Here is a 115,343-nt window from a genome sequence, read left to right on the forward strand (position 1 = left end):
ATTTTAATTTAAAATGCTTCGATATACTTTCAGATAGTTTACAATTAAATCTATCCCCAAAACACACATCGGTTTTTGAAAAAGATACCACAGACAAAACAGATTTTAGAACTTTAGTAAGGCGAAATTTTAAAGTGGAATCATTTCAGCCTTACACCCAAGTTTTTACTGAAAAGCATGGATTTATACCCAATCTTAGTATTTTAGACTTATTATTTAATGAAGGTCCAAATACAGAGTTATACTTAAAGAAACAAACACTATAAACCCGAAAAATAATGCTTCAGTCATTTGTTCATTACGGCATACACTTCGGTTTACCTTTAGCTATTGCTATTCTGTTTTATAAGAAATATTGGATAAAAGCCTACTGTATTATGATATTAGGTATGCTGATTGATTTAGATCATCTATTGGCAAACCCTATTTTTGATCCTAACCGCTGTAGCATCAATTTTCACCCACTTCACTCCTACTATGCTATTGCCGTTTACCTATTATTATTAATTCCTAAAAAGACTCGATTGCTTGGCTTAGGGCTCGTAATTCACATTATAGCAGACACAGCAGATTGCGGACTAATGTGATAACTTTAAAGTTGTTTTTATAGGGTAATGATCTGAAAGTTTTACATCAAACGTCTTAAATCCATTAACCGTAAAATCATTATCTGCCAAAATAAAATCAATTCGCATTGGAAAGAATTTAAAATCATAAGTTCTACCAAAACCATTACCTGCTTCTTCAAACGTATCTTTTAAATTATCACCTTTTATTTTTCTGTATATATAAGAATAGGGTGTATTATTAAAGTCGCCCGTAACAATTGTTTTATAATTAGATTTTGCCTTATGTGCTAAAAATAAATCTACCTGATCTTGTTGTATCTTAAAGGTCGCACCAACTTGTTTAAATAAGTGCCCTGAAGTTTCATTTTTTAACTTTTCAACATCAGTATCAATCCCAGAAGATTGTAAGTGAAAGGTATAAACACGTATCGTATCTTTTTGTTTTACAATATCCACAAAAATGGCATTATTATAAGTATTCGGAAATTCTAATGAACCTGAATTTACTATAGGAAACTTAGAAAAAATTGATTGTCCGCCCTTAACTCCATCAGTATAGGTGGCATTAAAATTATAGTAACCTTCTAGTTCAATGGCATCAGATCTTCGGTATTCTTGAAAACAAATAATATCTGCATTCTCCTCTTTTACTAATTTAATAATATCTTCTTTTACCGTTTTACTTGGCAACCAACCAAACTTATTTAAAAGTCTTACATTAAAAGACATTACTGAAAAATTAGCGTCGTCTTTAATGTCTGATGATGACGAAAACTTATACATAGAACTGATATAACTCCAGCCTAAAAGCAAAACCATCAATGACAATATCATTTGTTTTTTAACACGCAGTAACCAGTAAACAAAGAATATAACATTAAGAATAATGAGCAATGGCACACCTAAACTTAGAACAGATAAGGTAGCAAAGCTCTTAGGAGGAATGTAAGGTAAGATATAAGAAGTAAGCAGTAAAAATGCGACCAACGAATTGATTACAAATATAATTTTACTACCAAATTTTAAACCTTTCACCTGTTTTAGTCTTTACCCACTTTAAATAAAAATGCTTTTTCATCGGCTGTTAAACTTTCATAACCACTCTTACTAATCTTATCTAAAATGGAATCTATCTTCTTCTGTTTATTTAACGCATCAGATTCAGTTTTAGTCTTACTCGCTGTTGCACTTTTTTTAGCTGTTTTATGAACCGTTTTTAAATTAGACTTTGGTTTAAACCAACTCATAAAACTATCCATTGTACGCTCAAAACCTGTTCCTATATCTGAACCATTAAGTAGTTTATTGGCATATATATAACCTAGCGCATAGCCTCCAAAATGAGCCACATAACCTCCTTGATTAAGACCTAGTAACATTCTAAATAAATCCAAGCCAACAATAACCATAGCAATATGCTTCCATTTTACGTTAAAAGCATTAAATAAACGAATTTCTGTGTTTGGCATATAAGTAGCCACAAAAAGCAACAAAGCACTTACGCCAGCAGAAGCACCAACTAAAACACCTTTACCAGAAAACAATGACGTTGGCATTAGATTGGTATAGGCTAAATATGCTAATCCTCCACAAATAATACCTAAAAAATAAACATTTAGAACCATTTTGGATCGAAACAAGTTGGTTGTTATACGCGATAAATAATAAAGGAATAACATGTTAAACGCCAAGTGAAAAAGACCATTATGCAAAAACCCATAAGTAATTAAAGACCATGGCTGAAATAGATAATCCATGATACCTGATGGCAACTCAAAATACCCAAATAAATTAATTCGTAATAACGAATTAAAAACAAGACCAATAATAAACACTACGACATTAATAGCAATGATTTTACCAAAAACATCTAGATTATTAAACTTGTATTTTAAATCTTGAATAGTACTCATAATTAATTCCAACGGTATTTATCTTTTTCATTTTTCTTCCAGAAATACATAACTATAAAACCTATTACAGCACCACCAACATGCGCCATATAAGCAGTATTACTTGGACTAAAGAAGGATTGCCCTGTAAATGCAGAGATGACATCTAATAATATTATTCCTGGAATAAAGTACTTAGCTTTTATTGGTATTGGTAAGAATATCATCATTAATTTGGCATTTGGATTCATCATACCAAAGGCCGCTAAAATTCCCATGATACAGCCAGAGGCTCCTACCATAGCACTAGTATTTACAACATTTAAATTAAATAATCCTGCAAAATTAGAACTCGATATATTGGTGTTAAAATTTGCTTCATTTAAGATAGGTATCATTTTTTGTTGAAGAATTTCACCCTTTATATATTGCCCAGACGTTGCATCTATATTTATTATCTTGTTCAATAATTCACTGCTCATATTCAAATCGGCAATACTTTGCATTGCTGTAAAATAATCAACATAGTAATATCCTAGTTGAAACAATAAGGCACCAAAACCAGCAGAAAAATAAATAAATAAGAATTTTTTAGACCCCAATCTTTGTTCTACAGGTGTACCAAACATCCAAAGCGCAAACATATTAAAAAGTAAATGCGCAGGACCACCATGCATAAACATATGTGTTACAACTTGCCATGGCTGAAACAAATCGTTTGTAGGGAAATACATTGTAAACAATCTCTTAAACAAGAGACCATCACCTAATGTCACTGTTCCAATGAACATTACTACATTAATGATGATTAAATGTTTTACTGCATCTGTTATATTAAACCTCATATTCTACATAAATTTTTTCTCAATATCATCAACCGCCATAGTAATAAACGTTGGTCTGTTAGTTGGTGATACATTAGGTTCCTTACAGGCAAATAAACTATTTACCATGTGTTCTTGTTCTGTACTATTTAATGATTGCCCGTTTTTAATTGCCAAACTCTTTGCCATTGATTTTGCCAGTAAATCGGCAGCACTGAAATTAGTGTCTGGCACATCATTTTCAACATCACTAATTAATTGTTCTAAAATAATAGACACTTCACTTTCTGGCACTCCAACAGGAACTCCTGTAATGATAATTTCTTTTTCACTTAATTCTGAAAAAACAAAACCTGTATGTTCTAAATCGTTTTTTAAATCGTCTATAATTTTAGTTTCATTGGGAGTAAAATGCAATTGCAATGGAAACAATAATTGCTGACTCGTAGCTTCTTTTATTGTAATATGCTTTAAAAAGTTCTCATACAAGATACGTTGATGTGCTCTATTCTGGTCTATAACTAACATCCCAGATTTTAAAGTACTTACAATGTATTTTTGCTGTAATTGAAAGGTCGTTTTTTTAGTTTCTATAGATGAATCATTAAAAATTGATTCGTTTTTAGACTCACTTTCAAATGTTACCTGACTATAGTCTGTCTCAGAATTATTTCCTTTTGATTCTAATCCAACATATAAACTTTCCCAAGAAGCTGTAGGAGCTGATTTAAATCCGGTATTATGGCTTGTTGTTTTTGGTTTACTTCCGCCAAAATCTTCTGCAAATGGATTAAAACTGCGATCTACCTCAATCGCTGGAGTAGAAGCTTTTTTGTCTCTATAATCATATGGTGTATTTAAACTACTCTGATGTTCAAAATCTAAAACAGGTGCAATATTAAATTGACCCAAACTATGTTTTACTGCAGAACGCAAAATGGCATATAATGTATGCTCATCATCAAACTTAATTTCGGTTTTTGTTGGATGAATATTAATATCTATTGTTTTAGGATCTACAGTGAGGTTCAGAAAATAACTAGGGTGATACCCATCTTTTAACAAGCCTTCAAATGCCGATTTTATAGCATGATTAAGATAAGGGCTCTTTATAAAACGTTGGTTTACAAAAAAGAATTGCTCAGATTTAGTCTTTTTAGAATATTCTGGCTTACCTACGAATCCCGAAATTTTTAATACTTCTGTTTCTTCTTCAACAGGCACTAACTTTTCGTTTGTTTTAGAACCAAAAATATGTACCACACGTTGTCTGTAATTTTCTTGAGGTACATTAAACAAATCACTTCCATTGTGATAAAATGAAAAAGCAATGTTTGGATGTGCCAATGCTACACGATGAAATTCATCGGTAATGTGTCGTAATTCTACAGTATCTGATTTTAAGAAATTTCGTCTGGCCGGAATATTAAAAAACAAATTTTTAACGCTAACTGAAGTTCCTGTAGGTGTTACCGAAACTTCTTGCGATTTTACTTCACTTCCTTCAATAACAATAGTAGTTCCTAAATCGTCTGTAGCTTGTTTTGTTTTTAACTCTACATGTGCAATGGCCGCAATACTTGCCAAAGCTTCACCTCTAAAACCTTTGGTATTGAGTTGAAATAAATCTTCCGCTGCTTTAATTTTTGATGTTGCATGACGTTCAAAACTGAATCTGGCATCAGTAACACTCATACCTTTTCCATTATCTATAACTTGTACTAAAGTTTTACCAGCATCTTTAATAATAAGTTTTATTTCAGTAGCGTTAGCATCAATAGCATTTTCCAATAGTTCTTTAACTACTGAAGCTGGACGTTGAACGACCTCACCCGCTGCAATTTGGTTAGCAACATGGTCTGGCAAAAGTTGAATAATATCTGACATTAGCTTTTTGGAAGAAAAATAGAAAGGTCGAAACCAATAATAAATAAAAATAACAACACTAAAACTACAACTATAATAATAACACGTTTATTCACATCATCATCTGGATTATGCTTATAATCATTTATTGCAGCGTTTAATTTACCTTTTATACCCTTTGCAGGAGATACTGTTGTTCTGTGTTCATCAAATTTATGTTTAAGTTCAAAAGGACTGCCCTCTCCTTTATAAAAGCGAGGTTTATAATTATACTTTCGGTTCTTCTTCATTTTCATTAATCCCATAATTTCCTTATTTAATATATCCGTCAAGGATATAAATTAAAACAAAAAGCGAAACTAACATGATGATTAAAGCTGGTAATGATGTTAAAACACTTCCGCGTTTCTTATCGTTCCCTTTAACTTTATTCCATTTGGTCTCGAAGTCGTCCTTCGACTTTATTTCTTCAGAATCCTGAAAGCGAGGTTTATATGAAAAACGTTTATTTTTTCTTTGCTGAAACAAGTGACTCTTAAATTAAACTTGATTAATCTCAAAAGTACTGAAAATACAAGGAAATAATGCTTAAGGATTCCTTAAAATTATTAACAAAAAGAGTGCCAGAGTTAATGGCAGTAGGTCGTAGGTCGTTAGGTGAAATTAAATTTTAACTTCCTCCTAAAAAGATAAAAACCTCTTATTTTAGAAACAGGTATCTCCTATTGAAGACAGAGAACAGTATACTTAAACTGTATCTCTTCGTAATGCAGCCATTTTTATTGCAGCAATTGCAGCTTCTGTGCCTTTATTACCATGTATACCGCCAGAACGATCAATAGATTGTTGCATGGTATTATCGGTAAGTACACAAAAAATAACTGGAATATCTCCTTTTACATTAAGATCTTTGATGCCTTGAGTAACACCTTCACAAACAAAATCAAAATGTTTGGTCTCTCCTTGAATAACACAGCCAATGACAATAATAGCATCTAGCATCCCTGAATCGGCATAAATGCTTTTGCTCATTCGAGCTGCACCATACGTCAATTCAAAAGCTCCTGGCACATTCCAGCGCACAATATTTTGCTTTATCGCGCCGCAATCTAAAAGAGCATCAAAAGCGCCTTGCCATAGACCTTCGGTGATAGTATCATTCCATTCTGAAACAACAATCCCAAACCGAAAATCTTTCGCGTTTGGGATTGTTGTTTTATCGTAATCCGATAAATTATGATTTACAGTAGCCATATATTATAAGCTTACTTCTACTTTTCCTAATAACACATCTGCCTCTTTAGCTTCGTCAGACGAAGAATATTCAGACTTAATTCGCTTTAAATAATCTAAAGCTTTAGTGTTTTTACCTAAGCTGATAGCAACTTTTGCTGCTTTCATTAAATATAAAGGTGTTGTAAAATCATTAGCATTAGCTGCAAATGCTTTTTCATAGTATGCTAAAGCTTCTTCTGGTTGCTCTAATTGAACAAACGCATCACCAATACCACCTTTTGCAATAGGGTTTAACATTTTATCATCACTAGAAAAATCGCTTAAATGCGTGATTGCATTTTGGTAATCTTTTAAGTTTAAATATGCTACACCAGCATAATAGTTAGCTAAATTAGCTGCAGGAGTTCCACTATATTCATTAATGATATCTAACATACCATATTTACCTTCACCTCCATTTAAAGACATTTTATAAAGTGAATCTGAAGCAACACCACTAACAGCATCATCAAAATACTTTTTAGCTGTGTACATTTCATTCATAGCATCCTTTGCTTTTGGCTCTGCTACTATTTTATTGTAACCTAAATATCCTAGTACAATTAGAGCTATTACTCCAACCACACCAATAATATATTTTTGGTTTTTAACAGCCCATTCCTCAGTTCTGGAAGCTCCTTCATCTAAAGTATTAAATACTTCTGCTGTTGTTGAATCATCTTCAACAATTTCTTCCTTCTCTTTTTTGGTTTTAGGTTTGTAGCCTCTTTTCTTATATGTTGCCATAACTTGTCATTTTGTGCGTCCGCAAAAATAAAATTTTTATTGGGATTTAAAAGCCTATTTATTTGTTATTTTTGAATTATTAATTACATATTGAAAATGCCCTATTACATCAGTAAAATTAGGCATAACGTTATCTTTTCATGAATCTAAACACGCTATCTTTAGTTAATTATAAAAATTTTGAAAGTCAGGTTTTCGATTTCGACGCCAAAATCAACTGTTTTGTTGGAGCTAATGGTATCGGAAAAACAAATGCCTTAGACGCCATATATCATCTTGCTTTTGGTAAAAGTTACTTTAATCCTATTGCAACTCAAAATATAAATCACAATGCAGAGTTTTTTGTAGTTGATGGACATTTCACCAAAAACGAACGTACTGAAAAAATTATCGTATCCTTAAAACGAGGACAGAAAAAAGTCATTAAACGCAATGCTAAAGTTTATGAAAAATTTAGCGAACACATTGGCTTTATTCCTTTGGTTATTATTTCTCCTGCAGATCGTGATTTAATTATTGAAGGTAGTGATACGCGACGCAAATTCATTGATAGTGTTATTTCACAAAGCGATAAAAGCTATTTAACGGAACTTATTAATTACAATAAAGTATTAACGCAACGTAACGCACTACTAAAGTATTTTGCACTAAATAACACCTTTAATAAAGATACACTTGCCATATATAATGAACAACTCCACACCTATGGCAGTGAAATATTTAAAAAGAGAGCGGCTTTTTTAAAGACGTTTATCCCAATTTTTAAAGCACGCTATGAAGCAATTAGTCAGAGTAAAGAAACTATTGACTTAACTTATAAAAGTGATTTATTTGATATTGAATTAAACGAACTTTTAAACAAAACCATTAATAAAGATAAAGCATTGCAATACACTAGTGTGGGTACACATAAAGATGACTTAATCTTTTTAATAGACAGTTTTCCTATTAAAAAATTTGGAAGCCAAGGGCAACAAAAATCATTTTTAATTGCTTTAAAGTTGGCACAATTCGATTTTATAAAACAACAAAGTGGTGTGTCTCCTATTCTATTATTAGATGATATTTTTGATAAGCTAGATGAAAACCGAGTAGCTCAAATTATTAAGTTGGTAGACGATGCTCATTTTGGACAGATTTTTATTAGCGATACACATGCAGAACGTACAGAAGATGTCATAAAACAAACACATCAATCTTATAAAATTTTTAAATTATAACACATGTTGATGGCATTCTAGAACACACTTTTTTGAGCACTTTAGCAAACGCAAAACACCTATAAATTCTATTAAAAGACAATAAAAGAATGAATTACCTTTCTAACTTCAAACCGGTATTATTAACACTCATAATGTTAAGCATTTTTAGCTGCTCCAAAAATCCTGAAAACGACATTCAATATATTGAAGGCTATTGGGAAATTAAAGAAGTTACAATGTCTGATGGCAGCAAAAAAGCATACAAATTCAATGAAACAGTAGATTATATTAGTATAAATGACGATTTAAAAGGTTTTAGAAAAAAATTAAAACCGGGTATTAACAACACTTATTTCACTTCTGGTGATGCTGAAGCTATTCAATTAAAAATTGAAAATAACAAAATAAACATCTACTACTCTACCCCCTATGCTAATTGGAAAGAAACGGTTTTAGAAGCTACAGAAAATCAACTTCGCATTATTAATGATAGTGAGAATATATATCTTTATGAACGTTATTCTTCAATAGAATTAGATTTAGAGTGATACATTTATTAAATTTAATTTTTGTCATTCACACAAAGGTTCATATTAAAGGTAAAATAACAAGATTGATAAATAGTTAAAGAGAAAATAGTTATGGCAAGACGAAAAAACGAAAACCAACCTATACAAGACATTCTAAAAGAATTTGTACAAACCAACAATTTACAATCTGGTTTAGACAAAGTAGATGTACGTGAGGCATGGACAAATCTGATGGGAAATGGCGTTAATAATTATACAACAGCAATAGAATTAAAACACGATATACTTTATGTACAACTCAGCTCTAGTGTACTTCGTGAAGAATTAAGCTATGGAACAGAAAAGATAATAAAAATGCTTAACGAATCGCTTAGAAAGGAAGTTGTTAAAAAATTGGTACTTCGCTAATTTTTTTAGCCTATAATATCAGCAATTAGCTAATCTGTTCTTCAATTTAAAAATTCCTTTTTCATCTCTGTAAACCTTCCGTTAAGTATAGGACTCTTTGTGTAAATCCCTAATACAAAGTCACTATCCTTTTTTAAAACTAACGCCTCGAAAATAATTTAATACGATTCGTATTTTAAAATCACCATAATAATTACTATTTTTAAATTCGTCTATAATTCAACTTCATGAAAATATTCAAACTCCTATTATCTTTCGTTTTAACGATAGGCATTTTTTATGCGCTCAATACCAAATTTGGTTCTATTCCTCCAATAGGCAAATTTCTAAATCCTTATTCTGGTGTTTGGCAAAATGAAACCGATGAATCAATTTCTGGAAACATTTCTATTCCCGAATTAAAAGATAAAGTCACGGTTCATTATGATGCCGAATTAATTCCACATGTATTTGCTCAAAACGAAACCGACTTATACAGAGCACAAGGTTATATTACAGCAAAACACAGATTATGGCAAATGGAATTTCAAACCTATGCCGCAGCAGGTCGTTTATCTGAAATTATTGGTGAGTCTGCATTAAGCTACGACAGGCAAGAACGCAGACGTGGCATGGGCTACGGAGCAGAGCAATCACTTTTAAAAATGAATGAAGATGAAGAAACAAAAGCATATATAGATGCCTATACAGCGGGTATAAACAGCTATATTAATCAATTAGAAACTGACAAAATCCCTGTTGAATATAAATTACTCGACTATAAACCCGAAGCTTGGACGCCTAAAAAAACAGCTTTGCTTTTAATGTACATGACCAAGATGTTGGCTGGTGGCGATGAAGATATTGAATACACGAATGCCTTACGCTTGTTTGGAAAAGAACGTTTTGATTTGTTATTCCCTGATTTCTTTGATATTACAGATCCTATAATTCCAAAAGATAATGATTGGAGCTATATAGATATACCACAAACACCAATGCCAAATAGCGAGCCTGTTTTAGATTCTATTGCTACAGTAATTGACAAACCAGACCCAAACTATGGTAGTAATAACTGGGCAGTATCTGGCAGCAAATCAACAACCGGAAACCCAATCTTAGCAAACGATCCGCATTTAGGACTCAATTTACCCTCTATCTGGTTTGTTATGCAATTAAGCACACCAACTCATAATACTTTTGGAGCAACATTACCAGGAGCCTTAGGCGTTATATCTGGCTTTAACCAATATATATCTTGGGGAGAAACTAATGCTACACGAGATGTTATTGACTGGTATAAAATTGAATTTAACGAAGACGGTACAAAATATAAGTTTGATGACGACTGGAAAGATGTTACTTATAGAATAGAAGATATTAAAATAAAAGGAAAAGAAAATTATAAAGATACTATCCGTTATACACATCATGGCCCTGTCTTTTACGATGATAATTTTAAATCTGATAACGCCAAAAAAGGATATGCCATGAAATGGATTGGACATATTGGAGGCAACAATCAAAAAACGTTTTTAGAGCTCAATAAATCTAAAAATTACAAAGATTATGTAAAAGCTATAAGCAGCTATACAGCACCTGCTCAAAACTTTGTTTTTGCATCAACAGAGGGAGATATTGCGATTTGGGTACAGGGAAAACTACCAAATAAATGGGAAGGCCAAGGAAAATTTATTATGGATGGCAGTAAATCTGAAAACGATTGGCAGAGTTTTATTCCGCAAGAATTTAATGCTCACACCAAAAACCCAAAACGTGGTTTTGTGAGTTCTGCAAACCAAACTCCAGTTGATGAAGCCTATCCCTATTTTGTGTTTAATGATGGTTATGAAACCTACAGAAATCGTGTGATAAATGATTTTTTTAGATCCAAAGAACAGTTTAGCGTTCAAGATTTTAAAGATTTGCATAATAACAATTACAATCTTAAAGCTTCAGAACTCATGCCATATATGTTAGAAACTATGGATGTTTCTAACCTAACCGAAGAGGAAAAAGAAATTTACAGCATCGCCAAAGCATGGCAATATAATAATGACATGGAAGAAATAGGTCCAAGCATCTGGAAAGCTTGGTGGAGTATCCTTTACAATATGGTTTGGGATGAATTTGATGTAGAAGACACAGCTATAACGACTCCATTTACCTATCAAACCATTTACTTATTAAAAACTAAAGGCGATGATGCCTTTATGGATATTTTAGACACACCTGAAAAGGAAACAGCCAAAGATTTATTTCTAATAAGCTTTAGAAAAGCCGTTAAAAAGCTTAACGATTGGAAAACTGAAAATGGTGATCTTAATTGGACGAATTACAAAGGCACTTATGCAGGCCATTTACTACAAGCTTTACCTGCATTTTCTAGGTTTGATATTCCTATTGGCGGAGGAAAAAACATTGTTAACGCTACATCTGAAAATTGGGGACCGTCTTGGAGAATGATTGTAGAAATGACCTCACCTCCTACTGCCTTAGGTGTTTATCCTGGTGGACAATCTGGAAATCCCGGAAGTAAATATTACGATAATTTTATAGACGATTGGGCCGCTGGTAAATATTATAGTCTTAATTTTTTACAAAGCGACAAAGTAACGGATGTCATCATTGGCACACAAACCTTAATACCAAACAACTAATGAGCAAAAATATCATCAATTTTATAGTTACTATTATAATCGCATTTGTACTCTCATTGTTTCTGCCTTGGTGGTCTGTAATGGTTGCTGCTTTTGCTACAGCTCTATTTATTCCACTGAAGAAAGTAGCCGTATTTTTTATTCCATTCTTAGCCATTCTTTTATTTTGGGCTGTGTATAGTTTTATTCTCAGTAGTGGTAACGACTTTACCTTAGCCAAACGTATTGCTGTGCTTCTACCATTAGATGGCAATCCTTATGCTTTAATTTTGATTACAGGACTTATTGGCGGATTGGCTGCAGGTATAGCTGCGGTCTTTGGTAAGCAGTTAAGCTCAGTTTTAGCGGATAAAAAATAAGTTAATAAAAAACTTGTAATCAACTGCACATAGGCAAAATTGTCCTAACGAGAAGTAAACAGGCTAAACTTTATAAAATTTTATTAATTCATTATTACATATCGATATTTATAGATATGTTTGTAGTATGAATTTAAAAACAGCCACTGAAATAGGAAAATGTCTATCTAACCAAACCAGAGTACAAATCATGGAATGGTTAAAAGATCCCGAAAAACATTTTCCGCCACACGAAACATTAAAGCATTTTAACGATGGGGTTTGTGTAACTTATATTCAAGAGAAAGCCGGACTTTCTCAATCTACCATTTCAACCTATTTAACTAATATGGAAAAATGCGGAATTTTAATATCAACTAGATACGGAAAATGGTCATATCTAAAAAGGAATGAAGATACAATTAAAGCATATATTAACTTTATAAGTTAAAAAAATTTAATTGAACACATCGACATATAGCGATATAACAAAATATAAAAGTTATGATAGACATTCTTGGTTAGACCGGTTCTGGGTTGATAATTCTTGCTTATGCTCTCACACTTATGGAAAACATAAAAAGATATAGAACATGTCAAGTATTTAAACTTACTCGGCGGAAATCTAATTGCTATAAACGGTTACTGCTATAATACAATTTCTCCATTTGTAACCAACTTACTTTGGAGTGTTATTGCAACCTTAACAATTTATAAAACAAGAAAGAAGAAAATATAATGTGATAAAACTCAATGTATAATTTAAAACAAAACATATGAAAATAGTAATCATCGGAGGTCATGGAACAATAGGAAAAACAGTTGTATCCCATTTAAAAAAAGATAACGAAATAGTAATAGCTAGTCGCTCAAATGCAGATGTAACTGTAGATATTGCCAACAGCAAGTCTATCAAATCTATGTTTGATAAAATAGGAAAATTAGATGCTATAATATGTATTGCCGGAGAGGCAAAATGGGATGATTTTAATAATCTTACTGAAGAAGATTATTATATAGGATTAAAAAGTAAACTTATGGGACAAGTGAACCTTGTTCGTATTGGAAAAGACTATTTAAATCAAAATGGTTCAATAACCTTATCAACAGGTATTTTAGCAGATGATCCCGTTGTACAAACAACAAGTGCCGCAATGGTAAATGGAGCTATTCACAGTTTTGTAAAAGCTGTAGCACTCGAAATTGAAAACGGAATTAGAGTTAACGTGGTGTCTTCAGGGATGGTTGAAGACGCTTACGAAAAATATAAAGATGCTTTTCCAGGACATAACCCAATACCAATGAACAAAGTTATAAACGGATATGTGAGAAGTGTAAAAGGGAAAGGAAATGGTGAGATTATCAGAATATATGACTAAATAATGATAACAACACTTTTAGTATAAGCAATCTCTAAAATAAAAAAGCTGCCCTAAAAATTCACTTTTAAGGCAGCTCTATTTAATAGAATATAATAATTATTTTACTACAAGTTTTTTAATTGCCTTAGCGTTTTCACCTTGTAATTGTAACATATAAATCCCTGAATTTAAATCAAGATGTAATGTATTCTTACCAAATTCAAGTGGTTTTTGTGTTATTAATTTTCCATCAATACTGTATACATACAGTTGTGTATATAATGCATTGTTATCCAAGTTTAGTTCACCTTCCGTCGGATTTGGGTATACAGAAATATCATTTAACGTGAGTTCATTAACACTTAAGAATGCGCAATTTACAGGATCAAATGTAACTAAGCCCAAAGTTGCATTATCGTTTTGGTGTCCAATAACAGCTTCGGCATCTGCAAGAGTATTAGGTGCATTGGCTTCATCCCAACAGTTATGTAATGCTGTCACAGTATTATCAGTATTGTTATATAGGGCATACGTAACGCCTCCATTACCATTTTCAGAAAACACATTTTCCCCTACATTGTCAGCATCATCACCTAAATTGATATTTGATTCTCCTTGTAGTGTAATTCCCCATAAATTTCTACGTATCTCATTTCCACTCGCAATAATATCCATGCCTTCATTAGTTGCATTTAATGAAATACCACTTCCACCTATATTAGGGTTTCCTTGAATATCATTATCTTCAATAACATTATTTCTAATAAATCCAGAAGCATTATCACCAAGTATAGCAATACCATAACGATTGTCTACTATTATATTGTTATCAATCACCGCGTTAATGACTCCTCCAACAAAATTAGAAACTGCTATTCCTCCTGCTTGAGTTAAATTACGGTCACCTTTTATAGTATTCTGAATAATTTGAATTGGCTCATTTACCATAGTTGTCCCCATATTAATTTGTGGTCTATTAGCATTAGCTTGGTTGTTTCCTTCTATATAATTATTAAATATATAAGGAGATACAGCACTATTTGCACCGGAACTAATAGCAGGAGTTTCGTTAAAAGTAATTGTATTGTTAGTTATCTGAGCCATACCTCTAGACAATGCAATAACACCACCAGTAGCTACACCAGAAACATTGTTAGTTATTGTACAATTATTAATAGTAAAGGTTTCCGTTAAAACACGTAAGCCTCCACCATATTGAATGGTAGCATTTTGAATATTAACATTAGAAAACTCTTCAAAACGGAAGCCATCATATGGCAAGTTTGTATCAATTGCCGTAAAAGTAGTATTATCTGCATTTACATTAAATGTTCCATAAACCGTAATTCTTACATCTGCTCCAATTTCTAAAGTGAGATCTGTATCTATAAGAAAAGTATCTGTTGAAGAAATAGTAAGATTGTCTGTTAAGGTATAAGTGGTTCCTGAGACAGATATTGTTGCGGGACTAGCAGCGACAAGGTCGTCTAAAGTATAAGTTATACCAGTATCTGGCGTAATGTATTCTTGTGCCATAAGGCTACCAAAAAGACCAAAAATCATAAATAAATTGAGTAGTTTTTTCTTCATATCGTTGTTGTTTTAGTTGATATAAAATTAAAAAATATTATGTGTAATGACGACTAAAATCAACTTTTATCGATAGATGGTCATTGAAATAAATGTCATAAAACCATAAAAACACTCAATGTTATTGATTAAAAGCCTGTTAATTTTTTAACGCTTTTTTTAATCTTTAACATTATTCGGATTTCATTTAACACTTAGTATTAAACTGACGTTAAGTCCCTTTTAAAATTCGCTATAGCCTAAAGCATTTATTATCTTAGTGTTGAATCGAATTACTAATAACAAAATAAATACAATCACAAATGGAAAAATTAAATAGAAAGAAAGTCGCAATTTTAGCAACTAATGGATTTGAGGAAAGTGAATTAAAAGAACCATTAAACGCTTTAAAAGAAGCTGGTGCTGATGTTGATATTGTTTCTGAAAAATCTGGAAAAATTAAAGCTTGGCAAGATGGAAATTGGAGTAATACATATAATGTGGACAAAACATTAGATGACGTTTCACAATCCAATTATAATGCCTTAGTACTTCCTGGAGGAGTAATGAACCCTGATACCTTAAGAAAAAACAAGGATGCTGTAAATTTTATCAAATCATTTTTTGAAAACCATAAACCGGTCGCAGCCATTTGTCATGCGCCTTGGCTATTGGCAGAAGCAGACGTCCTAAAAGGTAGAAAAGTTACATCATATGCTTCAATTAAAAAAGATATAATTAATGCAGGTGCACATTGGGAAGACAGCGAAGTCGTTGTTGACCAAGGATTAGTAACGAGTAGAAATCCTAATGATTTACCGGCATTTACTTCAAAACTCGTTGAAGAAATTTATGAAGGTAAACACGAGATGCAGACGGCCTAATTTATTTGTACTAACAATTATAAAAAAAGTGAACTTAAAAAAGGTTCACTTTTTTTTTTAAACAAAACTTCTAGTCTAGATTAGACCATGTCTTATAACAACTAAACTGTTTTATTAAGCAAAGAACCTACAATGACTTTTGAAACTTACTAGCATTGCCCTCTACAAACCGTTTTGCACGTTTACTTGTCGGTGATATATCTAAGACCTTCTTATAGTTATTATAAGCCTGTAAACTATCCCCTTTTAGCAAATAAGCTTCTGCCAAACTATCGTAAACATTAATACTATTAGGATGTAAAGCCGCATTAATTTTTAATGTTTCAATAGCTTTATCATACTCGTGGTTACTCATATGCTTATAGCCTATTTTATTAAAACTCCATTCATTTATATAAGAGCTTGTAGAATCTTCTTTCTTAATGTCTAAATACCCTTCAAGTGCTTCTTTATAATTACCATCTTTTAAATGCATACTTGGTGTTTTATAACCTTTTGGTGCCTTTAAATAATCGTAAGTAATTTTAGCTTCATCACCTTCAGGAATTACAGATAAATAGCGTGCTTTGGTTTCGGGATGTTGTACAAACCGGAATTTCTTATACATATCTGCAACAAAAAATTCATTCTCTTCTAAGGCTACTGGTTCAATTTTACCTTCTTTCCAATTTAAAAAGAGCACATTACCTTCATAATACACCTCAATAAGTTCATCAGGATTATAAAGGTAATATCCTGCTGTTTCCTTTTTAAAAGATTCAGAATAGTTTACAGAATTAGTGCAACTCCATGTAATAATTACAATAAACACTATTAAAATTTTAGCCTTCATAATGGTCAGTTTATTTGGTTGATCTAAGTGCAAAAAAAAGTCTCACTTAATAGTGAGACGATTCTTTTATTGTTTTGTTACTAAATCAAGATAAATCTTAAGCTTTTACATCCATCAATTCTACATCAAAAACCAATGTTGCGTTTGGAGGAATAACACCTCCAGCTCCTGCTGCGCCATATCCTAAATCACTAGGAATTACTAAACGTGCCTTATCACCAACGTTTAAAAGACAGATACCTTCATCCCAACCTGGAATTACCTGACCAACACCAACTTGAAAATCTAAAGGTGAGTTTCTTTTGTATGACGAATCGAAAACCGTCCCATCTGCTAACTGACCTTTGTAATGTACAGATACTGTATTTCCTTTTTCTGCTTTTTTACCTTCACCTTTTTGAATAATTTGGTAACGTAAACCAGATTCTGTTTCATCAAAACCTGCTGCTAACTTATCTAACTCTGCTCTTGCAGCTTCACGTTCTGCTGCGATACGCTTTTCTCTAGAACCTTCAAATGTTCTAAACGCTTCAATGGCATTAAATTTTTCGGCAGCTTCACCTTGTCTTATTATTTCTAAGCTTTCAATGATGTCTCCTTGAGCTACAGAATCTACAACATCTTGTCCTTCTACTACATTTCCAAATACTGTATGTTTATTATCTAACCAATCGGTTGCAATGTGAGTAATGTAAAACTGACTTCCATTGGTACCTGGACCAGAGTTTGCCATAGCTAAAACACCAGGGCCACTATGTTTTAAATCTGGATGAAACTCATCATCAAACTTATAACCAGGATGTCCCGTTCCTGTACCTTGCGGACAACCACCTTGAATCATAAAATCAGGAATAACTCTGTGAAATTTTAATCCGTCATAATATGGAGTCCCTTGTGGTTTAACAGAATTTTCTAAATTACCTTCTGCTAAAGCTACAAAATTACCAACTGTTCCTGGAGTCTTTTCAAACTCTAAATTTACTAATATCACACCTTTTGAGGTGTTAAATTTTGCGTATAAACCGTCTTGCATTGTGTTTTCTTTTGTTTAAGACTGCAAAGATAGTGAACTGAGTTGGAAGTTTGAAGTAGGAGGTTTGTAGATTTGCAAAATTCCCTCATAGCATCGCCAAATAGATTTTGAAAAATACCAACCAGAATATCAATAATTTAAATAGCGAGCACACCACTTTGAAACTAAAGAGTAGAATTTAAATTTGACATTTAAATTAATAAAGTTAGTTTTGAAAAAAAACAAAACACATGGCATTTTCCCTATCTAAACTCTTTGGCTCTAAAACTTCTAATTCTATACCTGGAGATACTATTGAAGCTATTATAACTGATGTGGAAAACAAACCTTTTGGTGTTTCTGAAAACAATGTGCTTTTTGCTGGTTTAAACGAATTAGGAGGATATTTCTTTTTTCAGACAGTTATTGTTGGTCAGCTAAATGTTAAATCTAAAAATGGCGCTCAACTTGTGTTTTCTGATGATAACTTTAAACTACAGTTAGATGCTGATATGCCAGAGTTTGAATCTGAAAGTTCTGATATTAAAGGAAGATATGTTACTAAGATTGATTTTCAGATTGAAGAACATGATGTAAAAAAATTAGAAGAAGCAACACTTAAAAGTATTCAAATCAAAGTAAAAAAACACGACCTTTTGTTTAGTAAATATGTTGTGATTGATGCTTCTGATGAGGAAGAATAGCTATAATCTCTTTTTCGAGTAAAATTAAAATTGAAGTTTAGCAAACATTTAAAATGATGTATCGAGAACACTAGTTGATTATTTATAGTGTTCTCGATACTATTTTACAACTCGCCTTTACTATATATAAATATAATTTTAGACGGCTTAGGGTAAGCATCAAATATTATAAGGACTTAGTTCGCCACTTCGCTCATAAACTTAATTCGATATAAACGTAATTCTTCATCATCGTAATCTCCATCAAATTCTTCAATTGCATCGTCTATTTTATCGCTTTCAGATTCCATAAAATAGTCATGGATTTCTTCTTGTTGGTCTTCGTCTAAAATATCATCAATCCAATAATCAATATTTAATTTTGTTCCGGAAAACACAATGGATTCCATTTCCTTTATAAAAGCTGGCATTTCCATACCTTTAGAAGAGGCAATGTCATTTAGTGGCAATTTACGATCTACATTTTGAATGATATATAACTTTATCGCAGAATTTGTTCCTGTAGACTTCACAATCATGTCATCAGGCCTCATAATGTCGTTTTCCTCAACATAATCCGCTATTAAATTCACAAAATCTTTACCGTATTTTTTGGCTTTACTCTCTCCTACTCCATGTACATTAGATAATTCCTCTATATTAATAGGATATTTTAAAGCCATATCTTCTAAAGAAGGGTCTTGAAAAATTACAAAAGGTGGCACACCTAATTTTTTAGCATTCCGTTTTCTTAAATCTTTAAGCATTTTCATGAGCTTATCATCTGAAACGGCTCCACCTCCTTTAGTATTTGTAACAATACCATCACTTGAATCTATATCATAAACATGGTCTTCTGCCATTAAAAAAGATTGAGGATTGGTTATAAAATCCAAACCACTCTCACTTAATCTTAGCACACCATAAGTTTCAATGTCTTTTTTCAAATAACGTGCAACGATGACCTGTCTGATTAATGCCATCCAATATCTTGGATTTTTAGCTTTACCAACTCCAAAAAAGTCTTGTTGATCTGTTTTATGAGACGAAATAAGTGCATTTGAATTTCCAACAAGCACTTGAACTAAATCTTTAGCCTTATATTTTTCGTTAGTTTTTTTGACTGTATCTAATAAAATCTGAACATCATCTTGAGCTTGTACTTGTTTTTTAGGATGACGTACATTATCGTCCATATCTCCACCTTCTCCAGTTTCATTATCAAATTCTTCCCCAAAATAATGAAGGATAAATTTACGTCTAGATATAGATGTTTCTGCAAAAGCAACAACTTCTTGTAATAATGCATGTCCAATTTCTTGTTCTGCAACAGGCTTCCCGGCCATAAATTTTTCAAGTTTCTCTATATCTTTATAAGCGTAGTAGGCCAAACAATGTCCTTCTCCTCCATCTCGTCCTGCTCGTCCTGTTTCTTGATAATAGCTTTCAATACTTTTAGGAATATCATGGTGAATTACAAAACGCACATCTGGTTTGTCTATTCCCATTCCAAAAGCAATTGTCGCCACCACCACATCTGTATCTTCCATTAAGAACATATCTTGATGTTTTACTCTAGTTTTAGCGTCTAAACCGGCGTGATATGGTACGGCTTTTACTCCATTAACTTGAAGAACTTGTGCTAACTCTTCAACTCGTTTACGACTTAAACAATAAATAATTCCAGATTTTCCTTCATTCTGCTTAACAAAACGAATAATATCTGAATCTACATTTTTAGTTTTTGGTCGTACCTCATAATAAAGATTGGGTCTATTAAAAGAATCTTTAAATGTTACAGCATTAGGCATTCCTAAGCTTTTCAAAATATCTTCCTGAACTTTTTCTGTAGCTGTAGCGGTAAGACCAACGATAGGAATATCGTCACCAATACGTTTAATTATAGTTTTTAAATTTCTATATTCTGGCCTAAAATCGTGTCCCCATTCACTGATACAATGCGCTTCATCAACAGCCATAAAAGAAATTTTAACTGTCCGTAGGAAGTCAACATACTCTTCTTTGGTTAATGATTCTGGGGCTACATATAGCAATTTAGTAATGCCATTTGTAATATCATCCTTAACACGTTTTACTTCTGTTTTATTTAAAGACGAATTTAAAACATGTGCTACACCTTCGTGTTCAGATACAGCCCTTATAGCATCTACCTGATTTTTCATCAGTGCAATAAGAGGCGACACAACAATAGCTGTGCCTTCTGCTATTAAAGCTGGTAGCTGATAACATAACGATTTTCCGCCTCCTGTTGGCATAATAACAAAAGTATTATTACCTGCTACGACGTTTTTTATAACTTCTTCCTGAAGACCTTTGAATTCTGAAAATCCAAAGTGTTTTTTTAGTGAAGTATGTAAGTCAATTTCTGCAATACTCATTAATCCTTATTAGTATTTTATATACATTTGCAACAACTTTAAAGATAACAAATTCTTTATATTTAAAAAACTCTATAAAAAATAAGTTTTGAACACTAAACAATCCATCTTAAAAACTGCAAAAACAACGATAAAATTAGAAAGTAAAGCTATTGATAATTTATCAGATTTACTAACGGAAGATTTTGCAGATGCAGTAGAGTTAATTTACCAGTCTAAAGGTCGTGTTATTATTACAGGAATTGGCAAAAGTGCTATCATTGCTAACAAAATCGTTGCAACCTTAAATTCTACTGGTACTCCAGCTGTTTTTATGCATGCTGCTGATGCCATCCATGGCGACCTTGGATTAATTCTAGAAGACGACGTTGTTATTTGTATTTCTAAAAGTGGAAACACGCCAGAAATTAAAGTTTTGGTACCACTTATTAAGAATGCAAATAATAAAATGATCGCTATTACGGGCAATAAAGATTCGTTTTTAGGACAACAAGCCGATTATATTTTGAATGCTTATGTCGCTCAAGAAGCTTGTCCTAATAATCTAGCTCCAACAACTAGCACTACTGCACAATTGGTAATGGGAGATGCTTTAGCGGTTTGCTTATTGGAATTACGAGGCTTTTCAAGTAAAGATTTTGCCAAATATCATCCAGGCGGTGCACTTGGTAAACGTCTTTATTTAAGAGTAAACGATTTATCTTCACAAAACCAAAAACCACAAGTTAATCTTGAAGCTTCATTAAAAACAGTAATTGTAGAAATCACAGAGAAAATGCTTGGTGTTACTGCTGTTGTAGAAGATGATAAAATTGTAGGTATTATTACAGATGGTGATTTAAGACGTATGTTAAGTAAAAGTGATGATCTTACGGGTTTAAAAGCCAAAGACATTATGAGTAATAATCCAAGACGCATTTCTGAAGACGCTATGGCTGTTGATGCTAAGGAAGTTATGGAAGAGTTTGGAATTTCTCAACTATTGGTAGAACATGATGGCAAGTACTCAGGTGTGGTTCATCTTCACGATTTAATAAAAGAAGGCATTATATAATGGCAAAAAAACAAATGGATGAGATGTCGTTTTTAGATCATCTCGAAGATTTAAGATGGCATTTAGTTAGAGCAACAATTAGTATTGTAATTGCAGCAACATTAGCCTTTATTTTTAAAAAGTTTATTTTTGATGTCATCATTTTTGGGCCAACACATATGGACTTCCCTACCTATGAAGGCCTTTGTAAGATGTCTCAGTTTTTAGGTATGACAGATACGACCTTTTGCGCTGATAAATTTCCTTTTATCATTCAAAACCGAACTGTTGCTGGTCAATTTTCAGCACATATTTGGACCTCTATCTATGCTGGTTTTATAATTTCATTTCCTTATGTGCTTTATCAGCTTTGGAGTTTTATAAGTCCAGGACTAAAACCGAGTGAGCGTAAAAACTCTAGAGGTTTTATAGTTATTGCATCCTTTTTATTCTTTCTTGGTGTACTCTTTGGTTATTATATTGTGACACCTTTATCTATAAATTTCTTAGCCAATTATCAAATTAGTGAGCAGATTTCTAATGAATTTGATATAAGCTCCGTAATTGCGATTGTACGTTCTTCTGCTATTGCCTCTGGTTTTGTTTTTGAATTACCTATAATTATTTACTTTTTAACAAAAGTAGGTCTTGTAACTCCGCAGTTTTTAAAGAAATATAGAAAATTTGCACTAGTTATAGTATTGGTATTATCTGCAATTATTACACCTCCAGATATTGCAAGTCAGGTTATTGTAGCTATTCCTATATTATTATTATATCAGATTAGTATTTATATCTCGGCTATAGTTGTTAAAAATCAAAAAAGAAAAGAAAAACGTGCCAATTCGCTTTAAAATTTTAGATTATTTGTATAGCATTATCTAAATTTTAAACACAGAGCAAGGTTAAACTTTTAATAAATGATTGCCAAAGCAAATAGAATCTATATGATTTTATTAAATTTAGCGTTCTTAGAAATAATATGAAGTTACGAGCAGAACATTTAATGAAGTCCTATAACGGACGAAAAGTAGTAAAAGATGTTTCCCTTGAGGTTAATCAGGGAGAAATTGTTGGTTTATTGGGTCCGAATGGAGCTGGAAAAACCACTTCTTTTTATATGATTGTTGGAATTATTAAGCCTAATGGAGGAAACATCTATTTAGACGATACCAACATCACGAAATATCCAATGTACAAACGTGCTCAAAATGGTATTGGTTATTTAGCCCAAGAACCTTCTGTTTTTAGAAAACTAAGTATTGAAGATAATATTTTAAGTGTATTGCAGCTTACAAAATTAAGTAAGAAAGAGCAACACGCTAAAATGGAATCGCTAATTGAAGAATTTGGTTTAGGCCATATTAGAACTAATAGAGGCGACTTACTTTCTGGTGGTGAGCGTCGTAGAACAGAAATTGCACGAGCACTTGCCACCGATCCTAGTTTTATTCTATTGGATGAACCTTTTGCAGGTGTAGATCCTGTTGCTGTTGAAGATATTCAGCGAATTATTGCTAAACTGACTAAGAAAAATATTGGTATTTTAATTACAGACCATAACGTACAAGAAACACTAGCAATTACTGACAGAACTTATTTGATGTTTGAAGGTAACATTCTTAAAGCAGGGAAACCTGAAGAATTGGCTAGTGATGAAATGGTAAGAAAAGTTTATTTAGGTCAGAATTTTGAGCTACGTAAAACAAAGCTTGAGTTTTAAGATTATTTACTCTCTCTCATCTTTTTTACCACAATTAGCATTATATACAAAATCACAGCTTGTATCATTAGATTTATAATCCAATATAAAATAACCATTAATATGCTTTCTGAGACATAAAATGGTAAATCGCTACTGATAAGACTCAAAGGATAACTACAAATAGCTATTAGTAAAGACGTTATTGAAGATAACTCACTGTGAGCTTGAGATAGTAAAACATCTGCTAAACCAATAATAAACTGAACTACTAATAGAAATAAAAATACTCTTACTAACTCTTTAAGTTTAAATTTTTTCATTTTTTACTCGCTTTAATTTAATAGGTCCTAATATTTTCATTTCAATATTAGAGTTAGGGTTATGCTATTAACCAACTTTAAATTTAACAAGTTTTCACACCAATTAACGTTGCTATTTTTAATGTTTAGAACGCTTACTAAAAAATATCTTTTTAAATATTTCAACACAAATTAAACAAACTAATCCAACGGCTAATCCGACAATAAAGTCTCTTAAAATAGAAGGAATTTGTTCTAAGAAATGATGTAAAAATTCAATATTATGGACAAAGATCCCACCAGCAACAAGAAGTAGAGCTATAGTCCCAATAACAGACAAACTTTTTATTAGTTTTGGTAAAGCCCAAACCAAAAAAGTTCCGATTGAAAATAAAATACCTTTTCCTCCATTACTTTTATTAATTAGCTGTAATCCAAAATCATCCATTCTTACTATTAATGCTACAATACCATAAACACCAACGGTAGCTATTAATGCTACAATAGATACAACTATGATTTGAGTTGTTATTGGTTCTCCTACTACAGATCCTAAGGCTATAATAACAATTTCAACAGATAGGATAAAATCAGTTACAATTGCAGATTTTATCTTCGTTTTTTCTAAATCTAACAATTCTTGTTCTGTAAAGTTTCCTTTAAATTCTTTAGTCACTTCCTTAGGGTGAGGTACAAAAAATTCATAGATTTTTTCAGCCCCTTCATAAGACAAGTATAACCCTCCTAGCACTAAAATAACAATAACAGACCAAGGTAAAAACGCACTTAATAGAAACGCTAAAGGTAAAATTATTAATTTATTTAAAAATGAGCCTTTTGTAATTGCCCATAGTACTGGAATTTCACGAGAAGATACAAACCCTGATGCTTTTTCTGCATTTACGGCTAAATCATCCCCCAAAATACCTGCTGTTTTCTTCGTTGTTATCTTGGTCATCGCAGCGACATCATCCATCAAAGTCGCTATATCATCTAGTAATGCAAAAAATCCTGAAGCCATTAATTATAAATTCTATTTAGAAAATGTGTTGAGTTAAACTATACTAGATTTTGTTAATAATGAAAGTATTATATATAATGCAATTATAAGTGGTATTGCTGCAAAATGAAGTAAAATTAATAACACCACACTTAAAATTAGAAAAATATAACGAATAGCATTGTCTTTAAATCCCCAATTTTTAAATTTTAAAGCAAATAACTTTATGTTAGAATTTAATAGATAACAACTAAGCAGAGTTAATGCTATTAAAAACCATTTATTAATAATTATTGAATTTATTAAATCGCTATTTTGGTATTCTAAAATTAAGGGTAATGACAATATTACTAACGTATTGGCTGGCACAGGCAAGCCTTTAAAATAACTTTGTTGATCCTCGTCTAAATTAAATTTTGCTAAACGGTAAGCAGAAGCTAAAGCAATAAACAAACCTATTAATGGCAAAACAGACATTTTAAACCCTTGCCAATGAAACACTGAATTCCAGCTATCGCTATGAGTTGAAAAATTTGGAGCATCTAAGGCTAATGAAATAAGTTTAAACATGATAACCCCTGGTACAACTCCACTCGTTACCAAATCGGCAAGCGAATCTAACTGAATACCTAGTGGACTTTGTACATTTAGCTTTCTTGCTAAAAGTCCGTCAAAGAAATCAAAAAATATACCTAAAAACACAAAGAATGCTGCGGCAACAAAGTTACCATTCACTGCAAATATTAAAGCAATACATCCTGAAAACAAATTCAGAAGTGTTACTATATTGGGAATATGTTGTTTTAATCTCATAAACTTAATTTTTGTAAAAATATAAAAGTATTTGAGTCTATTTCAAATTGCAATATAAAGAATGCAATAAAAACGACGTTTAACAGTTAAATAGGAAGAAGTGATTTAAACTTTTTATTTTACCTATAAAATTTATCATTTTTGTTCTCTGTATCGTAGGATATCTAACTAAAAATGACTTTGTGAGATAAAAAAAACCTTCATTACAAACAAAAAGTTTAAACTACTTCAGAAAAATAATGTGCATCTTTGTAAAAAATTATTGCTGTTGAAAAATTACTATGTAATTCTCTTAACACTTACTACGCTTATAGCCTCGGCACAAACTACAAGAAAATATTCTAATGAATTTATGAATATTGGTGTTGATGCTGCTGCTTTAGGTATGAGTAATGCTGTTGTATCACAAACTGCTGATGTTAATTCTGGATATTGGAATCCTGCAGGATTGGTACATCTTGAAGACAGTCAACTTTCCTTAATGCATTCTAGCTATTTTGCAAACATTGCCAATTATAATTATATCGCTTATGCGATGCCTTTAGATAACGAAAGTGCATTAGGTATTTCATTAATTAGATTTGGAGTTGATGACATTTTAGACACCACGCAATTAATAGACGATCAAGGCAATATTAATTACGATAGAATAAGTACCTTCTCTACTGCAGATTATGGTTTAACCTTTTCATATGCTAGAAAATTACCTTTAGATGGTTTAAACTTTGGAGTTAATGCTAAAATAATCCGACGAATTATTGGTGACTTTGCGTCTTCTTGGGGATTTGGATTAGATGCAGGCATTCAATTTGAAGGTAACAATAATTGGAAGTTTGGTTTTATGGCAAGAGATATTACAACCACTTATAATGCTTGGTCAATTGACGAAGATAAGTTTGAACAAATAAGCGGTGCTATTGAAGGAGAAAATCAAGAACTTCCTGAAACCACTGAAATAACAATACCTAAGTTACAGTTAGGAATGTCTAAAAAATGGATTTTTCATTATGATTATTCTTTATTAGCAGCTGTAAACCTAAACATGCGTTTTGCCCAAAACAACGATATTATTTCAACATCTTTTGCGAGTATAAATCCTGCTTTGGGATTTGAGTTTGGTTATACAGATTTAGTCTTTTTAAGGGCTGGAGTTGGTAATTTTCAGAATGAAATTCAGATTGATAATTCTGAACAAATTTCATTTCAACCTAACTTTGGTGTTGGTTTTAAATATAGAGGCATTCAAATCGATTATGCTTTTACTGATATTGGTGACCAAAGTGCAGCTTTATACTCTAATGTATTTTCTTTAAAAATAGACTTTAGCATCTTTAGATAATCATTATTATGAAATTGAAACTGTTCGTTTTTGCTTTCCTATTTACATTTTTCTCAAACTTTGCACAGCAACGGCAATTATCACCTGATGCTCAGATAACGGTATTAACTATTGGTCCTGGCAACTCTTTAAATGATGCTTTTGGCCACAATGGCTTTAGAGTAAAAGATCGAAATTTAGGTATTGATGTAGTTTATGGCTATGGTGCTTACGACTTTGAAGCTCCTAACTTTTATTTGAAATTCGCTCAAGGAAAACTCAATTACCTGATAAGCAAACATTACTTTAAAGATTTTTATTTTGCCTATAAAGAAGATAATCGCACCATAGACGAACAAATCTTAAACCTATCTACAGAAGAAAAACAAAAACTATTTAATTATTTAGAAAACAATTATAAACCAGAAAACAGACGTTATTTATACGATTTCTTTTATGACAATTGTGCGACACGAATTAGAGATATCACTCTAAAAGTTTCTGAACGTAAAATTGATTTTAAGCTACCTGAAAATTTTAAACCAAAAACCTTTAGAACCCTTATTCACGATCATGTAGGTTTAAATACTTGGGGAAGTTTTGGGATAGACATTGCTTTGGGTTCCGTTATTGACAGAACAGCAACTGTTAACGAGCATATGTTTTTACCACAATATATTCATACCTTTTTTGAAACTGCAACACTAAACAACACTGAAAATTTAGTAAAAAGCTCTTCTACTCTGTATGAAAAAAAGGAAACAGATTCATCTTTAAATATTCTGTTTAGCCCTTTAATTATAATAGGATTAATTAGCCTTTGTATTTTATTTTTCACCTATAAAGATTATAAAAATAATACTAGAAGCAATTGGTTAGATATTACCATATTTGGGACTACAGGTGCCATAGGTGTTATTATACTCTTTTTATGGTTCTTAACAGACCACTCTGCAACAGCTCAAAACTATAATTTGCTATGGGCTTTTCCACTTAATATTATTGTAATAGGACAATTATTAAAACCTAAAATTAAAAATTGGGTTAAGCGCTACCTTAAGTTTTTAATTATCATGTTAGCACTTATGACTTTTCATTGGTTGGGTGGCGTTCAAGTATTTGCTATTGGTTTAATTCCGTTACTTGTGGCGTTATTAGTAAGGTATGTCTTTTTAATACAATTCTTTAATAAGAATTAATTCCCACTAAAACTACTGTCCTCTGTAGTACAAAATAGTACTTAGCGTTTTTATAGTAATACTAAAATCTAAAAAAACACTTCTGTGTTTAATATAATATAAGTCGTATTGAAGCTTGGTAAGACTATCGTCTACTGAAGAGCCATACCTTGTACTAACCTGTGCCCAACCAGTTAACCCTGGTTTTATCATATGACGTGTTTCGTAGAATGGTATTATACGAGACAACTCGCTAACAAAAAAAGGACGTTCTGGCCTAGGTCCAATAATACTCATATCTCCTTTTAGTACATTATAAAATTGAGGCACCTCATCTAAACGAGAGCGTCTTAAAAACATCCCAAAGGATGTAATTCTTTTATCGTTTTTTTGAGCCCACTTTACTCCATCTTTCTCGGCATTAACAACCATGGTTCTAAGCTTAACAATATTAAACGGTTTTCCGTTTATACCAACACGCTCTTGAACATAAAATAAAGGTCCTTTATTCCCCATTAAATTACCTATTAAAATAATAGGTAACAATAGTACGCCTACTATAAGGCCTATTAATGAAAACGTAACATCAAAGGCACGATGAAAAAAGATATAGAGCTTATTTTCATTACTTCGACTAAAAGGAAAATACTTATAGAAATCCTTACCAACAAACTGAATAGGTACTTTTTGAAGCAGCTCTTCATAAACTTGAGAATAATCTCTTATTTTAAAACCACGTTCTAGTAATAGCATTAAATCATGATAAACCTCAGCCATTATAGCTTCGGTATTAAAGCTTGCTACAAGAATTTCGGATATTCGTTCTTTATCAATTGTTTCTAAAAATTCTGTGGCTGCAAACTCTTTTAACCCTGTAAACTTCACTGAATCAGCACTGGAAGCTTCACTATTTATAAAACCAACTATTCTATAATTTGGATCTGATGTATCTAATGCTTTTATTAGGCCATCTATATTAGATACTTCTCCAACAAGAAGGACTCGTTTATAAAAACGAGGAGATTCAATTAAGTTGATATACACTAATCTCCATAAGAGAATTGAAACAATTATTGTAACATATAAATAAACAATTTGGATACGCTCTATCGGCAAAAATGGTGACAAAACAGGTGTTAACAAATAAAATAAGACTACCGTTGAGGCCGTTATTACAATATTTTTAAAGGTGGTATCTAGTCTACTTGCCTTTTGTAAATCGTATAACTCAAAGATGGTAGCAAAAATAGAGACATAAACACCTAATAAAATTAACGCAACACTATTTTCTGCACTAACAACAATATACTCAAAATCAAAGTAAAGACTTAAACAGTATACACCTAAGTACACCATTACTAAGTCTAAAACTCTAAGTAGAATTTTACGCTCAGAAACTTCGAAATGAATACCTTTTTTTTTAGACATTGTTGGGAAAAACTGTGGTGTAAATATAATAAGTACAAATGATTTTTAACATAATTTTAGGACAAAAGGGCTTCCCATTTATGTTTTACTTCTGACCAATCATAGTTTTCAACTTTAGAACGTGCATTGGAAACTAACTTATTTCTATTATCTTCGTCCGAACTTAATTTGATTATAGCGCCTACCATTGCATTAACATTTTTAGGTTCTACTAATATTCCATCAATATTATTAGATATTAAAAACGGTAAACCACCCACATTTGTTGATACAACCGGCAAACCCAAAGCCATAGCTTCTATAACACTTACAGGTGTATTATCAAAATTAGTGGTATTAATAAATATATTATATTCTTTTGAAATTAAAATCCATTCTTTTTTGGTTAGTTTGCCTGTAAATTTAACGTTTAACTTAAGTTGTGAAGCTAATTCTTGAACCTCTCTTAAAGTTCCATCAGAATCGGGACCAACCATGCATAAAGTAGCATTTGAATACTGTTTTTTTACTTCGTTGAATACATGAATTGCCAATTTTGGGTTATATATTTTTGAAAACGAACGCACCCATAATAATCGTGGAGGATTAGAACTCCTATTCTGAAAAGGATAATTATCAATAATAAGTGTATTAGGAATGTGAATAATATTATTATTACCGTACTTTTCAAATACAGTTTTTAGAAAATTTGATGGCGCTACTAATTTGTACGCTTTTTTAAAAATAAGATTACTTAATACTCGACTTCGTTTTAACCGACTTTCAAGGTTACCTCCATGAAGAATTGGAATATATTTAAGATTCAAGAACCGGCACAATTGACTAATAATTAATGCGTAATAAAAATTAATAGTACTGTAAGTGTCAATTAGAACAAAATCGACCTTATTATATAATTTTAAAATATTCCAGAACATATCCAACAATCTAACTATTTTATTAGTTTTAGACGATGCGTAATAAATTCTGTGCCCCTCCTTTTCAAGTAAAACACCAAGGGTTTGAATACCAGAAATATTAGAGGTTTTGCTCTTTAAATTGTTTCCTATGTATAGGACGTTTTTTTTCATAAATAACATTTAATAACGCTAAACCATATATAAATCCTGGAGCAGCAATACGCATTGCTGAATGGTTAATTGTTGCAAACCAAAAGATTAAAAACGAGTAAAACAATAAATTCCCTTTATGTTGGGCTCTGTATACTAGAGGAGTAATAATAAGTAGTAACAATATTATAACACCAAAAATTCCATGCTCTGAAAACAAGCGACTCACCTCGTTATGAGAAGCAATTGTTTTACCCTCTTCCTCAAGTCTTACTTGTTTCATTCCACTAGCCCCTACACCAAGAAAAGGATGTCTTAAAAAGCCTTCGAACTCATGTATAAACAATTCAACTCTTCCTGTAGAAAGATCTAATTTTTCTCGTCCTACAGCATCTTTATTCGTGTACCGATTTTCAATTAATCCGCCCGTTTGGCTAGCTGTTATTGACCAAGTAATTACAACTCCTATAATTAATATAAAAACAGAGCCTATAATTTGTTGCCGCCTTTTAAATTTAGAAGTACTGTATAACATCACTAAAAATCCAATAATCATCATAACGGCAGCTATTACACCTCCACGACTAAAGGTTACTAAAGCTCTAAAGGAGATTAGAGCTAATAATAATAAATTAAAAAGTTTTAGAAATAACGTAGGAGATTTTAAAAAAAAACGAACAGTTAAAGTTACCATTCCTAACCCCAATAAAGTAGCTACCTGATTTGGACCGAACCCACCCGAAGCTGCAAAATTAGATGCTGTACTTTGTAGCACTTCCTTAATACTAGGATTGTACAAAAACAAATAGATCATCATAGCAAGTAAAGGAAATGTCATACAGGCTAAAATTTGTAATAATTGTTCTTGTGTTATGGTTTTATGATAGCAATACAATGCCGAAGCTCCTAAACATACAGGACCACTCAATACAAATGCAACCGAAGTTCTAAAATTCAAATCAAAACCCAAAGTAGTAGAAGCTACCAAAACTGCAGGTAGTAATAAAATGAGATAAACAAAATAGGGATAGCTTTTACCTGATACTCCGGTAAAAAACATACCAATTAATACAAGTAAAATAATATAATATTTAGAAAACTCATAAAACAAACCTCCTCCAGTCATCCGAAATAACGATTCTGCTGCAGCAATGTAGGCACATCCAAATAATACCCACATGACTTTAGAAGCCTTATCTGACAATAATACCTTACCAATAAAATAAAAACAAACAATTATAAAATATAATTTCGAAAAGAAAGGGATATAATAAATGGCCACACCTATAAGCAGATGTAATATAACCAAAGCGACATAGAGGTCATTGGTAAAATGATATCGTTTTTTATATTGTTGAGCTCTCGTCATTTTATTACACAAATTTAGACATATAATGCCAATAAACGACTAACACTAGCTTCTTTAGAAAAATTTTGAGAGACAACAGCTTGTAAAGTAGTTCCTGTTTGTTGTCTAAGTGTAATATTCTTTATAAATACTATTATTGATTCTGCTAAGGCTTCAGCATCTAAAGGAGGCACTAAAGTTCCAGAATCTACATCACTAATAACAAGGTTGCAATCCCCTACATCTGTAGCTACGACTGCCAAACCTGCTTGCCCATATTCTAATAGAGCCAAGGGTAAACCTTCGGACTTGGAAGACAACACCCCAATATCTACTTGAGACATAATTTGTTCAGTATCTTTACAACTCCCATAAAAAAATACGTTGGGCTCCAATTCCAATTCTTTAACCAATTTCATAATCCTTTTCGCATAGGCATCATCAAAATCCTTACCAACACAGTGTAACGACCAATCTGAAAATTGACTAACAATAATTTTTAATGCCTTTAGAAGTGTCCCATGATCTTTTTGCGGTCTTAAATTAGCCATACATAACAACCTCTTCCCTTTTTCCCCTTTTAGTTTTGTTACTGAAACTGTATTGTAAGGCACTACAAAATTTGGTAAAAATATGACCTGTTTACACAACAAATGCTTTGTATCCCAATTAGCCAATTGAGCATTGACTGCAATAATCCCTTTAAAGATATAAGAACATAATTTCAAAATCATTTTTGGTCGCTGATCTAAAAACTCACTATTTCCATAATGATCATGCCAAATAACAGATATTTTAGGATATATTAATTTCAATAAGGCAGCTATAAAATATGAACTAGCATGGGCATGAACTACAGTAATCTGCTCCCTTTTTACAAATTTCAGTAAACGTTTTAAAGCACCAAAATCCAAAACCCTAACCCGATTTAAAAATAGGTACCCTACCCGTGCATTCAAGCTCCCTTTTAATAGACCTTCTGCGCGAGTAGCACATAAATAAGACCTATCCACTTCGGAAACTAAAACATTTGCTAAATTAACAGCCATACGTTCTGCCCCTCCTGCTTCCAAACTATCTATTAATTGTAATACTCGTAATGGCATTTTAATTTTCGATTAATTATTAATTTCACATTTTTCACTTTTCTATCCGCACCAATAACATACGCTTAACAACCTATTCAAACCCTACTCTCAAAAGTCCCGTTCAATACGTCTTTAATATCTCTTTCTAAACGATTAATAGTATATTTCTGCGACCAATTTATGGCATCTTTAGCCATAGAATCCAAATTGGCTGTTTTAAATATTTTGATAAACTCGGATATGGCAGCATCTAAAGTTGGCTCTACAATTATACCTCGACTTCCATGGCCGAGCATCCAACTTACGCAAGACACAGAAGTCGACACAGGAATACAGCCATAAAACATGCCTTCAGCTACAGCTTTAGGCCAGCCTTCACTCTTCGATAATAAAATATTAAAATGTGCCTTTAATAATGCAGCTTTCACAATTGATTTATCTTGGTTTCCTTTTATGTTTATTTGATTATTTATGCCGCGTTCTTCTATATAACTTTTTATTTCTTGCATTAAAGGGCCATCTCCAAACAGTTCTAATCGTGCTGGAATACCCTGCTGATTTAGTTGTTCTATAAACTGAATTGTAAGTAAGGGGCGTTTCCCCGGCACCAACATACCCGCAAATACAAATACTAATTCTTCTGTATAATCTTTTGCCCTAAAAGCGACGCGCTCCTCAACTTTATAGGTTGCTGAAATAAAAGGATACACATTTGATGTTTCCCCTGGCCAATCACCATATACCAACACCTTCATATTCCGAGTAAGAAAAGTATTTCGTAGAATTGACTGTTGTAAGCGATAAGACCATGGTTGGTTACTATTGGGATCCCAATTCCCAGCATATTTAGTTGATTTATTTTTCCAAGGAAATACTATTTGTACAAAACTAGCTACTAAACATACATTTGCAGGACAACGCAAATGAATGTGATCTGCCCATGCCATCGCTCTTATCATTTGAAACACAATTAAAGGCATAAATAGTATAGCCTTAATGGTATTTAAAATAGAATTAAAAGCAAAAAAAGGAATATAATAACGCTTAATTGAGTTCGTACTAAAAGGTTTAATTAACACATCGTCTGGATATGAAAATGGCGCTAATATCCGTTGTTCATCTGCATATTTAAACCAAACATCCATTTCATTAACATACGGGGAATAGGACCAATATTTGCCATCTTTCAAAATGGTTGGAGCTAAAGATATAATTAACAATTTCTTTGTTTTATTATTCATATATACCCATTTGAATTATGATTATTTATTTTTATTGCTGGAACTCCCAACACTGTTGTATTACTTAAGACATCTTTTGTAACTAAGGAGTTCGCTCCTATTACGGCTCCATCACCAACATTAATTTTACCAGCCACAACAGCATTGGCACCGATATACACATTATTACCTATTATAGGAACACCTCGCTTATCTTTAATACCACTAATACCAATAGTAACCCCTTGGGAGATGTTGCAGTTATTTCCAATAACCGCATTTGCATTAATAATAATGCCTCCAAAATGTCCAATATAGAAACGTTCACCAATGGTAGATGCGTATGGCAATGATATACCTGTTATAATCTCTATAGATTTTTGAGCTATTAAACAAGGAATTAATAATACGCGTCTCAATACGTTCGGCATATTGCTAACATAAATAGAGTTAGATATGCGATACACAAATAATGCCCACAGTCCTTGTTGAGTAAGTAATAAGACTAAACTATTAGTATTACTATACTCCTTATATTTAGCTATGTCTTTTTTAAAATTATTAAACATTATGCATAATTTTAGGCTTATTAAAGATTAAACTCCACCATCCTACTATTCTTCCTACGGCATCAGTTAAGGCTGATTTTCTTTCATTAGTAGTAATAACATTTAATAAACGAATGAACAACAATACCCCATGAACTGCGTGCCATTTAAATTTTGCCTTAATACTAGGATGTGGATATTTTACTCTCCAAACATACCAACCATTTCTTAAAACCATTTTTCCATACTTATACATATTAGGTCGCCCAGCGGCATCGTGATAATGACTTAATTGTACTTTAGTATCTATGACATTTTTTCCATAATCTAATGCCCGAATACTGAAATCAGCATCTTCATAGAGTCCATAACCCTCAAAATATGTTGAAAAACACAGATGTTTAAATAGTGTTTTTCGGAAAGACATAGACATCCCGATTAACAAATCTACTTCATAACACTTACCCGTTAATGGATAGCCACTTGTACGACCATGTGAAAATTCAGGCATACAGTTAGAAGCTAGTTGAGATGTAAGCCCCAAATAATTTCGAAATCTATTTCGTAAACCCTCAGGGTAAACGTATCCATCAAGCTCATAATACGAATTTGAATTATATTTTTTATCTACATTCTTTGGCTCCCATCGATTTTCGTTTATGGCAACCCCTCCTACACCAATAATATTATTATTTTCATTAAATGTATGTATAACTTGTTTAAAATAATTTGGTTCTAAAACTGTATCATCATCTAAGAAACACACGATTTCTATATCTTCTGACACCCTAGAAATTCCAAAATTTCGTTGTTTGGTTAAACCCCTATTTTTTTCATCGACCTTATAATAACTTAAATTTTCAAAATTATTATGAAGGATTATTTCTTTAGTTTCCTCATTATTAGAACCGTCAACAATTAAAATTTCATTTGGATATAAAGTTTGCTTATTTACTGACTTAAGTAAAGTCAATAATGCTTTTGGGCGCATATAGGTGCAAATAATTAAAGAAAACGTCATTACTTATTATACTTTAAACACATTAGGTATTTCTCTAAATAACCATCTAAATTAAAATAGGCAACCCATAAATTACGATTTTCTTCTTGTTTGGCTACGAAATCTTGATCTGAAAGCTTATTATGATATGCCTCCAAAGCTTCTGGAAGCTTATTAACATTAGCTTCTTTAATACGCATTTTATGATTTTCCCATTTAATACTTTCAGGCAATGGTAAATTACATTCGGTATCTATTAGCACTGGAATCCTCCCAGTAGCAAGAGTTTCATGTAAACGAACCAAGAAATTACCAACACCGCGAATACACAAAGCATATGGGTTAAAAAATATATTTTCAAAATATTCCTTTGTCGTTTTTTCTCTTAAAACAACGCTATTAGCACCCGCACGATATTTAGAACGATAAATGAAATTTGTATGCACTTTATCTGTGTTTTCTAATTCTTTTAATCTTCTACTTCTTATTACCGAAGATGGATAAAAATGTTGATGACCACTGACTATAATATTTAGAAACCGTTTAACATTATATTTTAGAAAAATTGCAGCTTCTTTTAACCATTTTAAAGCGCTACCATCAGCGTGGCCCACAAATCCAATCTCTAGTACTTTATTTTTTTCAATTAGTGTAAATTTATTATTCAAACTATTTTGATAAGGGTCTGAAACAAAGCAAGACATTATAAATGTTTTAGACTGATCGTAAGTTATATTAAAGCCACCACATCTAAGTGTATAAACATCATCTTTTAATGTTGTTTCTTGATCTCCAGCACCATATACCCAAACTGGTATTTTATATGTTTTGAATAGCTTTAAAAATTTAAAATATACCGCTCTGTTGTGTTTTAAAAAATATTCAACATGTAATGGTAATATCAATATATCAGCCTTATTTATGTCTACAGTTATTTTATAAAAATCTTTAACTAATGGGATATGTTTATAATGTAATCCTAATAACTGGGGAAAAATAATCCCTCTATGTTGTTCGGTTAAAAACGATGTGTCTATGTAAATATTTAACATCGATTAATCTTTAGCTACACTCGGGCCTGCAAAAGTAATTATTTCGTAGCCATCAAATTTTTTAGTCACATAAGGATATCCTAATTTATCAAAAAAGGACTCTAACCAAAGGTAAGTTGCTTCTCCATTGACAAAATGGTATGATGCTATTGCTAAATTAGGTTTATATTTTAATAACGTTTCAACACAACCCTCCATGGCTTGTATTTCCGCTCCTTCAATATCCATTTTTATAAAATCTAATTTTTTAATTTCTGCGCTATTCATCCAAGAATCAATTGTAATTGCTTTCTTTTTTACAATTTTTGAATCATCTGAAAACCAGATAGCAGATGATGCCACGTTACCAGATTCACTAAAATCAACATAAGTTTCTTCATTCCATAATAATTCTTCACAAATAGTATAATGACCATCAAATTTATTTAACTCAAAATTATCTTGCATCATGCCAATGTTAATCTTATCAGGCTCAAAAGCATATACATGTCCCTTTTTTCCAATTTTATTTACAAACAATAGTGAAAGAAATCCTACATTAGCACCAGCATCTAACACAATGTCACCTTCTTTTACTTTATGAAAAAATTGGTAATTATCAAAATCGGCTACTGTATTATATAAAGGTTGTTTGGTAAAAATGTTTAAACTATCATATCTAGTTTTATAAATAACACTATTAGAATCACTCTTCTTTAGACCGAAACCTACGTTACGAGTAATTAAATTATAATATAAAAGCTTCAATCTTTCCTTCACCAAACTATTTGGAAATAATTTAGACAGACTTTTTTTAATTCTTTTTTTTAGTTTCATTTAATCTTGCTTTATAAAACTCAATATTTTTTTTGGCTTGTTTGTCTATATCAAAACGTTCTTCGACAAACTGTTTAGCTGCTTTCCCCATATTTAAGCATAAATCTTCATTTTCTAATAATGAGACAATTTTGCTAGCATATAATTCATGTGCTTTAGGGTGAATTAAAAAACCACTTTTTCCATCCTCCATTAATTCTTGAGCCCAACCAATGTTACTATTTACCACAGGTTTTTGTAATGACATAGACTCAATGGTAACCATGCCTAAAGTTTCTGCAAACGTTGGAAACACACATACATGAGCGTTCTTTATAGAATTTTGAACTTCGTTATATGGTACTTTCCCTAAGTATTGGACATCTCTTAAATTAATATCATTAAAACGCTCTTTCATTAATTCCCAAGTTGATGAACTCCCCGTTACAATATCGGGTGCGTCACTTCCTATTAAAACTAATTTAGCTGTAGGGACTTTTTGTTTCACCTTTTTAAAAATCTCGGGTAATTCTAATACCCCTTTTTTTCTAACTAATGTACCAATATATAGAACAGTATTTGTTTCAAATATGGTTGGTTTATCATTTATAAAATTTTCTAGCTGTAAACCATAATGAATAGTTTCTATAGCTTTTTTATCTGAGATTTTAAATAGTTTTTTAGATAATTGTCCTGCAAAAGCCGTAGGTGCAATAAAGGCTACTGCTCCTCTTACAGCTAATAGTTCAAACAGTATATTTTTCAACTTCTGCTTTCTATTCTCTAAATAACAAAAATAGCGATCACTGCCATGAAACCTCATTACAACAGGTATAGAAAACCTCATCAATGCACTTATACCTGTCCAATCTGCAACTTCTAAAACATCGATATTTTCTTCAGAAATTACCTTTTGAATAGAATGTTGAATATGTTTTCTGTATCGAAACCATTTCGCAAATCCATAAGTTTTGTCTCCTATTAAATAAAAGTGAATGCCATTTTCAATAAAATAATCATCTTTATTTTGACCATAAATAAACACATAAATGCTATGCCCCTGCTTTCCCAAGGCCTTTGTTAAGTTACCAACACTAGTTCCTAAACCTGCAGCATATTTGACCTTAGAATGTGGATATTCTGGAGTTAAAAAGGCTATTTTTAATTTTTTTTCAGGCATTTATCAATTCACTTATAGTTTTCCAAATTGTTTCTGAAGATTTGCTTGGTGTCTCACCTACAATTCTTGAAAACCATTGCTTTGTTAATGGTACTGGATTAACATTTTTATCTAATAGTAATTGAACTTTACTTTTCAATTCCGTTTTACTTTTAGCCCAAACTACAGCATCTTCGCTAGGCATAGACCTAAAATGCACATATTTGTAGTTTTGTCCTATATCTCTAATCCCTTTTTTTAATTGTGGTTGCTCGTAGTTATAGTAAATACAAGGTTTATCGTGTATAACGAAATCAAACACAGTGGATGAACATACATTTGTAACCATTTCTGTATGGACACAAACATTAACGAGCATTTGAAAATCGTCTTTAGACGGAACAATTTGATCCCAATTTTTACCGATTGGCTTCCATATTGGTGCTAGTGGAATAATGACATCTTTATAATTTTCTAATATGGGATTATATCTATCCGTAAAATCTACAGGGCATTTTCTATATATTATTCCTAAATTATAGTTTTCTTTATTTAATGCTCTAACTGCTTTGGCTAAATCTTCTAAATAGTATTGATCTAGAGGTGAAGTGGTCTCGTCATCTCCAGAAAAGCAGATATATTTTTTTTCTAAATCTAAATTGTATTTCTTAAAAAAATTTGCTTTAGACATCACTAAAGAAGCATCATAATGAGGTTCGAATTGTGGAGTACCTGTTACTTTCACTTGATCCTCTGATATAAAAGAATAATAATAAAGTAATTCCTTTTTCATGTGTTCACTCCATACGTAGTAATAATCGGTTTCTACTACCAACATAGCTTTAGGCACATTATCCCATGAGTATATAAAAGTTGCTGTAGGAATTCCTAATTCTTTTGCCGCTAACAAGGGAGCAATTGCTTGTGTTGATCTCTGACTTGTACATAAAACCATTTCTGGCTTATGTTTCTGTAATTGATTCTTACAATAAGCAAATTTGGATGTTCCCTTTTCTGTTTTTTTTATTTTTTCTCTTAATTTTATAATATCTTTCTCTGATGAACCTAATCCTATATAGGCGCTCATAAATGAACTTTTTACAATGTTTCTTAAACTATTATATAACAAAGGAAATTTATAAGTTTGATAAACCTCATCATTAAATTTTTTGGTCCAATAATTAAGTTCTTTTCTTTTTCTAACACGACTGTATAATTGCGTTAGGATATGAGTGGTTTTGTCTTCAATTTTTAATTCTTGAAAATTTAATGAATCTGTAATAGAAAAATCTGTAATATTCCAGTACCATACATCAACCCCTTGCTTTTCACCCTCTTGTTTAAAATTTGTTAATGCAAAATTCCTAAGTCCTACGCCATCTGGAAAGAGCACGAATACTTTTTTATTCATTTTTAATTATAAATTATTCCTTCAAAAATAATATTTTAAATTGTTAGTGAAACTTTATTATGCTTTATTTGAATTAAAATTAAACAATGAATTATTCCAGTAACTTTAATTATATATATTTGTCTTTGATCATTTTTTGACTAATACTTATGAAAATTATAAATTATAAAAAACCTTTTGTTATTGCAGAAATTGGATGTAATCATAAAGGAGATATAGAAATCGCTAAGGAACTTGTAAAAGTCGCTAAAATTTTCTGTAATGCCGATGCTGTAAAGTTCCAAAAAAGGAATAATAAAGAATTATTAACAGAAGATCAATACAAGGCACCACACCCTAATCCTGTGAACTCTTACGGAGATACATATGGCTCTCATAGAGAATTTTTAGAGTTTGATATTGAACAACACCGAACTTTAAAAGCCTATTGTGAGGAAATAGGTATTGTATACTCAACATCTGTTTGGGATACAACTTCAGCTAAAGAAATAGCTTCTTTAAACCCTGATTTTATTAAAATTCCTTCCGCTTGTAACAACCATTTTGAAATGCTAGAATGGTTATGCAAAAACTATTTTGGGGAAATCCATATTTCTACAGGAATGACTTCGAAAGATGAAATTGAAACTTTAATCAATTTCTTTGTTGAAAGAAAAAGAAACCAAGATCTTGTTGTCTACAATTGTACTTCGGGCTACCCTGTACCTTTTGCTGATGTTTGTCTATTAGATATTACATTATTAATAAATAAATATAGTGACATTGTAAAACATATTGGATTTTCTGGACATCATTTAGGTATTGCTGTAGACATAGCCGCATACACATTAGGGGCAAATATTATTGAGCGTCACTATACCATAGACAGAACTTGGAAAGGAACCGATCATGCCGCTTCATTAGAACCAATGGGATTACGCAAACTATCTAGAGACCTAAAAGCCGTAAACCAAGCACTTAGTTTTAAACAAAAAGACATTCTTGAAATTGAACAAGTACAACGAGACAAACTAAAATATAGAACAAAATAAGTCTCAAAAACAGGAAAAGCATAATTTGCTTTTCCTGTTTTAACATAAGTTAAAAACGTTTATTATAGTTACTAATCCATTCACAAGCCTCCCTAATTGCTCCTTCTCCAGAATTAGATTTTAATAATACATCGGCAAACGGTTTCACATGTTCTGTTCCGTTTCCTGGCACAAATGACCAACCAACACTACATAGATTTGCTAGGTCGTTAACATCATCACCTATATAAGCTATTTCCTCTAAATTCAAATTTCTTTTTTCTCTTAAGTCAGCCAAAAAAGCGTATTTATCTTTTACTCCTAAAAAAACATCTTCAATATTTAGTTTTTTCATTCTGGCTGCAACTAATGGCGAGTTTTCCGATGTCATCACCATAACTTTTACTGACTCTTGTCTTAAAATCTCAAGTCCCATACCATCTCGCATATCAAATGTTTTGGTATGTTCACCTTCAGCAGTATAACTAATTGTGCCTTTTGTGAATACACCATCAACGTCTAAAACAAAATGAGTAATCGGTTTTGGTGCTCGTTTCTCTTTTAATCTTTGTATTAATAATTGTTCTACAATAACCCAGTCTTTTAATGAGTCGATTTCCGTAAGTGACTCCTCACTCATTTCAACGGTTCCTATATTACCACTAATTCTATTATTACTTTCTATAAACGCTTTTTTGGTTGTACAATATACAGCACCATTTTCAATTAATAAGCCTTCAAAATCTTGTCTTCTCGGTCTTTTAAAAAGGTTATAATTAATAGGTTCACCGTGAGAATTCCATATAAACCTGTGAGAATTAACTACGGTTAATGCCGCATCATATAATTCGTTTTCAATTTTATCAATGCAATTATTTATATCTTTAGATACTGTTAAAGGCGAAGTTGCTTGTAGCAAACATAATATATCGAACTTATAATCTATTAGTTTAGAGAACTCTATCATTGCAGATTCTGTAGACGCTGAATCATCGGCATTTTTACTTCCTCTTAAAATTACATGCACTTTATCTGTCCAATGATATTCTTTTTCAATAAAACTTACAACTGACGTGTCATCAGTAAATACATAAACTTCATCTAGCTTTGAAAAAATGGCTTCTTTTAATACCCAACAAAACAATGGTCTTCCAACCATTTTCTTTTTATTCTTGTTCAAGATTCCTTTAGATCCCTTTCTTATAGGTATAAAGCCTATTGCTTTCATATATTTAAAATTTTGATGGTTTATTTAGTAAAAATTTAATACGGAATACTAACCGTTTAAAACTATAATATATATCTAGAAATAACCTTTTAAAGCTTCCGTAAACATCTGCAAAAAATTGCTTAACGACATCTAAAAAATTAAAATCTGTATGCCATAATTGATAATTCCCGACAATATCATTCTTAAACCTAAAAAATTTTTGCTTTCTAGTTCTCTTTATTTCATAGCTAAAAATAGCATTAACAAACTCAATATGGTATCCAACGTCTAAAACGCGTTTACTCCACTCCTTATCTTCAAACGTTGATACGTCTTCTCTAAATGGGTGTTTCTCCCAAACCTTTTTATTAAAGGCAGACCCTGAAAAAATCAATCCTGACCTGTTCGCATCCTCAGTCGCTGAAATATTATTAATATAATTTCTGTAATCGTTAGGACTATGCAAACATCTTAACCCAGCTAACTTAGGATTTTTGTGAAATTTTTCTAATATCAATTTAAAAAAATCATGGCTAATTGGGTAAGAATGTGCACTAAAAATAACAACAACAGGAAAGGTCGCTGCCTTTGCTGCTATATTTGCACTTCCACCGTAACTAAACTTTTTAACCGTAACAACCCTAGCTCCAAACAATTCTGCTGTTTCAATGCTACCATCTGTAGATTCATTATCTATTACTAAAATTTCTGAAATATCTTCAGCGTATCTTTCTGTAAGATTCTTTAATAAAAAAGTAAGAGCTTCTTTTTGATTTTTATTTCTTATAACTACCGAAATCATTATTTATAATTTTGAAACAAGCCTAATTTCTTTAATTTTGTTATTAGTTTTCTCCCCAGCCTATACTCTAAGGACGCTTTTATTTCTTGATTTTTTACTCTTTGTTCTTTTAAATCTTCTAAAAGAGCTTCAATTAAAAGTTTAAAATTATTCTTGTACACGTCTTGGTGCTTGATAAAGATATATTTCATAATTTTTTCCTTATATAACCTATTCGTTTCAATTAACATAGAATTATCTTTTTTTCTATAAAAAAACAAAGGCTCTTCAATAATCTTAAATTCCCAACCCTTTTTTAAAATTGAAATCCAAAATTCCCAATCTTCAAACCCATATTTCATACTTTCATCATAACCATCAACCGAGACCCAACATTTTTTTCTAAAAAGAGACGTAGCTATTAACTTATTCTCAAATAAAATATCTTTTAAGCTATTTCCTTTAGGTTTAGAAATCTTAATGATCTGTTTTGAGGATTCTTTAAAATGTTTACTAGCACAAGATACGATGCCAAGTTTATCATCTTTAAATTCTCTTAAAACAAGTTCTAAATATAATTTATCAATTAAATCATCTGAATCTAAAGGTAAGATATACTCCCCTGTGCTTGCTTTAATTCCTGCATTTCTAGCACTTGGTAAACCACCATTTTCTTTTTTAATATAACTAAATCTTGAATCTCGCTTTAACCATGTGTGTGCGACGTCTTCTGTATGATCAGGGCTACCGTCATTAACTATAATACACTCCCAATTTGAATAGGTTTGCATCAAAACGGACTCTAAGGTTTCATCTAGAAAATGAGCTTGTTTATAACAAGGTACAATAATGGATACTTTTGATTCTTTCATACAGTGTTATTAAAAAACATATTTATTTCTTTATTATACCGCGCATCTCCTTTGTTAAAAAAATAATATGTAAAACCTATAGCATTTAACTTTAACCTAAGCAAAGCGTTAACTGATTTTAAAGAATTTAGCTCTTTTAAAAATAAACTCAAATGCTTTTTTAATAGTATCTTTTTTATATTTTTTATACATTTTTCAAGTGCAATATTACTATTTTTTTCATCACTCTCTTCTAATAAATAGTTATAGATTTCTTTCCAAACAGATAATTCTGAAACCACATCATTAATATTATTTTCATTAAACTTATGGCTTATAGATTGCTGATGCATTCTTGTTTTAATTAATACTTTTTGAATATTAATTCCCTTTAATCTATTTTGCTTTAAAACTCGGAAATTAAAATCTAGATCCTGAGCCCTTGATAAATCTTCTTTAAACCTTATGTTATTTACTATTTTTCGAGAATATAGTATACTTGGAGTATTTAACACTATAGCAAACTCTAAAAAATTCTGCGTTATTTTTTCTAATTTATCTAAATTATAAGCCCTACGATAATACTCCTCGCCTCCAAAAGTTTCGAATCCACATAAAGCATAATCAAAGGGTTTCGGTTTAGAATAAACTGCCAAAATTTTCATTTCAATAGCTTCTTCTAACAACAGGTCATCACTATCAAACCACTGGATAAAATCTCCTTTACTAACCTCAAACCCATAATTACGAGCTCCGTTTCCTCCCGGTAAATGACTATTAGATCTGTGGTGGTATTGAAATCGAGCATCCTTTTTGCAATAGCTTTCCATGATCTCAGCCGTATCATCAACACTACCATCATCTACCACAATACACTCCCAGTTCGGATAAGTCTGGTTCAAAACTGAATCGAGGGTTTCACTAATAAGATGTGCCCGATTAAATGTTGGGATGATAATAGACACCAATGGTTGCTTGGTCATTTCTAACGTTATTTTTTAATATAAGTATTATTAATTACTTAAATATAATGAGATCCTTTTGTCTTATTCACAGCATAACTCTGGCGAACTGCTTTTTCTAATTTTTTAAGAGTTTTATATTCTTTTTTTAATCCTTTATAATTGTAAAAACTTAATAGAAAAGCTGCTTTTAAATATTGTTTTTTTGCATATTTAAGTTTTAATCTTAATTGGCGTAGTGCTTCTTTGTTATTAACATCGGCAAAACGGACTTTAAACTTTCTAATCGCTAAAGCGAAATAAGCCTCAGTATATTTTTTAGGTTGAATAGGTTTCCGCTCGGCTCTATCATGAATGACATACGATTGAGGCAAAACGCCAATTTTGAATCCGTGATATAAAACACGCTGGCAATAATTATCATCTTCAGCATAATGAAAAAATAGCGGATCAAACCCACCAACAGTTTCCAAACATGCTTTAGAAATTAACCAAGCCGCAGCATTTATAAAAGGGACCTCATAAACCGCTTTCAATGTATTGCCTAATACAAAATCAGAATAAAACTGACCCGAACACTCTTTACGCATAAAAATAGAGAAATTCTTATCTAATTTTATCTGATCACCAGTAATATGAATAGGGCTTAATATTCCATGCTTAGGCTGCTTTTTTTGAAACGCTACCAAATCATTTAAAACCGTATCTACTAAATAGGCATCTTGGTTTAATAAAAACACATGTTCAGCACCTTTATCTAAGGCATAACGAATACCTAAATTATTTGCTTGACCAAAACCTAAATTCTCTTTTTGTTTAAATAGAATGACATTTGGGTAATTTTGCTCAATAAAAGCAACCGTGTTATCGATTGAAGCATTATCAATTATAATTACAGGATAATCCGCACAACTTTTTAAACACTGATCTAGCCAATGCATACCGTTATATGTTACTATTATTATATAGGTCAATGTGCTTTAATTTTTATTCCATTTATTTTTAAAACGTTCTATCTCTACTTCTGTGTAAAAATGTTTTACATAATCAGAATTATATATTCTATTAATGTATTCTGTTGGTAAACTTATATTGGTTTTAAAATCTTTATATACGTTATTAATAGATTTAGAGCTTGCTTCATTAGCTGAAATCAGTTCTATTTCTTCACCAAAAAAATCAACCATAGACTTGTCAAAAGTTTCAGTAATATTTTCAATTTTAAGCACTAATAGCGATATGTCCCCTTTCTCCAAAATAGAATACCCTTTTTCTTTATTAAAAGTACTTAGAAGAACGTCCATATCGAAGACATCTTTTAATTCAGAATTCAACCACTCTAAATGAGAATCAATAACAAATTTATTATAGAAAAAATCATATAGCTTAGAGAGATCATTTTTCGGTGTAGTAATTTCAAAAGGGTAATTATTGTTTCTTGACTTAAAGACATACACATCATGCTTTTCTTCAAAATCAATCCACTGAAAAAACAAAGATATATTCCTACTAACAGGCTCTCTTATGACTGTAATTAACTTTAAATTTATAAATTTATTTTTTTTTATAATATCGCTTAACCATTGTGGTTTCCATAACAAATCTGTTGTTAGGTGTCTAGGGTATTCATTCTTACCGTAAACTTCACTTTTAATCATTCTCTCTCTCTCTCGAAGGTAATAGTCATTTAATCTGTGTAAATGAAAAACATCTTTGTTTGGGTATACTCCTATTAATGACTCATATAAGGAAGTAGATGCTACTTTGCCCATAGTATATATTAGAATCAACTCGTTTGAAAACTTGCTAGATTTAGACAAATTTCTTTGATATATATATTTATCAAAATAATAAAATGATCTTAAATAACTAAGTAATTTACGTTTAACTTTTTTTATAAGTTTCATTTATAGTCTAATTTTTGTAAAATTATTAACCACAAGTTTCATACTATGTTTTATTGATTTGATTTTACCATAAACATTATTTTTTTTTCTAAAATTAGAATATAACAACAAACTGGAAGCCTTAGCAAAATCTAAAAAATAAATTTTGTGAGAATAGTCTAACACAGTTTTTGAGATAAAACTTTTTAGCTTATAAATGTTAAAATCTGTATTATAGTTTTTAATATATTTAGCAATAACATAATCTAATTTCATTTGTTTAGAAGTTACCTGTCTCGAAATGCCTCCCTCATTTTTTCTATATACTGCAGTAACATCTTCTAATAACTTAATAGAACCAAAGCAGGACACTAACAAAAACAAGGTTCTATCTGCTGACAAAACTTTTTTTGGAAAATCATTTTTAAATACTGCTTTTCTAAACATAAAAGTTGCAGTGTGAAAATGTCTAGACTCTAACAAGTCATTTGTTTGTAATTTAGATTTCAACTTAGATTTAAATAAATGTTCCTTAGTTGAGCCTTCATACTTTACTAAGGAATTTGTTGCAATACCTGAAAAATCATTATGTGCTTCTAAAAAATCTACCTGTTTCTGTAATTTTAAAGGATCAGTCCAATAATCATCCCCATCTAAAACGGCAATATATTCTCCAGAACATTGTTGTACCGCAAAAACAAAATTTGGAGTGATTCCAATGTTCTCCTTTTGACTAAAATATTTAATCTTACCAACTAATTTATTTTCGTTAATAAAATCAACTATAATAGAATCTGTAGAATCTGGCGAACAATCATTCGACAATACAATTTCAAAATCAAAATCACAATCTTGTTTTAAAACACTTTCTATAGCTTGTTGAATATAATTTTCATGACCATAAGTAATCATGCAAACTGAAACTTTCATTTGCTTTTTTATTTTGAAATAATCTTTCCAGGAACGCCGACTACTGTACAATTATCCGGTACATCTTTTATGACCACCGTCCCTGCACCTACAATTACATTTTTACCTATTTTAACATTAGGAATTACAACAGCACTAGTTCCAATGCTAGTTCCATTGCCAATAATACAATGCCCTGAGATATTTACATCTGGTGAAATCTCTACGAAATCCCCTACTACACAGTCATGTCCAATTGTTGCATTTATATTTATCAAACAACCTTTTCCAATTTCGATACTATTGGTTACAATAACACCCGACATAATAGAAGTCCCCATCCCTACCTCTACGTCAAAACTACCTACTTCACTATTTTTAGAATAAACTGTTAATGGCTCAGCTCCTAATTCCATAAATTTCTGATATAAACTTTGCCTGTGCTTAGGCTGTCCCAACCCTAATACAAATGATTTATCTTCTGATTTCGACAAATAAGATTTTACCGCATCAAAAGATGTTAATAACCTAAACCTATCATAAATTTTTAAGGGTAAATCAGTGCTAACATTATCAAAAAACACAATATCGTCATCATGCAGATCCATATCTACAGATACAATTTGTAAAATTTCTTTAGCAAAACCTTTGGCTCCAATAATTATCATAGTAATTGTTCTTTTACAATATTAATAATTTGGTTCAAATCCTCTGATCCTAAACCAGCATAAAGAGGTAAACATAAAATTCTTAATGATATAGATTCAGAAATTTCCATACGTTGCTGCTCAACATATGGCAATCTATTTAAAGAAGGATAAAAATAACGTCTAGGAAAAACAGAATGTTTTTCTAAGGCCTGTTTTACTTTTAATAATTGCTTTTCATCTTCAAAAATAATAGGATAATAGCTATAGTTCCATTCAGTATGGCTTCTAATTTTAAGTAACTGTAATTTTGTTGAAGTAAAGGCTTCATTGTAGCTGTCAACTACTTTTTTGCGCTCTGAAAGTATCTCATCCATATACGGAAACACCGATAATCCCATTGCTGCCTGTGGTTCGCTCATTTTAGCATTTATTCCTAAACTACTAAAATGCTCTGGTCCATCGTGTCCAAAATTATGATGTGAGAATAAGTTTTCAAAATAGGTTGGCTTACAAAACAAAGCACCTCCTTCGCCAGTATGAAATAGCTTTGTAGCATGAAAACTACAGGTACTAACATCTCCAAAGTTAAAAACAGATTTCCCCTTATAAGTCACCCCAAAACAATGTGCTGCATCATAAATAACTTTTAAATTGTATTTTTTTGCTATCACTTCAATAGCTTCTATATGACAAGGATTCCCAAAGACATGCGTGGCTAATATAGCTGAAGTTTCTGGAGTTATAGCGGCTTCGATCTTAGTTTCATCGATAGTAAAATAATCTTTATCTACATCTACAAATACAGGTGTACAGCCTTCCCAAACGATACTACTAGTCGTCGCTACATAACTAAAAGGTGTCGTAATAATTTCACCTTGTAAGCCCAATGCTTTTATGGCTATTTGCAAGGGTAAAGTCCCATTGGTCATAGCAATGATATTAGACAACCCTAAAAACGATTGTAATTTAGCTTCTAATTCCTTAACCAAAACCCCTCTGTTAGTCATCCACCCAGTATCCCAAGCACGTTTTAAAATTGCTTGGTACTCTTCTTGTGGTGGTAAAAATGTTTTGGTGACGTTAATCATTTACTTCGATTTATTTGCATGTACTTGATAATTATCTGGTAATTGAATATTAAAAAAAGCACCTAACTTTTTCCATTTATCAGTATCTTCAAGCTGAGCTGTAAATAAAGAATTTGGACTAATTGCATTAAAAAAATCTACAATTTCTTTATTTCTTAAATTATATACATTTTTATAATGTGTTCTATGAGTTTCATTAATATCGAGAAGGTTATCTGTTTTACGGATGGCTTCATAAAAATGTTTATCAGAAAAAGTCTCATAAAACTCTTCTTTTCTATTGTAAATGCTAGAGTGCCTAAATGTGTTACCTAATGTTTTACCATTAGAGTGACTCATCATAGAATTAAACCATTTATCTGCGTCTCTTGTGAACAAAATAAATTTAGCATCGGGAAAGCGGTAATATAGCACTTTATAGAAATCCACTTCCCACCACGGATTATCTTCAAAAACTTGATAATTTCTAAATTCTTTAGAATTAAATATACTCTCATAATCACCTAAAAACCTTTTCACAGACCAATTATTGCTTCTATTGGTATCATAACTTGCTACTCTAAACCCAAAATCTTTAAAGAATTGTCCCACGGAAGTTGTCCCTGTTCTCTGAAATGAAATACAAAATATTTTACTTTTCTTTTTCTTAAACATTTCTGATACGTTTATAAATTAACCCATTCAAAATTTGGTTTTAAGGCACCTTTAGTTTTCCCCATCCACTCACCTAGTTCAACCCCTTCATCTATAACATTAAAACTTAACTGATCTTTTGCAACAAACAAAGACTTTTTACCATCCGTTATCAATACATCAACAAATAAAACTCCTTGATTGAAAAAATTTTTAGGAATTATCATTTTTTTAGATTGTATATCACCTGTTTCAGTATTAAAATAATCCGACGAACAAACAAATAGAAAATAACCTTGATCATCTTTAAATCGTAAAACCGATTTGACCTTTTTCTTTCCACTATTCTTTAATTTTAATGAAAACTCAATAGACTCTGTTCTTAAAATAGGTTCTCCAAAAGATTTGCCTATTGCTTTAACACCAAATTCTAACAATTCAAATTTTAGCCCTTTAAAATCATCAGAACTAAAATATCTTATTTGATTGGCTCCTTTATCATTGCCTATTTTTAAATAATGATCTACACATTCGTCTGTTTTACCAGTAAATACAACATTGCCATTCTCCAAAACAATACCTCGTGTACACAAACTTTTTACCGCTGCCATATTGTGGCTTACAAATAATACGGTTCTACCATCGCCTGTACTAATATCCTGCATTTTACCAATCGCCTTTTTCTGAAACTCAGCATCTCCAACGGCCAAAACCTCATCTACCACCAAAATATCCGGTTCTAAATGCGCAGCTACCGCAAATGCCAACCGCACTTTCATACCAGAACTATAGCGCTTAACAGGAGTATCTACATATCTTAAACAGCCTGAAAAATCAATAATTTCATCTATTTTAGAATTGATTTCAGCTTTGGTCATTCCAAGGATAGCGCCATTCAAATAAATATTTTCTCTCCCTGTCATTTCAGGGTGAAACCCAGTACCTACTTCTAATAAAGACGCGATTCTTCCTTTGGTTTTAATCTGTCCTGTTGTAGGTCCTGTGACACGAGATAAAATTTTTAGTAAGGTTGATTTGCCTGCCCCGTTTTTTCCAATAATACCAAGAACCTCACCGCGCTTAACTTCAAAATTGATATCTTTTATTGCCCAAACATAGTCGGACTCACCCTTCGAACTTCTATCATTAGCTTCACCAACTTTTAAATAGGGGTCTTCTTTACCTATAACTTTATTAAACCAGCGGTTAAGGTCGTGACTAATTGTACCTGTACCAACAAGTCCCAATCGGTACTGTTTACCTATATTTTCTACTTTTAAAATTATTTCCGAACTCATTATATGGTATCAATAAAGCTTTTTTCAGTTTTATTAAAAATAATTAATCCTATCAGAAAAATTATAAAACTTGTTATTATAGTATATATTAATTTATTGATGTCTAATTCTCCAACACCAAAGACCATGGACCTAAATGACTCAATGATAATAGCAATGGGGTTCCATTCTATTAACCAATAATAATTAGGCAATTTATCCTTAAAATAAGACATTGGATACATGACTGCTGACCCATACATTAATAATTGCACACCAAATTGAACTAGAAAAGTTAAATCTCTATATTTGGTAGTCATTGAAGATATTATCATACCAAAACCTAATCCTAAAAGCGCCATTAAACCTATTAACAGAGGTAAAAGCAATAAACTTAACTGTGGCATAACATTAAACGTACTACCTGTAAAATATAGGAAATAGATATAAAAACCTATAAAAACCAAAAGCTGAATACCAAATTTCAATAAATTTGAAACGACAACAGACATAGGCATTATAACTCTAGGAAAATATACTTTTCCAAAAATGTTTTCATTCTTTTTAAAGGTATCACTAGTACCAACCAAACAGTCTTTAAAATAGTTCCAAGATGTGATACCTGCTAAATTAAACAGGAAATTAGGCACACCTTCACCAGTAGGAATATCTGCTAGGTTATTAAATATTAAAGTAAATATTAGTGATGTAAATAAAGGTTGAATTAAGTACCAAAGCGGTCCGAGAACCGTTTGTTTATACAATGTTATAATATCCCTTTTTACAAATAAAAATAATAAATCTCTATAATTCCAGATTTCTTTAAAATTAAGATCTAGAAGTTTCTTTTTTGAAGAAATGACATATAACCAATGCTCTTCTGCAGTTTTCAATTATAAACTTGTTTTTTAATAATATTGCGAATATAAGAAAGGAAAATTACTTAAGTTAATAAGTCTTTTGAATTGTATAAGTATTATAGTGATTTATCATTTTCATTATCCCTTCTTCTACAGTAACTAAATCTCTTCCTAGTAAGGATTTCATCTTAGTTATATCAGGGCATCGTCTAGTCATATCGCCTTCTTTTAAAGATGGAAGAAAAATGATTTCCGATGTTGAATTAGTAAGCTCTATAATTTTTTCTGCTAAATGTAATATGCTTATTTCATCACCATTACCAATATTTAAAACATCATTAACATACGCATCTTCATATAAGGCTTTAAGGCAAGTATCTACATTATCATCAATATAACAAAATGAACGTGTTTGATCTCCATTACCATAAATTGGAATAGGCTGATTATTCATTGCCAATTTCAAAAATCTAGGCATTACAAAATCATTACTCTGAAAAGGCCCATAGGTATTAAAAAAACGAAAAATTGTATAATCTAAATCGTTTTCCTTTTGATATGCTTTAAGAAATGCCTCACCAACATTTTTTACAATGGCATAAGGTAATCTTGAATTTAAAGGTGTTGTATTTTCATTTTGAGGAATTTCAAAAGGCTCCCCATAAACTTCTGATGAACTCGAATAAAAAACACGTTTTACACCAGAATTTTTAGACAATGACAGTATATTCTTTATACCGTCTATATCATGTAAGACATTTATTGGGTTTTCTAATGTTCTTTCAACACCAACAACTGCTGCAAAATGAAAGACATAGTCGAATTTAAAAGTTGCAAAGATTGAGATAATGTCATTATAATCATTGACATCTGCCTTTATAAACTTAATATTTTCTTTTTTAGGAATTTTGGATTTTTCTCCAGTAGAAAGGTTATCTATAATTACAACCGTTACATTTTCTTTTAATGCTAGTTTAGCAGCAATCGAACTCCCTAACTGACCAGCACCTCCAGTTACTAAAATATTTGTCATTAATAATTAATGTTTATATTAAAGTTTAGAAATATCAGGGGAATACACTAGACCTTATTTAATTAACTCGGAATAAAGATATTAATTTTAAACAAACAAATCAATTATAGATAAATTTTCTCTAATTAAAAGAATCCCAAGTAATTTTTAAACCTTCTCTTACAGTATATTTTGGTTTATAACCTAATAAATTTTGAGCCTTTGAAATATCAGCTAAAGAATCTCTTACATCTCCCTGTCTATTAGGCCCATAAACAGCCTTTAACTCAGAATTTGCTGCAATACGCAATGATTCCCATAAATAATTTATAGTAATACGCTCACCACAAGCTACATTAAAGACCTCATTCTTCGCTTCTTTAGAGGCAAAAAATCCTTTTACATTAGCCTGAACCACATTATCTATAAAAGTAAAATCTCTTGTTTGCTCACCATCTCCATTAATTTTTGAAGGCTCATTATCTTTAAGCGCCTGCATGAATAATGGAATTACAGCAGCATAAGCACCACTAGGACTTTGCTTAGGGCCAAATACATTAAAATATCTTAAGCCAATTACATCAGTATCGTAAGTTGTTCCAAACACATCAGCATACAATTCATTTACGTATTTTGTAACAGCATAAGGAGACAAAGGTTTACCTATAGTATCTTCTACTTTAGGCAATGCTTTACTATCTCCATAAGTTGAACTAGACGCTGCATAGACCATACGTTTTACGGTAGGACTATCCTTTAATGCAATCATCATATTTAAAAATCCAGAAATATTAACTTCATTCGTTGTTGCTGGATCATTAATAGAGCGAGGCACAGAACCTAAAGCTGCTTGATGAGAGACATAATCAATCCCATCCATTGCTTTTTTACAGGTTTCTAAATCTCTGATATCTCCTTCTATAAGTTCAAAGGCAGGATTATCCATAAACTCAGTTAAATTTTCACGATGCCCATTAGAAAAGTTATCTAAAACTCTTACTTTTTTAGCATTATACTTTAATAAGTATTCTGTTAGGTTAGAGCCAATGAAGCCTCCACCTCCCGTGATTAAAAAACTTAATTCGGATAGGTCTACTGTGTGATGTGGGTTTGAATACATTATAATCTTGCGTCTACGGCGTCTAAAGGAAGTAATGATTTTACATCGAAAACAACACCTGTTTGTGACTTTAATTTAGTAATATCTAATTCTAAGAACTCATTATGCGAAACCGCTAAAATAACAGCATCGTAATCTGAACTTAAATCTCCAAAATCAGTAATTAGGTCGAAACCATACTCATGTTTCACTTCTTCTTTAGAAGCCCAAGGATCATAAACATCTACATTTACGTGGTATGTTTCTAACTCTTCTATAATATCAATAACTCTAGAGTTTCTGATATCTGGACAATTTTCTTTGAAAGTTGTTCCTAAAACAAGGGCTTTAGATCCTTTAATCGTAGCTCCTTTTTTAATCATCATCTTAACAGTTTCGGTTGCAACGTAGCTTCCCATACTGTCATTCATCTTACGACCAGCTAAAATAATTTCTGGATTATAACCAGACTCAATAGCTTTTTGTGCCAAATAATAAGGATCTACTCCAATACAGTGACCACCCACTAAACCTGGTGAGAATTTTAAGAAATTCCATTTCGTACCAGCAGCTTCTAACACCGCTTTAGTATCAATGTCTAGTAATCTAAATATTTTAGACAATTCATTTACAAAAGCAATATTGATATCTCGTTGAGAGTTTTCAATAACTTTAGCCGCTTCAGCTACTTTTATCGAAGGAGCTAAATGCGTACCTGCTGTAATTACTTTTAAGTATAAATCGTTAACTTTCTTAGCTATTTCTGGTGTAGAACCAGAAGTCACTTTTAAAATTTTAGTTACAGTATGTTGTTTATCTCCTGGGTTTATACGTTCTGGCGAATAACCAGCAAAAAAATCTTTGTTATAAGTTAAACCTGAAACCTCAGCTAAAATAGGGACACAAATATCTTCTGTTGCACCAGGATAAACCGTTGATTCGTATATAACAATATCATTTTTAGACATCGCACGACCTACAGTTTCACTAGCCTTTATTAAAGGTGTAAATACAGGCTTATTTAATGCATCTGTTGGAGTTGGCACTGTAATAATATATACATTTGTAGCAGCTAATGCCTCAACGTCATCTGTAATATATAAACCTTTACTAGAGTTTAAGTCTGTAGTTAAAACCGATTTTAAATTCTCGTTATCAACTTCTAATGTTTTATCTAAACCAGTATTTAATTCACTGATGCGTTGTTTATTAATATCGAAACCAACTACAAAGAATTTCTTTGCAAACTCTACGGCAAGAGGTAAACCAACATAACCTAATCCTATAATTGCAATCTTATCTTCTGAATGTGTCATTTGTTTAAAGTAGATTTTAAAATGAATGCCAAATCTAAGTAAAAACTATAATTAAGAACATACTTTTTATTGATTTTCACTTTATCTACCCAAATAATCGTTCTATTGTAGTTATCTGGGTCTTTTTGACGCTCTAATACACGTTCTTCATTCCTATATTTTAAAGTGGCTGGACCAGTAATCCCCGGTTTTACCATTAAAATAATTCGATCTTCACCTTTTAACTCATCGGCAAAACCCTGCAAATCAGGTCTTGGACCAACAAAACTCATATCACCTATTAGTACATTAAATAATTGAGGCAACTCGTTTAATTTAGTACGTCTTAGGTATTTTCCAATAGCACTAGCACTCTGATCTAAATGACCTAATTGATGCTTACCCTCTTTTAAGGTTCTAATTTTATAAATTTTAAATAATTTACCGTGTTGCCCCACACGTTTCTGTGAAAACACACCAAACTCCTTAGTATCTATAGCAGCGATAATAATAAGTACAAGAATAGGAATGATTAATAAAGGCAAAACCAATAGCACTAAAACTAAATCAAAAATACGTTTGATTAGAAGTTGAGTTTTAGTGATCAAAATACTTAATAATTAAAACGATTTATATCTTTTTTAAGAAATTCTTAATCTTTTTTAGAAGTGAAGAATCGTCTTTTTCATGATATGTATTTCCATAAACACCGTAGCCATAACCATAACCGTAGCCATAACCATAGCCATAATTATGATTGTTTTTATGTCTATAAAAATTAAGCACAAAACTCACATTTCTAAGTTCCCCTGTTTGGTGTTTTGCATTTACCAGTTGCAGCATTCCTTTTTTAGTATAATCCAATCTCACCATAAAAATAGTGGCATCAGCATATTGGGTTAATTCTAATGCATCTGTAACTAAGCCTAATGGTGGAGTATCTAAAATAATCATATCATATTCTTCTTTAAGCACCGTAATCATTTCTTTCATTCTATCACTCATCAGTAATTCCGACGGATTAGGAGGAATTGGACCTGAAGGACATATACTTAAATTTTCAATATGCGTCTCGGTTATAACCTCATCTAGAGAACTATCACCAATAAGGTAATTAACAACACCTTTGTCATTTGTCACACTAAAATCATCAAATATTTTTGGCTTACGTAAATCTAATCCTAATAAAATGGTTTTTTTTCCAGAAAGAGCATAAACCGTTGCAATATTAATTGATGTAAATGTTTTCCCTTCACCACTAACTGAAGATGTTACCATTAAGGTATTCGCCTTTGTTTCAGAAACAGAATTTTTAAAAATAAACTGCAAACTCGACCTAATTGCCCTAAACGACTCAGCTACAGCAGATTTTGGCTTTTCATAAGCCACTAAATTATTTTTGTATCGGTATTTGCCTATTAATCCTAAAATCGGAATTTTAGACATCCTTGTAACTTCGTCTGAACCATGAATGGTACTATCTAACAGATAAACTACAAAAATTAAAAACATAGGAATAAAAAACCCCATCATTAAAGCCATCATGTAATTTAGGGACTTATTTGGTCCAATTGGCGCATCACCAATATCCTTAGCCTCATCTATGACAGTAATATCAGATACATTTGCTGCTTTTACAATTGCAGCTTCACCTCTTTTAGCTTGATAAATATCAAAAGCTTCCCTACTCAAATCTAACTTACGCTGAATCTTTAGATATTCTTGTTGGTCCTCAGGAAGTCCTATAAGCTTAGATTCTAAATTAGCTATCTTTCTGTTTATGGTATTTAATTGTACACCTATAGTTTGCTTTGTAACATTAATTGTTTCCAACAAAACATTTTTCTCAGTATCGAGTTGGCGATCTACATCTTCAAAAAGTATAGACCCTTCTTTAGTGGAGTATTCAAGGTTTCGCCTTTCTACAGAAAGAGCTATAATTCGACTTACACTTGTTAAAATATTCCCTTCTTCAATACCAACAGATGATGGTGCTGCAATTTTAGTGTAGTCTGTTTTTGTTCTTAAATAATTTTCTAAAGTATTTAAATAATCTAACTTAGATTCCTCATTTAGTTTTTCTAGATCGTAAGCCTTCAACTGTTCTGAAATCTGACTTATTTCAACCTCTACATTAAAGACCTTATTATCCTTTCTAAAGCTATTCATTTCATCCGTTACAGCTTTCAGGTTTAAATCTACTGCACCTAAACTACTATCAATAAACTTTATGGTATTTGTAGCATAGAGATTTTTTCGTTCTAATTCTGTTCTACTCAAAATAGCAGATGTTGCATTAAGAAAGTCAACAATTTTAGATTTATTCTTCCCTATAAGTGACAACCTTAAAACGGATAAAGACTGTTTAGAGTATGGCTCAATATTAATACTGTTTTTATATTGATTTACAACACTGTCAAAATTTAAATATTTTACAAAGTATGTGTCACCTTTAGTCACCAACACACCTGGCTTTAAATTAACAACTCCATTAAAAAAAGGAGTATTTACAACCTCACCATACTTAAATACCTTAGAAAACATTCCTACACTAACACTAGTTGTCAATTTTTCCTTAGAATCAAATACTTGAGTCAAAACCTTATTTTCAGTAAACTCATAAAAAATCTCATAAGATAAGTCATCCAGAAGTTTAATCCCTATTTCCTTATTTAGTGCCTGAGGCTTAGACTTATCTGTTATAACATTAAACGGAGCATCTTTATAAATATCTATAAGATGGTATTTGCCTTGTTTGAGATATAATTTATAATACTCTAATGAATCAATAACTAATTCATTATGAGTTCTTGTTTTTATTTCTGTTAAAATACTACCTACTTTACCAGACACACCACCCCAATTAAATGAAATACTTGTATTAGCCGTAAAAAACGGATTCTGTTCGTTATCTATAGTTATTAAAGAATCTAACCTATAAACACTCTCCTTTCGTACATTAATAAAATAAGCAACAAGTAAAGCTGCACCAATACACAATAAAATTAATTTCCAAAGATTCAGTGCTTTAAATAAAAACCCTTTAAAATCAAAACCAACACCTTGTGAATCTCCTTCGCTTATATCTTCGTAATCCCTCATATATAATTAATTATAGTCTTGAATAAAGCAATACTGAAGTCGCCAATATTGATACTATAGACGCTATAGTTGTTAAACTAGAAACAGCTGTTTCACCTGTACCCATTGATTTCTGCTTCAATGGTTTTACATATATTATATCGTTAGGCTGTATATAATAATAGGGAGATTTCATAACGTTTATATCTGTTAAATCTAAACTATGTATTTTTTGACCTTGAGGGTATTGCCTAATAATTAAAACATCCTTTTTATTCCCAGTTACAGGTATTTCTCCAACATTTGCGATAGCTTCGAAAATGTTAACGCGCTCCGAAAACAACACATTACTTCCTGGCGAACCAACTTCACCATTTGCTGTATAACGCAAACCTGCCAATTTAACAGTTACAAAAATATTTGCAGTTTCTTTAAATTGCTCATCGAGTAACTTTTTTTCAATTATCTTTTCAATTTCTTCGGTTGTAAAACCCAAAACATTAATATAGCCTAAAGTTGGAATTCTAATATTCCCATGAACATCTACAGTAAAGCCATCAAAATAAGCACGTTCTGCACTACTAGCATTTAACTTCTCTTCTCCACTTGGGTTCAAAATAGCTACAGCTTCTTGGTCTATAGATTTAACTTTTACATTAAGAATATCATTAATCTGAATTCTATAAGGCTTCTGAACTTCACTCAAGTTATTTGGAATAGTATCATTAATTGAACTCCCTTTGTCTTGTAAATAAATAGTGTCCTTATGAGGAATACAGGACGAAACAATAACACAACTCAACACAATAATTAAAAGCTTAATACGCTTCATATGTACAATAAATCTTTAAAGACAAATATAATGTATCAATAGTAATATCAAAACTATTAGTATTCTTTTTGGTTTATTTCCGTTCTTTGTAAAAAAAACAGTTTGAATTACCTCAACGTCGAAAACATTTCTAAGTCTTTTGGAGAGCTTGTACTTTTCAAGGATTTATCATTTAGTATTCATAAAGATCAGAAAATTGCTTTTGTAGCTAAAAACGGAAGTGGAAAAACTTCTATTCTCAATATTTTAGCTGGAAAAGATTCTCCAGACGATGGTCAAATCGTCATTAGAAAAGGATTACGATTAGCCTTTTTAGATCAAGAACCCGATTTAGATCCTAAGCTTACACTTGAAGAAACCATTTTCGCTTCAGACATCCCCATTTTAAAAATCATTGAAGCCTATGAGCACGCCTTAAAAAATCCCGAAGATGCTGATGCTTACCAAAAAGCTTTTGAAGCTATGGATAGATTTAATGCTTGGGAATTTGAAACCCAATACCAACAAACGTTATCGCAATTAAAGCTAGACGATTTATCTATGAAAGTAAGCACACTTTCTGGTGGTCAAAAAAAACGTTTAGCACTAGCTCAAGCGCTATTAAGCAAACCGGATATTTTAATTCTTGATGAGCCAACCAACCATCTCGATTTAGAAATGATTGAATGGTTAGAAGACTATTTCGCAAAAACACAACAAACCTTGTTCATGGTTACGCACGACCGTTATTTTCTAGAACGTGTCTGTAATGAAATTATAGAATTAGACCATGGCGAATTACATACTTATAAAGGAAATTACTCTTACTATTTAGAGAAAAAAGAAGCCCGAATAGAAAACCAAGCCACTGAAGTTGGCAAAGCCAAACAGCTCTTCAAAAAAGAATTAGATTGGATGCGTCGTCAACCCAAAGCACGTACCACAAAATCAAAAAGTAGAATTGACGATTTCCATGAAATAAAATCTAAAGCACACCAACGTCGTAATGACCACCAAGTGCAATTAGAAATTCACATGGAACGCCTTGGAAGTAAAATTATAGAATTTCATAAAGTATCTAAAGCGTTTAAAAATAAGACTATATTAAAAGATTTTGAATACACTTTCAAAAAAGGGGAACGCATAGGCATTATTGGAAAAAACGGAACAGGAAAATCGACATTCCTAAACCTTTTAACACAGAGTTTACAACCAGATGCCGGTAAAGTAGTTATTGGAGAAACTGTTAAAATTGGCTATTATACTCAAGGAGGAATAAAAGCAAAACCTAATCAAAAAGTCATTGATGTCATTAAAGAATTTGGGGAATACATCCCACTATCTAAAGGCAGACAGATTAGTGCTCAACAATTATTAGAACGTTTTTTATTCGACAGAAAAAAACAATGGGATTTTGTAGAGAAACTTAGTGGTGGCGAACAAAAACGACTGTACTTATGTACTGTTTTAATTCAGAATCCAAATGTGTTAATTTTAGATGAGCCTACCAACGATCTAGATATTGTAACTCTCAATGTCCTTGAAGATTTCCTAATGGATTTTCCGGGTGTATTATTAGTGGTGTCTCACGACCGTTACTTTATGGACAAAATTGTAGATCATATGTTTGTGTTTAGAGGTGAAGGTGTTGTTGATGATTTCCCTGGTAATTATTCCGATTTTAGAGCTTATGACAGCAGCCAACCAAAGCAAATTGAAACGGTAGAAAAAGTTGATAATACAAAAGCTGAAAAGCAAAATGAAGCAAACAAACTAGACTACAACGAACAAAAAGAATACAAAAATTTAACGTCTAAAATTAGAGCCTTAGAATTAGATAAAACAGAATTAGAAGCCCAATTCCTTAACCCTGAATTAACCCAAGATCAAATCAGTAAACTTTCCGAAAAATTACAAGTAATTATTGATACCATTGAAGAAAAAGAAATGCGTTGGTTTGAATTAGCCGAAAAATTGGAAGGTTAATAACAAATCTACAAGTGGTAAAGAAATTCTAAAACTCGGAAATCTAAAACGTGTACCAAATAAAAGCATATATACAATTCCTTTCAAAAGCTACCAATCAACATGGAGTCCACTCCCCTTTTGTCTATAGCTTTGTAACCAAATGCCTTTATGACAAAACTAGTTATGAAGCCTATACAAAACTCAAACATTATAAAAAGGATTTAAAGAACTCTAATACAACTCTTAATATCACAGACTTAGGTGCAGGTTCAAAAACCTTAGATGCCAAGCAACGAAAGGTTAGCGATATGGCAAAAACCTCTAGTAGTTCTAAAAAAGATGCTCGGTTATTATTTAGACTTTCTAAGTATTTCGGTTTTAAAAAAGTTTTAGAATTAGGAACGTCTTTAGGCATGGGAACTTATGCTATAGCATTAGCAAATAATACTTCGCAAATAATTACAATTGAGGGCTGCTCAAATACATCTAATTTCGCTCAATCTATGCTAAAAAAACAGGGCATTGATAATGTTGAATTTAAAATTGGAAATTTCATTGACAAAATCCCTGTTTTAAACGATAGCAACTTCGATTTTATCTTCTTCGATGGGCATCATAATAAAGAAGCTACCATTCAATATTTTGAAGCTTTAATACCAAAAACTCATAATGATTCTGTTTTTGTTTTTGATGATATTTATTGGTCTAAAGGCATGACTGAAGCCTGGGATTACATAAAAAACCACAACGCTGTAACGGTCACTGTAGATTGCTTCCATATGGGGTTTGTTTTCTTTAGAAAAGAACAAGCAGAAGAACATTTTAAAATTAGATTGTAACAAGTCTACAACTTTAACGTCTTATGTAATGAACCGATTTTTAAATTCCTTTATCTTGCAGAAGATTTAAGTAATAATATCTTTTATATATGAGTGGCAACGTCATCGAAATTAGAAACATCATTAGAGATTTTAAATTAGGACAAGAAGTTGTTCATGTACTAAAAGGTATTGATTTAGACATAAAGCGTGGCGAATATGTAGCCATAATGGGACCTTCTGGATCCGGTAAATCTACACTAATGAATTTATTAGGTTGCCTAGATACACCAACTGCTGGTTCATACAACTTAAACGGGAATGATGTGAGTCAAATGTCAGATGACGAACTTGCCGATATTAGAAACACCGAAATAGGCTTTGTATTTCAAACCTTTAACTTACTACCAAGAACAACAGCTTTAGATAATGTAGCTTTACCTATGGTATACGCAGGAGCTTCAAAAAAGGAACGTATAAAACGCGCTACAGAAGTACTTACAGATGTTGGTTTAGCAGACCGAATGGACCACAAACCTAACCAGCTTTCCGGAGGACAACGACAGCGTGTCGCTGTTGGCAGAGCTTTAGTTAACAAACCTTCTATTATCTTAGCAGATGAGCCAACGGGTAACCTAGATTCTAAAACAGGTACTGAAATCATGGCACTTTTCGATGAAATTCACGCTGCTGGTAATACAGTAATCATGGTAACTCACGAAGAAGACATTGCAGCACATGCTAAACGTGTTATTCGTTTACGAGATGGTGTTATTGAGAGTGATACGTTTAATCAGTAGGCAGTGTTCAGTAAGCAGTGCTCAGTAGGCAGTGCTCAGTAAGGAGTTACTCTTAGCCTTTAGCCCAAATTCGTCATTTCAAACCAAAAACTCTATTCTCTATAATCTTGATTCTTGCATCCTGTCTCTTTCCTATCGACCAATCACCAACAACTCACAACTCTCGGATCTATCCTCTTTATTCTATTTCCTTCACTCTTCATCCTCAAATCTCAAAACTTTACACTTTATAAATAAAACATATAATTTTTAACTCATATTTCTCAGCATTTAACACATAACTCTTAACTTTGTTTACATGAAAGTATATACAAAAACAGGAGACAAAGGAACAACCGCACTTTTCGGTGGGACACGCGTTCCTAAACATCATATAAGAATAGAAAGTTACGGCACCATTGATGAGCTCAATTCGCACATTGGTTTAATCAGAGACCAAGACATTGACCAATTGTATAAAAACACATTAATGCATATTCAAGATCGGTTATTTACAGTTGGGGCTATTTTAGCCACAGATCCAGAAAAAGCAACTCTAAAAAACGGTAAGGCTCGCTTAAATATTCCGAAAATAGCAACCGAAGACATTGAGAAATTAGAAAAAGAAATGGACCTTATGGAAGACAGCCTTCCTCCAATGACGCATTTTGTTTTACCAGGTGGACATCAAACCGTGTCATTCTGTCACATAGCACGCACAGTGTGCCGTAGAGCTGAGCGTTTGGCCTCACACCTCAATGATTTAGAACCGTTTCAACCTGAAACATTGATGTATATTAATAGACTATCTGACTACCTTTTTGTGTTGGCACGGAAGTTGTCACATGACTTACAAGCTGAAGAGATAAAATGGATTCCTAATAAAGAATCATAACTTATTTATCAAAATCAGAATAGGATTACAAATCACAATAGCTAATCCGAAACCAAAAGTTGAAGATTATACGTTCTTTTATTACTGATGAAACATTTATAAGTGCCATTTGAATTATTCAAACCACATAAATATAAATGTTCAGCGAGACCGATAAATTAATTTATATAAGCTAAGAGCTAATTAATGCAATTTTTTCTTGGATTGTTCAACTAAAAAATTATTTTTGCAAAAAATAAAATCACAACGCAATTATGTATTGGACATTAGAATTAGCATCTTATTTAAGTGATGCACCTTGGCCAGCGACCAAAGACGAGCTTATTGACTACGCAATTAGAACAGGAGCACCTTTAGAAGTTGTTGAAAATTTACAAGCGATAGAAGACGAAGGCGATTCTTACGACTCTATTGAAGAAATTTGGCCAGATTATCCTACTGACGAAGATTACCTCTGGAATGAGGATGAATATTAACATATAAAATTATCACAAAAAAGTCTCTTGCGTTATTATAACTGAGAGACTTTTTTTATTTTCGGTTGGTTTTTTTAATTCCTAAAAATTAAAACTAAACCGGAAATTGTAAAACTCACAACTAACCACTGTCTCCACTAGGAGACTATAGGCGTGTTTAAAACAAACGAACTGAAATTAACAAAAAAAGATTGACACCAATCAATCCGTTACAAATATTATAATATGACATTTTTAGATAAAGTACTTAAAGTTTTTGTTGGAGACAAATCCAAACAAGACGTAAGTTCAATTAAACCTATTGTTGAAAAAATAAAAACTTTCGAAAAAGCTTTAGAGGCTTTATCACACGATGAACTGAGGGCTAAAACAGCTGAATTTAAAGCCATAATTGCTGAAGCTAGAAAACCTCTTCAAACAAAAAAAGACGAACTTTTAGAAAAAGCGCAAGTCACTGAAGATATTGACGAGCGCGAAGACATCTATTTGGAAGTCGATAAAATAGACGACCAAATATACGATGTAACAGAAGAAGTCTTAAACGATATTCTTCCTGAAGCATTTGCTGTCGTTAAAGAAACAGCTAAACGTTTTGTTCATAATACACAGATTCCAGTGACGGCAAATGCTTTTGACCGTGAAATTTCTGGTAGTCACGATTATGTAACTTTAGAAGGCGATCAAGCCATTTGGGCGAATTCTTGGGATGCTGCAGGTAAGCCAATTACTTGGGACATGATTCACTACGATGTTCAGCTTATTGGTGGTATTGCTATGCACCAAGGTAAAATTGCCGAGATGCAAACTGGTGAAGGTAAAACGCTTGTAGCTACGCTTCCGGTATATTTAAATGCTTTAGCAGGTAAAGGAGTACACTTAGTAACGGTTAACGATTACTTAGCAAAACGTGATAGCGCGTGGATGGCACCAATATTCCAGTTTCATGGAATGAGTATTGATTGTATTGATTACCACCAACCCAACTCTGATGCACGTCGTAAAGCATACAACGCAGATATTACTTACGGAACTAATAATGAATTTGGCTTTGATTACTTACGTGATAACATGGCACATTCGCCAGACGATTTAGTACAACGTCCGCATCATTATGCTATTGTCGATGAGGTCGATTCAGTATTAGTCGATGATGCACGTACACCATTAATTATTTCAGGCCCTGTACCTCGAGGAGAAGAACACGAATTTGATGCTCTAAAACCTAAAGTACAACAAATAGAAGAAGTTCAACGTAAATACTTAGTTGGTGTTTTAGCCGAAGCAAAGAAATTAATTGCAGCAGGAGATACTAAAGAAGGTGGTTTCTTATTATTAAGAGCTTACAGAGGTATCCCTAAAAACAAAGCCTTAATTAAATACTTAAGTGAAGAAGGAATTAAGCAATTACTTCAAAAAACGGAAAACTTCTACATGCAAGATAATAATAGAGAAATGCCTAAAGTAGATGCAGAACTCTATTATGTGATTGATGAAAAAAATAATCAAGTTGAGTTATCAGATAAAGGAGTCGAGTTCTTATCTGGTAAAGATGATCCTGATTTCTTTGTAATGCCAGAAATGGGTACAGAAATTGCTAAGATCGAAGCCATGGGCTTATCTTCTGAAGAAGAAGCAAGCCTTAAAGAAGATTTATTTAGAGACTTCGGTATTAAATCAGAACGTATCCATACCTTAAACCAACTTTTAAAAGCTTACGCTTTATTTGAAAAAGACAATCAATATGTTGTTATGGACAACAAAGTTATGATTGTCGATGAGCAAACAGGTCGTATTATGGATGGTCGTCGTTATTCAGACGGACTGCACCAAGCGATTGAAGCTAAAGAAAATGTAAAGATTGAGGCTGCTACGCAAACTTTTGCAACAGTAACGCTTCAAAATTACTTTAGAATGTATCGTAAACTGTCTGGTATGACAGGTACTGCAGTTACAGAAGCAGGCGAACTTTGGGAAATTTACAAATTAGATGTTGTAGAAATTCCAACAAACAGACCAATCGCTAGAGATGATAGAGACGATTTAGTATACAAAACGAAACGTGAAAAATACAATGCCGTTATTGATGAAGTTGTAAAACTAGCAAATGCAGGTCGTCCTGTTCTTATTGGTACAACTAACGTTGAAATTTCTGAGCTTTTAGGTAAAATGTTAAGTATTCGTAAAATTGAGCATAACGTCTTAAACGCGAAACAACATAAAAAAGAAGCTGAAATTGTAGCACAAGCGGGTAATGCAGGACAAGTAACCATTGCTACCAATATGGCTGGTCGTGGTACCGATATTAAGTTAAGCGAAGAAGTTAAAAAAGCCGGAGGTTTAGCTATTGTAGGTACTGAGCGTCACGATTCGCGTCGTGTAGACAGACAGTTACGTGGTAGAGCTGGTCGTCAAGGAGATCCAGGAAGTTCACAGTTCTATGTGTCTTTAGAAGATAACCTAATGCGTTTATTTGGTTCTGAACGTATCGCTAAGATGATGGACAGAATGGGCTTAAAAGAAGGAGAAGTGATACAACATAGTATGATTTCTAAATCTATTGAGCGTGCACAGAAAAAAGTGGAAGAGAATAACTTTGGAGTGCGTAAGCGTTTATTAGAATATGATGATGTTATGAATGCGCAACGTGAAGTGATTTACAAGCGTCGTCGTAATGCCTTACATGGTGAACGATTAAGAGTCGATTTAGCAAACATGATTTTTGACACGTCTGAAGGTATCGCTGAAACTAATAAAAATGCTAACGATTTTAAGAATTTTGAATTCGAATTGATTCGTTATTTCTCTATGGAATCTCCTATTTCTGAAGCTGAATTCGGAAAAATGAATGCCACTGATATCGCTGGAACTATTTATAAAGCTGCTTTTAAACACTACAGAGAAAAAATGCAACGTGCTGCTGATTTAGCATTTCCTGTAATTGAAAATGTATACAACACGCAACGCGATAAGTTTAAACGTATCGTTGTGCCTTTTACAGATGGTGTTAAAAACTTACAAGTGGTTACCGACTTAGAAAAAGCATACGAAACCAAAGGGACACAGTTAATTAATGACTTTGAAAAGAACATTACATTAGCCATTGTTGATGATGCTTGGAAAGTACATTTACGTAAAATGGATGAACTTAAGCAATCTGTACAGTTAGCCGTTCACGAGCAAAAGGATCCTTTATTAATTTATAAATTTGAATCTTTTGAGCTGTTTAAAGCTATGATTGACCAAGTTAATAAAGATGTGATTTCCTTCTTATTTAAAGGTGAAATTCCACAAGAAACAGCTAACACCATTCAAGAAGCAAAACAACGTAAACAAGAAAAATTAGAAACTCAAAAAGACGAGATTCAAAATTTAGATGAGCGTTCTTCACAAAGCAGACAAGCTGGTGAAGGTACATCTCGCCAACAACAAGTGGTAGAAACTATTGTTAGAGAACAACCTAAAATTGGTCGTAATGATAAAGTAACCATTAAGCATGTGATGAGCGGTGAAGCAAAAGAGGTAAAATACAAACAAGCCATTCCTTTAATTGAAAAAGGAGAATGGGTTCTTGTTGAATAACACCAATTCCTGCGGAAGCAGAAATCTTATTTATAGAATTAAAAATCCTGATGCAACCCATCAGGATTTTTTTATGATGAATACAGCGGTACTTCGAGTGAAATTTTCGTTGTTCTGAAAATTTTGTATCAAAACGCTTCAAAATACAGAATCATAATTGACTCAAATTCCCAATTCTCATCAGATTTTAGTAACTTTAAAAACAACAATTCAATCCAATAATCTAGCGATCTAAAAATCTAACAGTCTAAAAATCTAACAATCTAAAAATCCAACATGAAACACATCATCACGGCATTAATTTTCACAGGACTCTTAATCTCCTGCAATTCTTCAGACAAAACAAATACCACCATTCAAAATTCAGAGACAACAGAAACCACAACAAAACCAACACCTACCGAAACTAATAACAACTTTACCGCTATAGATTCTGACGAAGCCTTAATCGCAACCGCATTAATGGCTGCACCTGAAGCCAGCAGAGCAAATTGTAAAGTAATTGGATATAATATGGCAGGTGAATTTGTAACGCTAAAAGAAGGAGATAATGAATTTATTGTTCTTGCCGATGATCCTAAAAAGAACGGGTTCAGTGCAGCATGCTATCACAAAGATTTAGAACCATTTATGGCAAGAGGACGCGCCTTAAAAGCCGAAGGCAAAAAACACCAAGACATTTTTGATATCCGAGAAGAAGAAATGAAGGCTGGTAAATTTACAATTCCTACCGGTGCAACATTACATATCTATTCCGGACCAAAAGCCGAGTACGATCCAGAAACAGCAAAAGTAGACGACGCCAAATTACGTTACGTGGTGTATTTACCGTGGGCTACTGCAGCATCTACCGGTTTACCAGAAGCACCAGTAGCATCTAACCATCCTTGGATTATGAATCCTGGTACACACCGTGCACATATTATGATTTCACCCTTAGCAGACGATAATAAGTAAAACGCAAAGTTAGACTCGTATGGCTACAAACCCTTACTTCTAACCATCCATACACTAAAACCTAACCACACATTATGAAAAAAATCTTGATCGTAATAATCGTAGTTCTTACCTCAAACATCGTAAGCGCACAGTTTGTAAAGGAAAAATCAATAAATGCCATAATCGGATACGGCATTAGCGTACCTTATAATAGCATGGATGATGTAGCTGATCGTGGTCTTTTATTACAAGGAGAACTCGTTCTAAAAGTCCGTTCTTGGTTTGAATTAAGACCTTATGCTGGTCTAATTTTAACGAGTTCAAATGGTAAAGATTTAAACAATAATCCTACCGATGAAATAGCGGAGTCAAAAGCCTTTTTACTTGGAGGAAAAGCAAGACTTAGAGCTCCAATTCCTTGGGTAGCACCCTATCTTGAACTAGGAATCGGAACGTCCATCGGTAAATTTGAAACCCTCACACCCTTGGATAATATTGACAAAGGCGGTATGATCTTTCACCTCCCTATTGCATTCGGTTTGGAATTGGGAAAAAACAATAATGTCGATTTAGGATTTTCCTATTACGACCAACCATCCGTTGAGCAATATGTTGGAGCGATAGCTCTAGGAATCACAATTCCATTGAAAAAATAAGATTTTCTAACAACATACGGTTCTAAATCCGAAATCCAATTCCATACTACAACACTTCAAATCAAAATAGTGTTATACCAAAACGCCCTACATTTTCATGCAAAAAACGCAAATCCCAAAATACAGGTTATAGCGTGGTTATAGCATGCTTATAACAAACTTATAGCACCATTCTATCAGGTTACAACAGGAGCAAATTAGATCTAAACATCACCAAAACTCTTAATAGATCTTTAATAACAACACACATCATATAGCGTTACCTACCTGCTTACCAAAATCCTCGTGAATTTTCTATTTGGTTTTTATTCACTAACTTACAGACCCACAACACACTAATAACCAAACAGATAAACACAGATATCAGCACCAAATTAAACGTAAGATTGAGAAACCATTAAAACCAATAGATATGAAAATCAACAAAAAAAGTATTCCAATTGCAATGGAAGGCCCAGGAACTGTAATGCGAACCCAAGATAACTTTGGAGGAATGACTGTATGTTTTAACGAATTACCTAAAGGAACGGATTTCACCCCCTTACTTAATGGATTAGATAATAATAGTTGCCACTGTCCGCATTGGGGTTATGTGTTGAGCGGAAAACTACTTGTAAAATATGACGACGGAAAAGAAGAAATACTTTCTGATGGTGATGTTTATTATCTACCAAACGGACACACAGCAATAGTTCAAGAAGATGTAAAGCTAATTGAGTTCAGCCCTTCCAAAGAATTTAATGACGTCATGACACACGTTGGAAAAAAGATGGCTGAATTAGGTGGCTAATAAAACCGTCTTACAATACATTACATAGCCATTAAAAGTTTATTATCAATAAGAAGTAGACTATATGATCAATAAACGATGAAAGCCTATTATTTGTAATTGTTTTTTTATCAAAATCTATTAGAAAACTTAAGACGTAAAAACACGCTCAATATAGCACATCATTTTTTTATTATATATTTACTTCTAATACCTACTTATGAATTTGAAAATAAAATAATTATGAAACCCAGACTACCTTACCTTATCACACTATTACTTGCTATTACTATTAGCGCCTGTTCTCCTGAAGAAAATACCAGCATTGCACCAGAAGACACAAATGAATTTATATATAGTAATATAAGCTACCCTTTAACTTCTGCCATAATTAACAACGACAATAATGCTAACAGCCTTGGAATTCGTTTGTTTAACAAAACGAGTTCGCAAATCACTAGCAATGTAGATCTAGACGATATTGCCTATGTGTATTTTGACTTAGGTACTGAAAGCATACAGAATACCACTTATAATAACATTGAAAATTACGCCATTTCAATTAATGGATCTATTGTAGATAGCGAATTTAATCCTGGTACCATACTTCTGTCTAACAATGATCCAGATTCTGATGTCTTTGCACAATCTGGCTCTGTAACTATTACTAATTTCACCGCATATAATATTGTTTTTACGTTTACTTTTACTAGAACCGATGGACAAGTAATTACTGGACGTTATGATGGTAATTATTTAGCACCAAATGGCATCAATTAAACGTGAAATTAAAGACACTATCAACCTAACCGAAACACATATTGCGCCTAGTTTACCACACCCAATTCGATTACAAGAATATAGTGTTGGTCTTTTTAAGTCTGCATTAACGAAGTCAGCATTAAAGAAAGTACTTAAGAAAAACCACATAACGGTTAATGAGCACATAGCGACTTCGGCAACTCTCATAAATGGAGGTGAACACATCACCATTTCTATTCCGAAAGATATAAACCCAACTCACACACTCATTTTTCCGCTCACAGTGTTGTTTGAAGATGATTATTTAGCAGCACTACACAAACCTGCTGGTATTTTGGTGAGTGGTAATACGTTTAAAACCATGGCTAATGCCTTAGCCCAAAATGTAAAGCGAAGTACACGTTATGATGCTGCAAGACCTCAGCCAGTGCATCGCTTAGATTTTGCAACTACGGGAATTTTATTAGTAGGAAAAACAAGCTCAAGCATTAGAGCTTTAAACCAACTTTTTGAAGCTAAAACCGTTCATAAAACCTACTATGCTGTGACTATTGGAGATATGGAAGCAGAAGGTACAATTACATCTAACATTGATGATAAACCGTCACAGTCTCATTATAAAGTCTTAGAATCTGTAGCGTCTAAAAGATTTGGCACACTAAATCTAGTACGTCTAAAACCATTGACAGGCAGACGACATCAGTTGCGCAAACACCTTTATAGCATTAACCATCCCATACTTGGAGATAAAGACTATGGTATTGCAGATTTAATTTTGAAAGGCAAAGGCTTGTACTTACACGCTTATTCTTTAAGTTTTAATCATCCTTTTACAAATGAAACAATGCATTTAAAAGATGATTTCCCTAAACGCTTTAAAAAATTGTTTCCTTCTAAAATAGCAGAAATTATGGCTAATAATACTAGTCTCCATTACTGAGATAAAACCATCTTGTCTATTTTAATGCGCTCTATAAGTATGCTTATTTCATAAAAAAACTTAATACATAGATTTACAAAACGTTAGTTCTTTTGCGTTTAACCTTCGTTAATTAAGATTAAATGCAAAAAACAAGGTTGAACACATCAAAAACCCACCTCAAACACTGATTGTTAATAACTTAAAAAAAACTAAATTTTTTTAATGTTTAATATTTCCTATTTTTAAAAAGCTATAAATCAACTAATTGACATATGTCAATAATAAAAATGGGGAAAACAAATGACAGCCAACGTACAAAACTTAAACGCTGAGCGCTATTCAAATGAAGTATTTGAATTATGGGCCAACCAACAAAATCTGAATAAATCTGAAGATTATTTATTAAAAAAATACATCACTGACACTTCTAAACATGTATTAGAAGCCGGAACAGGAGGCGGAAGACTTTCTTTTTATATTGAAGAAAAAGGATTTAATAATATTTCTGCATTTGATGTGGTACCTAATATGATAGCGCACGCCAAAAAACGAGCGAGCACCAATGACTCTAATATTAATTTTAGTATCTCTGATGCTGCTGTTTTAGAAAATTATGAAAGTAATTCCTTTGACTATTTAGTGTATCTGCAACAAGTACTGTGCTTTATAGATAAAAAAGATTTGTTTACTAATGCACTAAAGGAAGCTTATCGTGTTGCTAAAAAGGATGCTATTGCTATGTTTTCGTTTTTAGATTATGAATCTAAAATATATAATCCTGCTTTAAGTTCTTTCGTAAATGTATTAAGAAAACTGCGAAACGAAGAACAGTCTAGTCGTCATCTTCCTTGGCTAAAAATAAATAATGACATTAATTGGAAACTGTTTCATAAAAACCAACCCAAAACCTATTGGGTAAAACGCGCAGAAATAACGTCGTTACTAGAAGACATAGGTTTTTCTATTGAAGAAGTTAAAAATGCCAATCAGTTTTCAAAAAATACAGGTAAACGTAAAGGTATTCTTTATGTGGTGTGTAAAAAATAGCATAACACAACTAAAAACGTAAAATCAGATTGGTTTTTAACATTTTTTATTACCTTAAACCCTCTAACTAATCAAGTCGGTTTATGAAAAACGTTTTAGCAACCATAATTGGGTTTATTGTCGCATCTCTAACTGTTTACATTTTTGAATCATTTATAGGACATAATTTATTTCCATTACCAGAAGGTGCAAACCCTATGGATATGGAATGGATAACAAACAATATGGATAAAATCCCTATGGGTTCTAAGATATTTGTTGTTATTGGTCATTTTGCAGGTATTATAGCTGGTATGTTTGTTGCTGCTAAAATTTCTAAACAAAGCATGATCCCTTCTTATATTGTAGGTATACTTATGCTAGCAGCAACCATCTTCAATATTATTATGCTACCAAAAGAATTATGGTTTTCACTTTCTGATGGATTGCTAGCTATAGCTGGCTTCTTAATCGGGAAAACGCTGGCTCAAAAACAAATACAGAAAACTTAGTTAAGCAATTTTGTTATTGACGGATTGTAATAATTATTATAATGCTCAATCATAGCACTATAAATCAATAAGGATAAACGCATAAACTAAGTTATTAAGTGGCAGGCAAAATAAGTTTAAGGGATGCAATTTCAATTGGTATTGGAGGCATGGTTGGTGGAGGTATCTTCGCTGTACTTGGTTTAGCCGTTTCCATAGCACATGGAGGAACTCCAATCGCTTTTTTATTTGCAGGTCTATTGGCATTAATTACATCGTATAGTTATGTAAAACTATCCCTAAAATATCCTGACAGAGGCGGCACTGTTAAATTTATCAATCAAGGCTTTGGTGTTTCAATTTTTAGTGGAGCCATTAATAATTTACTTTGGGTAAGTTATATCATTATGCTCTCGTTGTACGCTTCTGCTTTTGGATCTTATGCACCTAACTTATTAGAACTAACACAAAACAAAACCATTGAATTTCATATTTATGCTAGTGCCATTATTATTCTGGCTACTGCGATAAATTACTACAGTATTACTATTGTTGGAAAAATAGAATCTTACGCGGTGATTATAAAACTGATTATTTTAATTGGTTTTATTGGAATTGGTGCTTATGGTCTTATTGGGAATCCCAATATGTCACAATTGGCAATTTCTAATTGGGAAACACCTGTACAATTATTTGCAGCAGGTATGGTGATTTTTGTGGCTTATGAAGGTTTTGAATTAATTGCCAACGCAGCTCCAGATATTGTAAATCCTAAAAAAAATATTCCACGTGCGTATTATTACTCCGTAATTTTTGTAATAATTCTATATATAATCATTGCCATTGTAACTGTAGGCTCACTTCCTTTTGATAAAATAGCAAAAGCCGAAGATTATGTTTTAGCAGAAGCGGCAAAACCCATGTTAGGAAAAATTGGATTTACTATCATTACCATTGCGGCTTTAATTTCTACATTTTCTGCCATTAATGCATCGTTGTATGGAGGCAGTCGTGTTAATTTTGAAATTGCCGAAGATGATGAATTACCACATCACTTTACATCTAAACTATGGAATCAACCCATTGGTTTACTTGTCACAGCGATTGCGACATTAATTTTAGTGAATATTTTAGATTTAGAAAGTATATCCACTGCCGGAAGTGTTGGGTTTATACTCATTTTTGGCATCGTTAATTTTGTGGGTTTTAAAACCGCTAAAGACACGAGTAGTAATAAAATAATTCCGTTAGTGGGTTGTACGCTTTGCGTATTAGCTTTGGTGACATTAATTAATCAACAGTACAAATCCAACCTTACAGGTGTGCTCGTTTCTGGGGCAATTATTGCTTTATGCTTTATTGCGGAATGGATGTATAAAACTTCTGAAAAGAAAGCTTAATATAGCTTCAATAGTAAATTAGGATCAGGACAATTCTCTTTATAAAATTCTAAATCTAACAAACTACTCACTCCAGGATAATCTCCTTTACATTCTTGGATATCCTTTATAATTTGAAAATGTAAATGCGGAGGATAATCACCATTGATCTCTGCCGTTCCAAGTGTTGCGATTTGGTCTCCTTGGGTCACTTCTACTCCAACGTCTAAATCCTCAATAGATTCTAAACTAAGATGACCATAGAGTGTATAAAATTCAAATTCTTCAATGTGATGTTTCAAAACAATAGTTGGTCCGTAATCACCATAATTGGTATTGTTTTTAAAACTATGAATGGTTCCTGATAAAGGCGCAAAAATTGGAGTTTCGGCTTCTATCCAAAGATCCAATCCTAAATGAATGTTACGTTCCGTGTCAGAATTTGTTTGATTAAAATAATTACTACGTTGGTAAATCGCTCGTTTTTCTAGGTAACCTCCATAAGCGATTTTGGCATTGTTGGTGTTTATATGATTCCAGATGAATTTTTCTAAATCCTTAGAATTAGAAACATTAACAGCCTTTAATTCTGAATTATCAACGGATAAATCTAAAGGCATATATAATGCTTTTGGTATTGAAGGATCCACTAAAGGATGGACGTCAAGGGACTGTAAGAAACTTTCAAAAGAAGAAAATAGCATAAAAACAAAATTTCCATAAAAATAGGAAATCTATCTTATGGAAAACAGGAAGAGTAAACAGATTCTAAAAATGTTAGATTCAGTATTGGTTGCTGAGCAAAGCCAATGTATTAATTAATAATCACATTACTAAATTTAGCATTCACCATAATATTTCGGTTAGAACTTTGTCCATCTGGATAATTGCGAAGTGTTTTTTGTGTTGTTACTTTATTATTGTACCTAGAACGGTTGCCTTTAAAATAAAGGGTATAATCTATATCTTTTGGTAAATTAATAAGCGCATCGCTATTTTCTAAAACCAAATTGAGATTTTTAAAAGTGGCACTTAAATTGGAAATTGTTAAATCGCCAAAACTCCCATCAATAATAGCCGTGTCTATTAAATTACCTACCGTTACATTAGACGATTTAGAATTTAGCACTAAATTTTGAGCCGTTTTAATCTGAGCTTTATCCACAAAATTGAGATTTAAAGTCCCCAAATTCCAAGTATTCACCATTACCGGAGAATAGGATACATTGATGGAAGTCTCGCTTCCATCAATGTATTCTGCTACTAAAAATGAATGTGAAATATCACCTTTCATATTGTGTATTGCAGATGTTATTTTTAATTCACCATGTCTAATATTAGTCTTTAGTTTGGCTTTCTTAGGGATTCTAATTTTAATCACCTTTTTTATTTTACTATTGTTTCCCGATTCTAATCGCTTCATATAAACAGAAGTTCTTCTATCCGCTAGATGTTCATGTCGCTTGGCAAGTGCTTCCTGTCTTTTCTCTAAAGACTCACCTCTTTTCTCCATAGCTTCTGCCCGTTTTTCCATTTGTTTCTCCAAGCGCTCTCCCCAAACTTCCATTTTTTCTTCCCATTCTTTTCCGAATTTTTCACCAAATTCCTCACCCCATTTCTCTATATCCTTACCGTACTTTTCTCCAAATTTCTCTCCCCATTTCTCCATATCCTTCGCCCATTTACCTTCAAAGCGTTTGGCATAGTCTTCTCCCCATTTTTTCATTTTTTCTTGGTAACCCGATTCCCCAAACTTCCGTGCCCAGTCTTCCATTTTTTTCTGAAATTCTTTTCCACCTTGCTTTTCATACTTTTTACTCCATTCTGCTAAGTACTTTTCACCATCTTTTTGGTAACGGTCATAATCAAATTCTATAGTAGTTACTCCTTTTGGTAAGGTTGGTAACTTTGGCATCACTGGCATGTCGGGCATCTCTGGTACCATTGGCATTTCTACTAGTTCTGGTAGCATTGGCATCATTGGCATTTCTGGCATTTCTGGTATTTCTGGTAATTCGATTAATTGGTACTCTAATTCTTTTAAGGCATTAGAATACTCTGAATGCGGAAATAATGCAGAACTGCTTCCTCCTGTTGAAGATATAAGCACGCTGTTACTTGAGCCTTCTACTTTTAAATTCCAGTTTTCTAAAGCGTCTTTTAATTCGGCATCAGATAATTTATCGCCTTCAATATAAGCCTCAACGCCTACCACATCTTTGTTCCATGTATCTATTTCTATCTCTACATAACTAGTATTTAAATCGACAACGACCTCTTTGTTCACTTTGATCGATTGCGATGTTTTAGTCATCTTTTTTTGTGCAAAACCCAATGTGGTTATTAGGCACATTACTAAAATTCTAATGTTGTTCATAATTCTTGATTTTTAAAAATACCCAGAACAACTGAGTAAATTCTGTTCGTTTTTTGATTTGATTGATTGATTGATTGATTGATTGATTGATTTTATACAACTTTAAATACAATGTTTTTCTAAACACGTTCTTCAGAAAAGGCATCGTCATTAAACTCTTGTAATTTATCTTTTAGTCGCATGACTAAATTGAGTCTAAATTTTAAATTATTAATTAAGGCATCTAAAGTGGCTTCATTGGGGCCATTGGTATTTAACTCAATGGTTAGTGTTTTGTATTCATCATTTAACTCTTTTAGCCGTTCCACATAACCATCAAATAATTCCTTATTCTCTGGGGTGAGTTGTACTTTAGATAATTCTAAATTAATACTGGCCAAATAATAATCTTCCACTTTTTTTAAATCTGGTGAAACATCTCCTAAGGATTTCATTTCGGTATTAACAACCTTTATTGGTTCTACCGATTCTACAGGAAGCTTTAAATACTGATAGCCACCATAACCTAAACCTAACAGCAACACAACACTTGCAGCGATATTTAAAATCTTTAATCTGCTGGCTGATTTTTGCTCCTTTGGAAATTCATTTTCTAATTTTTGAAGAAAACGTGCTTCATGACCTTTAGACATTTTTATATGTTGATCTTTTTGGTCTTCTTCAAATAAATTTCTAAGATCTTGTCCCATTCTTTTTTAATTTTAAGGCGTTCTTTAATTTTTGTTTTCCTCTAGATAACTGTGTCCGCGATGCGATTTCAGAAATATTCAAAATTTCAGCTATTTCTTTATGGTCGTAACCCTCTATTAAATACAATAACACCACAAATTTGTATTTATCAGGCAAGATTTCTATCGCTCGTTTTACATCTTCAACTGTAATATCGTCTTCAACAGTCCAATCATCTTCGTTATTATCTTCAATAACATTCAAATGATACGCTTCTAATTCAACTATGCGCTGTTTTTTCGACTTTAAAACATCAATACATTTATTAATAACAATCCGTTTTAGCCAAGCTCCAAAACTAACTTCAGCTTTAAAATGCTCTAATTTTGAAAATGCATTTATAAACGCTTCTTGTACCACATCTTCTGCTTCCATCGTATCTTTTACAAATCGAAGTGCCACGATAAGCATGCCGTCACAGTATTGATTGTACAATTGCATCTGCGCTTGTCTATCATTCTGTTTGCATTTTTCAACAATATGAATTTGAAACGTACTGATTTTGGTTCTGTTTTTTGATTGGTTACACATTAAAGACGACACAAAAATTGAAGTGTTGCAAGAATCGTCAATAAAAAATTCAATTTTATAAGATTTACATAAAATTCAACGTTTGACATCTATAAAGTTAGGGATTTGAATTATCTTTAAATCTTGAATGCATAAGTTTGTATTCTAAATTTTTAACCCGAATTATTTAAGATTAACAACTATGTTAAAACGCCTCCTTATTTTCTTATCCATTTTAGCTTTAGGCTTGCTATTATATTCTGCATTTGTTGAAAATATTTTTTCACCTCGTTTAAGCCCGAAAGATTCAGCTGAAATTACACTTAACGATTTAAACTTAAAGGTAGAATACAACAGACCATCAAAACGTGAACGTATTGTTTTTGGAGCACTTGTACCTTTTGAAAAAGTATGGAGAACTGGGGCAAACGAAGCTACCACTTTTGAGACTAACAAAGATTTGATAATAGAAGGTATCCTTTTAAAAAAAGGAAAATATACCATTTGGACTGTTCCTATGGAACAATCATGGAAAGTCATGTTTAACACTAAACAGTATGATTGGGGTGTTAATGAAAAAATGGAGCCTATGTGGGATCCTAACTACGATGCCTTAGAGATTGAAGTTCCAACACAACAATTAGACGAAACAGTAGAAAAATTCACCATCGCTTTTGATAATAAAACAGGGAATTTAAAATTAACTATGGCTTGGGACAATACCTTAATTGAAGTGCCCATAGAAGAGCGTTCTAATACAAAATCTTAACCTTTTTACAACTTTATTAATAAAAAAGTGGCTAAGACCAATAAAACATATCAATCTGCTTTACAAGAACAAGATGGTGTTGAATCTCCTGACAGTTTAAGTGCCAACGTTGCTAAAATCATAAAAGCAAATCGTAAAAAACAACCTTCAGTAAAAGATTTAGTTTCGGGTATTACTTCAGGAAATATAACAGCTTTAAGTAGAGCTATTACCTTAATTGAAAGTACAAATCCTACACATTCAAAAAAAGCAAACGAAATAATTACCAAATGTTTACCCTATGCCAATAAATCTATAAGAATAGGTATTACTGGAGTGCCTGGTGTAGGCAAAAGCACCTTTATTGAAGCTTTTGGAATTCATTTAACGACTTTAAATAAAAAAGTTGCAGTCTTAGCTGTTGACCCAAGTAGTAGCTTAAGTAGAGGTAGTATTTTAGGTGACAAAACCCGAATGGAAGATTTGGTAAAAAACCAAAATGCATTTATAAGACCCTCACCTTCTGGTGATTCTTTAGGTGGTGTAGCTAGGAAAACACGTGAGACTATAATTTTATGTGAAGCTGCCGGTTTTGACACTATTATAATTGAAACCGTTGGTGTAGGACAAAGTGAAACAGCCGTTCACAGTATGGTAGACTTCTTTTTATTATTAAAATTAGCAGGAGCTGGAGATGAGCTGCAAGGTATTAAACGCGGTATTATAGAAATGGCAGATGCCATAGTAATTAATAAAGCGGATGGAGAAAACATAAAAGCCGCAAAATCTGCAAAAGTAGAATTTAATAGAGCATTGCATTTATATCCTGCAAAAGCCTCGGATTGGTCGCCAAAAGTATCTTTATGTAGTGCTCTTAAACGTGAAGGCATCTCTGATGTTTGGACTATGATTGAAGATTACACCAAAACGACTTCAGAAAACCAATATTTTGAAACTAACAGAAATAATCAAAATAAATTTTGGTTACTCCAAACTATAGAAGACCGTTTAAAATCTAAGTTTTATAATTCAGCTAAGATAAAAGTTGAATTACCAATGCAAATCGCTTTAGTTGAAACAGGAAAAACAACGCCTTTCGCTGCCGCTGAATACTTACTTTCACTTTAGAGCAAAATAGAAAAGGTTTTTGTTTTAACTTAGATTACAAAACGAAGAAATAAGCTTACAAAGTCGGAATTAACGCATATATCTTTTAATAAGATAATTGTGCAACTTATAAAACCCAAAACCAGATAAAGCTCCAAAAGTTAAACCACATAACAAATCTAACGGATAATGTACTCCAACATAAATGCGACTATAAGCCACAACTAAACTCCAAAGTATTAAAACATATATAAGATTCTTAAAATAAGGTTTTAATATTAGACCAGCGAAAATCGCAGCAGCCATGGAATTGGAGGCATGTCCTGAGAAAAAGCCATATAAACCACAACGAGGCGCTATAAAACGTGTAAAGTCCATCACTCCTTCTGCTCTACAAGGCCTTGGACGCTGAAAAGTATACTTAAAAAGATTCGTGATTTGATCGGTAAATGTGATCATAGCTGCAATAACAAAGACCATTAATAGCAATGTTTTCCAGCCGTATTTTTTAAAAATCACATATAATAATAGAGCATACAACGGAATAAAAGTTAGCTTATTGGTTATAACTAACCATAAACCATCCCAAGACTCAGACCCTAAATTATTAAGGAACAAGAAAAGTTCTTCATCGTATTGTATAAGTTGGTCTAGCATTACTCGTCGTATCTCGCAATTTCTCTATCGTAGAAATCTGTTGCTTGTTGAATGTAGTTCTCAGTTTCCGTTTCTAATTCTTTTTCATCGTGCTGATCGAATTCTTCAAACCATTCTACCTCATCATTTTCAAGATTAATAATAAAACGAGGAAATTCTGTATGTATAATAAATATGGCATTAGGATAATCTGTATTGTCTCCTAATATAAATTTTGGTAGTTCCATTTTTTTTGAATTGTGTATTTAAAAACCCGAAGCTTTCCGAATTTAAGTTACAAATATATAGATTTTGAATGAGCTACTCGACTAATATTAAAATATCAAAACACCAATAAAAATCACCCGTTAGTTAGATGATTTAACTATAAGTTTCTTAGTCAGCAAATTAAATCTAATAAACAAGAGAATAGCGGCTACAGTTAATCCTGCAATTAATCCAATCCAAATACCAAGACTTCCATAAGCTTCTGCTTTCCCTAAATAATAACTAATAGGAAAACCTACAACCCAATACGAAATAAAAGTAATTATGGTTGGAATTTTTACGTCTTGTAAACCACGTAAAGCGCCAAGTGCAATAACTTGAAGACTATCACTTATCTGAAAAACAGCTGCTGTTAATAATAATGTAGCTGCAATCTTTACGACTTCTGCTGTATCTACTGCATTTTCAGGATCATCTAAATCGACATACAAATCAGGAAGCATTTGATGAAACGCCACAAAGAGTAAGGCAAAAATCACCGCAAAAATAAAACCGACTAAGAATATAGATTCTGCTATACGTTTTAAAGCTTTAAAATCTTTTAATCCTTTTTGATTTCCTACCCTAACCATAGCAGCAACGCTCAATCCTGTTGCCACCATAAAAGTCATTGAGGATAAATTTAATGCAATTTGATTAGCTGCTTGAGCATTTGCCCCCAATGTTCCACTTAACCATATAGCTGCCGTAAAAATACCAACTTCAAAAAACATTTGCATAGCACTTGGCAGTCCTAGATTGCTTAGTTTTTTAATAGGCTGTTTACTTAATTGAAAGAACTTTAGATTAGTCACATACGCTTTCGATTTTTCGCGTTTAGCTAGCAACCACCATAAATAAGCTACCATAACAAAACGAGAAACTAAGGTTCCAACTGCGGCTCCAACTATACCCATTTCAGGAAAACCAAACTTTCCAAAAATCAACACATAATTAATAGCGACGTTTAGTAAATTGGCAACTATTGTAGCATACATAGGGTATTTGGTTAGCGACAAACCATCACTAAATTGCTTAAATGCCTGAAAAATGATTAATGGCACTAAAGAAAATGCCACCAAGTCTAAATAAGGAATAGCCAAATTCACGACTTCTTCTGGCTGATCCATAATATACATCAAAGGTTTAGCAAATAATAAGATGCCAAATAAAATCAATCCTAAAACTGTACAAAGAAAAAGGCCATGTTTAAACACTGACTTTCCTTTTTCAAAATTTCCTTCAGTATCAGCTTCTGCCACTAAAGGTGTAATGGCTGTGGAAAAACCAATTCCTATAGACATGGCAATAAAAATAAAGCTGTTACCTAAAGATACTGCTGCTAATTCTGCTGCACCTAATTGGCCTACCATGATATTGTCTATAAAGCTCACAAAGGTATGACCAAGCATACCCAACATCACAGGAGATGCGAGCTTAAGATTGTATCTAAATTCTTTAGTGTAGTTGCTTAAAACCATGGCGCAAAAGTAATACTTCCATTTAGTTTTAAGAATGAATAATTTGGTAAATGATAAGGGGCTTTTAAAATTTTAACAGGTCTTTATAATTCTCAAAATAAAAGGTTATTAATCAATTCTTTTAGCTTGTGTTAAAAAAGATAAACCTTGCTGACCAGACGTAGAAGTCATCACTCCTTCAAAAATGGGTTCAGGGCAATTTTTAGGTGTTTTCCAATCAAAAATAAAATTACCACCTGTACCACCTGCATCATCTACTTCGTTGATAATAATATCTATGGTTTCCATAGGAGTTAAATAAGCAGGTTTGTCAATATACGTTTTTAACAAGGCGCCATGTGTATCATAATAGTCGACTTTAGACAAATAAATAGTGTCTTTAGCACTTGTATTTCTTATACTTATCATCGCTGTAAGATTATACGTTTTGTGCTGTGAATAACTATAGATTTGAGAATAAACAGACAAATATGATTTCCCCACTTCTAACGAATCTGAAGGTTTTATAGTGGCTTCTCTGGCGTTCCAATTAACTTTTTCATATTCTTCCTTACCTAAAATATCATTGCAAGAGTAAAAACCAAAAAGCACTATAAGTAAAGTTATTATTTTTTTCATGATGTGATATTTGATATATGATAGGTTATAAAATAATAGATTGGAAGTTAATTTAATTATAGCGATAAATTTTAAAACTGCAAATAAAAATTAAATAATATTAGTTACGAAGCTAAAGTGAAATACCAATCTTAACCTATTAAAGCTTGATTAAGTATTTCTTTTACATCACTTAAGCTATCTTCATTATCTAATAGAAGCACTAGAGTATCATTAGCTTCAATAACTGTAGAACCTCCCGGACGCACAAACTTATCATTACGCTTAATCATTACAATAAATGCAGACTTAGGAAAATGTAAATCTATAATTCGTTTGTCTACCGCAAAACTATTAGGTGGTATTAAGATTTCTTCCATTGCTGATTTAGGCAAGTTAAGAATATAACGATCATTCTCTGCAATAGGTTTTACTTCTTCTGGCAACGCCACATTTAGCCATTTTGCAAAAAGCGATAAGGTTGTTCCTTGAATTAAAACAGAGGTTACAGAAATAAAGAAGACAATATTAAATATCATATTGGCTTTATCAATGCCTGCCAAAAGCGGATAGGTGGCAAACACTATAGGAACGGCACCACGTAACCCCACCCAAGAGATATAAAACCGCCTTCTCATTTTCATTTTAAAAAAGATGAGACTTATAAATACCGCAACTGGTCGTGCAACAAGAATTAAGAATACTGAAATTAACAATCCTATGCCCATATAAGGAATAATATGCGACGGAAAAACAAGTAAGCCTAAGGTAAGGAATAATACAATTTGCATTAACCATGCTATCCCATCAAACATTTTAAGAATTGTAGATTTATGGATTAAATCTTGGTTTCCTAAATACACTGCACATATATAAATGGCGAGAAATCCATTTCCTCCAACAAAATCAGTTGCAGAAAATGTAATAAACATTAGCGCAATTACCAAAACAGGATAAAGCCCTTCAAAACCTAATTTAATTCTATTGATAATAATCTTACTCAATTTACCAAAGGCAAAACCAGCAATACCACCTAAGATCATTTGCTGAAAAAACATTAGAACCATGGTAAAAACACTCTGGTCTTGATTAATAACTAAACTTAAACAAGCCAACGTTAATACATAAGCCATGGGATCATTACTTCCACTTTCTAACTCTAATGTTGGTCTTAAATTTGTTTTTAATGCTAAGTTTTTGGAACGCAAAATAGAAAAAACAGCTGCTGCATCTGTAGAAGACACAATAGATCCCAACAACAAACTTTCATAAATAGTAAAATCGGTAACAAACCAAACAAAGACACCAAGAGTTGCTGCGGTAAGAAATACTCCTAGAGTAGACAACACCAAACCTTCTTTAAGAATGGGTTTTATGGCTTTAAAATTGGTATCTAGACCACCAGAAAACAATATAAAGTTAAGAGAGACAATACCTATAAACTGTGCTAATTTAGGATCATCAAAACGAATACCACCAATACCGTCTGAACCGGCTAACATCCCTATTGCTAAAAAAAGTATTAATGTTGGTACTCCAAATTTATAAGATGTTTTTCCTACTATAATACTTATAAAAAGTAAAAGAGAACCTATTAAGAGGATGTTTTCAGTGGTTAAATTCATACGCTACTAGTTAAAATTAGTAAGCACAAATTTAGGTTTTTTATTAAAAAAAAATAAGTAATTAAGCGTTTTAAAATGTAGTAGTTCAATAATTTATCAACTTATAAAAAACAAGGTTAAATTCAACAATTTTAATAATATTAAACCACTTTAATTATGAGACTTATAGCTGTTTAAGCGTGTTTAATTTAAAAACTATAATGCACTTAACATTTTCTTGGCTTCCTCAAACTCACTTATCATATTATCAACAATTGCTGCCACAGGTTTTACATCATGAATTAAACCTGCTATTTGGCCTATCTCAAGCTCTCCATCTTCTAAATCTCCTTCAAACATACCGCGTTTGGCTCTAGCTCTACCTAATAATTCTTTAAGTTGCTCTGGTGTTGGGCTCGTTTTATAAAGTTCTTGTAGCTCGTTATAGAATTTATTCTTTATTAATCTCACAGGAGCTAATTCTTTTAAAGTAAGCTGCGTGTCTCCCTCTTTAGCATCAACTACAACTTGTTTAAATGCTTGGTGTGCTGAAGATTCTTCACTCGCTACAAATCGGCTACCCACTTGTACTCCATCAGCACCTAGCACCATACAAGCTAACATGGCTTTTCCTGTGGCGATACCTCCTGCTGCAATTAACGGAATTTGAAGTTGCTCTTTTACCATTGGAATCAACGTCAAAGTCGTAGTTTCATCTCTTCCATTGTGTCCTCCCGCTTCAAAACCTTCGGCTACAATGGCATCTACTCCTGCTTCTTGTGCTTTTAATGCAAACTTCACACTACTAACCACGTGCACCACTGTAATACCTTTGTCTTGTAACCATTTGGTCCATGTCTTTGGATTTCCTGCAGAAGTAAAGACAACTTTTACACCTTCTTCAACAATAATATCCATGATTTCCTGAACATTTGGATATAACATTGGTACATTAACACCAAATGGTTGATCTGTTGCAGCTTTACATTTTTGTATGTGTTCTCGTAAAACATCTGGATACATAGAACCTGCGCCAATTAAACCTAAGATTCCTGAATTACTTGCTGCAGATGCTAATTTCCAGCCGCTATTCCAAATCATTCCCGCTTGAATAATTGGATATTTTATATTGAATAGTGATGTGATTCTATTTGCCATATTCTAAAATTATATCTGTTATAATAGTGTATAAATTTCGGTAATTCAAGTGAATTTCACGATTGAAATTGAGGTTAATTTTTATTATACCACAGGAATTGTAGTCCACACAGTTCTCGATACAATTTCTCATACCTCAAAATCACTTAAACTGACATTAATTATGACTTTGACCTTTAATGAACTTAACTGTTTTAGAATTATTTGTTGTAGCCAATTTAATGAAATAAATCCCTGAAGCTAAATCTGATACATTGACAAAACTTAAATCTTTAGTTATCCATTGATTCAAAACCTCTTGACCCAATTGATTATAAATTGACACTTCTAATTGATTTACAGTAGAAGGTATTTTAATATTAAGTCTTGTTTCTACTGGATTTGGATAAAAACTAAAGTTTTCAATTTGAGATTTATCTATAGATAAGGCATTACTTAGGGCTAGATCTAAATCTGGTATCCCATAGCCTAAAAAATCATCAGGCGCATTAAATTGTGATGCAGATTGCCTAACATAATCCATAATTTCTGTAGGTGAAGCATCTGGAATGGCTTGCCATAATGACGCAATACCTCCACAAAGAATAGGTCCACTAAAAGAAGTCCCATTATTTTGAACAATACTATTAAACTCATTTATAACATAAGCAGCTCCACCTCTAGCCACTACATCTGGTTTTTGATAACCTATTTGTGCTGCTCCTCCTTGTGAACTAAAAGCTACATAGTCGCCATTTTCATCTACAGCTCCAATAGACAACACAGCTGGAGAGTCGCCAGGAGACCCAACGGTTTGCCAATCTGTTGCGCCAGAGTTACCTGCACTTACCACAACTAAGATTCCTTTTTCTACGGCAATAGCAGCTCCTTTAGCAATAAAGGTGACTTGCCCATTCATATCTGCGGGAGTATAATTGTAATTAGGATTGTCAAACATACGATACCCTAGAGATGTATTAATCATATCTACACCTAAACTATCTGCGCGCTCGGCTGCTTCTACCCAATAACTTTCTTCTACAGGATTTTCACTTCCAGAATCTTCTGTTCTAAATAAATAATAAGAAGCATCTGGCGCTGTTCCTACAAACTGATCTTGAATAAAACCAGCCATAGTACTCAATACTTTTGTACCGTGATTACTACCTGTAAATGCATATATTTCTGAGGTTCTATCTACAAAATCATAACCATCTAACAAATCATTGTTATCTCGTAACCGCTGAAATGCACCCATAGTATTTGCATTGGGGAAGCCAGAATCCATAACAGCAATAGTTATACCTTCTCCTGTAAAATCCGCTAAATGAAGATTATCGACATTAATCATTTCTACTTGATTTTGAGTATCTCCATAAGTAAATGCAATTGTTTCTTCTTCAATTTCGGTCTTATTTAGGCTTGTATAACTTCGTGATGCAGAATTCAAATTATGATCTGCAAAATCTATACGTTCTACAAACGTTAGACTACTTAAAGCATTTATAGCTTCTTCTGTTCCTCTAACATGAACCGCATTAAACCATTTCGATTTTGCTAAGGCTGTAATTCCTGTTTGGGCTTTTATATCTGAAATATAAGTTTCATTTACGGGCACATCACGTTCGTCAATAGCCACATTATGATTTTGTTTTCTATCTATTGCTTTTTGAGTGAGTATACTAATTGGGTTTGCTATTGAAGCGGCAACGTTTGGTTTATCTGTGAAATAAACCCATGCATCTTGTTGCGCAAAACTGTTAGCGATAACCACTAAACATAGAAGTGTAAAAATCTTTTTCATAGGACCATTAATTATTGAACTTAAAAACATAGTTATTAGTGAACTATCTTATGGTTAAAAACACAAATTGTTCAATCATAAACACCTAAATACATCAACTGTAATTTAGGAAATAACTCCCGAACCTAGTAATTCATCTTCCAAATACCAAGCAACAAATTGACCTTCGGTAATTGCAGACTGCTTATTTTCAAACTCTACATACATACCAGAATTAACCTTATATAAGGTGGCCTTTTCTAAATTTTGTCTATAGCGAATTCTAGCCATTACAGACATTGTTTCACCGTCCTTTAAAGCTAAATCTTCTCTAACCCAATGCAGTTCTTCATTGGTAACAAACAACACATTTCTGTATAAACCAGGATGTTGTTTACCTTGACCTGTATATATTATATTTTCTTTAACGTCAGTATCAATTACAAATAAAGGCTCTACAGTACCTCCAACGCCCAAACCTTTTCGTTGACCTTTAGTAAAATAATGTGCTCCTTGATGCTTGCCAACTACTGTTCCATCTGTTAAATGATATATTGGTTTTTTAGATAAGAATTCTAATTCATTCTCTTTAGAATCAAATTGCGGTAAAACTTGGCTATACATTTCAAACGTATCTGCCACCTCAACAATATGCCCCTCTTTTGGTTTTAGTTGCTGTTGCAAAAACTCTGGCAATCTTACTTTTCCTATAAAACATAAACCTTGAGAATCTTTCTTTTCGGCTGTTATTAAACCTTGAGCTTTGGCTATTGCTCTTACTTCTGGTTTTTGTAATTCTCCAATAGGAAATAATGCTTTTGCCAATTGCTGTTGTGATAATTGACAAAGAAAATACGATTGGTCTTTATTATCATCTGCTCCAGCTAACAACTGATGGATTTGTTTTCCGTCTTTTTCAATCGTGCCTTTTCTACAATAATGCCCCGTTGCCACGTAATCTGCACCTAATTCTAAAGCGATATCCATAAAGACATCAAACTTTATTTCACGGTTGCAAAGGACATCAGGATTTGGTGTGCGTCCTTTTTCATATTCATTAAACATATAATCTACAATACGTTCTTTGTATTGCACGCTTAAATCGACCGTTTGAAAAGGAATACCTAATTTATCTGCCACAAGCATGGCATCGTTACTATCTTCTAACCAAGGACATTCGTCTGAAATGGTTACGGAATCATCATGCCAATTTTTCATAAACAGACCTATAACCTCATAACCTTGCGCTTTTAAAAGATAGGCTGCTACACTGGAATCTACTCCTCCCGAAAGTCCTACAATGACTCTTTTCATATTAATTACCTGCAAAAGCAAGTATCTCTTTTTAATTAATAACTAGATGCTTTTTTAAACATCCCTCCAGTCCTTTTAAGAGGACAACCTAAAACACTAACATTATAATAATGATACTATTTTAGTTCGAAAAACTTCGGCAAAATTACAAAATAAAAAAGGCAATCCTATTAAGATTGCCATTCTGAAATTCTATACATTATATAGTTATAAACTATTCTTTCTTGTATAACACTTCTTGTGTGGTGTGGTCTATTTTTTTTGTAAGCTTACCATCTTTATAATATTTCCAAATGCCTTTTTTCTGGCTTTTAATATAATTACCTTCTGAAGTTATATTACCATTAGCATCATAATTAATGGTTTTACCTTCTAAATGATCGTCTTTATAATGTGTATGCCTTAACAATACATTCTTTTCTGAAAACCATTTTGACTCTCCATGTAATAAACCATTTTTATAATGAGCACTTTCTGCTACCAATCCATTTTTAAAATAAACAAAGCGCTCACCTTCTAGTAACCCGTTTTCATTATAATTTTCAACAATCATTTTGGCCGAAGAGTTTTTATGGTAAAACGTCCATGTACCAATAAATCGTTTACCATTCATTTTACCTTCACTAATCACTTTTTTAGTTGAAGCTAAAAAAGTAACATCTGCAATACTGTCTTTTTCATTAAAAACTTTTATAGCACTCAAAACACTTTTTCCTGCAGATAACGTATAGTATTTAAATGAGTCAATTTCTTTACCATGCTTAAATACCCCTTCATAACGTTTTTGATCTGTGTTATGATAGTTTTTAGTCCAAATACCGTGTCGTAGCCCGTCTTTATCAAATTGATTCACTGGATTTTGAGCATAGACAGATGTTAAAAATAGTGTTAAAGTGAAAATCGTAAAAACTTTTTGTTTAATCATTTCGTATTTTTGTTAAACAAACTGATATAAGTTTGCAATGTTGAACAATATAAAACTCAAAACAATGAAAATTATTTCAAAAAACTTCAAATTACTTACAGTATTTCTATTAGTTGTAGGTATTACTGCTTGTAGTGATGATGATGACAATGGGACATCACCAACGCCAACAACAGTGGTTGACATCGCCATAGAAAACAATTTAACGTCTTTAGCTGCAGCATTGCAGGCAACAGACTTAGTCACAACCTTACAAGGTGAAGGTCCTTTTACTGTATTTGCCCCTAGTAATGATGCATTTGCACAATTACTATCGGAAACTGGTTTAGATCTAGACAACTTGTCTACAGCTGAAAAAGCCTTAGTTAAAAACATTTTATTAAACCATGTTATTATTGGTAGCACTCTAACATCTACAAACTTAGTTGATGCTGAATCTGGTTATACCAATACTGCAGCAATAGGACCTAATGAGGCAAATTTAAGTTTGTACTTTACCACTTCTAATGGAGTGATGTTGAATGGATCTTCAACAGTTACAAATGCAGATAATGTTGCAAGCAATGGAATTGTACACATTGTTGATGAAGTCATTGGCTTACCTACAATCGCAACCTTTGCGACTACTAATCCTGCTTTATCAAATTTAGTGGCAGCATTAGAATTAGCTGATTCGGGTACACCAACAGTACCATACATTGCTACAGTATCTGATGCTACTGCTGGACCGTTTACAGTATTTGCACCAACTAACGATGCTTTCTCTAATTTATTAGTAGAATTAGATCCTTCAGGAAATACTGCTCTTGCAGATTTAGATCCTGCAACAGTTGACGCTGTATTAACCTATCATATCGTTAGTGGCAACATACAATCTAGCGGTTTACCAAACGGAGCGGTTATGACATTAGGCGGTGAAATTACTGCTGATAATTCTGCATTTACTTTAACGGACTCTAATAACCGCGTCAGTAATATTGTTACTAGTTTAGTAGACATCCAATCTATGAATGGTGTTGTACATGTTATTGACATGGTGCTTTTACCAATGCAATAAATAAAATAATGAGGCATATAACCTCACAACTTTTTAGGTTGATTAATTAGTTAAGAGGCTCAAACTGTAAAAGGTTTGGGTCTTTTTTTATTATCCTATTTAAGAAAAGACAAATACAGCATTAAGTTAGATTAAGACAATCTACAATCCCCTTGTATCTGCATCCTTAGAAACGTTGTTTTCTGCGCGTTAAAATCATTTAATAAAATAGCCTCAACAAAAATGTTGAGGCTATAATTTACTTATTAGTATTTAGACAAAAATGATTATTTCTTTTTGCCTTTTTGTTGTGCTTGTTTTTGTTGCTCTGCTTGCTCCATCATCTCAGCCATTTTCTTCTGAAACTTGTTTTGTTTCTTAGGCTTTGTTTTACTTACTTCAATCTTAGCTAGCACTTTTTCTTCATCAATAATATAATTTTTGATTACTAACATAATACCAATACTAATTAAGTTAGAGATAAAGTAATATAAACTTAATCCAGAAGCATAGTTATTAAAGAATACCAACATTAAAAGTGGAGAGAAGTAAATCATATACTTCATCATTTTTGCCATATCTGGCATCCCTTCTTGAGTTGGCTGTGTTGCCATTTGCTGACCTGTTGTCATTTTCATATAGAAGAAAATAGCAATAGCAGCTAAAATTGGAAATAAACTAACATGACTACCATAAAAAGGAATATGAAATGGTAAGTCTAAAATAGAATCGTAAGAACTTAAATCTTTAGCCCATAAAAACGGTTGCTGTCTTAAATCGAAAGCTGATGGGAAAAATTGAAACAAGGCATAAAACACAGGGATTTGCATTAGACCAGGCAAACAACCACTTAGAGGACTGGCGCCTGCTCGACTTTGAATAGCCATAGTTTCTTGCTGTGCTTTTAATTTGTTGTCTTTGTACTTTTCTCTAACAGCATCTAATTCTGGCTTTAAAATTTTCATTTTAGCCTGAGACAAAAATTGTTTGTATTGTACAAATGACAGTACTATTTTAGTTAAAATAGTCATAACTACAATAGCAATTCCATAAGGAAGGAAACTACCTAAAAATGAAAATAAAGGCATAAAGATATAGCGGTTTATCCACCCAAAAATGCCCCAACCAAATGGTACAATTTCATCTAAATTTCTACCATAGCTGTTTAAAACCTTAAAATCACTTGGTCCAAAATAAAAGTCCATAGGTTGATTTATCTCACCACCTTGGTATGCTAATGGAATTTTAGATGAAAATTGTTTTGTAAAAACAGTATCTATTTCCTCATCTTCAACTAAATCTTCAGCTTCTATTCTTGCCCTTTTAAAAGCTTTATCTGTTAATAAAACAGAAGTAAAGAAATGTTGTTTATAACCAATCCAAGTGACATCTTCTAAATCCTCTTCGGTATCTCTTGCACCTGTATAATCTGGTTTACCGTTTTCGTGCTCGTAATGAATATCTGTATATCTATTCTCGTAACTGATGCTTTTTGCATGACGGTACGCTTTTAAATCCCAATTGAGTTCTAAAGGTTGTGATGTATTAAAAACCCCACTTAACCCTTGAGATTTAACTGAGAAATCAATCATATAGTCATTTGGTTTCAACTCATAACGGTATTCTAAAAATGCAGTTTCAGAAACTTTAAGTTTCATAGACACAACGGTATGGTCTCCGCTTTTAGTTACACTAGGTTGAAATGGTAAATCTTTAGAATTGAATGTACGATTATCCGATGTACCAAAGGTGATATTAAAAGCACTATTACCATCCTTAATTAAATAAATTGGCACCGAATCATAGTCTACAAAATTCTTCAGCTTTACTTCTGCTAAATAACCACCTTTTCTGTTAAATTTTAGTTCAAAAACATCTGTATTAACGGTTGTTATTGCTTCTCCTGGCACTGTTAAAGCATAAGATAATGCTCCTAATTTACTTTGAGCAGCAACAAGCTGTGTTGAATCTAAAACCTGAGAAGTTCCATAATCTTCTGAAGTGGTAACCAAAGTTTCAGTTTGCTTACTGCTGTTCTTCTCAGCTTCCAATTTTTCTTGCTCTGCTTTTTTCTGTGCTTCGAGCTCTTCTGGAGTGGGCTGATTTTGGTACATCATAAATACCAAAATTCCGAATATGAGGATAAAACCTATTATAGATTTAATATCGAATTTTTTTTCTTCCATGTTTATTTTTCAGTTTTAGACCCGTAAGGTTAGAGAAACCCAACAGGTCTTGTATGGTAACAATTGCATAACTCAAATAGTTATCCAAAATCTATTTTACGCCAAAGTGGCACATTTTTTTATTATTTTTTCTTTTTATATTTTAATGTTGCAGCCACAAAAGCGACAAATAATGGATGTGGATTTTTCACTGTACTCTTATACTCTGGATGGTACTGAACACCAACAAACCAATTGTTTTCTGGTATTTCTACAATTTCTACTAAGCCCGTTTCTGGATTAAAACCTGTAGCTTTCATACCAGACTTTTCAAATTGAGCTTTATAATCGCTATTAAACTCAAAACGATGTCTGTGTCTTTCTGTAATCGTTTCGGTTTTATATACCTTATAAGCAATACTATCTTTTTCTAGATTACAATCCCAAGTACCTAAACGCATAGTACCTCCTTTATTAACCACATCTTTTTGTGACGCCATTAAATTAATTACAGGATCTGGAGTTTGCTCATCCATTTCTACAGAATTCGCGTCTTTAAGATTTAGTACGTTTCTAGCATATTCTATAACGGCCATTTGCATACCTAAACAAATACCTAAAAAAGGAATATTTTGTTCACGCACAAAACGTACCGCTTCAATTTTACCTTCAATACCACGTTCGCCAAATCCAGGTGCAACTAAAACACCATCCAAATGACCTAGCTTAAAGTCAATATTACTCTTAGATAAATATTCTGAATGAATAGGCTCTACATTAACCTTAACTTCATTTTCTGCTCCAGCATGAATAAATGATTCTAAAATAGATTTATAAGAATCCTGAAGCTCTACATATTTTCCAATTAAACCAATAGTAACTTCGCTTTTAGGATTTTTATGACGTTTTAAAAATTCATTCCAACGTTTCAAATCTGGCACATCACTTTTGAGTTGTAGCTGATTTAAAACAACTTTATCCAAACCTTCTTCTAACATTAAATTTGGCACATCGTAAATAGTTGAAGCATCTATAGATTCTATAACCGCTTCCTTTTTTACATTACAAAAACGTGCCAACTTTGTTTTAATACTATCGCTAAGTTTGTGCTCTGTTCTACAGACCAAAACATCAGCTTGTACACCACTTTCCATCAATGTTTTTACACTGTGTTGGGTTGGTTTGGTTTTTAATTCTCCTGCTGCAGAAAGATAAGGTACTAGCGTTAAATGAATAACACATGTATTGTGTTCGCCTAAATCCCATTCTAGCTGTCTTACAGCTTCAATGTATGGCAAAGACTCTATATCTCCAACAGTTCCACCGATTTCAGTTATCACGATATCATAATCTCCAGAGTTTCCAAGAATTTGAATTCTTCGTTTAATCTCGTCGGTAATATGTGGAATAACTTGAACCGTTTTACCTAAAAACTCACCACGCCTTTCCTTATCTATTACACTTTGATAGATTCTACCAGTTGTAACGTTGTTAGCCTGCGATGTTGGTACGTTTAAAAAACGTTCATAATGGCCCAGATCTAAGTCAGTTTCTGCTCCATCATCTGTAACGTAACATTCGCCATGTTCATACGGATTTAGAGTTCCTGGATCAATGTTAATGTACGGATCTAATTTTTGAATGGTTGCTCTGTAACCTTGTGCTTGCAAGAGTTTAGCTAGAGATGCTGCTATTATGCCTTTTCCTAGAGAAGAAGACACGCCTCCTGTTACAAATATATATTTAGGGTTTGTGGTCATATTGCGCTGTTAAACGCAGGCAAATTTACGAAATAAAACGAGTTATCTATGAATTGTTTATGGTTTGTTAATATGTTCTTATTTTTATGGACTACCACAAACAAATAACGAACTTACACAATGACTGTCAAGCCATTACAAACACCATTTCATAATACATTACACGCTAAAAACAAGCTCACAATGCTTTTAGATGATAAAAGGATTACGACTTAAAACCAATTAAGGGAATACACTAAGCATTTACGCTATAAAAGAAACGCTAATCGAACAGATGTATAGGAAATTTTAAATGAGAAAAAGACACTTGCAGTTCTAAACACACATTTCTAAAACATAGTCTTAATTTAAGCACATTAATCAAGAGGCGAATTAAAATAAGTGCAAGGGTTACTCGTTTTGAAAAAAATTTAGAACCCAGAGAAACCTATCTTATAAATTTGAAGGTTTGTCTTTCTAAATATTTCTTCTACCTTCGTTTTACATTTTATATAAAACATTTACATAGAATACTGCAACAACTTTAATATATAGAAGTATAAAAATGCTTGCATATCCATATAAAGACATTGACAACAGTTAATTGAATGAAACCAAGTATCGAATTAATTAGGTTAATTGCAGTAATACTAATTGTATTTACTCATACTAAAAATGAATTGGAATATGGTATAGCTTATGTTATAGTAGAACAAATTCCGCCTTATGGCACTGCAATTCTTTCAATAATTTCAGGTTATTTATATTTTGAAGTATCTAGACATAAACAAAATTTATTTTTTAAAAAGATTAAAAGTTTATTAATTCCATATCTAATTGCCAATATGGTTGTTTTAATTTTAGTCTTGTTTGTGTACTATATTTTAGGATATAATCCTCTAAATCGATTAAGTTTTGATTTGTCTCTAATAACAGAAGGGCTCTTCTCTTTAAACTCAGCTCCAATAAATCCGCCTACCTATTTCATAAGAGACATATTTGTTATTTTTTCAATCATTGCTTTAGTCACTCAAAAAGAGTTTAAAACGCTATTTGTTATACTCCCTTTCTTATTACTTGGTACACTAATCTTAAGGTTAGATGTCGCGTTTTTATTTTTAATTGGTGTTTTATACTCAAAATATCACAACAAGATTGATAAAAAAACCTTAATCATTACCTCTGTTATCTTAAGTGTTATTTTAGGTTTTTTCTACGTTGATTTTCTAAAATTTCCTATCGCATTTTTGATATTTATTCTATTAATAGATATTCAAATTAAGTTTTATAATACAGGTAGATTTTCTTATTTACTGCATTTGTACCACTCTCCTATTATTGTAATCTCATATCCTATATTAACCACGTTTATTGAGGATCCAATACTAAAAATAGTTGCTCAAATTGCAATGGCCTTACTTCTTGTATATGTCTTTTTTTTAGTCACAAAAAAGTATGATTTTCTTAAGATATTGAGTGGAGGACGATAAAAAAACAAAGCATAAAAAAGCGAAAACTATTACTACAAATTACTTAGGTCAGCATTAAGACAACCCTCTAATATCACTTCCTAAAATCTCTTCGGATGGTATAAATTAACTCTTCTAAACCGTTAATTTTAATATCACACATTTGTGCCATCATCTTTCCTAGCTTACCTTGAGGAAACCCTTTTTGTTGGTACCAGATGTAATAATATTCTGGAATATCTACGAGATATTGATCTTTGTATTTACCAAAAGGCATTTTATAATGTGCCAATTCAATTAAAACCGTGCCATCTAATTCCATTTTAATTAAATTTTATGTGTAAATAAAAGTAGCGTATTGCTTTTTATAGGATTGATAAATGAAGTACTAGCTTTCAAACAATTACTATTTAAATTGATCTAAAGCTTTAAGCTCTTTCCCAATAAAAACTTCCCATTCTTTTTGTTTTTCAATATTCATAGAATGCATAGTCTCTTGGTCATAACGTTTTTGAGTTTTGCTAACAGCCTCGTTAATGGCATTGTGTAATGCATTCATCTGCGCTTTTATATTTTGATTAACCTCAAGCTCAGCTAATTGTTGTCTAAACTTTCGTGCGTAGAGTTCTGTTATATCAAAATGCAATTGCTCGTGAGCTAAAATATGAGCGTTTCCTTTATCTTTTAAATACCACGATTTATTAGGATAAAAATGAGCTTCTACAGTGGTTGAAACCGCTGCAATTCTTTTACCAGCCGTCTTTAGAGAATAGCCAAAGGTAATCCCTGAGGCCGTTAAAGCAACAGCATCGGATTCTGCATCTGGCTCTGCCTTAAAATCTGCCCAAGTAAGCTTAGATGTTTCATCCCATGTTACGGTTTCTTCATTAGAAAAAATCCCAACACATAATAAAGTAAAAAATATAAGTAAGCTTTTCAAGGGTGATTAATTTTAATATTTAGGATATAATCTATAAGCTTTTTTTGAGGGTATTCTTGCAACTATTTTGCTTCTACAATTCGTAAATCATCAAACTTTACAACGTAAACCGCTTGATTAACATAACCTCCAAAAAGCACTTTATTATATCTAAATTTATTTTCTATATACTCTGTTTCAATAGTATCTTTAGAAGCAATATATAAATTTTCTGCAGAAGCCAATCGCATTAAAAGATCTAATGTTATATCAAACCCACGAGCAGCATACTTACTCGGTGAAACACCATATGCTTTTCTATAAGCTTTAACAAAACCGTTAGACTTTGTTTCATCAAAATCTTTATGTATAGAAGGATAGTGAAACTTTAATTTAGACAAACTAATATTGTCTATATCTTTACCTTCAAATGCTTTATTCTTATCTGTTGTTACTAAAACTATTTCAGTTTTATTTACCACTAAACCATTTAATAAACTTATTACACTAGAAATAAACGAGTTATTATTGGTTTGTAAAAACACATATGTTTTACCAGCAGAAAACACATTTTGTATATCTGCAGGATAAATATAATGCGCATCTTTAGTTTTATTTTTCTTATCCATTCTCGATAATATGAGTTTCGAGTTTGGAAACTCGTTTTGTAGAGCTTGACTTCCTACTTTATGAGCTTGATCAGAAATAATAACAACTTTTGTCTTTAAGCTATCTGCTTTTACAAAATCTACCATTGCCTTGCGCAACAATTTATCGTCTGGAATGGTTTGAAATACATTGCTATAAACTTCCTTAGGTTTATTCATCGCTGCAATTACAGGAACATGATTTGCCTTTAATGCCATGGCCACACGATTAAAACTCGTCTCTTCCATTGGACCAATAACCGCATCGTAATCTGAAAAATCATTTTCGTCTAATAACTTTCTTGTCGCTGCAATATTATAACGTGTATCTAAAACCTTTAAGTCTGTTGAAATCCCTAATTGCTTTGCCGAATCTAATGCCATTAATACACCAACATGAAAATCTAAAACAGCCGATAAACGTCTACTATTTTTAATTTGGTCTTTAACTTCTTCAACAGAATCTACATCAATTCGGTGCAGCTGATAAGGCATCATTAAGGCTATTTTTTTAGTCTTAAAGTTTATTAAACTCGTTTTTAAGTTTGTTTTACCTACAGTTGCCATACGTCCTGTTGTATCTACATCTGCTGGCACCTTTAGCACCATTCCTGCTTTTAAACCTGTTGTTTTTAATTCAGGATTTAATTGCTCTAATTGTTCTTGTGTTAAATTAAGTTTCCCCTTAAGGCTATAAAATGTTTCTTTTGGTAATACTTCGTAAAAACCAAAACTTGCTTCTACTGTTTTTTCTTCTTTATCTTCAATATTTGGCACATTAAGCTCATCTCCTGGCTGAATGGTTTCATTCATAAAAGGATTTAAAGCTTCTAATTCTGCGACAGTAATGCCAAATTTATAGGCAATTCTCCATTTGCCCTCCTTAGGTAATACAGTATATTTTTTTACGGTATTGGTCAAGGTTTGCTTAGAAACAACTGTTCTATACCTTGGAATTCTAATTTTATCTCCTTTTTTAAGGTTTTCAGAATACAAGAATCGATTTGCTTTCTTTATCTCATCTTCAGAAACGTTATATTTTTGTGCTAAACCATATAACGTTTCTTTACGTTTTACCTTATGATTTTTATAGTCAATAAGTTCTCTGCTTTCGCCTACAATTGGTTCATTCTTTATTTTTGAATTCGGAATAATCAATATTGTATTAGGCTGAAATTTACGTTTTGCATCAGGATTAAGTGCGTAAATATCAAAAGGAGTTACTAAATACTTCTTAGAAATACTCTCTATTGTTTCCCCTGTTTTTACCGTATGCTCAATATAATTTTGAGCCGTTAAACCAAAGGTAAACGCAATTAATATGATGGTTAAAATGTTCTTCATGTATTCTATTTTACAACAAACTGTACTTTGACATTGCTAAGCAATTCGTTCTTATTTTTTATTCCCACTCAATCGTAGCTGGTGGTTTTGAGCTGATATCGTATACCACTCTATTAACACCTTTTACTTTATTTATAATTTCATTTGAGGTTTTTTGCAAAAACTCATATGGTAAATTTACCCAATCTGCCGTCATGCCGTCTGTACTTTCTACAGCTCTTAAAGCTACACATTTTTCGTAAGTACGTTCGTCTCCCATGACACCTACACTATTCACTGGCAACAACATAGCTCCTGCTTGCCAAACTTTATCGTATAAATTCCAAGAACGAAGGTTATTAATAAAAATAGCATCTACCTCTTGTAATATACGTACTTTTTCTTCAGTTAGATCTCCAAGAATTCGAATTGCTAATCCTGGACCAGGAAATGGGTGACGACCTAACAGTTGACTGTCCATATTCATTGACGCTCCAACACGTCTTACTTCATCTTTAAATAAAGCGCGTAAGGGCTCTACCACACTTAGCTTCATATAATCTGGTAATCCACCAACATTATGATGACTCTTTATGGTTGCACTTGGGCCTCCTGTTGCTGAAACACTTTCTATAACATCAGGATATATTGTACCTTGCGCTAACCATTTAACATCTTGTATTAAATGGGCTTCGTCATCAAAAACAGCGATAAATTCAGCTCCAATAGCTTTTCTTTTCTGTTCTGGATCACTCAATCCTTTTAAGGCATTCAAAAAGCGTGCCGAAGCATCTACTCCTTTAACGTTTAATCCCATGCCTTCGTATTGATGCAATACATCTTTGAATTCATTTTTACGTAGCAATCCATTATTTACAAAAATACAGTAGAGATTTTTACCAATAGCTTTGTGTAATAACATGGCAGCGACTGAAGAATCTACTCCTCCAGATAAACCTAGTACCACTTTATCGTCGCCTAGTTTTTCTTTTAAATCTTGAACCGTTTCTTCAACAAAAGCATTGGGTGTCCAATCTTGTTCAACCGCAGCTATTTTAACTAAAAAGTTCTGTAATAATTGATGTCCATCTGTAGTATGGTACACTTCAGGATGAAATTGAATCGCATATGTTTGCTCTCCTTCTATTCTGTAAGCAGCATTTGTAACATCACTCGTACTTGCTAAAAGCACACCGTTTGTTGGTAATTGTTTAATGGTGTCACTATGACTCATCCAAACTTGACTCCCTTCATGAATATTTTCAAAGAAATCTTCATCAGACTTTATAAAAGCCAAATTTGCTCTTCCGTATTCTCTAGTATTTGATTCTGCGACTTCGCCTCCTGAAAAATGTGCCAAATATTGCGCGCCATAACAAACGGCTAGCATTGGTTTTTTCCCTCTGATAGTCTCTAAATCAGGATGAAGCACATCTTCGCCTCGCACTGAGTTTGGGCTACCAGATAATATGACGGCTTTAAAGCTCTCTGAATCTGAAGGAATTTTGTTAAATGGGTGAATTTCGCAGTAGATGTTTAACTCTCTGACGCGTCGCGCAATAAGCTGTGTGTATTGCGATCCGAAATCTAAAATTAGGACTTTGTTGTGTTGCATGCGCAAAAATAAGGATTGATTTGCGAATTACGATTTACGATTTACAATTTTTTAGATTAAGTTTTTAACATAAAATCCGCTTTTGTGTTATTAAGTTAATATCACAAATCCATCAAATAATTCATCAATTTACTACATTACATTTAGTGAGCTTAGACCATACTGTCTAGAATCATAGCAATATCCTTTTCGGTAGTATCAGGATTGATAAAACAAAAACGCGAACAAGTTTCATAGGTATCACCATTTTTCCATTTGGTTGGTGTCACTAATGCGAATCCTTTTTCATGGTTTTCATAGGTCCAGTGTGTGTAATCTTCGGGTTTCCAACCTATTCTTCTGTATAAAACACAAGATAAACTTGGTGCTCTCACCAATTCCAAATCTGGATGCGCTTCAATGAGTCGTCCTGCTATTTGTGCCAATTCCAAACCACGTTCTACAGCTTCTTTATAACGGTCCGTACCATGTGTTGCTAAAGAGAACCATAAAGGCAAACCTCTAACTCTACGAGTCAATTGAATTTGGTAATCGGTTGGATTAAATCCATGTGCTCCTTCGTCTTTAAATATTTCGAGATATGAGCCTTGTTGCGAATGGGCATTTTTTGCCAATTCCATATTCTTATAAATTACAGCACCACAATCGTATGGTGAGAACATCCATTTATGTGGATCAATGGTAATACTATCGGCTTTTTCTATACCCTTAAATAAATGACGTACAGAATCGGCCACCAAAGCGCCTCCTCCATAAGCCGCATCGACATGAAACCATAAATTTTCTTCTTCGCAAACTTTGGCAATACTATCTAAATCGTCAATGATTCCTGCATTAGTAGTTCCACCAGTTGCCACAACGGCAAATAAACATTTGCGTTGGTGTTCAGTTAATGTTGCAATCGTTTCTTTAAGCGCTTCGCCTGTTAAATGCTCTTCAGAATCTACCAAAACAATATCCACATCAGCCACTTTTGCCATGGCTTTTATGGATGAATGTGCTCCTATTGAGGTGACAATCAATCCTTTTTCGCGCTTAAACTCTGGGTTCTCTCTCCAATGTTCTCTGGCAGTAACAATCGCAGATAAGTTGGCTGCTGTACCTCCACTTGTAAAAACCCCAAAAGCACCTTCTGGTAAACCGGTTAAAGACACAATCCATTTCATGGCTTCATTTTCACAAAAAATACCTCCTGCACCTTCCATCCAATACGCGCCATGTATACTTGATGCCGACGTAATTAAATCGAACATAATGGCTGCCTTAGTTGGCGAAGCTGGTACAAATGCTAAGTTTCTTGGGTGATCTACAGGCACATTGGCTTTTGCTAAATGTGCTTTCCAAAGGTTAAACGCATATTCACCTCCAACACCATCAGGTGTTACAGTTTCGCCAACTAATGCTTTTAATTCTTCTGATTTTTTAGGTTTTCCTATTTGATGTTCGGTTGCAGAAACGCGGCCGATGACATATTTCATGACATCTAAGGTCATTTCTACCAACTCTATATCAATCTTGTGCATGGACTATTTTAAATTTAATATTAAGAACTCACCTTTCAATGGCTCTAAAGCTTTCTTTAATTCTGGAATTAATTGCTCACCAAACTCTAAATACAATTCCGAAAAATTAGTGTTTCGCTCTTGTAAACTTTGATTAGGAAATAATTGTTCTTGCAATGCTGTACAACGTTCAATTTGATCTGCTAATTTTCGTTTTTGCGCTGTTAACAATCGTTTTTCAAGATGTTTTAAACCTTTTAATTGTTTTACTTCTTGTGCTTTTACAGCACCAACAAAGGATTTATCAGTCTGTTCCGCTAAATCATACAAGCCTTTAAACTGGGTTTCTAAATGCTGAATTTGTTCAGAAAAGTCAATATCTATATTCGATATTTTTCTAACCTTTTTATTAATAAACGAATGTCTATCTAAGAACAAATCGTTATCCGAAATATGCAATTTTTCAAGTTTCTCTGCTTGTTTCGTTGTTTTTACTAAGGCCGAATTTCGTAATAACAACATCGGAAACGTGACATTCTGCGCTTCAAAATTAGATTTTAATTGTAACCAATAAATCATTTCTCCACCTCCACCAATGTAACAGAGGTTTGGTAAAATCACTTCTTGATATAAAGGTCGCATAATCACGTTTGGCGAAAATCGCTCCGGAAATTCATCAAGATGCTCTAGTAGCTCACTCTTGCTCCAAGAAATATCAGTATCAAGCACCGAATACACTCCTTCACTTTCTACAATACGCTCGCGTAAACCATCTTTAATATAAAAGAGGTTGATTTCTCTAGGATTTACTTGAATCTTTAACTCTAAATCTTCTAATTTCTTATTGGTTTCAGAAACAGTTTTAAATGCTGTTTGTTCTAGCATTTCTTGTTTCATCTGCGGAATAAACAAACGTTTCAATTCCCTATCATCGGCATCTATAATCACTAAACCATGTGCTCCAAATAATGCGTTAGCCAAATAACGTGTAGCATCTGCTAAATTATGATGCTTAAGATACCCTTCCTTAAACCATGTTTTTAGTTGTTCTGCATTTTTTCCACCTCCAAATTCTAAAGAAATCACCTCGAATACTTCATCTAAACCTTCAGTATTAAAATGACCAACTGCTCCTGTTTGCTCAGAATTCCACTGAATCTTTTTGCCTTTAAAATTGAAATAATTGATTTCTTCAAAATCATGATCCTCAGAAGCCATCCAATACATAGGCACAAAATTGTACTCCGGATATGCTGTTTGTAATTGCTTTGCTAGGTTTATAGTAGAAATAATCTTGTACAGAAAATACAATGGTCCTGTAAATAAGTTTAATTGATGACCTGTAGTAATCGTAAAGGTATTTTCAAGATTTAGACGTTCAATATGTTCTGCTGTTAACTCTGAAGTCGCTGTGTTTTTATATTGCTGCTTTAAAGTTTCTGCGAGAATAGTTCTAGACTGCGCTCTAACAGACAAACCTTTTTCTTTTATCTGTGCTTCAAAATTTTCCAACTTAGGAAAACGATGGTAGAATTCTTTTAACTCTTCTTTTTCAGCGAGATAATCGCATATAAAATCTGAGAAATAATTGGTATCCTTAAACGGAATATAATTGGTTGGCATTATCAAACTTATTTATGGCATAAAGATAATACTCTTCAATTTTTTATCTGCTAATTTTTAGTTAATTCAGTTGCACTAACTATCTTTACTAGCTTACAACCTTAATTTTAAATTAAATGCAAAAATTCATCTTAGTTCTTTTGGTCGTTTTTGGCGGCCTAACCTTAGCTTCAGCGCAAACCATTCCATCTCCAACAGACTTTTTAGGTTATGATATTGGCACACAATTTAGCAGAAATCATCAGGTTATTGATTATTTTAAAGCCGTTGAAAAAGCAGCTCCTCATCAAGTAAAATTAGAAAACTACGGAAAAACCAACGAGCGTAGAGATTTGTATGTGGCTTTTCTAACGAGTGAAGCTAATATGAAGCAACTCGAAACTATTAGAGAAAACAATTTAAAAAATGCAGGTTTATTAGAAGGCGAACCAACGGCAACAGATATTGCCATTGTTTGGTTAAGTTATAATGTGCATGGCAACGAAGCATCGAGTTCTGAAGCGTCTATGCTTACCTTATATAAATTATTAACTGAGCAACAAGAATTACTTAAAAACACGGTTGTAATTATTGACCCAAGCGTCAATCCTGATGGTCGCGATCGTTACGTAAATTGGTACAACAGAACCAAAAGCGAACCATACGATGTTGACAAACAAGCTAGCGAACACAACGAACCTTGGCCAGCCGGACGACCAAATCATTACCTCTTTGATTTAAATAGAGATTGGGTTTGGGCAACACAAGTAGAAACACAACAACGTTTAGAGGTTTATAACAAATGGATGCCTCATGTGCATGTCGATTTTCATGAGCAAGGCATTAACGAGCCTTACTATTTTGCACCTGCTGCAGAACCACTTCATGAAATTATTACCGATTGGCAACGCGACTTTCAAACACAAATAGGACAAAATCATGCTAAGTATTTTGACAAAGAAGGTTGGCTATTCTTTACCAGAGAACGTTTCGATTTATTATATCCAAGCTATGGAGACACCTACCCAACGTTTATGGGAGCCATGGGAATGACTTATGAGCAAGGTGGTCACGGTATGGCTGGTTTAGGTATATTGAATGACGAAGGCCATGTGTTAACATTAGTAGAACGCTTAACACACCATACAACCACAGGACTTTCTACAGTTGAAATGGCATCAAAAAATGCAAAACAATTAAATACTGAGTTTGGTAAATTCTTTAATAATACCAACTTAAAATACAAAAGCTACGTCTTAAAAGGCAATGAAGATAAATTGAATAGCCTAAAAACGCTTTTAAATAAACATCATATTGCTTTCGAAAATGCCACAAACACTAAGGTTTCTGGTTACCATTATGCCACAGGAAAACAAGGTAGTTTTAATGTAGATGCAAATGCGGTAGTGGTGCATAGCAATCAACCAAAAGGTAAAATGGTAAAGGTATTATTTGAACCAAACACCAAACTTTCAGATTCTTTAACTTACGATATTACGGCTTGGTCACTGCCTTATGCCTATGGATTAGATGCTATTGCAAGCACCTCTCAAATACAGAGCAGAATACTTTTAAGCAAAAAAGCACTTCAAAACTTAAACGATGCTTATGGTTATGTAAGCAAATGGAATTCTATGGAAGATGCTCAGTTTTTAGCCGAACTATTAAAGCAAGATTTTAAAGTAAGGTTTACCGAAAAACCATTCACTTCTAATAATACCAAATTTGAACGTGGGTCACTCATCATCACCAAAGGAGACAATAAGCATATTGAAAAAATGGTATCAAAATTAAATGCCATTGCACAAGAGCATGCACAACCTTTAACAGCAATTAATTCTGGATTTTCACAAAGCACTCCAGATATGGGCTCACCAGATATTAAATTAGTAAACAAACAAAAGGTGGCTATTCTTTCTGGAGAAGGCACATCGTCTTTAAGCTATGGTGAACTATGGCATTTCTTTGAACAACAATTACACTATCCGCTGACTTCTATAAATACGGATGATTTTAGCAAAACCAATTTAAACAAATACAATGTATTAATCCTGCCAAATGGCTATTACGGCAAAGTGTTCACCGAAAACAACTTAACAAAACTAAAAGATTGGGTAAAATCTGGCGGAAAAGTAATTGCTATTGATGGTGCACTGCGAAGTTTTGCTGGTAAAGAAGGCTTTAGTCTCAATTTTAAAACACCTGAAGCTGATGACCAAAAAGAAAACCTAACGGCTTATGCCGATCGCGAACGCGAGTATAGCAACCACCTTATTACAGGAGCCATTTTTAATACCAAAGTAGATGCAACGCATCCTATGGCATTTGGTTACAGCGATCAGTATTTCACGCTTAAATTAGGAAGCTCTGCATACAATATATTAGAAAATGGCTATAACGTGGCATACTTAAATGACACCAAAGTGTTTTCTGGTTTTGCAGGCCAACAGGCTTTAAAAGCATTAGACCAAACCTTAGTATTTGGCGAAGAACCCATGGGAAGCGGTAGTTTTATTTACATGGTAGATAACACGCTTTTTAGAAGCTTCTGGGAAAATGGAAAACTCTTTTTAGTGAACGCTGTGTTCTTTGTGAATAACAATGCTTATGAGTTGTAATAAACTCTTGTTTTAGTTTATTAACAATTGAAGATAAAAAACTAGATAATTAAGACTGAGTCACTTGACTTTAAATCTCAAAAAAACTACCTTCGTTTAATGTTGGATATAGAATCTTACAACGCTTTTATATCCGCGAGACATTGTAAACAATTTACGAAAACCAAGAAACTGAAATAAAAAATGGCAAAATTTTTAAACACTACAGGTGTTTCTTATCATTTAGAAGAATTAATTAAAACAACAAAAGACCGACTAATTTTAATAAGTCCTTATCTACAATTTCACAAAAGAGTAAAAGACCATTTAGAAAATCTAAACATTCAAAAAAGAGATATCCGAATAATTTACAGAGAGAATAAATTACAAGTCGAGGAAAGTAATTGGTTGGAAAGTCAAATCGGAATTAGAACAAGTCTTTGTAATTCTCTTCACGCAAAATGTTATCTGAACGAAAACGAGGCAATTGTAACTTCAATGAATTTATATTCTTTCTCACAGCAGAATAATGACGAAATGGGAATTCATGTTACAAAAGAAAAAGACGCTGATTTATACAACGACATTTATGATGAAGTTCAAAGATTATTAACGATTAGCGAAGAAATACGAGTTTCTGTAAAAAAAGTTGATAAAGAAATAGAAAAGAAAACTGAAAGCACAATAAAAAAAGTTCAAGAAAACAAAGATTATTATAAATCTAAATCATTGACAACCAAAGAATTATCTAAACTAACTGGATTAAGCAGTCGAAAAATCAATAAATGGTTTACCGACAATAAATTGATGTATAAAAAAGAAAACGATTGGATAACAACAAAACGTGGAAAAGAAACAGGCGGAATTGAAAAAAATGGGCAATATGGACAGTTTGTTGTTTGGCCAGAGGATATTGCAAAACATATAACCGAATAAAAACTGTGTACAACAATGACTATAAGTAATTGCTTGTTCTCGCCTACTTCTGAAAATCCTCGCGGATTTTTAGTTTGGTGTGTACTTGCAAAATTAAGTGCTAAACCACGCAACTACTCATAGCCGAGACCGTTAGCACAAATATGAAAAAACGAATTCTGACAATATTATCAATTCTAATTTCAACACTTACTTTTGCTTGTGATTGCGTTGTTTATAATCCTATATTAGAATTTTATTCATCAGAATATGTTTTTGAGGGGGAAATTATTTCAAAAATTTACGCTAAAGATAGCTTGACTTATAAAGTTACCTTTGACATTTCTAAACATTATAAAAACGGAGATTTTCCCAAAACACTAGAATTTGATGTAACAGCAGAAGAAGAATATACTGGACAATGGACTTCTTGCGATTGGAGCGCTAAAAAAAATCAAAAATGGTTAGTTTATGCCTATAAATATAAAGGTAATTTAACTTTTAGTGGAATGTGTTCTAACTCAAAAATTATTAACAATAGACCAATTGGTCTGAGAGAACAAAAAATGTTAGATAATGGCAATTCATTCAAAATTGAAAATTACATTTTTGAATATGAAAGTGAGTTTAACTACTGTATAAATGTAACTGACATAAACTCTATTCTCGAAAATGGAAAAATAAAGGAATACAAAAAACCCATTACTCTTTTAAATATTTTGATTGATTCAAATGGTAATTTAATTTCAATAACAAGACAAAGAGAATTAATAAGAAAGAAAGATTCTATCTTTAATTTAACAACAGGAATTGAAGATGCTAATAGAAAACCTATTACAGAATTTGAAAAAGATGCGATTGAATTAATTAGTCAAGTTAAAAAATGGGAAGTAAAAAAATATAAGAAGACAGGTATTAATGTTCCCTATTTAAGACATATTTGGGTTTCTTATGATTTAAAGACAAATAAATGGAGTTATGAATTATAAAATACTTGTGCTAACACCGTATGTAATTTATTGCTAGTTCTAGCCTACTTACGAAAATCCTCGCGGATTTTCTATCTGGTTTTTATTTGCTAAATTACGTACTAAACCACGCAACAAACCATATACAAACACGTAAGGGATCACTAATCTAAAACACGTTATAGTCCTCCTCTTTTTCTATATAAAGATATTTATTACAAACTAAAGAAACACGTTGCCACCAATTAAAAATAACTCAACAAAATCAACAGATTGACAAGAATGTCGTAAAAATGTCGCAAATAAACCGTTATCAAAATGATAGATTCATAAGTAGTTTTGTAGAAACAATAAAACACAAATAACTATGAATGGAATCGGAAAAAAAATTAGAGAAATAAGAAAGAAAAAAGGGCTTTCTCAAGAGGAATTAGCTGAATCTGCAAAAGTAAATTTAAGGACAATTCAACGGATTGAAAATAACGAAAGTGAACCTCGTGGAAAAACCCTGAATTTAATTTGTGAAGTTCTTGACATAAGTGCAGAAGATATTTTAGACTATGGTAAACAACCTGATAAAAGCTATCTAACAATTTTTCATCTTTCTGTAATAGTCTTTTTAGCAATTCCTGTTGGAAACATAATTGTTCCTCTGATTTTATGGATGAATAAAAAAGATAAAGTTGTCGGACTAAAAGAAATCGGAGCAAACCTTTTGAATTATCAAATTCTATGGTCGATTATAACATTTTTAAGTATAACTGGATTCGCATTTTCGAAAATTATGCATTATGGTTATTATCCTATTCTTTTTTATATTTTTATCGGACTTTATGTTTTGAACATAATATTACCAATAACTTTTGCGATTAAAACGAGTAAAGGAAAAACAGAGAATTTATATCCGAATATAATTAAACTGATAAAATAACTGGTGGCAACAACGTTTATAATTAATAGCTAGTTATCACCTACTTACGAAAATCCTCACGGATTTTCTATTCAGTTTTTATTTGCTAATTTAGGTGCTTAAACACGCCACTAATCATACACAAAACCGTAATGCATTATAACGACACACAAATACAAATCTTAAACGATGTTAAAGAGTTTGCGAGAGTCGCTATTATTAATGGTAGTTATGATGAAGAAACAATTTCAACTTTAGACCAATCTATACAAGAGCATTTTACACTTGACCAGTTTATAGATTTAATGTTTTATTTAGATAATCCAAGTGTTTCAAACATTGGCTCTGACACTAGTGCAAGAATGGGTTGTTTCTGGTGTAATGAAACTATCAGTGAAGGACCTTGCCATCTAAATGGGTATGGAGTTGTTGTTAAAACAATTACATTTAGAAAGAGAAGAGTTTTCATCGGTTGGAGTAATGGTGAAGCGGACGTTCCTTGTTCAGACTCTGAGATCTGGGATCAATATGATGATATTTTTAATTAATAAAAAGATTTCTATAACACCTTTAAAGAGGTGCTATAGTTTTTTAAAATATGAAGAACTTAGTTATACTTTATTTTATTTACATTAAATTTATATTCACAAAATAGAACTATCACTTTCATAGATGAACAAAAAAAACCTGTTACCAATTTTCAATTAAACTTTTTTATTAAAGATAGTCTCACAATATATAAAAGCACAAATAGTAACAATTATAATTTTAAACAATCCTTAATAAAAGAGATAGATTCTGTATTTATAACATTTGATAGCTTTTATTCGAAAAAAATTAACATTACAGATTTAATACTAAAAGACTCCATATTTTTAAAAAAAGAAATTCCTTTAGATGAAGTTATTATTAATAAAAAATTTATAAGAAAAGAGTTGGGAGTTATTTCTAAGAATAGAAATATTTTTAAAATTGGTAATGCTTCTAGAACTGATAAAATAATTGAAATTGACGTCAGCAATCATTTTGGTGTTTCTATCGAATCAATTAACTTATATATTTTTGAAAAATTTCGTGATTTATATAATAAAAAGCATACTAATAAAAATTTAGATATTAAATTTTACTTGTTTCAGTCAAATACCAATCCAAATGAAAATGTGATAAATCTATTAGAAAAGGAATTAGTAGTAAATACCGAAAGAGGTAATAAAGGTTGGGTTAGTATTGATTTAAAAAAATTAAACATTAAGATTAAAGATTTCAAATACTTGTACATTGGTTATAGTGTTTTTGGTAAACCTATTGCAGTTGGAGCTGTAAAAAGAAAGAGAATTAAATCGGATAAAAATATTACATCTTACATAAGGAGTTCTAGTAAAGATGTAAATAGAAAATGGATAAAAAGTCACTTTAAAATATATTTACCCGAAAAAGAACTTTCCGAACCTGCAATTAAAATCGAAATAAAATATTAACGCATTACAACAAAGAACTGAGTTAAAAAACAAGCAACTTTAAGCTAATTTTGCACGCTTTCCTTTAGCTACAATTCTATCATATAAGGCTTTGCAGCCTCGGTTATATTTATAGGCCGAAAAGGCTACTAAAAACACAAGATCTCTTAATTTCTTATTGCCTACTTTGCTTATTCTACTGCGCCCTCGTACACTGCTTCCAGATTCTCGAATCGTTGGTGTAATTCCTACATAGCTATTTTCTAGATGAACCGACCTCAAGCTTAAAGGCCATAAAATATAAAAAGGACGTCCTGTAATTAAACACCTAACCTCATCAAAAGCAAGTTTGATCTGTATAGGGTTTTGGTTATTATGAATTGACTATTACGGTTTACCGTAAGTTATTTAGAATAGAAGGCTTTAACTTGGTTTTTGATAAAGCGCAGCTGTACGTAACTTTACGTATAGGTTTTTGAAAAAATAGAATTAACTTCGTAGCTCATGACTTTAAATATTTAAAACACTTGCTAATACCTACCTAATTAGTGGGATATGAGTGATAAAAGTTATAATATAACAAGTTACCACACATTTGAAAAATGACGTATTCACAAGAAGAAGTATATAAATATTCAGGTCAGTTTGACAAAGTAGTGACTGTCTCTTTCAGATTCGGTTCTGACGCAAGAAATAAATATGGAGATTTTATAACTGGTAAGTTTTATTACACACCAAAGGAAAGAGCCGATTTAGAAAATATTATTGCAATTGAGGAATTGCCAAAAACTGACGGATTAATCAAATTTGCAGTTGGAAATGGACTTAACGAATTGACTGAACAACAAATTGGAGATTTACGATTTGAAGGTGTATTAGCTTCAGATATAATCGAAATCCTTCAATTCTCTCAACCCGTAGAGAATGAATTTTCGAAATCAGATATTCGAAATTTACCTGACCCAATAACGATTAATTCTAATTTATCAGATGTTGACGAGGAAGAAATGACGTTATGGCTAAATTCCCAAAGACTTAAAAGCGGATATAAATTAATCCCAGAGGAAATAAATCGACATAACGGAATTATCTTAAGAAAATACGAAGACAGAATGCCAATTGAGGACTTGAAAAATTTCAAAAATGTAGAAACTGGCGAAATAAAACCTGAACTTAAATATCATTACTTAAACAGTAAATATTACAAAGATTTATTGAGCGACGAGGAAAAAATAGAATTTGAAAATACAATAAAGGAAGAGGCTGACCAAAAAATAAAAATCCTAGGAAAAGAATTGCAAAAAAGCCAAGAGAAATGGAAAGCTGTAGGAATAGACTATAAACAAGCATTAGCTTGGTTGATTCACTTCTCATCTGACTTTAGACCTGAAAGGTTAACTCACGGAGAAATCCCAGTTTGGTGGGATTATGAAAATTTATTGCATATTTATATGCGACACGTAAGCGAAACCCAAATTGGAGAAAGATTTGAATCAAAAACTGTTTTTCAATATAAGTTTAGAGATATTAAAACAGTAATTGAAACTGTCTTAAAAAAAATTGAGAAAGAAATTATAGAACATTTTAAAGATAATCCTGACAGAGACTTTAGGCGTGTAGGCGAACAAAGTGTTTATTATAAAGGAGATTATTATGTTATTCATATTAGTACATCTGGACAATTACGAACATTCTATAAAAATAATTGAAATAAAAACGTGTGGTAACACCGTATATAATTTATTGCTAGTTCTAGCCTACTTACGAAAATCCTCGCGGATTTTCTATTCGGTATGTATTTGCTAAAATAGGTGCTTAAACCACGCAACAAACCATATACAAACACGTTGTGCTTCATACTGAAAAACGAAATGGATAATAAAAACGGGAAAGCCGAAAACCGACCAATGTAGGCACTAAACAATCAGAATTATGAAAAAACTAACCAACAGATTGACTTTACTCGCAACACTTTTTGCATTGGCTTTTGTATTCCAAAGTTGTGAACAAAAACAAAAGGAAGAAACTAAAGAAGTGGAAAAAGAAGTAATTGTTGAATCCGAAAAACCTGAATATTTTCTCTTGCGTCCAGAAGTAGAAAAAGCATACGGATATTCACACGCTGTGAAAATTGGGAATAGCATTAAAATTTCTGGAGCAGTAAGTATGGACAATGAGGGAAATCCAACTGCTGTTGGCGATATAGAACAGCAGATGAAAAACTGTTATGCTGACTTGGAAAAAATATTAAAACACTTTGGTTGCACATTTGAAGATGTTGTAAAAGAAGATATTTTCACAACTGATATGGCTCAAATGCTGGAAAAATCAGCATATCGTGCTGAAATTTATAAAAATGGATTTCCGACTGGTTCTTGGCTTGAAGTAAAAGGATTAGCATTACCTGAATTTATGGTTGAAATCGAACTTGAAGTACATAAATCGGAATAAAAAGTACGAAAGCACAACAATGTATAACCGCAATTACGGCGGATTCGCCTACGTCCGAATCCACTCGGAATTGCTAACGTTTGTGCTAAACCGAAAATTAACGCATATAAACCCGTAACTGACGGTTATACGAGACCGTTGGCACGCATTAAAACCAAACACTATGAAAAATTATATATTAATTCTTTTTTTAAGTTTCTTCTCTTTTTCTTTTGGGCAAGAATTTAGCGTTGAATTATTTTTTGAAGATTCCGCAGGAAATCAAGACAGTATAATTCTTGGTTATGATGACAATGCAACTGACGCCATAGATAGTGCTTTTGGTGAAACCAATATAATCACTATTCCTTATAATTCTGGTTTAGATGTTAGGATTAGCGATGAAATGATAGCTCGAAATACTTATCCAGACCCAATACCCGCAACTTACCATACCAAAACACAAATATTTCAGAAAAACTGTCCTACAAACTTTTCTATACAAGGCATTGACATAGTAACCGAAAATTGGCCAGTGACAGTTACATGGAATAACTTATTATTCGATGATGACTGTAGAAATGGTTCTGTTTTTACAGGCATAATCCCTGGAGGATGGTGGGATGTTCAAAGCCCTAGCGAGTTTGATTGTGGTTTTTTTAGAGTTCAATTTATAAACGACAATCAAGTAACATTCTGTGATAACACCTTCTACCCTGAATATCCTACAAGTAATAGCGCTTTTTTAACAGACGATAATTTAATAGTATCTGTTTTCTGGTTCACTTTTGGCAATGAATCGCTACTATTAAATGTTGAAGACTATAATTTATCCAATTTAGCAATATATCCAAACCCAACGGATAATAAAGTAACAATTGATATTAATGAAACCAATTTAGAAATTGAGCATGTTGAATTAATTCAAATATCTGGAAAAAGTTCAAAAATTAAGCTTGATAGCAATGGTTCAATCAATTTGAAGGATTATAAAGCTGGAATTTATTTTGTTAGAGTAACTTTCAAAACTAGAAACACTTTATTGAAAAGGATTATTAAAAAATAACGACATGCCAACAAAGAACTGAGTTAAAAAACAAGCAACTTTAAGCTAATTTTGCACGCTTTCCTTTAGCTACAATTCTATCAAATAAGGCTTTGCAGCCTCGGTTAAATTTATAGGCCGAAAAGGCTACTAAAAACACAAGATTTCTTAATTTCTTATTGCCTACTTTACTTATTCTACTTCGCCCTCGTACACTGCTTCCAGATTCTCGAATCGTTGGTGTAATTCCTACATAGCTATTTTCTAGATGAACCGACCATAAGCTTAAAGGCCATAAAATAAAAAAAGGACGTCCTGTAATTAAACACCTAACCTCATCAATAGCAAGTTTGATCTGTATAGGGTTTTGGTTATTATGAATTGACTATTACGGTTTACCGTAAGTTATTTAGAATAGAAGGCTTTAACTTGGTTTTTGAT

The 115,343-nt window shown here is 32.4% G+C and carries 109 protein-coding genes and 2 pseudogenes (1 of these 111 only partly in view); 45 read left to right on the forward strand and 66 right to left on the reverse strand.

Features of this window, described 5'->3' with window-relative positions:
• Together ABD730_RS12070 and ABD730_RS12075 are read left to right on the forward strand one after the other, a co-directional pair.
• A protein-coding gene (locus ABD730_RS12070; RefSeq protein WP_344714880.1) for a WbqC family protein crosses the window boundary here: on the forward strand, positions 1 to 266 show its final stretch. 346 nt of this gene lie to the left of the window's left edge; the window shows 266 of its 612 coding nt (coding positions 347-612); its start codon lies beyond the left edge, outside the window; the stop codon is at positions 264 to 266.
• 12 nt (positions 267 to 278) lie between these two features.
• Positions 279 to 587 carry a DUF6122 family protein gene (locus tag ABD730_RS12075; protein WP_344714882.1) on the forward strand — a complete coding sequence of 103 codons (309 nt, stop codon included), beginning with the start codon at positions 279 to 281 and terminating at the stop codon, positions 585 to 587.
• Here ABD730_RS12075 and ABD730_RS12080 read toward each other — a convergent pair.
• The 7 genes from ABD730_RS12080 to ABD730_RS12110 form a co-directional block, all read right to left on the reverse strand.
• On the reverse strand, positions 579 to 1,604 hold the full coding sequence (locus ABD730_RS12080; protein ID WP_344714884.1) for an endonuclease/exonuclease/phosphatase family protein: 1,026 nt from the start codon (positions 1,602 to 1,604) through the stop codon (positions 579 to 581). The genes ABD730_RS12075 and ABD730_RS12080 overlap by 9 nt on opposite strands.
• A 5-nt stretch (positions 1,605 to 1,609) precedes the next feature.
• Positions 1,610 to 2,482, reverse strand: coding sequence for a rhomboid family intramembrane serine protease (locus ABD730_RS12085; protein ID WP_334470251.1), 873 nt, complete (start codon positions 2,480 to 2,482; stop codon positions 1,610 to 1,612).
• Positions 2,483 to 2,484: 2 nt separating this feature from the next.
• Complete coding sequence (locus ABD730_RS12090) at positions 2,485 to 3,306, reverse strand: rhomboid family intramembrane serine protease (RefSeq protein WP_344714887.1); 822 nt, start codon at positions 3,304 to 3,306, stop codon at positions 2,485 to 2,487.
• A gap of 3 nt (positions 3,307 to 3,309) precedes the next feature.
• Complete coding sequence (gene mutL, locus ABD730_RS12095; RefSeq protein ID WP_344714889.1) at positions 3,310 to 5,172, reverse strand: DNA mismatch repair endonuclease MutL; 1,863 nt, start codon at positions 5,170 to 5,172, stop codon at positions 3,310 to 3,312.
• The gene (locus ABD730_RS12100) at positions 5,172 to 5,456 is read right to left on the reverse strand and encodes a riboflavin synthase subunit beta (RefSeq protein WP_215924495.1); all 285 of its coding nucleotides are present in this window, start codon (positions 5,454 to 5,456) and stop codon (positions 5,172 to 5,174) included. The genes mutL and ABD730_RS12100 overlap by 1 nt, the downstream gene beginning before the upstream one ends.
• Before the next feature lie 442 nt (positions 5,457 to 5,898).
• On the reverse strand, positions 5,899 to 6,405 hold the full coding sequence (ribH, locus tag ABD730_RS12105; RefSeq protein WP_215924361.1) for a 6,7-dimethyl-8-ribityllumazine synthase: 507 nt from the start codon (positions 6,403 to 6,405) through the stop codon (positions 5,899 to 5,901).
• Positions 6,406 to 6,408: 3 nt separating this feature from the next.
• Entirely contained in the window at positions 6,409 to 7,173 is a 765-nt protein-coding gene (locus ABD730_RS12110) for a tetratricopeptide repeat protein (protein WP_215924359.1), read from the reverse strand.
• A gap of 140 nt (positions 7,174 to 7,313) precedes the next feature.
• On the opposite strand from ABD730_RS12110, the gene recF reads away from it, so the two are divergent.
• From recF to ABD730_RS12145, 8 genes are all read left to right on the forward strand, one after another.
• Positions 7,314 to 8,393 carry a DNA replication/repair protein RecF gene (gene recF, locus ABD730_RS12115; protein WP_344714892.1) on the forward strand — a complete coding sequence of 360 codons (1,080 nt, stop codon included), beginning with the start codon at positions 7,314 to 7,316 and terminating at the stop codon, positions 8,391 to 8,393.
• A gap of 89 nt (positions 8,394 to 8,482) precedes the next feature.
• Positions 8,483 to 8,923, forward strand: coding sequence for a lipocalin-like domain-containing protein (locus ABD730_RS12120; protein ID WP_334470241.1), 441 nt, complete (start codon positions 8,483 to 8,485; stop codon positions 8,921 to 8,923).
• 93 nt (positions 8,924 to 9,016) lie between these two features.
• Positions 9,017 to 9,313, forward strand: a complete 297-nt coding sequence (locus ABD730_RS12125; protein ID WP_215924353.1) for a DciA family protein — start codon at positions 9,017 to 9,019, stop codon at positions 9,311 to 9,313.
• 227 nt (positions 9,314 to 9,540) lie between these two features.
• The gene (locus ABD730_RS12130; RefSeq protein WP_344714895.1) at positions 9,541 to 11,952 is read left to right on the forward strand and encodes a penicillin acylase family protein; all 2,412 of its coding nucleotides are present in this window, start codon (positions 9,541 to 9,543) and stop codon (positions 11,950 to 11,952) included.
• On the forward strand, positions 11,952 to 12,311 hold the full coding sequence (locus ABD730_RS12135) for a hypothetical protein (RefSeq protein ID WP_344714897.1): 360 nt from the start codon (positions 11,952 to 11,954) through the stop codon (positions 12,309 to 12,311). The genes ABD730_RS12130 and ABD730_RS12135 overlap by 1 nt, the downstream gene beginning before the upstream one ends.
• A 127-nt stretch (positions 12,312 to 12,438) precedes the next feature.
• Positions 12,439 to 12,741 (forward strand): ArsR/SmtB family transcription factor, encoded by a 303-nt coding sequence (locus ABD730_RS12140; protein WP_344714899.1) that lies wholly within the window; start codon positions 12,439 to 12,441, stop codon positions 12,739 to 12,741.
• A gap of 207 nt (positions 12,742 to 12,948) precedes the next feature.
• A complete protein-coding gene (locus tag ABD730_RS17490) occupies positions 12,949 to 13,029 on the forward strand; it encodes a hypothetical protein (RefSeq protein WP_486389699.1) in 81 nt (26 codons plus the stop codon).
• A gap of 37 nt (positions 13,030 to 13,066) precedes the next feature.
• Complete coding sequence (locus ABD730_RS12145; protein WP_344714901.1) at positions 13,067 to 13,669, forward strand: short chain dehydrogenase; 603 nt, start codon at positions 13,067 to 13,069, stop codon at positions 13,667 to 13,669.
• 99 nt (positions 13,670 to 13,768) lie between these two features.
• Here the strand turns inward: ABD730_RS12145 and ABD730_RS12150 are convergent, their stop codons facing one another.
• Complete coding sequence (locus tag ABD730_RS12150; protein WP_334470227.1) at positions 13,769 to 15,241, reverse strand: T9SS type A sorting domain-containing protein; 1,473 nt, start codon at positions 15,239 to 15,241, stop codon at positions 13,769 to 13,771.
• Between the two features lie 302 nt (positions 15,242 to 15,543).
• On the opposite strand from ABD730_RS12150, the gene ABD730_RS12155 reads away from it, so the two are divergent.
• Positions 15,544 to 16,104, forward strand: a complete 561-nt coding sequence (locus ABD730_RS12155) for a type 1 glutamine amidotransferase domain-containing protein (RefSeq protein WP_344714904.1) — start codon at positions 15,544 to 15,546, stop codon at positions 16,102 to 16,104.
• Between the two features lie 127 nt (positions 16,105 to 16,231).
• Here ABD730_RS12155 and ABD730_RS12160 read toward each other — a convergent pair whose 3' ends face one another.
• Positions 16,232 to 16,936, reverse strand: a complete 705-nt coding sequence (locus ABD730_RS12160) for a tetratricopeptide repeat protein (protein ID WP_344714906.1) — start codon at positions 16,934 to 16,936, stop codon at positions 16,232 to 16,234.
• Between the two features lie 97 nt (positions 16,937 to 17,033).
• Positions 17,034 to 17,969 carry a peptidylprolyl isomerase gene (locus ABD730_RS12165; RefSeq protein ID WP_344714908.1) on the reverse strand — a complete coding sequence of 312 codons (936 nt, stop codon included), beginning with the start codon at positions 17,967 to 17,969 and terminating at the stop codon, positions 17,034 to 17,036.
• Positions 17,970 to 18,199: 230 nt separating this feature from the next.
• On the opposite strand from ABD730_RS12165, the gene ABD730_RS12170 reads away from it, so the two are divergent.
• The gene (locus ABD730_RS12170) at positions 18,200 to 18,652 is read left to right on the forward strand and encodes a hypothetical protein (protein ID WP_344714910.1); all 453 of its coding nucleotides are present in this window, start codon (positions 18,200 to 18,202) and stop codon (positions 18,650 to 18,652) included.
• A gap of 176 nt (positions 18,653 to 18,828) precedes the next feature.
• On the opposite strand, the gene recQ is transcribed toward ABD730_RS12170, so the two are convergent.
• The gene (recQ, locus tag ABD730_RS12175) at positions 18,829 to 21,030 is read right to left on the reverse strand and encodes a DNA helicase RecQ (RefSeq protein ID WP_344714911.1); all 2,202 of its coding nucleotides are present in this window, start codon (positions 21,028 to 21,030) and stop codon (positions 18,829 to 18,831) included.
• A gap of 88 nt (positions 21,031 to 21,118) precedes the next feature.
• Between recQ and ABD730_RS12180 the strand changes: the two genes are divergently transcribed.
• The 3 genes from ABD730_RS12180 (at position 21,119) to lptB (ending at position 23,786) form a co-directional block, all read left to right on the forward strand.
• Positions 21,119 to 22,084: a KpsF/GutQ family sugar-phosphate isomerase gene (locus tag ABD730_RS12180; RefSeq protein ID WP_344714912.1), complete on the forward strand. Its 966-nt coding sequence runs from the start codon at positions 21,119 to 21,121 to the stop codon at positions 22,082 to 22,084.
• Complete coding sequence (tatC, locus tag ABD730_RS12185) at positions 22,084 to 22,917, forward strand: twin-arginine translocase subunit TatC (protein WP_334470214.1); 834 nt, start codon at positions 22,084 to 22,086, stop codon at positions 22,915 to 22,917. Before ABD730_RS12180 ends, tatC begins: the two co-directional genes overlap by 1 nt.
• A gap of 128 nt (positions 22,918 to 23,045) precedes the next feature.
• Positions 23,046 to 23,786 (forward strand): LPS export ABC transporter ATP-binding protein, encoded by a 741-nt coding sequence (lptB, locus tag ABD730_RS12190; RefSeq protein ID WP_334470212.1) that lies wholly within the window; start codon positions 23,046 to 23,048, stop codon positions 23,784 to 23,786.
• 2 nt (positions 23,787 to 23,788) lie between these two features.
• Here lptB and ABD730_RS12195 read toward each other — a convergent pair whose 3' ends face one another.
• The 3 genes from ABD730_RS12195 to ABD730_RS12205 all read right to left on the reverse strand — a co-directional run bounded on the left by ABD730_RS12195 (position 23,789) and on the right by ABD730_RS12205 (position 25,880).
• Positions 23,789 to 24,088 carry a hypothetical protein gene (locus ABD730_RS12195; protein WP_215924325.1) on the reverse strand — a complete coding sequence of 100 codons (300 nt, stop codon included), beginning with the start codon at positions 24,086 to 24,088 and terminating at the stop codon, positions 23,789 to 23,791.
• Positions 24,089 to 24,206: 118 nt separating this feature from the next.
• Complete coding sequence (locus tag ABD730_RS12200) at positions 24,207 to 25,088, reverse strand: DUF808 domain-containing protein (RefSeq protein ID WP_344714915.1); 882 nt, start codon at positions 25,086 to 25,088, stop codon at positions 24,207 to 24,209.
• Positions 25,089 to 25,121: 33 nt separating this feature from the next.
• Positions 25,122 to 25,880: a CDP-alcohol phosphatidyltransferase family protein gene (locus ABD730_RS12205; RefSeq protein WP_344714918.1), complete on the reverse strand. Its 759-nt coding sequence runs from the start codon at positions 25,878 to 25,880 to the stop codon at positions 25,122 to 25,124.
• A gap of 268 nt (positions 25,881 to 26,148) precedes the next feature.
• Between ABD730_RS12205 and ABD730_RS12210 the strand changes: the two genes are divergently transcribed.
• Together ABD730_RS12210 and ABD730_RS12215 are read left to right on the forward strand one after the other, a co-directional pair.
• A complete protein-coding gene (locus ABD730_RS12210; protein WP_344714920.1) occupies positions 26,149 to 27,219 on the forward strand; it encodes a putative type IX sorting system protein PorV2 in 1,071 nt (356 codons plus the stop codon).
• A gap of 8 nt (positions 27,220 to 27,227) precedes the next feature.
• Positions 27,228 to 28,397 carry a lipoprotein N-acyltransferase Lnb domain-containing protein gene (locus ABD730_RS12215; RefSeq protein ID WP_334470202.1) on the forward strand — a complete coding sequence of 390 codons (1,170 nt, stop codon included), beginning with the start codon at positions 27,228 to 27,230 and terminating at the stop codon, positions 28,395 to 28,397.
• 12 nt (positions 28,398 to 28,409) lie between these two features.
• Here ABD730_RS12215 and ABD730_RS12220 read toward each other — a convergent pair whose 3' ends face one another.
• The 11 genes from ABD730_RS12220 to ABD730_RS12270 all read right to left on the reverse strand — a co-directional run bounded on the left by ABD730_RS12220 (position 28,410) and on the right by ABD730_RS12270 (position 40,474).
• On the reverse strand, positions 28,410 to 29,804 hold the full coding sequence (locus tag ABD730_RS12220; protein WP_344714922.1) for a sugar transferase: 1,395 nt from the start codon (positions 29,802 to 29,804) through the stop codon (positions 28,410 to 28,412).
• A 56-nt stretch (positions 29,805 to 29,860) separates the two neighbouring features.
• Positions 29,861 to 30,874, reverse strand: a complete 1,014-nt coding sequence (locus ABD730_RS12225) for a glycosyltransferase family 4 protein (RefSeq protein ID WP_344714924.1) — start codon at positions 30,872 to 30,874, stop codon at positions 29,861 to 29,863.
• Positions 30,822 to 32,222: an O-antigen ligase family protein gene (locus ABD730_RS12230; RefSeq protein WP_344714926.1), complete on the reverse strand. Its 1,401-nt coding sequence runs from the start codon at positions 32,220 to 32,222 to the stop codon at positions 30,822 to 30,824. The genes ABD730_RS12225 and ABD730_RS12230 overlap by 53 nt, the downstream gene beginning before the upstream one ends.
• Before the next feature lie 14 nt (positions 32,223 to 32,236).
• Positions 32,237 to 33,307: a glycosyltransferase gene (locus ABD730_RS12235; RefSeq protein ID WP_344714928.1), complete on the reverse strand. Its 1,071-nt coding sequence runs from the start codon at positions 33,305 to 33,307 to the stop codon at positions 32,237 to 32,239.
• 77 nt (positions 33,308 to 33,384) lie between these two features.
• Positions 33,385 to 34,530, reverse strand: coding sequence for a glycosyltransferase (locus ABD730_RS12240; protein ID WP_344714930.1), 1,146 nt, complete (start codon positions 34,528 to 34,530; stop codon positions 33,385 to 33,387).
• Complete coding sequence (locus tag ABD730_RS12245; protein WP_344714932.1) at positions 34,527 to 35,078, reverse strand: serine O-acetyltransferase; 552 nt, start codon at positions 35,076 to 35,078, stop codon at positions 34,527 to 34,529. The genes ABD730_RS12240 and ABD730_RS12245 overlap by 4 nt, the downstream gene beginning before the upstream one ends.
• A complete protein-coding gene (locus tag ABD730_RS12250) occupies positions 35,071 to 36,078 on the reverse strand; it encodes a glycosyltransferase family 2 protein (RefSeq protein WP_344714934.1) in 1,008 nt (335 codons plus the stop codon). The genes ABD730_RS12245 and ABD730_RS12250 overlap by 8 nt, the downstream gene beginning before the upstream one ends.
• Positions 36,078 to 37,109, reverse strand: coding sequence for a hypothetical protein (locus tag ABD730_RS12255; protein WP_344714936.1), 1,032 nt, complete (start codon positions 37,107 to 37,109; stop codon positions 36,078 to 36,080). Before ABD730_RS12255 ends, ABD730_RS12250 begins: the two co-directional genes overlap by 1 nt.
• A gap of 3 nt (positions 37,110 to 37,112) precedes the next feature.
• On the reverse strand, positions 37,113 to 37,925 hold the full coding sequence (locus ABD730_RS12260; RefSeq protein WP_344714938.1) for an FkbM family methyltransferase: 813 nt from the start codon (positions 37,923 to 37,925) through the stop codon (positions 37,113 to 37,115).
• The gene (locus tag ABD730_RS12265) at positions 37,903 to 39,084 is read right to left on the reverse strand and encodes a glycosyltransferase family 4 protein (RefSeq protein WP_344714940.1); all 1,182 of its coding nucleotides are present in this window, start codon (positions 39,082 to 39,084) and stop codon (positions 37,903 to 37,905) included. The genes ABD730_RS12260 and ABD730_RS12265 overlap by 23 nt, the downstream gene beginning before the upstream one ends.
• Positions 39,077 to 40,474, reverse strand: coding sequence for a UDP-glycosyltransferase (locus tag ABD730_RS12270; RefSeq protein WP_344714942.1), 1,398 nt, complete (start codon positions 40,472 to 40,474; stop codon positions 39,077 to 39,079). The genes ABD730_RS12265 and ABD730_RS12270 overlap by 8 nt, the downstream gene beginning before the upstream one ends.
• 149 nt (positions 40,475 to 40,623) lie before the next feature.
• Here ABD730_RS12270 and ABD730_RS12275 point away from each other — a divergent pair, with 149 nt between their 5' ends.
• Entirely contained in the window at positions 40,624 to 41,505 is an 882-nt protein-coding gene (locus ABD730_RS12275) for an N-acetylneuraminate synthase family protein (RefSeq protein WP_425583549.1), read from the forward strand.
• A 49-nt stretch (positions 41,506 to 41,554) separates the two neighbouring features.
• Here ABD730_RS12275 and ABD730_RS12280 read toward each other — a convergent pair whose 3' ends face one another.
• The 18 genes from ABD730_RS12280 to ABD730_RS12365 form a co-directional block, all read right to left on the reverse strand.
• Positions 41,555 to 42,712 (reverse strand): cytidylyltransferase domain-containing protein, encoded by a 1,158-nt coding sequence (locus ABD730_RS12280; RefSeq protein ID WP_344714944.1) that lies wholly within the window; start codon positions 42,710 to 42,712, stop codon positions 41,555 to 41,557.
• 4 nt (positions 42,713 to 42,716) lie between these two features.
• Complete coding sequence (locus tag ABD730_RS12285; protein WP_344714945.1) at positions 42,717 to 43,496, reverse strand: glycosyltransferase family 2 protein; 780 nt, start codon at positions 43,494 to 43,496, stop codon at positions 42,717 to 42,719.
• Entirely contained in the window at positions 43,496 to 44,347 is an 852-nt protein-coding gene (locus tag ABD730_RS12290) for a glycosyltransferase family 2 protein (RefSeq protein WP_344714948.1), read from the reverse strand. Before ABD730_RS12290 ends, ABD730_RS12285 begins: the two co-directional genes overlap by 1 nt.
• Positions 44,344 to 45,309, reverse strand: a complete 966-nt coding sequence (locus ABD730_RS12295) for a glycosyltransferase family 2 protein (RefSeq protein ID WP_344714949.1) — start codon at positions 45,307 to 45,309, stop codon at positions 44,344 to 44,346. The genes ABD730_RS12290 and ABD730_RS12295 overlap by 4 nt, the downstream gene beginning before the upstream one ends.
• 38 nt (positions 45,310 to 45,347) lie before the next feature.
• The gene (locus ABD730_RS12300) at positions 45,348 to 46,229 is read right to left on the reverse strand and encodes a glycosyltransferase family 2 protein (RefSeq protein WP_425583550.1); all 882 of its coding nucleotides are present in this window, start codon (positions 46,227 to 46,229) and stop codon (positions 45,348 to 45,350) included.
• 39 nt (positions 46,230 to 46,268) lie between these two features.
• A complete protein-coding gene (locus ABD730_RS12305) occupies positions 46,269 to 47,195 on the reverse strand; it encodes a putative capsular polysaccharide synthesis family protein (protein ID WP_344714952.1) in 927 nt (308 codons plus the stop codon).
• Positions 47,196 to 48,104 carry a glycosyltransferase family 2 protein gene (locus tag ABD730_RS12310; RefSeq protein ID WP_344714954.1) on the reverse strand — a complete coding sequence of 303 codons (909 nt, stop codon included), beginning with the start codon at positions 48,102 to 48,104 and terminating at the stop codon, positions 47,196 to 47,198. It abuts the gene before it with no gap.
• 8 nt (positions 48,105 to 48,112) lie between these two features.
• On the reverse strand, positions 48,113 to 48,751 hold the full coding sequence (locus ABD730_RS12315; protein ID WP_344714956.1) for an acetyltransferase: 639 nt from the start codon (positions 48,749 to 48,751) through the stop codon (positions 48,113 to 48,115).
• Positions 48,748 to 49,821, reverse strand: a complete 1,074-nt coding sequence (locus tag ABD730_RS12320; protein WP_344714958.1) for a DegT/DnrJ/EryC1/StrS family aminotransferase — start codon at positions 49,819 to 49,821, stop codon at positions 48,748 to 48,750. Before ABD730_RS12320 ends, ABD730_RS12315 begins: the two co-directional genes overlap by 4 nt.
• Positions 49,822 to 50,475 carry a sulfotransferase gene (locus ABD730_RS12325; protein ID WP_344714961.1) on the reverse strand — a complete coding sequence of 218 codons (654 nt, stop codon included), beginning with the start codon at positions 50,473 to 50,475 and terminating at the stop codon, positions 49,822 to 49,824.
• An 11-nt stretch (positions 50,476 to 50,486) separates the two neighbouring features.
• Complete coding sequence (locus ABD730_RS12330) at positions 50,487 to 51,752, reverse strand: ABC transporter ATP-binding protein (protein WP_344714963.1); 1,266 nt, start codon at positions 51,750 to 51,752, stop codon at positions 50,487 to 50,489.
• Positions 51,752 to 52,624 (reverse strand): ABC transporter permease, encoded by an 873-nt coding sequence (locus ABD730_RS12335; RefSeq protein WP_344714965.1) that lies wholly within the window; start codon positions 52,622 to 52,624, stop codon positions 51,752 to 51,754. The genes ABD730_RS12330 and ABD730_RS12335 overlap by 1 nt, the downstream gene beginning before the upstream one ends.
• Positions 52,625 to 52,679: 55 nt before the next feature.
• On the reverse strand, positions 52,680 to 53,624 hold the full coding sequence (locus ABD730_RS12340; protein WP_344714968.1) for an NAD-dependent epimerase/dehydratase family protein: 945 nt from the start codon (positions 53,622 to 53,624) through the stop codon (positions 52,680 to 52,682).
• Positions 53,625 to 53,745: 121 nt separating this feature from the next.
• Positions 53,746 to 54,723: an SDR family oxidoreductase gene (locus tag ABD730_RS12345; protein WP_344714970.1), complete on the reverse strand. Its 978-nt coding sequence runs from the start codon at positions 54,721 to 54,723 to the stop codon at positions 53,746 to 53,748.
• Positions 54,723 to 56,018, reverse strand: a complete 1,296-nt coding sequence (locus ABD730_RS12350; protein ID WP_344714972.1) for a nucleotide sugar dehydrogenase — start codon at positions 56,016 to 56,018, stop codon at positions 54,723 to 54,725. Before ABD730_RS12350 ends, ABD730_RS12345 begins: the two co-directional genes overlap by 1 nt.
• The gene (locus ABD730_RS12355) at positions 56,015 to 56,605 is read right to left on the reverse strand and encodes a sugar transferase (protein ID WP_344714974.1); all 591 of its coding nucleotides are present in this window, start codon (positions 56,603 to 56,605) and stop codon (positions 56,015 to 56,017) included. The genes ABD730_RS12350 and ABD730_RS12355 overlap by 4 nt, the downstream gene beginning before the upstream one ends.
• Positions 56,606 to 56,627: 22 nt before the next feature.
• Positions 56,628 to 59,099, reverse strand: coding sequence for a polysaccharide biosynthesis tyrosine autokinase (locus tag ABD730_RS12360; RefSeq protein WP_344714976.1), 2,472 nt, complete (start codon positions 59,097 to 59,099; stop codon positions 56,628 to 56,630).
• Between the two features lie 10 nt (positions 59,100 to 59,109).
• Positions 59,110 to 59,910, reverse strand: a complete 801-nt coding sequence (locus ABD730_RS12365; protein WP_344714978.1) for a polysaccharide biosynthesis/export family protein — start codon at positions 59,908 to 59,910, stop codon at positions 59,110 to 59,112.
• 102 nt (positions 59,911 to 60,012) lie between these two features.
• On the opposite strand from ABD730_RS12365, the gene ABD730_RS12370 reads away from it, so the two are divergent.
• The 14 genes from ABD730_RS12370 to ABD730_RS12435 all read left to right on the forward strand — a co-directional run bounded on the left by ABD730_RS12370 (position 60,013) and on the right by ABD730_RS12435 (position 75,369).
• Positions 60,013 to 61,875, forward strand: a complete 1,863-nt coding sequence (locus ABD730_RS12370) for an ABC-F family ATP-binding cassette domain-containing protein (RefSeq protein WP_334470127.1) — start codon at positions 60,013 to 60,015, stop codon at positions 61,873 to 61,875.
• A gap of 50 nt (positions 61,876 to 61,925) precedes the next feature.
• On the forward strand, positions 61,926 to 62,696 hold the full coding sequence (locus ABD730_RS12375) for an O-methyltransferase (protein ID WP_344714981.1): 771 nt from the start codon (positions 61,926 to 61,928) through the stop codon (positions 62,694 to 62,696).
• Between the two features lie 89 nt (positions 62,697 to 62,785).
• Positions 62,786 to 63,475, forward strand: coding sequence for an ABC transporter ATP-binding protein (locus ABD730_RS12380; protein ID WP_334470122.1), 690 nt, complete (start codon positions 62,786 to 62,788; stop codon positions 63,473 to 63,475).
• A 298-nt stretch (positions 63,476 to 63,773) separates the two neighbouring features.
• Positions 63,774 to 64,349 (forward strand): cob(I)yrinic acid a,c-diamide adenosyltransferase, encoded by a 576-nt coding sequence (locus ABD730_RS12385; protein ID WP_334470120.1) that lies wholly within the window; start codon positions 63,774 to 63,776, stop codon positions 64,347 to 64,349.
• Positions 64,350 to 64,603: 254 nt separating this feature from the next.
• The gene (locus ABD730_RS12390) at positions 64,604 to 64,825 is read left to right on the forward strand and encodes a DUF2795 domain-containing protein (protein WP_008272287.1); all 222 of its coding nucleotides are present in this window, start codon (positions 64,604 to 64,606) and stop codon (positions 64,823 to 64,825) included.
• A gap of 225 nt (positions 64,826 to 65,050) precedes the next feature.
• On the forward strand, positions 65,051 to 68,404 hold the full coding sequence (gene secA, locus ABD730_RS12395; RefSeq protein ID WP_344715052.1) for a preprotein translocase subunit SecA: 3,354 nt from the start codon (positions 65,051 to 65,053) through the stop codon (positions 68,402 to 68,404).
• A gap of 276 nt (positions 68,405 to 68,680) precedes the next feature.
• Entirely contained in the window at positions 68,681 to 69,361 is a 681-nt protein-coding gene (locus ABD730_RS12400) for a hypothetical protein (protein ID WP_344715054.1), read from the forward strand.
• A gap of 74 nt (positions 69,362 to 69,435) precedes the next feature.
• Entirely contained in the window at positions 69,436 to 69,999 is a 564-nt protein-coding gene (locus tag ABD730_RS12405) for a hypothetical protein (protein ID WP_344715056.1), read from the forward strand.
• Between the two features lie 412 nt (positions 70,000 to 70,411).
• Complete coding sequence (locus tag ABD730_RS12410) at positions 70,412 to 70,789, forward strand: cupin domain-containing protein (RefSeq protein ID WP_334470089.1); 378 nt, start codon at positions 70,412 to 70,414, stop codon at positions 70,787 to 70,789.
• A gap of 222 nt (positions 70,790 to 71,011) precedes the next feature.
• Positions 71,012 to 71,548: a hypothetical protein gene (locus ABD730_RS12415; protein WP_344715059.1), complete on the forward strand. Its 537-nt coding sequence runs from the start codon at positions 71,012 to 71,014 to the stop codon at positions 71,546 to 71,548.
• Positions 71,535 to 72,470 (forward strand): RluA family pseudouridine synthase, encoded by a 936-nt coding sequence (locus ABD730_RS12420; RefSeq protein WP_344715062.1) that lies wholly within the window; start codon positions 71,535 to 71,537, stop codon positions 72,468 to 72,470. The genes ABD730_RS12415 and ABD730_RS12420 overlap by 14 nt, the downstream gene beginning before the upstream one ends.
• A gap of 282 nt (positions 72,471 to 72,752) precedes the next feature.
• Positions 72,753 to 73,499: a class I SAM-dependent methyltransferase gene (locus ABD730_RS12425; protein ID WP_344715064.1), complete on the forward strand. Its 747-nt coding sequence runs from the start codon at positions 72,753 to 72,755 to the stop codon at positions 73,497 to 73,499.
• 83 nt (positions 73,500 to 73,582) lie between these two features.
• Positions 73,583 to 73,990 carry a hypothetical protein gene (locus ABD730_RS12430; protein ID WP_115817482.1) on the forward strand — a complete coding sequence of 136 codons (408 nt, stop codon included), beginning with the start codon at positions 73,583 to 73,585 and terminating at the stop codon, positions 73,988 to 73,990.
• Between the two features lie 98 nt (positions 73,991 to 74,088).
• Positions 74,089 to 75,369 (forward strand): APC family permease, encoded by a 1,281-nt coding sequence (locus ABD730_RS12435; protein ID WP_344715069.1) that lies wholly within the window; start codon positions 74,089 to 74,091, stop codon positions 75,367 to 75,369.
• On the opposite strand, the gene ABD730_RS12440 is transcribed toward ABD730_RS12435, so the two are convergent.
• From ABD730_RS12440 to ABD730_RS12455, 4 genes are all read right to left on the reverse strand, one after another.
• On the reverse strand, positions 75,366 to 76,052 hold the full coding sequence (locus ABD730_RS12440; protein WP_344715071.1) for a peptidoglycan DD-metalloendopeptidase family protein: 687 nt from the start codon (positions 76,050 to 76,052) through the stop codon (positions 75,366 to 75,368). The two genes, ABD730_RS12435 and ABD730_RS12440, sit on opposite strands and share 4 nt — an antisense overlap.
• Positions 76,053 to 76,162: 110 nt before the next feature.
• Positions 76,163 to 77,725: a hypothetical protein gene (locus ABD730_RS12445; RefSeq protein ID WP_344715073.1), complete on the reverse strand. Its 1,563-nt coding sequence runs from the start codon at positions 77,723 to 77,725 to the stop codon at positions 76,163 to 76,165.
• A 119-nt stretch (positions 77,726 to 77,844) separates the two neighbouring features.
• Complete coding sequence (locus ABD730_RS12450; protein WP_344715075.1) at positions 77,845 to 78,414, reverse strand: hypothetical protein; 570 nt, start codon at positions 78,412 to 78,414, stop codon at positions 77,845 to 77,847.
• Entirely contained in the window at positions 78,398 to 78,985 is a 588-nt protein-coding gene (locus ABD730_RS12455) for an RNA polymerase sigma factor (RefSeq protein WP_344715078.1), read from the reverse strand. The genes ABD730_RS12450 and ABD730_RS12455 overlap by 17 nt, the downstream gene beginning before the upstream one ends.
• 181 nt (positions 78,986 to 79,166) lie before the next feature.
• Between ABD730_RS12455 and ABD730_RS12460 the strand changes: the two genes are divergently transcribed.
• Positions 79,167 to 79,733, forward strand: a complete 567-nt coding sequence (locus ABD730_RS12460) for a DUF2911 domain-containing protein (protein ID WP_334470066.1) — start codon at positions 79,167 to 79,169, stop codon at positions 79,731 to 79,733.
• Between the two features lie 27 nt (positions 79,734 to 79,760).
• Positions 79,761 to 80,840, forward strand: a complete 1,080-nt coding sequence (gene meaB, locus ABD730_RS12465; protein WP_334470064.1) for a methylmalonyl Co-A mutase-associated GTPase MeaB — start codon at positions 79,761 to 79,763, stop codon at positions 80,838 to 80,840.
• A gap of 69 nt (positions 80,841 to 80,909) precedes the next feature.
• Here the strand turns inward: meaB and ABD730_RS12470 are convergent, their stop codons facing one another.
• From ABD730_RS12470 to ABD730_RS12510, 9 genes are all read right to left on the reverse strand, one after another.
• Complete coding sequence (locus ABD730_RS12470) at positions 80,910 to 81,476, reverse strand: phosphatase PAP2 family protein (protein WP_334470062.1); 567 nt, start codon at positions 81,474 to 81,476, stop codon at positions 80,910 to 80,912.
• Positions 81,476 to 81,703, reverse strand: coding sequence for a hypothetical protein (locus ABD730_RS12475; protein ID WP_215924224.1), 228 nt, complete (start codon positions 81,701 to 81,703; stop codon positions 81,476 to 81,478). The genes ABD730_RS12470 and ABD730_RS12475 overlap by 1 nt, the downstream gene beginning before the upstream one ends.
• A 120-nt stretch (positions 81,704 to 81,823) precedes the next feature.
• Complete coding sequence (locus ABD730_RS12480) at positions 81,824 to 83,203, reverse strand: MATE family efflux transporter (protein WP_334470059.1); 1,380 nt, start codon at positions 83,201 to 83,203, stop codon at positions 81,824 to 81,826.
• 108 nt (positions 83,204 to 83,311) lie between these two features.
• Positions 83,312 to 83,821 (reverse strand): DUF3124 domain-containing protein, encoded by a 510-nt coding sequence (locus ABD730_RS12485; protein WP_344715083.1) that lies wholly within the window; start codon positions 83,819 to 83,821, stop codon positions 83,312 to 83,314.
• A 131-nt stretch (positions 83,822 to 83,952) separates the two neighbouring features.
• Entirely contained in the window at positions 83,953 to 85,425 is a 1,473-nt protein-coding gene (locus ABD730_RS12490) for a potassium/proton antiporter (protein WP_344715085.1), read from the reverse strand.
• A 195-nt stretch (positions 85,426 to 85,620) separates the two neighbouring features.
• Positions 85,621 to 86,562, reverse strand: coding sequence for an NAD(P)H-dependent flavin oxidoreductase (locus tag ABD730_RS12495; protein ID WP_344715087.1), 942 nt, complete (start codon positions 86,560 to 86,562; stop codon positions 85,621 to 85,623).
• Between the two features lie 157 nt (positions 86,563 to 86,719).
• Positions 86,720 to 88,345: a S8 family serine peptidase gene (locus ABD730_RS12500; protein ID WP_344715089.1), complete on the reverse strand. Its 1,626-nt coding sequence runs from the start codon at positions 88,343 to 88,345 to the stop codon at positions 86,720 to 86,722.
• 105 nt (positions 88,346 to 88,450) lie between these two features.
• Positions 88,451 to 89,638, reverse strand: coding sequence for a tRNA 2-thiouridine(34) synthase MnmA (gene mnmA, locus ABD730_RS12505; protein ID WP_344715091.1), 1,188 nt, complete (start codon positions 89,636 to 89,638; stop codon positions 88,451 to 88,453).
• Between the two features lie 214 nt (positions 89,639 to 89,852).
• Positions 89,853 to 90,563: a toxin-antitoxin system YwqK family antitoxin gene (locus ABD730_RS12510; protein WP_334470049.1), complete on the reverse strand. Its 711-nt coding sequence runs from the start codon at positions 90,561 to 90,563 to the stop codon at positions 89,853 to 89,855.
• A gap of 64 nt (positions 90,564 to 90,627) precedes the next feature.
• Between ABD730_RS12510 and ABD730_RS12515 the strand changes: the two genes are divergently transcribed.
• On the forward strand, positions 90,628 to 91,620 hold the full coding sequence (locus ABD730_RS12515; protein WP_344715094.1) for a fasciclin domain-containing protein: 993 nt from the start codon (positions 90,628 to 90,630) through the stop codon (positions 91,618 to 91,620).
• 266 nt (positions 91,621 to 91,886) lie between these two features.
• On the opposite strand, the gene yidC is transcribed toward ABD730_RS12515, so the two are convergent.
• Both yidC and pyrG read right to left on the reverse strand, forming a co-directional pair.
• Complete coding sequence (yidC, locus tag ABD730_RS12520) at positions 91,887 to 93,785, reverse strand: membrane protein insertase YidC (RefSeq protein ID WP_344715096.1); 1,899 nt, start codon at positions 93,783 to 93,785, stop codon at positions 91,887 to 91,889.
• A 122-nt stretch (positions 93,786 to 93,907) separates the two neighbouring features.
• Positions 93,908 to 95,524 carry a CTP synthase gene (gene pyrG, locus ABD730_RS12525; protein WP_334470044.1) on the reverse strand — a complete coding sequence of 539 codons (1,617 nt, stop codon included), beginning with the start codon at positions 95,522 to 95,524 and terminating at the stop codon, positions 93,908 to 93,910.
• A gap of 587 nt (positions 95,525 to 96,111) precedes the next feature.
• Here pyrG and ABD730_RS12530 point away from each other — a divergent pair.
• Positions 96,112 to 96,993: an acyltransferase family protein gene (locus tag ABD730_RS12530; RefSeq protein ID WP_334470042.1), complete on the forward strand. Its 882-nt coding sequence runs from the start codon at positions 96,112 to 96,114 to the stop codon at positions 96,991 to 96,993.
• Positions 96,994 to 97,066: 73 nt separating this feature from the next.
• Here ABD730_RS12530 and ABD730_RS12535 read toward each other — a convergent pair whose 3' ends face one another.
• The 6 genes from ABD730_RS12535 to bshC form a co-directional block, all read right to left on the reverse strand.
• The gene (locus ABD730_RS12535; RefSeq protein WP_215924199.1) at positions 97,067 to 97,294 is read right to left on the reverse strand and encodes a DUF3820 family protein; all 228 of its coding nucleotides are present in this window, start codon (positions 97,292 to 97,294) and stop codon (positions 97,067 to 97,069) included.
• A gap of 84 nt (positions 97,295 to 97,378) precedes the next feature.
• Complete coding sequence (locus ABD730_RS12540) at positions 97,379 to 97,912, reverse strand: DUF922 domain-containing protein (protein WP_334470038.1); 534 nt, start codon at positions 97,910 to 97,912, stop codon at positions 97,379 to 97,381.
• Positions 97,913 to 97,974: 62 nt separating this feature from the next.
• Complete coding sequence (locus tag ABD730_RS12545; protein ID WP_334470036.1) at positions 97,975 to 99,882, reverse strand: LysM peptidoglycan-binding domain-containing protein; 1,908 nt, start codon at positions 99,880 to 99,882, stop codon at positions 97,975 to 97,977.
• 58 nt (positions 99,883 to 99,940) lie between these two features.
• Positions 99,941 to 101,476: a glutamine-hydrolyzing GMP synthase gene (guaA, locus tag ABD730_RS12550; RefSeq protein WP_334470034.1), complete on the reverse strand. Its 1,536-nt coding sequence runs from the start codon at positions 101,474 to 101,476 to the stop codon at positions 99,941 to 99,943.
• Between the two features lie 152 nt (positions 101,477 to 101,628).
• Entirely contained in the window at positions 101,629 to 102,999 is a 1,371-nt protein-coding gene (locus tag ABD730_RS12555) for a pyridoxal phosphate-dependent decarboxylase family protein (protein ID WP_344715100.1), read from the reverse strand.
• Between the two features lie 3 nt (positions 103,000 to 103,002).
• Entirely contained in the window at positions 103,003 to 104,601 is a 1,599-nt protein-coding gene (gene bshC / locus ABD730_RS12560) for a bacillithiol biosynthesis cysteine-adding enzyme BshC (RefSeq protein ID WP_344715102.1), read from the reverse strand.
• 116 nt (positions 104,602 to 104,717) lie between these two features.
• On the opposite strand from bshC, the gene ABD730_RS12565 reads away from it, so the two are divergent.
• The 6 genes from ABD730_RS12565 (at position 104,718) to ABD730_RS12590 (ending at position 111,448) form a co-directional block, all read left to right on the forward strand.
• A complete protein-coding gene (locus ABD730_RS12565) occupies positions 104,718 to 107,198 on the forward strand; it encodes a M14 metallopeptidase family protein (RefSeq protein WP_344715105.1) in 2,481 nt (826 codons plus the stop codon).
• Between the two features lie 183 nt (positions 107,199 to 107,381).
• Entirely contained in the window at positions 107,382 to 108,113 is a 732-nt protein-coding gene (locus tag ABD730_RS12570; RefSeq protein ID WP_344715107.1) for a phospholipase D family protein, read from the forward strand.
• Positions 108,114 to 108,256: 143 nt separating this feature from the next.
• The gene (locus ABD730_RS12575) at positions 108,257 to 109,081 is read left to right on the forward strand and encodes a hypothetical protein (RefSeq protein ID WP_344715109.1); all 825 of its coding nucleotides are present in this window, start codon (positions 108,257 to 108,259) and stop codon (positions 109,079 to 109,081) included.
• Between the two features lie 346 nt (positions 109,082 to 109,427).
• Positions 109,428 to 109,991 carry a magnetosome magnetite crystal formation protein family gene (locus ABD730_RS12580; protein WP_344715111.1) on the forward strand — a complete coding sequence of 188 codons (564 nt, stop codon included), beginning with the start codon at positions 109,428 to 109,430 and terminating at the stop codon, positions 109,989 to 109,991.
• A 131-nt stretch (positions 109,992 to 110,122) separates the two neighbouring features.
• Positions 110,123 to 110,518: a hypothetical protein gene (locus ABD730_RS12585; RefSeq protein WP_344715113.1), complete on the forward strand. Its 396-nt coding sequence runs from the start codon at positions 110,123 to 110,125 to the stop codon at positions 110,516 to 110,518.
• Between the two features lie 387 nt (positions 110,519 to 110,905).
• On the forward strand, positions 110,906 to 111,448 hold the full coding sequence (locus tag ABD730_RS12590; protein WP_344715115.1) for a hypothetical protein: 543 nt from the start codon (positions 110,906 to 110,908) through the stop codon (positions 111,446 to 111,448).
• A 42-nt stretch (positions 111,449 to 111,490) separates the two neighbouring features.
• Here ABD730_RS12590 and ABD730_RS12595 read toward each other — a convergent pair.
• A pseudogene (locus ABD730_RS12595) lies at positions 111,491 to 111,685 on the reverse strand (transposase); the annotation flags it as partial.
• Between the two features lie 344 nt (positions 111,686 to 112,029).
• Here ABD730_RS12595 and ABD730_RS12600 point away from each other — a divergent pair.
• The 3 genes from ABD730_RS12600 to ABD730_RS12610 all read left to right on the forward strand — a co-directional run bounded on the left by ABD730_RS12600 (position 112,030) and on the right by ABD730_RS12610 (position 114,923).
• Positions 112,030 to 113,136 carry a hypothetical protein gene (locus tag ABD730_RS12600; protein WP_344715117.1) on the forward strand — a complete coding sequence of 369 codons (1,107 nt, stop codon included), beginning with the start codon at positions 112,030 to 112,032 and terminating at the stop codon, positions 113,134 to 113,136.
• Positions 113,137 to 113,359: 223 nt separating this feature from the next.
• Positions 113,360 to 113,878, forward strand: a complete 519-nt coding sequence (locus ABD730_RS12605; RefSeq protein ID WP_344715119.1) for a RidA family protein — start codon at positions 113,360 to 113,362, stop codon at positions 113,876 to 113,878.
• Positions 113,879 to 114,041: 163 nt separating this feature from the next.
• Positions 114,042 to 114,923, forward strand: coding sequence for a T9SS type A sorting domain-containing protein (locus tag ABD730_RS12610; RefSeq protein WP_344715121.1), 882 nt, complete (start codon positions 114,042 to 114,044; stop codon positions 114,921 to 114,923).
• A gap of 43 nt (positions 114,924 to 114,966) precedes the next feature.
• Here the strand turns inward: ABD730_RS12610 and ABD730_RS12615 are convergent.
• Positions 114,967 to 115,161 (reverse strand): annotated as a pseudogene (locus tag ABD730_RS12615) (transposase); the annotation flags it as partial.
• Between the last annotated feature and the right edge of the window lie 182 nt (positions 115,162 to 115,343).

Origin of the sequence: Winogradskyella damuponensis (assembly GCF_039538385.1) — a bacterium.
In the GTDB taxonomy this organism is placed as follows: Bacteria; Bacteroidota; Bacteroidia; order Flavobacteriales; family Flavobacteriaceae; genus Winogradskyella; species Winogradskyella damuponensis.

Excerpts from the sequence above, each read along its gene's own strand:
- ABD730_RS12155 (WP_344714904.1), top strand. The coding sequence starts at position 15,544 with ATGGAAAAATTAAATAGAAAGAAAGTCGCAATTTTAGCAACTAATGGA.
- bshC (WP_344715102.1), bottom strand. The coding sequence starts at position 104,601 with ATGCCAACCAATTATATTCCGTTTAAGGATACCAATTATTTCTCAGAT.
- ABD730_RS12605 (WP_344715119.1), top strand. The coding sequence starts at position 113,360 with ATGAAAAAACTAACCAACAGATTGACTTTACTCGCAACACTTTTTGCA.
- ABD730_RS12600 (WP_344715117.1), top strand. The coding sequence starts at position 112,030 with ATGACGTATTCACAAGAAGAAGTATATAAATATTCAGGTCAGTTTGAC.
- ABD730_RS12160 (WP_344714906.1), bottom strand. The coding sequence starts at position 16,936 with ATGAAGGCTAAAATTTTAATAGTGTTTATTGTAATTATTACATGGAGT.
- ABD730_RS12330 (WP_344714963.1), bottom strand. The coding sequence starts at position 51,752 with ATGAGTTCGGAAATAATTTTAAAAGTAGAAAATATAGGTAAACAGTAC.
- ABD730_RS12365 (WP_344714978.1), bottom strand. The coding sequence starts at position 59,910 with ATGAAGCGTATTAAGCTTTTAATTATTGTGTTGAGTTGTGTTATTGTT.
- guaA (WP_334470034.1), bottom strand. The coding sequence starts at position 101,476 with ATGCAACACAACAAAGTCCTAATTTTAGATTTCGGATCGCAATACACA.
- ABD730_RS12290 (WP_344714948.1), bottom strand. The coding sequence starts at position 44,347 with ATGAAAGAATCAAAAGTATCCATTATTGTACCTTGTTATAAACAAGCT.
- ABD730_RS12425 (WP_344715064.1), top strand. The coding sequence starts at position 72,753 with ATGACAGCCAACGTACAAAACTTAAACGCTGAGCGCTATTCAAATGAA.
- ABD730_RS12140 (WP_344714899.1), top strand. The coding sequence starts at position 12,439 with ATGAATTTAAAAACAGCCACTGAAATAGGAAAATGTCTATCTAACCAA.
- mutL (WP_344714889.1), bottom strand. The coding sequence starts at position 5,172 with ATGTCAGATATTATTCAACTTTTGCCAGACCATGTTGCTAACCAAATT.
- ABD730_RS12610 (WP_344715121.1), top strand. The coding sequence starts at position 114,042 with ATGAAAAATTATATATTAATTCTTTTTTTAAGTTTCTTCTCTTTTTCT.
- ABD730_RS12135 (WP_344714897.1), top strand. The coding sequence starts at position 11,952 with ATGAGCAAAAATATCATCAATTTTATAGTTACTATTATAATCGCATTT.
- ABD730_RS12405 (WP_344715056.1), top strand. The coding sequence starts at position 69,436 with ATGAAAAAAATCTTGATCGTAATAATCGTAGTTCTTACCTCAAACATC.
- ABD730_RS12350 (WP_344714972.1), bottom strand. The coding sequence starts at position 56,018 with ATGACACATTCAGAAGATAAGATTGCAATTATAGGATTAGGTTATGTT.
- ABD730_RS12205 (WP_344714918.1), bottom strand. The coding sequence starts at position 25,880 with ATGAGATTAAAACAACATATTCCCAATATAGTAACACTTCTGAATTTG.
- ABD730_RS12225 (WP_344714924.1), bottom strand. The coding sequence starts at position 30,874 with ATGAAAAAAAACGTCCTATACATAGGAAACAATTTAAAGAGCAAAACC.
- ABD730_RS12245 (WP_344714932.1), bottom strand. The coding sequence starts at position 35,078 with ATGTTTAATAATTTTAAAAAAGACATAGCTAAATATAAGGAGTATAGT.
- ABD730_RS12470 (WP_334470062.1), bottom strand. The coding sequence starts at position 81,476 with ATGCTAGACCAACTTATACAATACGATGAAGAACTTTTCTTGTTCCTT.
- ABD730_RS12485 (WP_344715083.1), bottom strand. The coding sequence starts at position 83,821 with ATGAAAAAAATAATAACTTTACTTATAGTGCTTTTTGGTTTTTACTCT.
- ABD730_RS12090 (WP_344714887.1), bottom strand. The coding sequence starts at position 3,306 with ATGAGGTTTAATATAACAGATGCAGTAAAACATTTAATCATCATTAAT.
- ABD730_RS12295 (WP_344714949.1), bottom strand. The coding sequence starts at position 45,309 with ATGACCAAGCAACCATTGGTGTCTATTATCATCCCAACATTTAATCGG.
- ABD730_RS12215 (WP_334470202.1), top strand. The coding sequence starts at position 27,228 with ATGAAATTGAAACTGTTCGTTTTTGCTTTCCTATTTACATTTTTCTCA.
- ribH (WP_215924361.1), bottom strand. The coding sequence starts at position 6,405 with ATGGCTACTGTAAATCATAATTTATCGGATTACGATAAAACAACAATC.
- ABD730_RS12385 (WP_334470120.1), top strand. The coding sequence starts at position 63,774 with ATGAAAGTATATACAAAAACAGGAGACAAAGGAACAACCGCACTTTTC.
- pyrG (WP_334470044.1), bottom strand. The coding sequence starts at position 95,524 with ATGACCACAAACCCTAAATATATATTTGTAACAGGAGGCGTGTCTTCT.
- ABD730_RS12585 (WP_344715113.1), top strand. The coding sequence starts at position 110,123 with ATGCATTATAACGACACACAAATACAAATCTTAAACGATGTTAAAGAG.
- ABD730_RS12085 (WP_334470251.1), bottom strand. The coding sequence starts at position 2,482 with ATGAGTACTATTCAAGATTTAAAATACAAGTTTAATAATCTAGATGTT.
- ABD730_RS12130 (WP_344714895.1), top strand. The coding sequence starts at position 9,541 with ATGAAAATATTCAAACTCCTATTATCTTTCGTTTTAACGATAGGCATT.
- ABD730_RS12325 (WP_344714961.1), bottom strand. The coding sequence starts at position 50,475 with ATGTTTAAGAAAAAGAAAAGTAAAATATTTTGTATTTCATTTCAGAGA.
- ABD730_RS12535 (WP_215924199.1), bottom strand. The coding sequence starts at position 97,294 with ATGGAATTAGATGGCACGGTTTTAATTGAATTGGCACATTATAAAATG.
- recQ (WP_344714911.1), bottom strand. The coding sequence starts at position 21,030 with ATGAGTATTGCAGAAATTGACTTACATACTTCACTAAAAAAACACTTT.
- ABD730_RS12230 (WP_344714926.1), bottom strand. The coding sequence starts at position 32,222 with ATGACGAGAGCTCAACAATATAAAAAACGATATCATTTTACCAATGAC.
- ABD730_RS12165 (WP_344714908.1), bottom strand. The coding sequence starts at position 17,969 with ATGCAAGACGGTTTATACGCAAAATTTAACACCTCAAAAGGTGTGATA.
- ABD730_RS12200 (WP_344714915.1), bottom strand. The coding sequence starts at position 25,088 with ATGGCTTCAGGATTTTTTGCATTACTAGATGATATAGCGACTTTGATG.
- lptB (WP_334470212.1), top strand. The coding sequence starts at position 23,046 with ATGAAGTTACGAGCAGAACATTTAATGAAGTCCTATAACGGACGAAAA.
- ABD730_RS12300 (WP_425583550.1), bottom strand. The coding sequence starts at position 46,229 with ATGCATTGGCTAGATCAGTGTTTAAAAAGTTGTGCGGATTATCCTGTA.
- ABD730_RS12415 (WP_344715059.1), top strand. The coding sequence starts at position 71,012 with ATGAAACCCAGACTACCTTACCTTATCACACTATTACTTGCTATTACT.
- ABD730_RS12120 (WP_334470241.1), top strand. The coding sequence starts at position 8,483 with ATGAATTACCTTTCTAACTTCAAACCGGTATTATTAACACTCATAATG.
- ABD730_RS12565 (WP_344715105.1), top strand. The coding sequence starts at position 104,718 with ATGCAAAAATTCATCTTAGTTCTTTTGGTCGTTTTTGGCGGCCTAACC.
- ABD730_RS12530 (WP_334470042.1), top strand. The coding sequence starts at position 96,112 with ATGAAACCAAGTATCGAATTAATTAGGTTAATTGCAGTAATACTAATT.
- ABD730_RS12575 (WP_344715109.1), top strand. The coding sequence starts at position 108,257 with ATGAAAAAACGAATTCTGACAATATTATCAATTCTAATTTCAACACTT.
- ABD730_RS12285 (WP_344714945.1), bottom strand. The coding sequence starts at position 43,496 with ATGATTTCGGTAGTTATAAGAAATAAAAATCAAAAAGAAGCTCTTACT.
- ABD730_RS12460 (WP_334470066.1), top strand. The coding sequence starts at position 79,167 with ATGTTAAAACGCCTCCTTATTTTCTTATCCATTTTAGCTTTAGGCTTG.
- ABD730_RS12445 (WP_344715073.1), bottom strand. The coding sequence starts at position 77,725 with ATGAACAACATTAGAATTTTAGTAATGTGCCTAATAACCACATTGGGT.
- ABD730_RS12305 (WP_344714952.1), bottom strand. The coding sequence starts at position 47,195 with ATGAAACTTATAAAAAAAGTTAAACGTAAATTACTTAGTTATTTAAGA.
- ABD730_RS12320 (WP_344714958.1), bottom strand. The coding sequence starts at position 49,821 with ATGATTAACGTCACCAAAACATTTTTACCACCACAAGAAGAGTACCAA.
- ABD730_RS12195 (WP_215924325.1), bottom strand. The coding sequence starts at position 24,088 with ATGAAAAAATTTAAACTTAAAGAGTTAGTAAGAGTATTTTTATTTCTA.
- ABD730_RS12500 (WP_344715089.1), bottom strand. The coding sequence starts at position 88,345 with ATGAAAAAGATTTTTACACTTCTATGTTTAGTGGTTATCGCTAACAGT.
- ABD730_RS12380 (WP_334470122.1), top strand. The coding sequence starts at position 62,786 with ATGAGTGGCAACGTCATCGAAATTAGAAACATCATTAGAGATTTTAAA.
- ABD730_RS12555 (WP_344715100.1), bottom strand. The coding sequence starts at position 102,999 with ATGCACAAGATTGATATAGAGTTGGTAGAAATGACCTTAGATGTCATG.
- ABD730_RS12170 (WP_344714910.1), top strand. The coding sequence starts at position 18,200 with ATGGCATTTTCCCTATCTAAACTCTTTGGCTCTAAAACTTCTAATTCT.
- ABD730_RS12240 (WP_344714930.1), bottom strand. The coding sequence starts at position 34,530 with ATGAATAATAAAACAAAGAAATTGTTAATTATATCTTTAGCTCCAACC.
- ABD730_RS12265 (WP_344714940.1), bottom strand. The coding sequence starts at position 39,084 with ATGCCTGAAAAAAAATTAAAAATAGCCTTTTTAACTCCAGAATATCCA.
- ABD730_RS12110 (WP_215924359.1), bottom strand. The coding sequence starts at position 7,173 with ATGGCAACATATAAGAAAAGAGGCTACAAACCTAAAACCAAAAAAGAG.
- ABD730_RS12410 (WP_334470089.1), top strand. The coding sequence starts at position 70,412 with ATGAAAATCAACAAAAAAAGTATTCCAATTGCAATGGAAGGCCCAGGA.
- ABD730_RS12490 (WP_344715085.1), bottom strand. The coding sequence starts at position 85,425 with ATGAATTTAACCACTGAAAACATCCTCTTAATAGGTTCTCTTTTACTT.
- ABD730_RS12430 (WP_115817482.1), top strand. The coding sequence starts at position 73,583 with ATGAAAAACGTTTTAGCAACCATAATTGGGTTTATTGTCGCATCTCTA.
- ABD730_RS12390 (WP_008272287.1), top strand. The coding sequence starts at position 64,604 with ATGTATTGGACATTAGAATTAGCATCTTATTTAAGTGATGCACCTTGG.
- ABD730_RS12480 (WP_334470059.1), bottom strand. The coding sequence starts at position 83,203 with ATGGTTTTAAGCAACTACACTAAAGAATTTAGATACAATCTTAAGCTC.
- ABD730_RS12495 (WP_344715087.1), bottom strand. The coding sequence starts at position 86,562 with ATGGCAAATAGAATCACATCACTATTCAATATAAAATATCCAATTATT.
- yidC (WP_344715096.1), bottom strand. The coding sequence starts at position 93,785 with ATGGAAGAAAAAAAATTCGATATTAAATCTATAATAGGTTTTATCCTC.
- ABD730_RS12220 (WP_344714922.1), bottom strand. The coding sequence starts at position 29,804 with ATGTCTAAAAAAAAAGGTATTCATTTCGAAGTTTCTGAGCGTAAAATT.
- ABD730_RS12315 (WP_344714956.1), bottom strand. The coding sequence starts at position 48,751 with ATGATAATTATTGGAGCCAAAGGTTTTGCTAAAGAAATTTTACAAATT.
- tatC (WP_334470214.1), top strand. The coding sequence starts at position 22,084 with ATGGCAAAAAAACAAATGGATGAGATGTCGTTTTTAGATCATCTCGAA.
- ABD730_RS12340 (WP_344714968.1), bottom strand. The coding sequence starts at position 53,624 with ATGACAAATATTTTAGTAACTGGAGGTGCTGGTCAGTTAGGGAGTTCG.
- ABD730_RS12570 (WP_344715107.1), top strand. The coding sequence starts at position 107,382 with ATGGCAAAATTTTTAAACACTACAGGTGTTTCTTATCATTTAGAAGAA.
- ABD730_RS12280 (WP_344714944.1), bottom strand. The coding sequence starts at position 42,712 with ATGAAAGCAATAGGCTTTATACCTATAAGAAAGGGATCTAAAGGAATC.
- ABD730_RS12125 (WP_215924353.1), top strand. The coding sequence starts at position 9,017 with ATGGCAAGACGAAAAAACGAAAACCAACCTATACAAGACATTCTAAAA.
- ABD730_RS12100 (WP_215924495.1), bottom strand. The coding sequence starts at position 5,456 with ATGGGATTAATGAAAATGAAGAAGAACCGAAAGTATAATTATAAACCT.
- ABD730_RS12270 (WP_344714942.1), bottom strand. The coding sequence starts at position 40,474 with ATGAATAAAAAAGTATTCGTGCTCTTTCCAGATGGCGTAGGACTTAGG.
- ABD730_RS12455 (WP_344715078.1), bottom strand. The coding sequence starts at position 78,985 with ATGTGTAACCAATCAAAAAACAGAACCAAAATCAGTACGTTTCAAATT.
- mnmA (WP_344715091.1), bottom strand. The coding sequence starts at position 89,638 with ATGAAAAGAGTCATTGTAGGACTTTCGGGAGGAGTAGATTCCAGTGTA.
- ABD730_RS12255 (WP_344714936.1), bottom strand. The coding sequence starts at position 37,109 with ATGTTAAATATTTACATAGACACATCGTTTTTAACCGAACAACATAGA.
- ABD730_RS12310 (WP_344714954.1), bottom strand. The coding sequence starts at position 48,104 with ATGAAAGTTTCAGTTTGCATGATTACTTATGGTCATGAAAATTATATT.
- ABD730_RS12235 (WP_344714928.1), bottom strand. The coding sequence starts at position 33,307 with ATGCCATTACGAGTATTACAATTAATAGATAGTTTGGAAGCAGGAGGG.
- ABD730_RS12275 (WP_425583549.1), top strand. The coding sequence starts at position 40,624 with ATGAAAATTATAAATTATAAAAAACCTTTTGTTATTGCAGAAATTGGA.
- ABD730_RS12345 (WP_344714970.1), bottom strand. The coding sequence starts at position 54,723 with ATGTATTCAAACCCACATCACACAGTAGACCTATCCGAATTAAGTTTT.
- ABD730_RS12150 (WP_334470227.1), bottom strand. The coding sequence starts at position 15,241 with ATGAAGAAAAAACTACTCAATTTATTTATGATTTTTGGTCTTTTTGGT.
- ABD730_RS12545 (WP_334470036.1), bottom strand. The coding sequence starts at position 99,882 with ATGAAGAACATTTTAACCATCATATTAATTGCGTTTACCTTTGGTTTA.
- ABD730_RS12510 (WP_334470049.1), bottom strand. The coding sequence starts at position 90,563 with ATGATTAAACAAAAAGTTTTTACGATTTTCACTTTAACACTATTTTTA.
- ABD730_RS12360 (WP_344714976.1), bottom strand. The coding sequence starts at position 59,099 with ATGAGGGATTACGAAGATATAAGCGAAGGAGATTCACAAGGTGTTGGT.
- ABD730_RS12515 (WP_344715094.1), top strand. The coding sequence starts at position 90,628 with ATGAAAATTATTTCAAAAAACTTCAAATTACTTACAGTATTTCTATTA.
- ABD730_RS12250 (WP_344714934.1), bottom strand. The coding sequence starts at position 36,078 with ATGACGTTTTCTTTAATTATTTGCACCTATATGCGCCCAAAAGCATTA.
- ABD730_RS12580 (WP_344715111.1), top strand. The coding sequence starts at position 109,428 with ATGAATGGAATCGGAAAAAAAATTAGAGAAATAAGAAAGAAAAAAGGG.
- recF (WP_344714892.1), top strand. The coding sequence starts at position 7,314 with ATGAATCTAAACACGCTATCTTTAGTTAATTATAAAAATTTTGAAAGT.
- ABD730_RS12075 (WP_344714882.1), top strand. The coding sequence starts at position 279 with ATGCTTCAGTCATTTGTTCATTACGGCATACACTTCGGTTTACCTTTA.
- ABD730_RS12260 (WP_344714938.1), bottom strand. The coding sequence starts at position 37,925 with ATGAAACTAAAAAAAAGAATTAAAAAAAGTCTGTCTAAATTATTTCCA.
- ABD730_RS12400 (WP_344715054.1), top strand. The coding sequence starts at position 68,681 with ATGAAACACATCATCACGGCATTAATTTTCACAGGACTCTTAATCTCC.
- ABD730_RS12420 (WP_344715062.1), top strand. The coding sequence starts at position 71,535 with ATGGCATCAATTAAACGTGAAATTAAAGACACTATCAACCTAACCGAA.
- ABD730_RS12440 (WP_344715071.1), bottom strand. The coding sequence starts at position 76,052 with ATGCTATTTTCTTCTTTTGAAAGTTTCTTACAGTCCCTTGACGTCCAT.
- ABD730_RS12450 (WP_344715075.1), bottom strand. The coding sequence starts at position 78,414 with ATGGGACAAGATCTTAGAAATTTATTTGAAGAAGACCAAAAAGATCAA.
- ABD730_RS12145 (WP_344714901.1), top strand. The coding sequence starts at position 13,067 with ATGAAAATAGTAATCATCGGAGGTCATGGAACAATAGGAAAAACAGTT.
- secA (WP_344715052.1), top strand. The coding sequence starts at position 65,051 with ATGACATTTTTAGATAAAGTACTTAAAGTTTTTGTTGGAGACAAATCC.
- ABD730_RS12475 (WP_215924224.1), bottom strand. The coding sequence starts at position 81,703 with ATGGAACTACCAAAATTTATATTAGGAGACAATACAGATTATCCTAAT.